98 protein-coding genes, 1 other RNA gene and 4 pseudogenes (2 of these 103 running past the window's edge) are annotated in these 115343 nt (G+C 44.2%); 66 read left to right on the forward strand and 37 right to left on the reverse strand.

The window, feature by feature from the left end; all coding sequences use genetic code 11:
* A protein-coding gene (locus tag DK423_RS01100; protein WP_005556778.1) for an NAD(P)H-dependent oxidoreductase crosses the window boundary here: on the reverse strand, nt 1-205 show its 5' end (the start). The gene continues 386 nt to the left of window position 1, outside the view; the window shows 205 of its 591 coding nt (coding positions 1-205); it begins with the start codon at nt 203-205; its stop codon lies off the left edge, out of view.
* A gap of 191 nt (nt 206-396) precedes the next feature.
* Here DK423_RS01100 and sohB point away from each other — a divergent pair, with 191 nt between their 5' ends.
* Nucleotides 397-1455, forward strand: a complete 1059-nt coding sequence (gene sohB, locus DK423_RS01105; protein WP_061886921.1) for a protease SohB — start codon at nt 397-399, stop codon at nt 1453-1455.
* A 190-nt stretch (nt 1456-1645) separates the two neighbouring features.
* A complete protein-coding gene (locus DK423_RS01110) occupies nt 1646-2470 on the forward strand; it encodes an OmpA family protein (RefSeq protein ID WP_005556782.1) in 825 nt (274 codons plus the stop codon).
* Between the two features lie 65 nt (nt 2471-2535).
* Here DK423_RS01110 and DK423_RS01115 read toward each other — a convergent pair whose 3' ends face one another.
* On the reverse strand, nt 2536-3411 hold the full coding sequence (locus tag DK423_RS01115) for a fructosamine kinase family protein (RefSeq protein WP_005556783.1): 876 nt from the start codon (nt 3409-3411) through the stop codon (nt 2536-2538).
* Nucleotides 3412-3650: 239 nt separating this feature from the next.
* Between DK423_RS01115 and thrS the strand changes: the two genes are divergently transcribed.
* The gene (gene thrS / locus DK423_RS01125; protein ID WP_005556785.1) at nt 3651-5582 is read left to right on the forward strand and encodes a threonine--tRNA ligase; all 1932 of its coding nucleotides are present in this window, start codon (nt 3651-3653) and stop codon (nt 5580-5582) included.
* 139 nt (nt 5583-5721) lie between these two features.
* Here the strand turns inward: thrS and DK423_RS01130 are convergent, their stop codons facing one another.
* Nucleotides 5722-6501: a ferredoxin--NADP reductase gene (locus tag DK423_RS01130; RefSeq protein WP_005556787.1), complete on the reverse strand. Its 780-nt coding sequence runs from the start codon at nt 6499-6501 to the stop codon at nt 5722-5724.
* A 357-nt stretch (nt 6502-6858) separates the two neighbouring features.
* On the opposite strand from DK423_RS01130, the gene infC reads away from it, so the two are divergent.
* The 11 genes from infC to DK423_RS01185 all read left to right on the forward strand — a co-directional run bounded on the left by infC (nt 6859) and on the right by DK423_RS01185 (nt 15389).
* On the forward strand, nt 6859-7356 hold the full coding sequence (gene infC / locus DK423_RS01135; RefSeq protein WP_455737469.1) for a translation initiation factor IF-3: 498 nt from the start codon (nt 6859-6861) through the stop codon (nt 7354-7356).
* A gap of 223 nt (nt 7357-7579) precedes the next feature.
* Complete coding sequence (gene rpmI, locus DK423_RS01140; protein WP_005542274.1) at nt 7580-7777, forward strand: 50S ribosomal protein L35; 198 nt, start codon at nt 7580-7582, stop codon at nt 7775-7777.
* 54 nt (nt 7778-7831) lie between these two features.
* Nucleotides 7832-8185 carry a 50S ribosomal protein L20 gene (gene rplT, locus DK423_RS01145; protein WP_032996594.1) on the forward strand — a complete coding sequence of 118 codons (354 nt, stop codon included), beginning with the start codon at nt 7832-7834 and terminating at the stop codon, nt 8183-8185.
* A gap of 972 nt (nt 8186-9157) precedes the next feature.
* The gene (locus DK423_RS01155; RefSeq protein ID WP_005556798.1) at nt 9158-10111 is read left to right on the forward strand and encodes a tagatose 1,6-diphosphate aldolase; all 954 of its coding nucleotides are present in this window, start codon (nt 9158-9160) and stop codon (nt 10109-10111) included.
* A gap of 13 nt (nt 10112-10124) precedes the next feature.
* Entirely contained in the window at nt 10125-11417 is a 1293-nt protein-coding gene (gatZ, locus tag DK423_RS01160; protein WP_005556800.1) for a tagatose-bisphosphate aldolase subunit GatZ, read from the forward strand.
* Nucleotides 11395-11844 carry a PTS galactitol transporter subunit IIA gene (gene gatA, locus DK423_RS01165; RefSeq protein WP_005556801.1) on the forward strand — a complete coding sequence of 150 codons (450 nt, stop codon included), beginning with the start codon at nt 11395-11397 and terminating at the stop codon, nt 11842-11844. The genes gatZ and gatA overlap by 23 nt, the downstream gene beginning before the upstream one ends.
* Before the next feature lie 18 nt (nt 11845-11862).
* The gene (gatB, locus tag DK423_RS01170; RefSeq protein ID WP_005556803.1) at nt 11863-12147 is read left to right on the forward strand and encodes a PTS galactitol transporter subunit IIB; all 285 of its coding nucleotides are present in this window, start codon (nt 11863-11865) and stop codon (nt 12145-12147) included.
* Between the two features lie 5 nt (nt 12148-12152).
* Nucleotides 12153-13172, forward strand: a complete 1020-nt coding sequence (locus DK423_RS01175; RefSeq protein ID WP_005556805.1) for a PTS galactitol transporter subunit IIC — start codon at nt 12153-12155, stop codon at nt 13170-13172.
* On the forward strand, nt 13163-13498 hold the full coding sequence (locus tag DK423_RS11225; RefSeq protein WP_231093223.1) for a PTS galactitol transporter subunit IIC: 336 nt from the start codon (nt 13163-13165) through the stop codon (nt 13496-13498). Before DK423_RS01175 ends, DK423_RS11225 begins: the two co-directional genes overlap by 10 nt.
* Before the next feature lie 22 nt (nt 13499-13520).
* A complete protein-coding gene (gene gatD / locus DK423_RS01180; RefSeq protein ID WP_005556810.1) occupies nt 13521-14564 on the forward strand; it encodes a galactitol-1-phosphate 5-dehydrogenase in 1044 nt (347 codons plus the stop codon).
* Between the two features lie 66 nt (nt 14565-14630).
* Nucleotides 14631-15389: a DeoR/GlpR family DNA-binding transcription regulator gene (locus tag DK423_RS01185; protein ID WP_005556812.1), complete on the forward strand. Its 759-nt coding sequence runs from the start codon at nt 14631-14633 to the stop codon at nt 15387-15389.
* Nucleotides 15390-15512: 123 nt separating this feature from the next.
* Here DK423_RS01185 and dxs read toward each other — a convergent pair whose 3' ends face one another.
* From dxs to xseB, 3 genes are all read right to left on the reverse strand, one after another.
* The gene (gene dxs, locus DK423_RS01190; RefSeq protein WP_005556815.1) at nt 15513-17366 is read right to left on the reverse strand and encodes a 1-deoxy-D-xylulose-5-phosphate synthase; all 1854 of its coding nucleotides are present in this window, start codon (nt 17364-17366) and stop codon (nt 15513-15515) included.
* 85 nt (nt 17367-17451) lie between these two features.
* Entirely contained in the window at nt 17452-18342 is an 891-nt protein-coding gene (gene ispA, locus DK423_RS01195) for a (2E,6E)-farnesyl diphosphate synthase (protein ID WP_109043845.1), read from the reverse strand.
* Between the two features lie 10 nt (nt 18343-18352).
* Entirely contained in the window at nt 18353-18598 is a 246-nt protein-coding gene (gene xseB, locus DK423_RS01200) for an exodeoxyribonuclease VII small subunit (protein WP_005546390.1), read from the reverse strand.
* 224 nt (nt 18599-18822) lie between these two features.
* On the opposite strand from xseB, the gene accD reads away from it, so the two are divergent.
* Nucleotides 18823-19719 carry an acetyl-CoA carboxylase, carboxyltransferase subunit beta gene (accD, locus tag DK423_RS01205; protein WP_005556819.1) on the forward strand — a complete coding sequence of 299 codons (897 nt, stop codon included), beginning with the start codon at nt 18823-18825 and terminating at the stop codon, nt 19717-19719.
* A gap of 22 nt (nt 19720-19741) precedes the next feature.
* On the forward strand, nt 19742-21088 hold the full coding sequence (folC, locus tag DK423_RS01210; RefSeq protein ID WP_005556822.1) for a bifunctional tetrahydrofolate synthase/dihydrofolate synthase: 1347 nt from the start codon (nt 19742-19744) through the stop codon (nt 21086-21088).
* Between the two features lie 63 nt (nt 21089-21151).
* Here folC and DK423_RS11470 read toward each other — a convergent pair whose 3' ends face one another.
* Genes DK423_RS11470 through DK423_RS01220 form a run of 3 tightly spaced genes read right to left on the reverse strand, consistent with a single transcriptional unit; the run spans nt 21152 to nt 22842 of the window.
* On the reverse strand, nt 21152-21751 hold the full coding sequence (locus DK423_RS11470; RefSeq protein WP_267895850.1) for a transposase domain-containing protein: 600 nt from the start codon (nt 21749-21751) through the stop codon (nt 21152-21154).
* Nucleotides 21694-22620, reverse strand: a complete 927-nt coding sequence (locus tag DK423_RS11475; protein ID WP_325048006.1) for a DNA-binding domain-containing protein — start codon at nt 22618-22620, stop codon at nt 21694-21696. The genes DK423_RS11470 and DK423_RS11475 overlap by 58 nt, the downstream gene beginning before the upstream one ends.
* A gap of 9 nt (nt 22621-22629) precedes the next feature.
* Nucleotides 22630-22842 (reverse strand): helix-turn-helix domain-containing protein, encoded by a 213-nt coding sequence (locus DK423_RS01220; protein ID WP_032996596.1) that lies wholly within the window; start codon nt 22840-22842, stop codon nt 22630-22632.
* Between the two features lie 188 nt (nt 22843-23030).
* On the opposite strand from DK423_RS01220, the gene DK423_RS01225 reads away from it, so the two are divergent.
* Nucleotides 23031-23474, forward strand: a complete 444-nt coding sequence (locus tag DK423_RS01225) for a DNA-binding protein (protein ID WP_050542433.1) — start codon at nt 23031-23033, stop codon at nt 23472-23474.
* Between the two features lie 266 nt (nt 23475-23740).
* Here the strand turns inward: DK423_RS01225 and DK423_RS01230 are convergent.
* The 3 genes and pseudogenes from DK423_RS01230 to DK423_RS01240 form a co-directional block, all read right to left on the reverse strand.
* Nucleotides 23741-23941 (reverse strand): annotated as a pseudogene (locus DK423_RS01230) (histidine phosphatase family protein); the annotation flags it as partial.
* Nucleotides 23942-24003: 62 nt separating this feature from the next.
* Nucleotides 24004-25461: a cardiolipin synthase gene (gene cls / locus DK423_RS01235; protein WP_061886527.1), complete on the reverse strand. Its 1458-nt coding sequence runs from the start codon at nt 25459-25461 to the stop codon at nt 24004-24006.
* Between the two features lie 13 nt (nt 25462-25474).
* On the reverse strand, nt 25475-26383 hold the full coding sequence (locus DK423_RS01240; protein ID WP_005556831.1) for a LysO family transporter: 909 nt from the start codon (nt 26381-26383) through the stop codon (nt 25475-25477).
* Between the two features lie 130 nt (nt 26384-26513).
* Here DK423_RS01240 and DK423_RS01245 point away from each other — a divergent pair, with 130 nt between their 5' ends.
* The 4 genes from DK423_RS01245 (at nt 26514) to DK423_RS01260 (ending at nt 30161) form a co-directional block, all read left to right on the forward strand.
* Nucleotides 26514-27191, forward strand: a complete 678-nt coding sequence (locus tag DK423_RS01245) for a TIGR01621 family pseudouridine synthase (RefSeq protein ID WP_005556833.1) — start codon at nt 26514-26516, stop codon at nt 27189-27191.
* Between the two features lie 44 nt (nt 27192-27235).
* Nucleotides 27236-28099, forward strand: coding sequence for a DMT family transporter (locus DK423_RS01250; protein ID WP_005576139.1), 864 nt, complete (start codon nt 27236-27238; stop codon nt 28097-28099).
* An 82-nt stretch (nt 28100-28181) separates the two neighbouring features.
* Nucleotides 28182-28505: a zinc ribbon domain-containing protein YjdM gene (locus tag DK423_RS01255; protein WP_005556837.1), complete on the forward strand. Its 324-nt coding sequence runs from the start codon at nt 28182-28184 to the stop codon at nt 28503-28505.
* Between the two features lie 288 nt (nt 28506-28793).
* Complete coding sequence (locus tag DK423_RS01260) at nt 28794-30161, forward strand: subtype B tannase (protein ID WP_411674862.1); 1368 nt, start codon at nt 28794-28796, stop codon at nt 30159-30161.
* Nucleotides 30162-30413: 252 nt separating this feature from the next.
* Here DK423_RS01260 and tdeA read toward each other — a convergent pair whose 3' ends face one another.
* The 3 genes from tdeA to DK423_RS01275 all read right to left on the reverse strand — a co-directional run bounded on the left by tdeA (nt 30414) and on the right by DK423_RS01275 (nt 34995).
* Nucleotides 30414-31787 carry a toxin/drug exporter TdeA gene (gene tdeA, locus DK423_RS01265; RefSeq protein WP_005556841.1) on the reverse strand — a complete coding sequence of 458 codons (1374 nt, stop codon included), beginning with the start codon at nt 31785-31787 and terminating at the stop codon, nt 30414-30416.
* 75 nt (nt 31788-31862) lie between these two features.
* Entirely contained in the window at nt 31863-33797 is a 1935-nt protein-coding gene (locus DK423_RS01270) for a MacB family efflux pump subunit (RefSeq protein ID WP_005556843.1), read from the reverse strand.
* A 19-nt stretch (nt 33798-33816) separates the two neighbouring features.
* A complete protein-coding gene (locus DK423_RS01275; protein WP_005556845.1) occupies nt 33817-34995 on the reverse strand; it encodes an efflux RND transporter periplasmic adaptor subunit in 1179 nt (392 codons plus the stop codon).
* 200 nt (nt 34996-35195) lie between these two features.
* On the opposite strand from DK423_RS01275, the gene glnS reads away from it, so the two are divergent.
* The 10 genes from glnS (at nt 35196) to DK423_RS01325 (ending at nt 48527) form a co-directional block, all read left to right on the forward strand.
* Nucleotides 35196-36887, forward strand: a complete 1692-nt coding sequence (glnS, locus tag DK423_RS01280; protein WP_005556847.1) for a glutamine--tRNA ligase — start codon at nt 35196-35198, stop codon at nt 36885-36887.
* A 119-nt stretch (nt 36888-37006) separates the two neighbouring features.
* The gene (locus tag DK423_RS01285) at nt 37007-37285 is read left to right on the forward strand and encodes a type II toxin-antitoxin system RelE/ParE family toxin (RefSeq protein WP_032996621.1); all 279 of its coding nucleotides are present in this window, start codon (nt 37007-37009) and stop codon (nt 37283-37285) included.
* Nucleotides 37286-37294: 9 nt separating this feature from the next.
* A complete protein-coding gene (locus DK423_RS01290) occupies nt 37295-37591 on the forward strand; it encodes a HigA family addiction module antitoxin (protein ID WP_005556850.1) in 297 nt (98 codons plus the stop codon).
* 67 nt (nt 37592-37658) lie between these two features.
* A complete protein-coding gene (locus DK423_RS01295) occupies nt 37659-38093 on the forward strand; it encodes a YcgN family cysteine cluster protein (protein WP_005556852.1) in 435 nt (144 codons plus the stop codon).
* Between the two features lie 99 nt (nt 38094-38192).
* Complete coding sequence (locus DK423_RS01300; protein WP_005556855.1) at nt 38193-38741, forward strand: hypothetical protein; 549 nt, start codon at nt 38193-38195, stop codon at nt 38739-38741.
* Nucleotides 38742-38753: 12 nt separating this feature from the next.
* A complete protein-coding gene (gene glgB / locus DK423_RS01305) occupies nt 38754-40949 on the forward strand; it encodes a 1,4-alpha-glucan branching protein GlgB (protein ID WP_061886869.1) in 2196 nt (731 codons plus the stop codon).
* A complete protein-coding gene (gene glgX, locus DK423_RS01310) occupies nt 40946-42955 on the forward strand; it encodes a glycogen debranching protein GlgX (protein WP_005556859.1) in 2010 nt (669 codons plus the stop codon). Before glgB ends, glgX begins: the two co-directional genes overlap by 4 nt.
* 26 nt (nt 42956-42981) lie before the next feature.
* Nucleotides 42982-44292 carry a glucose-1-phosphate adenylyltransferase gene (gene glgC, locus DK423_RS01315; RefSeq protein WP_061886870.1) on the forward strand — a complete coding sequence of 437 codons (1311 nt, stop codon included), beginning with the start codon at nt 42982-42984 and terminating at the stop codon, nt 44290-44292.
* A gap of 206 nt (nt 44293-44498) precedes the next feature.
* Complete coding sequence (gene glgA / locus DK423_RS01320) at nt 44499-45938, forward strand: glycogen synthase GlgA (RefSeq protein WP_109043846.1); 1440 nt, start codon at nt 44499-44501, stop codon at nt 45936-45938.
* 123 nt (nt 45939-46061) lie between these two features.
* Nucleotides 46062-48527 carry a glycogen/starch/alpha-glucan phosphorylase gene (locus DK423_RS01325; protein WP_032996602.1) on the forward strand — a complete coding sequence of 822 codons (2466 nt, stop codon included), beginning with the start codon at nt 46062-46064 and terminating at the stop codon, nt 48525-48527.
* A gap of 117 nt (nt 48528-48644) precedes the next feature.
* On the opposite strand, the gene DK423_RS01330 is transcribed toward DK423_RS01325, so the two are convergent.
* Nucleotides 48645-49250 carry a DedA family protein gene (locus tag DK423_RS01330; RefSeq protein ID WP_005556867.1) on the reverse strand — a complete coding sequence of 202 codons (606 nt, stop codon included), beginning with the start codon at nt 49248-49250 and terminating at the stop codon, nt 48645-48647.
* 213 nt (nt 49251-49463) lie between these two features.
* Between DK423_RS01330 and rplY the strand changes: the two genes are divergently transcribed.
* The 11 genes from rplY (at nt 49464) to ftnA (DK423_RS01385) (ending at nt 66221) form a co-directional block, all read left to right on the forward strand.
* Complete coding sequence (rplY, locus tag DK423_RS01335) at nt 49464-49751, forward strand: 50S ribosomal protein L25 (RefSeq protein WP_005556868.1); 288 nt, start codon at nt 49464-49466, stop codon at nt 49749-49751.
* A gap of 147 nt (nt 49752-49898) precedes the next feature.
* On the forward strand, nt 49899-50507 hold the full coding sequence (locus DK423_RS01340) for a hypothetical protein (protein WP_005556870.1): 609 nt from the start codon (nt 49899-49901) through the stop codon (nt 50505-50507).
* A gap of 146 nt (nt 50508-50653) precedes the next feature.
* A complete protein-coding gene (locus tag DK423_RS01345; RefSeq protein WP_061886873.1) occupies nt 50654-51535 on the forward strand; it encodes a D-alanyl-D-alanine carboxypeptidase family protein in 882 nt (293 codons plus the stop codon).
* A gap of 177 nt (nt 51536-51712) precedes the next feature.
* Nucleotides 51713-53041, forward strand: a complete 1329-nt coding sequence (gene mukF, locus DK423_RS01350) for a chromosome partition protein MukF (RefSeq protein WP_005556874.1) — start codon at nt 51713-51715, stop codon at nt 53039-53041.
* A gap of 103 nt (nt 53042-53144) precedes the next feature.
* On the forward strand, nt 53145-56606 hold the full coding sequence (locus tag DK423_RS01355; RefSeq protein ID WP_061886532.1) for an acyl-[ACP]--phospholipid O-acyltransferase: 3462 nt from the start codon (nt 53145-53147) through the stop codon (nt 56604-56606).
* A 20-nt stretch (nt 56607-56626) separates the two neighbouring features.
* The gene (gene mukE / locus DK423_RS01360; RefSeq protein ID WP_005556876.1) at nt 56627-57367 is read left to right on the forward strand and encodes a chromosome partition protein MukE; all 741 of its coding nucleotides are present in this window, start codon (nt 56627-56629) and stop codon (nt 57365-57367) included.
* Complete coding sequence (gene mukB, locus DK423_RS01365) at nt 57367-61857, forward strand: chromosome partition protein MukB (protein WP_005556877.1); 4491 nt, start codon at nt 57367-57369, stop codon at nt 61855-61857. The genes mukE and mukB overlap by 1 nt, the downstream gene beginning before the upstream one ends.
* A gap of 76 nt (nt 61858-61933) precedes the next feature.
* Nucleotides 61934-62887 (forward strand): hypothetical protein, encoded by a 954-nt coding sequence (locus DK423_RS01370; RefSeq protein ID WP_005556878.1) that lies wholly within the window; start codon nt 61934-61936, stop codon nt 62885-62887.
* A gap of 14 nt (nt 62888-62901) precedes the next feature.
* Nucleotides 62902-64326 (forward strand): exodeoxyribonuclease I, encoded by a 1425-nt coding sequence (gene sbcB, locus DK423_RS01375; RefSeq protein ID WP_176607397.1) that lies wholly within the window; start codon nt 62902-62904, stop codon nt 64324-64326.
* Between the two features lie 894 nt (nt 64327-65220).
* Nucleotides 65221-65706: a non-heme ferritin gene (gene ftnA / locus DK423_RS01380; protein WP_005556880.1), complete on the forward strand. Its 486-nt coding sequence runs from the start codon at nt 65221-65223 to the stop codon at nt 65704-65706.
* Between the two features lie 17 nt (nt 65707-65723).
* A complete protein-coding gene (gene ftnA, locus DK423_RS01385) occupies nt 65724-66221 on the forward strand; it encodes a non-heme ferritin (RefSeq protein ID WP_005556881.1) in 498 nt (165 codons plus the stop codon).
* Nucleotides 66222-66282: 61 nt separating this feature from the next.
* Here the strand turns inward: ftnA (DK423_RS01385) and DK423_RS11070 are convergent, their stop codons facing one another.
* Nucleotides 66283-66450 (reverse strand): hypothetical protein, encoded by a 168-nt coding sequence (locus DK423_RS11070; protein ID WP_005556882.1) that lies wholly within the window; start codon nt 66448-66450, stop codon nt 66283-66285.
* A 107-nt stretch (nt 66451-66557) separates the two neighbouring features.
* On the opposite strand from DK423_RS11070, the gene DK423_RS01390 reads away from it, so the two are divergent.
* The 3 genes from DK423_RS01390 to DK423_RS01400 all read left to right on the forward strand — a co-directional run bounded on the left by DK423_RS01390 (nt 66558) and on the right by DK423_RS01400 (nt 69346).
* Nucleotides 66558-67331, forward strand: coding sequence for an FNR family transcription factor (locus DK423_RS01390; protein ID WP_061886768.1), 774 nt, complete (start codon nt 66558-66560; stop codon nt 67329-67331).
* A gap of 118 nt (nt 67332-67449) precedes the next feature.
* Nucleotides 67450-68382 carry a universal stress protein UspE gene (uspE, locus tag DK423_RS01395; RefSeq protein ID WP_005556884.1) on the forward strand — a complete coding sequence of 311 codons (933 nt, stop codon included), beginning with the start codon at nt 67450-67452 and terminating at the stop codon, nt 68380-68382.
* 127 nt (nt 68383-68509) lie between these two features.
* On the forward strand, nt 68510-69346 hold the full coding sequence (locus DK423_RS01400; protein ID WP_109043847.1) for a DUF4198 domain-containing protein: 837 nt from the start codon (nt 68510-68512) through the stop codon (nt 69344-69346).
* 85 nt (nt 69347-69431) lie between these two features.
* On the opposite strand, the gene topA is transcribed toward DK423_RS01400, so the two are convergent.
* Nucleotides 69432-72038, reverse strand: a complete 2607-nt coding sequence (gene topA, locus DK423_RS01405; RefSeq protein ID WP_005556886.1) for a type I DNA topoisomerase — start codon at nt 72036-72038, stop codon at nt 69432-69434.
* Nucleotides 72039-72136: 98 nt separating this feature from the next.
* Between topA and DK423_RS01410 the strand changes: the two genes are divergently transcribed.
* Nucleotides 72137-73033, forward strand: coding sequence for a LysR family transcriptional regulator (locus tag DK423_RS01410; protein ID WP_005556887.1), 897 nt, complete (start codon nt 72137-72139; stop codon nt 73031-73033).
* Between the two features lie 43 nt (nt 73034-73076).
* On the opposite strand, the gene DK423_RS01415 is transcribed toward DK423_RS01410, so the two are convergent.
* The 3 genes from DK423_RS01415 to pepN all read right to left on the reverse strand — a co-directional run bounded on the left by DK423_RS01415 (nt 73077) and on the right by pepN (nt 77627).
* Nucleotides 73077-73913 carry a PHP domain-containing protein gene (locus DK423_RS01415; protein ID WP_061886579.1) on the reverse strand — a complete coding sequence of 279 codons (837 nt, stop codon included), beginning with the start codon at nt 73911-73913 and terminating at the stop codon, nt 73077-73079.
* Nucleotides 73914-73925: 12 nt separating this feature from the next.
* Entirely contained in the window at nt 73926-74945 is a 1020-nt protein-coding gene (gene pyrD, locus DK423_RS01420) for a quinone-dependent dihydroorotate dehydrogenase (protein WP_005556891.1), read from the reverse strand.
* A gap of 72 nt (nt 74946-75017) precedes the next feature.
* Nucleotides 75018-77627, reverse strand: a complete 2610-nt coding sequence (gene pepN, locus DK423_RS01425) for an aminopeptidase N (protein ID WP_005556893.1) — start codon at nt 77625-77627, stop codon at nt 75018-75020.
* A 422-nt stretch (nt 77628-78049) separates the two neighbouring features.
* On the opposite strand from pepN, the gene DK423_RS01430 reads away from it, so the two are divergent.
* Entirely contained in the window at nt 78050-79240 is a 1191-nt protein-coding gene (locus DK423_RS01430) for an amino acid aminotransferase (RefSeq protein ID WP_061886766.1), read from the forward strand.
* 184 nt (nt 79241-79424) lie between these two features.
* The gene (locus DK423_RS01435) at nt 79425-79685 is read left to right on the forward strand and encodes a SemiSWEET family transporter (RefSeq protein WP_005556899.1); all 261 of its coding nucleotides are present in this window, start codon (nt 79425-79427) and stop codon (nt 79683-79685) included.
* A gap of 145 nt (nt 79686-79830) precedes the next feature.
* On the opposite strand, the gene DK423_RS01440 is transcribed toward DK423_RS01435, so the two are convergent.
* The 5 genes from DK423_RS01440 to DK423_RS01450 all read right to left on the reverse strand — a co-directional run bounded on the left by DK423_RS01440 (nt 79831) and on the right by DK423_RS01450 (nt 84495).
* The gene (locus DK423_RS01440) at nt 79831-81984 is read right to left on the reverse strand and encodes an AAA family ATPase (protein ID WP_231102131.1); all 2154 of its coding nucleotides are present in this window, start codon (nt 81982-81984) and stop codon (nt 79831-79833) included.
* Nucleotides 81985-82023: 39 nt separating this feature from the next.
* Complete coding sequence (locus DK423_RS11230) at nt 82024-82401, reverse strand: hypothetical protein (RefSeq protein WP_005556902.1); 378 nt, start codon at nt 82399-82401, stop codon at nt 82024-82026.
* Between the two features lie 127 nt (nt 82402-82528).
* A complete protein-coding gene (locus DK423_RS11235; RefSeq protein WP_005556904.1) occupies nt 82529-82975 on the reverse strand; it encodes a hypothetical protein in 447 nt (148 codons plus the stop codon).
* Between the two features lie 5 nt (nt 82976-82980).
* The gene (locus tag DK423_RS11240) at nt 82981-83796 is read right to left on the reverse strand and encodes a hypothetical protein (RefSeq protein WP_005556906.1); all 816 of its coding nucleotides are present in this window, start codon (nt 83794-83796) and stop codon (nt 82981-82983) included.
* Nucleotides 83797-83934: 138 nt separating this feature from the next.
* The gene (locus DK423_RS01450; protein WP_005556907.1) at nt 83935-84495 is read right to left on the reverse strand and encodes a TetR/AcrR family transcriptional regulator; all 561 of its coding nucleotides are present in this window, start codon (nt 84493-84495) and stop codon (nt 83935-83937) included.
* A 147-nt stretch (nt 84496-84642) separates the two neighbouring features.
* On the opposite strand from DK423_RS01450, the pseudogene DK423_RS01455 reads away from it, so the two are divergent.
* From DK423_RS01455 to DK423_RS01490, 8 genes and pseudogenes are all read left to right on the forward strand, one after another.
* Nucleotides 84643-85613 (forward strand): annotated as a pseudogene (locus DK423_RS01455) (HlyD family secretion protein).
* 2 nt (nt 85614-85615) lie between these two features.
* Nucleotides 85616-88345, forward strand: coding sequence for a ribosome-associated ATPase/putative transporter RbbA (gene rbbA / locus DK423_RS01460; protein WP_005556913.1), 2730 nt, complete (start codon nt 85616-85618; stop codon nt 88343-88345).
* Between the two features lies 1 nt (nt 88346).
* On the forward strand, nt 88347-89474 hold the full coding sequence (locus DK423_RS01465; protein ID WP_005556915.1) for an ABC transporter permease: 1128 nt from the start codon (nt 88347-88349) through the stop codon (nt 89472-89474).
* 19 nt (nt 89475-89493) lie between these two features.
* Nucleotides 89494-90909: an efflux transporter outer membrane subunit gene (locus tag DK423_RS01470; protein WP_109043848.1), complete on the forward strand. Its 1416-nt coding sequence runs from the start codon at nt 89494-89496 to the stop codon at nt 90907-90909.
* A gap of 140 nt (nt 90910-91049) precedes the next feature.
* Entirely contained in the window at nt 91050-92069 is a 1020-nt protein-coding gene (locus tag DK423_RS01475; protein WP_061886765.1) for a FecCD family ABC transporter permease, read from the forward strand.
* A gap of 5 nt (nt 92070-92074) precedes the next feature.
* Nucleotides 92075-92869: an ABC transporter ATP-binding protein gene (locus DK423_RS01480; RefSeq protein WP_032996625.1), complete on the forward strand. Its 795-nt coding sequence runs from the start codon at nt 92075-92077 to the stop codon at nt 92867-92869.
* A gap of 12 nt (nt 92870-92881) precedes the next feature.
* The gene (locus DK423_RS01485; protein WP_061886764.1) at nt 92882-93916 is read left to right on the forward strand and encodes an ABC transporter substrate-binding protein; all 1035 of its coding nucleotides are present in this window, start codon (nt 92882-92884) and stop codon (nt 93914-93916) included.
* A gap of 82 nt (nt 93917-93998) precedes the next feature.
* Nucleotides 93999-94208: a TOBE domain-containing protein gene (locus DK423_RS01490; protein ID WP_005556926.1), complete on the forward strand. Its 210-nt coding sequence runs from the start codon at nt 93999-94001 to the stop codon at nt 94206-94208.
* Between the two features lie 131 nt (nt 94209-94339).
* On the opposite strand, the gene DK423_RS01495 is transcribed toward DK423_RS01490, so the two are convergent.
* From DK423_RS01495 to DK423_RS01515, 4 genes and pseudogenes are all read right to left on the reverse strand, one after another.
* Entirely contained in the window at nt 94340-96634 is a 2295-nt protein-coding gene (locus DK423_RS01495; RefSeq protein WP_233114967.1) for a FepA family TonB-dependent siderophore receptor, read from the reverse strand.
* A gap of 186 nt (nt 96635-96820) precedes the next feature.
* A complete protein-coding gene (locus DK423_RS01500; protein ID WP_005556930.1) occupies nt 96821-97570 on the reverse strand; it encodes an ABC transporter ATP-binding protein in 750 nt (249 codons plus the stop codon).
* A pseudogene (locus DK423_RS01505) lies at nt 97567-98579 on the reverse strand (FecCD family ABC transporter permease). The gene DK423_RS01500 and the pseudogene DK423_RS01505 overlap by 4 nt, the downstream one beginning before the upstream one ends.
* Nucleotides 98579-99583, reverse strand: a complete 1005-nt coding sequence (locus DK423_RS01515) for an iron ABC transporter substrate-binding protein (RefSeq protein ID WP_005556936.1) — start codon at nt 99581-99583, stop codon at nt 98579-98581. The pseudogene DK423_RS01505 and the gene DK423_RS01515 overlap by 1 nt, the downstream one beginning before the upstream one ends.
* Before the next feature lie 209 nt (nt 99584-99792).
* On the opposite strand from DK423_RS01515, the gene DK423_RS01520 reads away from it, so the two are divergent.
* Together DK423_RS01520 and DK423_RS01525 are read left to right on the forward strand one after the other, a co-directional pair.
* A complete protein-coding gene (locus DK423_RS01520) occupies nt 99793-100290 on the forward strand; it encodes a hypothetical protein (RefSeq protein WP_061886763.1) in 498 nt (165 codons plus the stop codon).
* 1 nt (nt 100291) lies between these two features.
* Nucleotides 100292-102304, forward strand: a pseudogene (locus tag DK423_RS01525) (TonB-dependent receptor plug domain-containing protein).
* Between the two features lie 88 nt (nt 102305-102392).
* On the opposite strand, the gene DK423_RS01530 reads toward DK423_RS01525, so the two are convergent.
* Nucleotides 102393-102809: a DoxX family protein gene (locus DK423_RS01530; protein ID WP_005556948.1), complete on the reverse strand. Its 417-nt coding sequence runs from the start codon at nt 102807-102809 to the stop codon at nt 102393-102395.
* Between the two features lie 140 nt (nt 102810-102949).
* On the opposite strand from DK423_RS01530, the gene ttcA reads away from it, so the two are divergent.
* A complete protein-coding gene (gene ttcA / locus DK423_RS01535) occupies nt 102950-103915 on the forward strand; it encodes a tRNA 2-thiocytidine(32) synthetase TtcA (RefSeq protein WP_005556950.1) in 966 nt (321 codons plus the stop codon).
* Nucleotides 103916-104009: 94 nt separating this feature from the next.
* Here ttcA and DK423_RS01540 read toward each other — a convergent pair whose 3' ends face one another.
* The 5 genes from DK423_RS01540 to htpX all read right to left on the reverse strand — a co-directional run bounded on the left by DK423_RS01540 (nt 104010) and on the right by htpX (nt 109386).
* Entirely contained in the window at nt 104010-104498 is a 489-nt protein-coding gene (locus tag DK423_RS01540) for an NlpC/P60 family protein (RefSeq protein ID WP_005544763.1), read from the reverse strand.
* 52 nt (nt 104499-104550) lie between these two features.
* Nucleotides 104551-104847: an integration host factor subunit alpha gene (locus tag DK423_RS01545; protein ID WP_005543400.1), complete on the reverse strand. Its 297-nt coding sequence runs from the start codon at nt 104845-104847 to the stop codon at nt 104551-104553.
* 3 nt (nt 104848-104850) lie between these two features.
* Nucleotides 104851-107241, reverse strand: coding sequence for a phenylalanine--tRNA ligase subunit beta (gene pheT, locus DK423_RS01550; RefSeq protein WP_061886383.1), 2391 nt, complete (start codon nt 107239-107241; stop codon nt 104851-104853).
* 19 nt (nt 107242-107260) lie between these two features.
* Nucleotides 107261-108250, reverse strand: coding sequence for a phenylalanine--tRNA ligase subunit alpha (gene pheS, locus DK423_RS01555; RefSeq protein ID WP_005556955.1), 990 nt, complete (start codon nt 108248-108250; stop codon nt 107261-107263).
* Between the two features lie 260 nt (nt 108251-108510).
* On the reverse strand, nt 108511-109386 hold the full coding sequence (gene htpX, locus DK423_RS01560; RefSeq protein ID WP_005556957.1) for a protease HtpX: 876 nt from the start codon (nt 109384-109386) through the stop codon (nt 108511-108513).
* Nucleotides 109387-109422: 36 nt separating this feature from the next.
* Between htpX and DK423_RS11000 the strand changes: the two genes are divergently transcribed.
* Nucleotides 109423-109575 (forward strand): hypothetical protein, encoded by a 153-nt coding sequence (locus DK423_RS11000; protein WP_005556958.1) that lies wholly within the window; start codon nt 109423-109425, stop codon nt 109573-109575.
* 59 nt (nt 109576-109634) lie between these two features.
* Here the strand turns inward: DK423_RS11000 and rnpB are convergent.
* Nucleotides 109635-110023, reverse strand: an RNA gene (gene rnpB / locus DK423_RS01565) — RNase P RNA component class A.
* Nucleotides 110024-110387: 364 nt separating this feature from the next.
* Here rnpB and DK423_RS01570 point away from each other — a divergent pair.
* The 6 genes from DK423_RS01570 to trpD all read left to right on the forward strand — a co-directional run.
* Entirely contained in the window at nt 110388-111323 is a 936-nt protein-coding gene (locus DK423_RS01570) for a KpsF/GutQ family sugar isomerase (RefSeq protein ID WP_005556960.1), read from the forward strand.
* Nucleotides 111323-111877 carry a KdsC family phosphatase gene (locus DK423_RS01575; RefSeq protein WP_005556961.1) on the forward strand — a complete coding sequence of 185 codons (555 nt, stop codon included), beginning with the start codon at nt 111323-111325 and terminating at the stop codon, nt 111875-111877. Before DK423_RS01570 ends, DK423_RS01575 begins: the two co-directional genes overlap by 1 nt.
* 246 nt (nt 111878-112123) lie before the next feature.
* The gene (locus DK423_RS01580) at nt 112124-113671 is read left to right on the forward strand and encodes an anthranilate synthase component I (RefSeq protein WP_061886382.1); all 1548 of its coding nucleotides are present in this window, start codon (nt 112124-112126) and stop codon (nt 113669-113671) included.
* Between the two features lie 10 nt (nt 113672-113681).
* On the forward strand, nt 113682-114269 hold the full coding sequence (locus tag DK423_RS01585) for an aminodeoxychorismate/anthranilate synthase component II (RefSeq protein WP_005556968.1): 588 nt from the start codon (nt 113682-113684) through the stop codon (nt 114267-114269).
* A 116-nt stretch (nt 114270-114385) separates the two neighbouring features.
* Nucleotides 114386-114778: a tautomerase family protein gene (locus DK423_RS01590; protein WP_005556970.1), complete on the forward strand. Its 393-nt coding sequence runs from the start codon at nt 114386-114388 to the stop codon at nt 114776-114778.
* Between the two features lie 11 nt (nt 114779-114789).
* On the forward strand, nt 114790-115343 hold the 5' portion of the coding sequence (trpD, locus tag DK423_RS01595; RefSeq protein WP_061886966.1) for an anthranilate phosphoribosyltransferase. 445 nt of this gene lie beyond the right edge of the window; only the first 554 of its 999 coding nucleotides appear in the window; its start codon is at nt 114790-114792; its stop codon lies beyond the right edge, outside the window.

The raw sequence follows: 115343 nt of genomic DNA on the forward strand, positions 1-115343 counted from the left end.
CCAATAGTGCATTTTCTTCCGCTGTCGTCGGTTGACCGCGTAGGGCGGTTGTAGCAGTGGCATCAAAGTGAGGAAGTTGATTTACCGCAAGATCGCGCACGACGATATTTTTGCCTGCAAGCTTGCTTTCCAAATAATCAGATAATTGATTGGTTTGTGAATTGCCTGCCAGAATACTGGATTTTAATATAAGAACGTTGTCCATTTTATTTCTTCCTAAATGAATGAGTGAAAAGTGCGGTCATTTTAACGAGTGTTTTTTAAAAATAAAGGTGGTCTTTTGAAAAGCACTGTTAACGATGGGTTAATAATCCGATTTATTTGAGAGATAAAGTAGCTTTAAGGAAAGGCTTCTCCTATAATCTGGTTTCTTATTAATAATATGAAGGAAAAATTATGTGGTCGGAAATTTTTATTGGTTATGGTGTATTTCTTTTGGAAGTTATCACGCTATTACTTGTGATCGCCGCCGTGGTCGCGATGATTATTGCGATCAAACAGAAAAAAGCGCATTTACACGGTGAATTGGTGATTACCGATTTATCCAAAGAATTTGAGGAAAATGGTAAAAAATTAAGCGATTTTCACCTCACCGAAGACGAATTAAAAGCGGCGGAAAAAGCTGAGAAAAAAGCGGAAAAAGCGAAAGCAAAAGCATTAAAAGCGCAACGTAAAAAAGGCGAAAATCCGGAAGAAGAACGTAAGCCAATTCTTTATGTTTTACATTTTAAGGGGGATATTTCTGCTTCGGAGACAGCAGCGCTAAGAGAGGAAATCAGCGCTATTATTCAAGTTGTCAAGCCTACTGATGAAGTTTTGCTATGCTTGGAAAGCCCGGGCGGTGTTGTACATGGCTATGGGCTCGCTGCTTCTCAATTAATGCGTTTGAAACAACGCAATATTAGATTAACCGTTGCCGTGGATAAAGTAGCAGCAAGCGGCGGTTATATGATGGCCTGTGTCGCCGATAAAATTGTATCCGCACCCTTTGCCATTATCGGTTCTATCGGTGTGGTAGCACAGATTCCAAATGTTCATCGCCTATTAAAAAAATATGATGTGGATGTAGACGTGATGACGGCAGGCGAATATAAACGCACTATGACGATTTTTGGTGAAAATACCGAAAAAGGAAAGCAAAAATTCCAACAGGAATTGGAAGAAACCCATCAATTATTCAAGCAATTTGTCGCACAGAATCGACCGCACTTGGATCTGGATAAAGTGGCAACAGGGGAACATTGGTTCGGTCAGCAGGCATTAAATTTAAATTTAGTGGATGACATTATGACCAGCGATGATTTGTTATTACAGGCGATGAAAGAGAAATCGGTTATTGGCGTAAAATATGCGGTGAAGAAATCGTTATTACAAAAAGTCGGTAAACAGGTGGAAGAAAGTGCCGATAATATTGCGTTACGTTGGCTTAAGAAAAATGAAAGAACATTGATATAACGTCCTATATTTTGTCGATTTTATTTACACAGATTGATTGAAAATAGAAAACTCGGATTTACTTTAATCCGTTTTGTAATTACCATACGGAGCTGAAATTGAAGTTGCGCTATTGCTTTTTGAGCCTTCTTTTTATTATATCTATGGTTCCTTTGGATCATTCTACTCACCTAAAAATAAGGTAAAACAGATGAAATTCTCACATTTCTTATTATCTGCAATCGCAGCGGCAACTCTTGCTGCTTGTGGTAACTTAAGTAAAGTATCTAAAGAAGGTACTCTTGCCGAAGGTTCTGAATTAGTATGGCCTCAAATTGAAAAATCTACATTTAATCATAACGGTAGCCAATTTGGTTCCTGGCCGAACTGGGACAATGTTCGTATGATTGAAAAAGGTATGAATAAAGATCAGCTTTATAACTTGATTGGTCGTCCGCACTTCGCTGAAGGTTTATTCAGTGTTCGCGAGTGGGATTATGTGTTTAACTACCGTGAAAACGGCGAGCACAAAGTATGTCAATACAAAATCTTATTCGATTCCGACATGAACGCACAAAACTTCTATTGGTATCCGAACGGTTGTAACGGTAATTCTTCTTACTCTTTAACCGCCGATTTCTTATTTGATTTCGACAAAGATACGTTAACGGCGAAAGGTCGAGAAGTGGTTGATAAAGTGGCGGCACAATTAAAAGAATCCAAAGCGCAGGAAGTAAAAGTTGCCGGTTATACCGATCGTTTAGGTTCCGAAGCGTATAACATGGATCTTTCCCAACGTCGTGCGGATCGTGTTAAAAACCGTTTAATTGAACAAGGTATTGATGTTCAAATTAATGCAGTTGGTTACGGTGAAGCTCACCAAGTTAAAGCCTGTAACAATGTTAAAGCCGGCCAATTAGTCAGCTGTTTACGTCCAAACCGTCGTGTTGAAATTTCATCTTCCGGTATCACACCAAAAGATGAAAGTAAACAAGTTGGCGGCGAAATAGGACCTACACCGTTATATCAAAAATAATGGTTAACTCATCGATATATTGATATAAAGAAAGGGCATTGTGCCCTTTCTTTTTTGTGTGGAGATTAAAGATTTTCATAGCGTTGCAATACATCGTGCACCCGTTTATTGGCAAGTGCCACATAATTGCTGTGGAAGCGGCTGCTGAAGTTGAGTAAATGATAAAGCTGATATACGATTTTTCGATCCTGATAGCCCTCTTCCAGCGGAAAAGTGCGGTCATAATTTTCATAGAATTCACGCGGGAATGGCTCAAATAATTCGGTAAACGCCAAATCGCATTCCCGATCCCCCCAATAACACGCCGGGTCATAGGTGACGGTATGTCCCTCAATATTGGCGCAATTTTCAATCCACAGATTGCCATGCAGCAAAGACGGTTGCGGCTGATGTTTTGCCAGTAGCGCCGCCACGGCTTTGATGATGGTTTCCGTATCACCGAAATGCAGTTGTTTTTCCGCACAAAGCTGTAATTGCCAGCCAATCCGCTGTTCACTGAAAAACTTCGCCCAGTGATTGCTCCATTCGTTCGGTTGGTATTGCGGACCAAGCCAAGTATCAAAAGACAAACCGTAGTTTTCCGAGCCTTGATATTGATGCAAACGGGCGAGCTGTTCACCGAATTCCGCCATATTTTGCAGCGTATTCGGTTGCATATTTAACCCTTCCAATAACAAAAAACTGTGATTTTGTGAACAACCCACACCATACACTTCGGGCACGCGTACGGTGTTGGTTTTGCCTAAAAGGATCAATTGATCCGCTTCGGCGCGGAACATGGAACGGTAGGACTTTTCATTCAATTTCACGAAGATGGGTTGAATGCCGTCATCAATGAGCCAAGATTCATGCATTTCGCCCGTATGAATTTTGGTTTTATTTTTGATGGAATAATACGCCCCGAATTGATCAGCTAAAACTTGAGAAATCGACTTCCACATACTATGTTCCTTCTTTTCGGTTAATCACGCTTGTAGTGTAAAAGATTGAGAAAAAATTACTGTGACTCAAGTCAAAATTTAGACATTTGGTTGCCATTGTAAAATATGTTAAAATTGCGCGCCGCATTTGATTTGTCCGCTTGTAAGGATGATAAAAGTGCGGTGGTTTTTTTAAGTGTTTTTAAATGAAATGAAACAAGTCACCTTGCGTATGGGTGACCACTGTATAAGGATTTATTATGCCGATTATTACTTTACCTGACGGCTCACAACGTCAATTTGATAAACCTGTTACCGTATTGGAAGTTGCTCAAGATATTGGCGCGGGACTTGCAAAAGCGACCATCGCCGGTCGCGTCAACGGCGAACGCAAAGATGCCTGCGACCTGATTACCGAAGACAGCCGTGTTGCAATTATTACCGCCAAAGATGAAGACGGTTTGGAAATTATCCGTCACTCCACCGCACACTTGCTCGGTCATGCCATTAAACAATTATTCCCAAACGTCAAAATGGCGATAGGACCGACCATTGACAACGGTTTCTATTATGACGTGGATTTAGACCGCTCTTTAACCCAAGAAGATTTGGATGCCCTTGAAAAACGGATGTTGGAATTGGCGAAAACCAATTATGACGTCATCAAAACGCCGGTGAGTTGGCAAGAAGCAAGAGATACCTTTGAGAAACGCGGTGAGCCTTACAAAATGGCGATCTTAGATGAAAACATTGAACGCACCGCAACGCCGGCACTTTATCATCACCAAGAATATATCGATATGTGTCGCGGCCCTCATGTGCCGAATATGCGTTTCTGTCATCATTTCAAATTACAGAAAATTGCCGGCGCGTACTGGCGCGGTGACAGCAAAAACAAAATGCTGCAACGGATTTACGGCACTGCATGGGCGGATAAAAAACAACTTGAAGCCTATTTGCAACGCTTAGAAGAAGCGGCAAAACGGGATCATCGTAAAATCGGTAAGGCATTAGATTTATATCACATGCAGGAAGAAGCGCCGGGCATGGTGTTCTGGCACAATGACGGCTGGACAATTTTCCGTGAACTGGAAACTTTCGTGCGCACCAAATTGAAACAATACGATTATCAGGAAGTGAAAGGTCCGTTCATGATGGATCGCGTATTGTGGGAGAAAACCGGTCACTGGCAAAACTACGGTGATTTGATGTTCACCACTTCCTCTGAAAACCGCGAATATGCCATCAAACCGATGAACTGCCCGGGACACGTTCAGATCTTCAATCAAGGTTTAAAATCTTATCGTGATTTACCGCTACGTATGGCGGAATTCGGTTCTTGCCACCGTAATGAACCGTCCGGTTCTTTGCACGGTTTAATGCGCGTACGTGGCTTTACCCAAGACGACGCACATATTTTCTGTATGCCGGATCAAGTGGAAAGCGAAGTAACTTCCTGCATCAAAATGGTGTACAACATTTACAACACTTTCGGCTTCGAAAATATCAAAGTGAAACTTTCCACCCGCCCGGAAAAACGCATCGGCTCCGATGAAATGTGGGATAAAGCGGAAGCGGACTTAGCGAAAGCGTTGGAACATAACGGCTTGTCTTATGAAATTCAGGAAGGCGAAGGCGCATTCTACGGTCCGAAACTGGAATTTGCCTTAACCGACAGCTTAGATCGCGAATGGCAGTGCGGCACGATTCAGTTAGACTTCTTCCTGCCGGAACGTTTAAATGCGTCCTATGTAGGTGAAGATAACGAACGTAAAATCCCGGTTATGATTCACCGCGCGATTTTGGGCTCTATTGAACGTTTCATCGGTATCATCACCGAAGAATACGCCGGTTTCTTCCCGGTATGGTTGGCACCGACCCAAGCCGTCGTGATGAACATTACCGACTCTCAATCGGAATATGTGCAACAAGTCGCGAAACAACTTTCCGATGCCGGTTTACGCGTAAAAACCGACTTGCGTAACGAAAAAGTCGGCTTCAAAATCCGCGAACACACCTTGCGTCGCGTACCTTATATGCTGGTTTGTGGCGACAAAGAAATTGAAGCCGGCAAAGTGGCAGTACGCACCCGTAAAGGTCAAGATCTCGGCACCTTCACCGTGGAAGAATTTTTAGACATTCTGAAAAAACAAGTGAGAAACCGCGAGTTGAAATTATTGGGTGAAGTGTAGTTCTAATTCACATATCAAATGCAAAAGTGCGGTCAATTTTGACCGCACTTTTTTTGTCTAATAGGGTTTAAATTGCTCTTCACCCAATGGGCGATGAGCATCATGTCGTTTTAAAAACACATCAAAAATCGACCGCACTTTAAAACGCGTTTTCCATCATAATCTCGCCATTTTTATGTACGCGATGAAGGGCGTATCCTTTGGCTTTTAAATGGTCGTAGCTTGCTTTTACCATATTCGGATTGCCGCAAATCAGAAAACGCGTATCGGCTTTGTTAAAACGGATATTTAAGGCGTGTTCCAATTCGCCGCTTTCCAGTAATTGGGGGATACGTTGATGTAATGTGCCGTTGACTTTTTCTCGGGTAATGACCAGTTGATAAATCAGTTTATCGGTATATTGACCGATAAGGGAATGATCTTTTAAATCAGCCAAATATTGCTCAAAAACTAAATCGTCGGCATAAGACACGGAATGCACCAGCACGATTTTGTCCGCTTTTTGCCAAAATTCTTCGCTTTGCAGCATGGATAAAAAAGGTGCAATGCCAGAACCGGTGGCAAGTAAAATTAATACTTTGCCCTGCGGAATTCGGTTAACGGTAAAAAAGCCGACGGGCTTTTTCTCAAGCAGTAACGTATCGCCCGCCTGCATTTGTTTAAAGTGAGCGGACATGATGCCATCTTCAATTAAAATGGCGTAAAAATCCAAATATTCCGCCGTTTCGGAGGAGATCATGGAATAGGCGCGGGAAACGTAATTGTCACCATTCATAAAACCTAATTTGGCAAATTGACCGGCAATAAAATCAAAATCGGCAGGTCGGGTGATGCTGAAAGAGAGGAGTTTCGGCGTATGTTTTTTTACCCAACGGACTTTTTGTTCGGTGAAAGCATATTCTTTTACGGATTTGTTCATAAATAGCTCCTGATTTTCCTAAAATAACAAAAATAAAAAGTAAAAAACGGGTTAAACCGCCAATCGTTAGCGTGGTGATATTTTATACTACTTAGCATTGGATTGCCGATTTTCTTTCTATAAATATTTTATTGCTATAAAAGGTTTTAAAATCAATTTTTATGCGCGGTTTCGCTATTGCTTAACGGTGCAAAATTCTGTAAAATGCACCCCGTTTTTTGCTCGTTATCGGAGCGTCAAAAATGAATCTAACTTCTGTTCTTAATAGATAAAACAGCAGTTTTGTGACTTAATTAATAGAGGAATGTCATTATTAAAACCGTAAAAAAAGCACCCGCAGTAAATCGCCCTAATCGTATTAACGACGAAATTAGAGTGAAAGAAGTCCGCTTGATTGACCAGGATGGCGAACAAGTTGGGATTGTTCCGATTCAACAGGCATTAGAGATGGCGGAAAATGTCGCTTTAGATCTTGTGGAAATCAGTCCGAATGCGGAACCTCCGGTATGTCGCATTATGAACTACGGTAAATTCCTTTACGAGAAAAGCAAAACTGCCAAAGAGCAGAAGAAAAAGCAGAAAGTTGTGCAGGTGAAGGAAATTAAATTCCGTCCCGGCACAGACGAAGGCGACTATCAGGTAAAACTACGCAGCCTGGTTCGCTTTTTGGAAGATGGGGATAAAGCCAAAGTCACCGTTCGTTTCCGCGGACGTGAAATGGCTCACCAAGATATCGGTTTGGACGTGTTAGAGCGTGTTAAAAATGACTTAGCCGAAATTGCCGTGGTGGAATCTGCACCGGGTAAATTGGAAGGTCGCCAAGCCATTATGGTGCTTGCCCCGAAAAAGAAATAATCAGTGCATTTCAAGTAACAAAAGTGCGGTGAAAATTCCAAGTGTTTTTTCCACCGCACTTTTATTCGCCTGATTATTTGTGATAGAGCCTTTTAGATTTAAAGTGAGTACAAGGCAAACCGCTGAAGACAGTGCAACTTGCACGGCGAAGCGGTTTAACGCAGTAATCGCTTTAAAGATAAAGGCGTGATTAGTGTTAAAAATAATGCGGAGTTATTAGACAATGCCTAAAATTAAAACAGTACGCGGTGCTGCTAAGCGTTTCAAAAAAACTGCTTCCGGTGGTTTCAAGCGTAAACAATCTCACTTACGTCATATTTTGACTAAGAAAACAACAAAACGTAAACGTCATCTACGCCATAAATCTATGGTTGCTAAGTCCGACTTAGTATTAGTAGTCGCGTGCTTGCCATACGCATAAGCATAACGTACGTCAGTTCATTTTAGTTAAAAATATTACATAGGAGATTAAATAATGGCTCGTGTAAAACGTGGTGTTATTGCAAGAGCACGCCATAAGAAAGTTCTTAAGGCTGCTAGAGGTTATTATGGTGCACGTTCACGCGTGTATCGCGTTGCTTTCCAAGCGGTGATCAAAGCCGGTCAATATGCATATCGTGACCGTCGTCAACGTAAACGTCAGTTCCGTCAATTATGGATTGCACGTATCAACGCGGCGGCTCGTCAAAGCGGCTTATCTTACAGCAAATTCATCAATGGCTTGAAAAAAGCCTCTGTTGAAATCGATCGTAAGATCCTTGCCGATATCGCCGTATTCGACAAAGTGGCTTTCGCTGCATTAGTTGAAAAAGCAAAATCTGCACTTTAATTTTAAAGTTTAGATAAAAAATAAGGACGCTCTTGAGCGTCCTTTTTTGTGTCAATAAAAACGTTTGTAAAAACCACCGCACTTTTATCACCTTATTTCTCGCTATTTTCGTTCTGATATACATAAGAATATACTGCTTTTTTTGCTGTTATGGCAGGTCCCGTTCTTTAACGAACATGGGTTATTTTCAGGCAGGAAATTGTTGATCTGGCGACTCGCACTCAATTTACGGTATATCAGCATTGTTTCAGATAAGAAAACCCAGATGGCCCACTTTGCTTATCTATAATATCGGTAAAAGTATGCAAAAAGAGGTTAAATATTATATTGTCAGGCATTATCGTTACTAGCTTCATAACGAGAAGTTATTAAGAATATGTTAGAAAATAAAGCGAGTTGTTAAAACAAAATCTTAAGAAAGAAAAAACCGCTACCCAATTCTGGATAGCGGGGAGGTCTTAAATATAAGAAAACTTTAAAGACAACTGCATTTGCAGTGCACTAGCAATTATTAAGACTAGAAACAGAAAAAATAGTTCGTAAAAATGAAAAAAAAACTTGTAATTTACAAAAACTTACATTCTATTTCTTCGAATATCTGTAACTCATTAATAAATAGTAAGAAAACTTTTTAAATAAGATTAAATAACTTGTTTTGTAAATTTTTGTATGAGGTTTTTGTTCTTAACCACCTCTCTTCAGCTATTGCCGGTTGTAACCGACAGATTTCTATGGTGCTTGTCCTAGCCTACCACTTCTACTTTAAAAAATACTGAAATTTTTGACCGCACTTTTTTCTGACCCGAATTCCGGCAAAGCATCGCCCATTAATTTTAGAAAATACGATTTGTAATGTTTTGTGATATTGATCACAACTTTCATAAGTTTTCATATTCAAAATAATTTTATTATGTATTATGAATTCAAAATACATCGAAAGCTTTAAGTAAATATCGAAAGCAGGAGAAAAAGATGGCAACGCTTAAACAAAAATGGTTGGAAAAATTGTACGGTAAAGAACGAATTTTTCGCGCTTTAGCAATTGATCAGCGTGGTGCGCTGAAGCGGATGCTGGGTGAAAAGGTAACGGATGAACAGCTTCAAATTTTTAAAGGGTTAGTGTCCGAGAATCTTACGGCACGGGCTTCTGCTATTTTATTGGATCCGGAATTCGGCTGGCAGGCAGCGGGATTAAAAGATCAGCATTGCGGTTTAATTATGGCTTACGAAAAAACCGGCTATGACAAAACCAAAATCGGACGTTTTCCCGATTTGATTGATGATGTATCGGTTAAGAGGTTGAAAGAGAAAGGGGCCGATGCGGTGAAATTGCTGTTGTACTTTGATGTGGATGAAGGTGAAGCGATTAATCAGGTGAAAGCCACTTTTGTAGAACGCGTCGGTTCAGAATGTATCGCAGAGGAAATGCCGTTCTTTTTGGAGATTTTGACGTATGATTCCAATATTTCGAATAAGAAAGAATTCGCAAAAATGAAACCTAGAAAAGTGATTGAAGCAATGAAAGTCTTTTCGGATAAACGTTTTGCGGTGGATGTCTTAAAAGTGGAAGTGCCGGTGGATATGAATTATGTGCAAGGATTTACAAATGGTGAGGACTATGTTTATACGCAAAAAAGCGCACAGGCATTTTTTAAAGAGCAAAGCGATTGCAGTGATATTCCGTTTATCTTCCTAAGCGCAGGCGTCTCGCCGAAATTGTTTCAAGACACGCTTGAATTTGCCAAATCGGCGGGTTCTACCTTTAATGGCGTATTGTGCGGGCGCGCCACTTGGGCGGGCAGCGCTGAAGTATTTAAAACCCAAGGTGCGGCACAGGCGGAACAATGGCTGCGCACGCAAGGTTTGCAAAATATCAATGAACTCAACGATGTGTTGATGAAATCCGCCACACCGGTCAACGTATAAAAGGAGGGAAATAATGAAAGAATTAGTGAAAAAACACAAAGCGGGACAACAGATCGGCATTTGTTCCGTCTGCTCGGCACATCCGCTGGTGCTTGAAGCAGCGTTGCGGTTTGATTTGGAGACGGATAAGGATGTATTAATTGAAGCGACCTCTAATCAAGTGAATCAATTCGGCGGTTATACCGGTATGAAACCGGCAGATTTTAAATCCTTTGTTTATCAGATTGCGGAAAAAGTAAATTTTCCGAAAGAGCGCATTATCTTAGGTGGCGATCATCTGGGACCGAATTGTTGGCAAAATGAATCGGCTGAAACGGCAATGGAAAAAGCCAAAGCGTTGGTGATGGATTATGCGAAAGCGGGTTTTACTAAAATTCATTTGGATGCCTCAATGTCTTGTGTTGACGATCCTGTACCCCTTCCGCCGACTGTAGTCGCCGAACGCGCGGCAGAGCTATGCGCCGCCATTGAAAGCGTGTTAAGCGAAGAGCAAAAAGCCAAAATCAGCTATATCATCGGTACCGAAGTGCCTGTGCCGGGTGGTGAGGTGCATGCTATTCAACGTGTTGACGTTACTACGGTGGCAAGCACCAATGAAACCATCGAGACCCATCGCAAGGCATTTGCAACACTCAATCTGGACGATGCCTTCCGACGTGTGGCAGGGTTGGTCGTGCAACCGGGTGTAGAATTTGATCATTCCAATGTCATTTTATACAAACCGGAATTGGCACAAGAACTGTCGAAATTCATTGAAACCACACCTTATGTTTTTGAAGCCCATTCTACCGATTATCAAACAAAATATGCTTATCGCAATTTAGTGAAAGATCACTTCGCCATTTTAAAAGTCGGACCGGCATTAATCTTTGCGTTACGGGAAGCATTATTCGCCTTGGCAAAAATTGAAGACGAATTGATCCCGCCGGAACGTAAAAGTTACTTATTAGACGTAATCGATCAGGTCATGCAGGATGAACCGAAATATTGGAGTAAATATTACTCGTCGCAACATTCCAAGGCCATGATTGATCTGCATTTCAGTCTGTCGGATCGTATTCGTTACTACTGGCCGAATGCGCGAATCAATGGTGCGGTGGAGAAATTAATTGAAAATCTGTCCGTAGAAAATATTCCGTTAGGCTTACTCAGCCAGTATTTGCCGGAGCAATATCGCAAAGTGTTATTGAAAGAAATACCGGCAAAACCGACCGCACTTATTCTGGATAAGATTCAGCAGGTGCTGAGCGATTATGCATTCGGTTGTAACGAGGAGAACGCTGATGAAAACCGACATTTTAATTAAAACCGATGTAGATTTTGCCGATTACGGGGCGGTTTTTCACCATTTGGCGGACAGATTTATCGCCGAAGGATTCGTCAAAGCATCGTACCGCGAGGCGATTTTTGCACGGGAAAAAGATTTTCCCACCGGCATTGCCTTGGAATATCAGGCCGTCGCCATTCCCCATAGCGACGCCGAACACGCGTTGAAACCGGCGATTTATTTTATTCGCCCGAACAAACCGGTGAAGTTTAACCGTCCTGATGAAGATGGTCAGGTGGATGCCGAATTGATCATCGCGCTAGTGGTAACCGATCCGCAGGATCAACTGGTGGTGTTGCGTAAATTATTCGGAAAATTGCAGGACAATGCCTTTGTGGAGCAGCTTCTTACGGCTGAGGAAAATGCGTTGCCCGACCTACTTGAACAACATTTAAGTTTTAACTGACAGCAAGGAGTAAAGCGTATGAAAAAGAAAGTAATTGTAGCCTGTGGCGGCGCGGTAGCCACTTCAACCTTAGCGGCGGAAGAAATCAAAGAATTATGTGGAGCAAACCATATTCCGCTGGAACTGGTGCAATGCCGAATCAATGAAATTGACAGTTATATTCAAGATGTGGATTTGATTTGCACCACCTCGAAAATCACTCAAACCTACGGCGATATTCCGATTGTACACGGCATGCCTTTTGTTTCCGGTGTCGGAATTGATCAGCTTAAAGAGAAAATCTTAACGATTTTAAGAGGATAATCATTATGTTTACGCAAATCATGCAGTACATTTTGGATCTCGGACCGTCGGTCATGCTGCCGATTGTGATTATTATTCTTTCGTTGTTAGTCGGCATGAAGGCCGGCGATTCCTTTAAAGCCGGATTACAAATCGGTATCGGCTTTGTGGGGATCGGGCTGGTTATCGGCTTAATGTTGGATTCTATCGGACCGGCGGCAAAAGCGATGGCACAGGCGTTTGATATTAATTTGAACGTAGTGGATATCGGCTGGCCGGGCGCCGCACCGATTACTTGGGCATCGCAAATCGCGTTAATCGCCATTCCTATCGCAATTGCGGTGAATATCGTTATGTTGCTGTTGAAACTGACCCGCGTGGTGAACGTGGATATTTGGAATATCTGGCATATGACTTTCACCGGCGCCATCGTGCATATCGCTACCGGTTATTATTGGCTGGGCATTCTCGGGGTTGTGATTCATGCTGCGTTTGTTTACAAACTGGGCGACTGGTTCAGCCGCGATACGAAGAATTTCTTTGAACTGGACGGCATCGCCATTCCGCACGGCACATCGGCATATTTGGGACCGATTGCAGTATTGACCGACATTATTATCGAAAAAATTCCGGGATTGAATAAAGTGCATTTTTCCGCCGACGATTTGCAAAAACGCTTCGGACCGTTCGGCGAGCCGGTCACCGTCGGTTTTGTAATGGGGATTATTATCGGTATTTTGGCGGGCTATCCGTTAAAAGACATTTTGCAGTTAGCGGTAAAAACGGCTGCTGTGATGTTATTAATGCCACGTGTGATCAAACCGATTATGGACGGTTTAACACCCATTGCCAAACAAGCGCGTAAAAAATTACAGGCGCGTTTCGGTGGTGAAGAATTTCTTATCGGCTTGGATCCGGCGCTCTTGCTTGGACATACCTCAGTGGTGTCCGCCAGTTTGATTTTTATTCCGCTGACTATTTTGATTGCCGTTATCTTACTGGGAAATCAGGTGCTGCCTTTCGGCGATTTAGCGCCATGGCGGTAGCGGTGCATCAGGGCAATTTATTCAGAACGCTGATTTCGGGTGTGATCATCATGTCCATCACTCTTTGGATTGCGACCCAAACCATTGCATTGAATACCCAATTAGCCGCTAATGCCGGCACATTGAAGGCGGGCGAACAGGTGGCGTCGATGGATCAGGGCGGTTCGCCGATCACCTATTTACTGGTACAACTCTGTACCGTTGAAAATCTTATCGGATTGCTGGTTATCGGCTGTATCTATGCGCTGGGTGTGTTTTTAACTTGGCGCCGCGCAAAAGGTTTTGAAAAGGCGGATCGGGTGGCTGAAAGTGCGGTCAAAAATTAAAGCGTTTTTGAGGAGTTAAAAAATGAAAGCGGTTGTTGTTGAAGAAAACAGGAAATTGGTGCTGGCGGAAATTGCGACGCCGAAAATCGAAGATGAGGAAGACGTGCTGGTAAAAGTGCTGTATTCGGGCGTATGTGGTTCCGATATTCCGCGCATATTTCATCATGGTACGCATTTTTACCCTATCGTATTAGGGCATGAGTTTTGTGGTACGGTAGAGGAAATAGGAAAAGGCGTGACTGAATTCCGCAAAGGGGATTTAGTGGTTTGTGCACCGTTGCAACCTTGTTTCGACTGCGAGGAATGTCGCAAAGGATATTATTCGTTATGTAAAAACTACAATTTCATCGGTTCCCGTCGTTTCGGCGCCAATGCAGAATATATTGGCGTCAACAAGAAAAATTTGGTGAAAGTATCACCGGATTCCAACCCCTTGCACGATGCTTTTATCGAACCGATTACGGTGGGTCTGCATGCCATTAATCTGGCGCAGGGCTGTGCAGATAAAAACGTAATTGTGATAGGGGCCGGCACCATCGGCTTACTCGCCGCCCAATGCGCCGCCGCATTGGACGCCAAAAGCGTGAAGGTGATTGACATTAACGACGAAAAGCTGGCGCTGGCGAAAGAACTGGGTGCGACGCAAACCTTCAATTCCCGTGAATTAGCCGCAGAAGAAATTGAAAAACAATTATTCGACAGTCGTTTTGACCAACTCGTTTTGGAAACTGCCGGTGTGCCGCAAACGGTTGAACTGGCAATAAAAATTGCAGGCCCACGTGCGCAAGTGGCATTGGTCGGCACCTTACATAATGATTTAACCTTGAATCAGAAAGTGTTCGGTTTGATTTTGCGTAAGGAGTTGAGTATTCTCGGTTCTTGGATGAATTATTCCGCGCCTTGGCCGGGGGATGAATGGACGAAGGCAATCGAATTGGTTAAACAAGGTAAAATTCAATTCGATAAACTGACTGCGTCGGTGAATTTCATTGAAGATTATATTACCGAAGTTGAAAAGCTTGACGGCAAGCCGATGAATGGAAAAATAGTCTTAAAATTTCAGTGAAACGTAATATAATAAAAGCGTATGAAACTTTCGTACGCTTTTATTTTTGCTATATAAGGAATATTTATGAATACTTTTGACCGCCGAAACCTGATTATCGAATTATTAAAAGAAAACGGTAGCGTATTAGTCAACGATCTCGCCAAACGATTTAATGTATCGGAAGTTTCCATTCGTACCGATTTGCGTTTGTTGGAAGAGCAAAATTTATTGACCCGTTTTCACGGTGGCGCGGGATTACTGCAATCACAGGATAATGAAACCTTTCTGGATGACCGCTATTTATTATCACCCGATCCAAAAATCCGTATTGCCAAAGCAGCGGCAGGGCTTATTAAAGAAGGGGATACGATTATTCTGGACAGTGGCAGCACGACGATGATGATTGCCAATGAGCTATTGAAAATCAAGAATATCACCATCATCACCAACAACCTTCCCGCCGCTTTTGTATTATCCGATTCCGTAGATATTACCTTGGTAATTTGCGGCGGTTATGTGCGTCACAAAACCCGCTCCATGCACGGCACCATTGCGGAACATGCACTTAACGGCATTCGTGCGGACATTATGTTCGTAGGTGCAGACGGCATTGATCCGATTAATGGGCTTACCACCTTTAACGAAGGCTATCACATCAGCTCCATCATGGCGAAAGCATCGTCAAAAGTGGTATGTGTTGCCGATTCGACGAAATTCAATCGTAACGGTTTTAATCAGGTGCTACCAATGAGTGCGGTAAATTTAATTATTACCGACAGCAATATTACGGAAAAAAATAAAGCGGAATTGGCGGGGGTAAATATGCCGTTGCAGGTGGTTTAGCCTGATTACAGGTGAAGGCGCATTAATAAGGATTTATAAAATAAAAATATCGTTTTTTGCGACCGCACTTTTGAGAACAAAAAACCGTTCCAACATCGGAACGGTTTTTTATGCGGCTAATTTTTACTTCTCACCTAAAAAATCCAAAATCTGCCATTCAATTCCTGCAGCATCCAGCTTAAGTCCTGTAAGCATTTCTGATTGAGTACCTTGCGGGATAAAGAAATCCGGTAAGCCTAATTGCAGTAATTTCACTTGATGTTGTTGATGATACAACACTTCGGCTACCGCGCTGCCTGCGCCGCCTTGGATGGCGTTTTCTTCCAAGGTGACGATAAGTTCATGAGTTTTGGCGATCTCATTAATGCGTGCGGTATCCAGCGGTTTAACGAAACGCATGTCGATAACTGTGGCGTTGAGTTTTTCCGCTACTTGTAGGGCGTTTGGTAATAGTGTGCCGAAATTTAAAATGGCGATTTTTTTGCCTTCGCGAATCAGTTTGGATTTACCTAATTCCAATAGTTGCAACGGTTCTAATTCAACGCCGACTGCATTGCCGCGAGGATAACGCACAGCGGCTGGTTTTCCGCAATGATAGCTGGTGTAAAGCATTTGGCGGCATTCATTTTCATTGCTTGGTGTCATGATCACGATATTCGGGATGCAGCGCATGAAACTGATATCGAAAGCGCCTTGGTGGGTTTGTCCGTCGGCACCGACAATGCCGGCACGGTCAATGGCAAATAAGACAGGTAGATTTTGAATCGCCACATCATGAATTAACTGGTCATAAGCCCGTTGCAGGAATGTGGAATAGATAGCGACCACCGGTTTATACCCGCCGATTGCCAAACCGGCGGCAAATGTCACAGCGTGTTGTTCGGCGATGGCAACATCAAAATATTGTTGCGGAAAGCGTTGAGAAAATTCCACCATGCCGGAACCTTCGCGCATTGCCGGGGTAATGCCGATGAGTTTCGGATCCTGTTCCGCCATTTCACATAGCCAGTCACCGAAAATTTTAGAATAGGTTGGAGTGGCGTTGAATTTCGGCAATTCGCCGCTTAAATGGTTAAATTTCGGTACGCCGTGGAAGCCGATAGGGTCTTTTTCCGCCGGTGTGTAGCCTTTGCCCTTTTTAGTGACGATATGTAAAAATTGCGGACCTTTGAGTGAACTCATATTTTGCAAGGTGCTAATCAATTCTTCCACGTTGTGTCCGTCAATCGGTCCGATATAGTTAAACCCGAGTTCTTCAAACATGGTGCTGCCCGGGGAGACAAAACCTTTGACGTGTTCTTCGGTTTTTTTCACAAATTCTTTAATGGGCGGCACACCGGAAAGAATTTTTTTGCCGCCTTCACGAATGCTGGAGTAGAAAGAACCGGACAACAAACGTGCCAAATGGTTATTTAATGCGCCCACATTTTCAGAAATGGACATTTCGTTGTCATTGAGAATCACCAGCATATCCGTGTGCAATGAACCGGCATGGTTCAGCGCTTCAAACGCCATGCCGGCGGTAATTGCACCGTCGCCGATGACACAAACGGTTTTGCGTCCTGCATTTTCACGTTCCGCTGCAATGGCAATGCCTAACCCGGCACTGATAGAGGTAGAGGAGTGTCCCACACTTAATACATCGAATTCACTTTCACCGCGCCAAGGGAAAGGATGTAGTCCGCCTTTTTGTCGAATAGTCGGCATTTGGTCGCGGCGACCGGTTAGGATTTTATGGGGATATGCTTGATGTCCTACATCCCAAATCAACTGATCGAAAGGGGTTTTGAATACATAATGCAAGGCGACGGTAAGTTCCACCGTGCCTAACCCCGAGGCTAAATGCCCGCTGCTTTGACTAACCGATTCCAGCAGATATTCGCGCAATTCCTGACACACTTGAGGAAGTTGCTCTTTGTTCAACAAACGCAAATCTTCAGGCGAATTAATTAATGATAAAAGGGGATAATTTTGCATAATGGTTAGTCAATTCCAACGTTAAAATTTATATATCGACACATTAAAAAAACACGATTAATTTTCACCGCACTTTTGGGGATAATTAGCTTTTTCGTTTCACGATAAATTCCGCCAACGCATAAAGTGCGGTGGTATTAAAGGGTAAATTTTTTAGCTCGGCTAGAGCCGTTTGGTAAAGTTCCTGCGCTTTTTGTTTGGCGCCTTCAAGCCCCAACAATTTCGGGTAAGTGCTTTTGTCCGCCGTTAAATCGGAGCCGGCGGTTTTGCCGAGGGTCGCACTGTCGCCCTCGATGTCTAAAATATCATCCTGCACTTGAAAGGCTAAACCGATTGCCGTGGCATAGCGTTCCAGTTGTTGCGCCAACGCTGTGTCGGCAAAGTGCGGTGAGCAAATAAAGCCCATTTTTAAGGCAGCGGCCAGTAATGCGCTGGTTTTGTTTAAATGAATCTGTTCCAGTTCTTGCAGACTGATGATTTTTTGTTCTGAAATTAAATCCAGACTTTGCCCCAAGCACATTCCTTTTACGCCCGCAGCCGCGCTTAATGTCTTAATTAACATCAGTTTTTGTTCTGCCGATAAATGGGGAATATCCGTTAAGATCTCAAAAGCCAATGTTTGTAGCGCATCGCCGGCTAAAATGGCGGTGGCTTCATCAAACGCAATATGGCAGGTTTGGTGCCCGCGACGCAATTCATCGTCGTCCATAGCGGGCAAATCATCGTGAATTAAAGAATAAGCATGAATGGCTTCAATGGCGGCGGCAGCGTAATCCAGCTGCGCCATGTCGGCGCCTAGCATTTTGCCGGTGGCATACACCAAAAAGGGACGAATGCGTTTGCCGCCCAATAACAAGCCGTATTTCATGGCTTCCGCCAGCGGCGCGGGGGCGCTGTCAATGTACGCAAATTGATCGGCTAAAAATTGATTAATCCGTTGCTGAACGTACTGTAAATCTTGCGAAAACTGATACATTGCCGACCCGTTATTCTTCCGGTTGATAATCGCTGAGTTTTGCGCTTTCGCTTTTTTGCAACAAAATTTGGATACGTTGTTCCGCTTGTTGTAAACGTTCCTGACCCAATTGCGCCAGCTTGATCCCTTGTTCAAAATCCTTCAAAGCATCTTCAAGAGAAAGCTCGTTATTTTCCAAACGGGAAACGATTTCTTCTAATTGTTTCAGCGTATTTTCAAAATCAGGTTCGTTTTTTTCAGCCGGCTTGCGTGCCATGATATTGTCCTTTTGCGCAAAATAGAATTGGCGTATTGTACTTGATTTTTAGTGATTTTGTTAGGGCGAATTTGAGGTATTTCCGCTGAAAAATGTCGCTAAAAACGCCGCAAAAAAGTACCGCACTTTATGGCTAATCAGAACTATATAAATTGCTATAAAAATTCTAAAAATTATGGTCTAATAGCCCACAATTTTTTGTTAATCAAGAGAAAAGGTTAAATATGAGCTGGATTGATAGAATTTTTAGTAAAAATACATCTTCTTCCTCACGCAAAGCCAATGTGCCGGAAGGCGTTTGGACAAAATGTACCTCATGCGAACAAGTATTATATCGCGAAGAATTAAAACGTCATTTGGAAGTGTGCCCAAAGTGCGGTCACCACATGCGTATTGATGCCCGTGTTCGTTTATTGTCCTTATTGGATCAAGACAGTGTGCAAGAATTAGCGGCAGATTTAGAGCCGAAAGACATTCTAAAATTCAAAGACTTAAAAAAATATAAAGATCGTATTACCGCCGCACAAAAAGACACCGGTGAAAAAGACGCGTTAATTGCCTTTTACGGCACGTTATATAATATGCCGGTTGTGGCTGCCGCGTCCAACTTCAGCTTTATGGGCGGTTCCATGGGTTCCGTGGTGGGCGCGAAATTCGTGAAAGCGGCGGAAAAAGCCATGGAAGAAAATTGCCCGTTCGTGTGTTTCTCCGCCAGTGGCGGCGCGCGTATGCAGGAAGCGTTATTCTCCTTAATGCAAATGGCTAAAACCAGTGCCGTATTGGCGAAAATGCGTGAAAAAGGCGTGCCGTTCATTTCCGTGTTGACCGATCCGACGTTGGGCGGTGTGTCCGCCAGTTTCGCTATGTTGGGCGACATCAATATTGCCGAACCGAAAGCCTTAATCGGTTTCGCCGGTCCGCGCGTCATTGAACAAACCGTGCGTGAAAAGCTGCCGGAAGGGTTCCAGCGCAGTGAATTTTTATTGGAAAAGGGCGCTATCGACATGATCGTAAAACGTGCCGATATGCGAAACACCTTGGCGGGTTTATTGAGCAAACTCATGAACAAGCCTTCACCTTTTGTGGAAAGTGAATTGGTTGTTGAAGAAACCGCCGCATAAAACCTTATTGAAGGCATTTATAATGCAAACAGAATTAAAAGCCACTTCGCCACTCAACGAGTGGCTTTCTTATTTGGAAAACAGCCATTTTAAAGCCATTGATTTGGGGCTGGAACGGGTTCAGTCCGTAGCACAGACGCTTGATTTATTAACGCCGGCACCTTTCGTGATTACCGTGGGCGGCACCAACGGCAAAGGTACCACCTGTCGTTTGCTGGAAACGATTTTACTGAACGCCGGTTATCGCGTGGGCGCGTATTCCTCTCCGCATTTGTTACGTTATAACGAACGCGTACGTATTCAAAACCAGGAATTGGAGGATGCGCAGCACACGGCTTCCTTTGCTTATATTGAGCAACACAAAACCCAATCCTTAACGTATTTTGAATTCAGCACCTTGTCGGCGTTGCATTTGTTTAAGCGGTCGAATTTGGATGTGGTGATTTTAGAAGTAGGGCTGGGCGGTCGTTTGGATGCGACCAATATTGTGGATAACCACATGGCGGTGATTACCAGCATTGATATTGATCACACGGATTTTCTCGGTTCCACCCGCGAACAAATCGGTTTTGAAAAAGCGGGGATTTTCCGCGCCCATAAACCGGTGATCATCGGCGAGCCGAACATTCCGCAAACCATGCTGGATCGTGCAAGTGAGCTCGGCAGCCAGTTATTCTGTCGCCATCTGGATTGGACTTTCAGCCAACAAGCGCAACATTGGACGTGGCAAACCGTACAACCGGAAGAAAAAGTGCGGTGGGATTTTTTAGCGGATTTACCGCTTTGCCAAATTCCGCTTGCCAACGCGGCAACGGCAATTGCTACGGTGCAAAAGCTGCCTTTTGACATCTCTCTTGAAACCGTTAAAAAATCCTTGGCTGAGGTAGAACTCACCGGGCGTTTTCAAACCATTAACCCCGCGCAATTAGCCCATCTGACACAAAAACTACAACGCGACGTTACGGCGCTACCACGCATCATTATTGACGTAGGCCATAACCCGCACGCGGCGCGTTATTTAGCGGAAAAACTGACCGCACTTAAAGCGCAATCGTGCGGCAAGCTCATTGCCGTTTGCGGTATTTTGAAGGATAAAGATGCGGTTGGCGTATTAACGCCGTTGCTTTCGCTGATTGATGAATGGCGTTGTGTCACTTTGGGCGGTTATCGCGGTCAACGTGGATCGGATTTATTTGTGACGTTGCAGCAGATTGCCGCGCAACATCACTTCAATGTGCAGGGCGGTTACGCCGATTCCGTTGCGGAAGGCGTAAAAAGTGCGGTGGAAATTGCCGATGAAAATGACACCGTACTGGTGTTCGGTTCATTTCATACGGTGGGGGAATTTCTGACTTTTAGCCAAGCCTAACATCCCGCAAATGTAGCGGAGTGAGCAAATTGCTCGATTCTCTTTCGCAAATTGCTCACTCCGCTACAGCAATTGTTCGGCGCTGGCTTTGCGCACTTTCGTGGCTAGCGCGTAATCACGCTCAAACACTTGGTCAAAACTGTAAACGCCTTGGCAAATCTCGGTTTTACGCCCCATTTGCGCGTTGTAGTGCTGTATGCCTTCTTCCAGGATCAATATAAAGGTGTCGTAATCCACACCGTCTTTACCCCCGTTGTAATTATCCGGCTGGTCATCCACACTACTTCCCGCGTAAAAGCCTGCAAAGTTCGGGTGTTTATCAATGATTTCGCCCAGTCCGCCGTTACCAAAGGCGCGTTCTATCGGCTTCGCCTGTCCGTGACCTTTGCCGAACTGTACACTTGTCCAGTGCAGCTCGATGCCAAGGGTCGGGATAATCCCTTTCACGTCATCCTCTTTAACTTTAAAGCGGTAACGGTTTTTAACTCCGCCCGTCATCCATTTGTTCGCTGCGGCGCGGGTGTTATCAATGGTCAGGTGTTTCGGTATGCCGTATTTCCAAACCACATCCATCAAACTCAAGCGGATGGTGTCGCTGTTTTCGCTCAAATCCGCGCGATAACCGAGGATTTTGCGGGTTCTGATGTCTTGCCAATACCACATGTCTTAGGTCTGACAATCTCACCGTTATGCCATCGCACAAACACGTTGTGCTGATAGCCGTCGCCGTTAATCCATTCCATCGCCTCAAGGTCTGCCACCGTGCGTTGTTGGCTTGGATAAAGCTGGCTTACTGCGTGTTCGCCTTTGCGCCAGTAAATTTGCTGGATTTTCGGCACTTCACGCTCTAACTTGCTTTTTACAGCGCTGATGCTTGGCACAGTCCAATTGTTTTCCCTTGCCGCATCTAATAAACGGCGGTAGCAGGCGTTAAATTGTGGTCTTTCCGGGCGCAAGTAATCGGCTTTAAAAAATGACCATGCCTCATCACTAAATTCGGCAAGCAGTTCCGGGTGTTTGCCGTCGTGCTTACTCACCAACACTGCCAACCAGTCGCTACGCTCAAACGGTTTTACGCGGTAATACCAACGTTTAATCGTCTTCCAGCTCTCGCCAAACCGTTCTCCTGCTTTTACCAGCGCCGTGATGGTGTCGGTACCATTGGCTACCAAGTCGGTCACTGCGCACACCGCTTTAAAACGGTGCTCTGCCTTTTCTTTTTTCTTTTGGGTCGCTTTGTCATAAGCAATCCAAAAGGCTTCCGGCAGATAGTTAAGTTGTTTTCTTTGCGGCGCCGGAATTTCGGATCTATCCAAATTTTCTACCGCACTTTTTTTGGAGCTCTTTAGGATTAGTTCGGCTTGGGTTTCTTGAGGGAGGGATTTGAATGAATATTCAAAACTAACTCCTTTTTTTCCCACTACTTTTCGCCGCTCCCAATTTTCAATTCTTGCCTTTTTATTAATGCCCTGTGGGGAGTTAGGCAAAGTTTCTAAAAAAGAGAGCACAGTAGCTGAAAACCACATTTCCATATACTTCTCCTACTCATAACGAGACGGCCATATATCCTGCGGGGTGACGCCAATAAAATCAGCGATAATTTTCTCTCCTTTAGGGTATTTGCGCTCAAGTGCATTTCCCAGTGTTCTAGGGTGTAAACCTGCTTCTACGGAAAGCTGATTTAATGTTTTCCCCTTTACTCTGATGCTCGCGATAATAAATGCGCGGTGCATATCTTTTTTACTCTTACTCATAATGTGATATCCTTAATACTTGTTTTAGTTCCTTGGTGTTACTCTTTAGAAACTATGGAAACTATGCACCTACCTTTTCAGAAACTCAACTAGTTTCTGAAAAAATTAACTTTTTTATTTTTTATATTTAAACTCAATAAGTTATGTTTGTTTTATTTTAGAAACTAAAGTTTCTTAAAGGTGATTTTATGAGAAACTCTGAAGAATGGTTTTCAGCAAACCAACTGGTTGGTATTAGAGGGCTACCTTCATCCCCACAGGGGATAAACAAAAAGGCAAGAACTCAAGGATGGATAAAAAGAGAAAGAAGCGGCGTACAAGGCGGGGCGATTGAATATCATTATTCATCACTTCCGCCTGATGTTCAAAGGCTCCTAGGATTTAGCACAAACACAATAAACGAACAAGCGGCGCCATATAACGCCGAGAAACAAACAAACAATAAAGACTTAACGGAAGTAAGCAAGGCGCGCTTTTTAACGGCGATCAGCACGCTGGAGGAAATCTTAGCAATGACACGCAAAACCATGGCGCCCGAAGCCAAGGCGCAAATGGTATGGATGATTTACGAATTACTAAGCGAAGAAAGCGCTAACGAGAAGATTATTAATTTGGTTAAATTGGTTGCATAGATAAGGGGTTATATGGACAAGCAGTCAATTCTTAAATTCTTTAATGATAATACTAAGGACGCGCCACAAGGCAGCATATACATTCAATATTTTTTTTTGCGATTTTTAAAATCTTTCGCATTTTTGGTTTTTATCTATTCTTCAATAAAAAAGGACGCCGTTTTTCTTGCGCCCTTGTTTTCATTGGTTTTGTTCCACTTATTCCCGCTTGATTCAACATTCTCCCTAGTTTATTCCTTTTTCTCATTTTGTTCGGTGTTTTACAGTTGCGCCGTGTCGATAGTACGTTGCAGGCAGCTGGTATAAGCCGCTACGAAAGGCGTGTCTTTTAATGCCATGCCGGTGAGTTGCGCGCCTTTAACGCCGCTTTCCGTTAATGCGGAATTGCCGAAGCCTTGCAATAAACCCTGTTCGTTCCAAAGGGTACGACCGTGGCGGATTAAATAAAACGTCAGATTTTTGTTCATTATTATCCTTGATTAAATGTTATCGAGAGAAAAAACACCGGGAAAATCAACCGCACTTTTTACTACAACAGCGGGCTGAAGAGGAAAAACAATTTTTCTATAATGCGCTGATAAACGGAACGATTTGCCCACTTAGCGTGATCCGGTAATTCTGAATTTTTGATGTAACCTTCGTGGAGCAAGGAAATTTCATTGGCGAACGCCAGATCTTCTACCACCATAGTGACTTCAAAATTCAATAAAAAGCTACGCATATCCATGTTAACGGTGCCGACCAAAGCGAGCTTGTTATCAATGAGCATACTCTTGGTGTGCAATAACCCTTTATTGAAATTATAAATTTTTACGCCGGCAGCAAGTAAATCATCGAAAAAGGTACGACTTGCCCAGCGCACCATCATGGAATCATTTTCTTTCGGCAGAATGATGGACACCTCCACGCCACGCAGTGCCGCAATGCGTAAGGCTTCGGCAATGTTGTGGCTCGGTACGAAATAAGGCGAGGTGATCACAATGCTTTTACGCGCGGAGAAAATCGCAATGGCAAGAGATTGCGCCATTAAATCATCGGGGAAACTCGGACCGGTAGCGAGAATCTGCACGGCGTGGGAGTTATTTTGTTCCAGCGGTAACAACGGGCTGTCGGAAATATGCAGCGGAACGGATTGTCCCGTTTCAATTTCCCAATCCCAGGCGTGCAAGCCGTTGAGCACCGCCGACACAGGCCCGTTAATACGCACCATGATGTCAATCCATTCGCCCACATTGCTGTCTTTTTTGAAGAATTTCGGATCTACCATGTTCATGCTTCCGGTGTAGGAAATTTGGTTATCGATGACGATAATTTTGCGGTGTTGGCGCAAGTCGATACGGCTGAAGAACATGCGGAATAAATTCACATGCAGGGTTTCGATGATTTCAATGCCTTGTTCCTGCATGACGAGACAATCCCGGCTTTTTAGAAACGGGCGACTTCCCACGGAATCCAGCAGAATACGAATTTCCACCCCGCGTTGACGGGCGGCGATAAGGGCTTCCGTCACTTCATCAACCAAGCCTTTCGCAGACCAAATATAAAACACCATATTGATGGATTTTTCGGCACGTTTGATGTCTTCAATAATGCTGCGCATGATATTTTCCGGCGTATCCAGAATATGCAGTTCATTGCCCAACACGCAAGGAATGCCGAGCCGCTGTTTGGCTAAATCGAAAATCGGACGATAGAGCAGATTGGTTTGCGTATTCACCAAATTATCGCATTGCGACAGCTTCTCAAACCACGCCATGAATTTCGGTTTCAATTGATTAAACAGTGCCGCACGACGTTTCCCGAGATTGATTTCGCCGAAAATCAAATACGCCACAATGCCCACGACGGGAAACACATAAATCACCATCAACCAGGACAGCATGGCAGGCACCGATTGCTTTTTAATCACCAAACGAATGGTGATGGCAATGGTGAGAATCCAGATAAACACCGGAATAATGTAGGCGGTAATTTGTTCAATATTCATAAAAAATGACTGTTTATAAAGGGGATGAGGTAAATAACATCAATAAAATCGGGGGCGTAATGTTGGTAATAAAGCCAAAACTAAACGCCAGCGGTAACACTTCCATGCCACCCGCTTTTTGGATAATCGGCAGGGTGACATCCAGTGCCGTGGCGCCGGCAAAGCCTACCGCCGTAGAGCGATAGTTTTGCATAAATAATGGGATAATAAACAAGCTAATAAGTTCACGGGATAAATCATTAAAAAAAGCAATGCTGCCCCAAATCGGTCCCCAGGCGTTGCTTAGGGTGACGCTGGATAACGAATACCAGCCGAATCCGGACGATACCGCCAAGCCTTGCACCACCGGCACGGACAATACCTGCGCGCCGACAATACCGCCCAACAACGAGGTCAGCATAAAAATCACGCCCATTGTCAAGCCCCGTTTGTTGAAAAACACTGCCCGCATGGAAATCCCATTGTTGCGCAGTTGTACGCCCACACAGAAAATCATTACGACCAGCACATAAGTGGTGGTGTTGTGGGAAAGGGCAAAATGCCCTTTCATCAACCAACCGACGAAAAAACCTATCGCCACAACGGTGCATAATTTCAATGAATCCGGCAAAATACGCCGGCGGGAAGGCATTTTTTCTGCGTGATGTTTTAACGGCTGCGGATGCAGTTTGTCGTAAACCAACAAGCCGATGAAGTTAAAACCTTGCGTAAATAAAATAAAGGTCAGGGCATAAACGCCGATTTGCGGTAGTTGTTGTGCTAAATCATTCAGTTGACCGAGGGAAAACCCCATGGAGAACAAAATCATGTAAAGCAGAACCATGGTCAATCGACCTAACGCGTGCAAAATCGCCTGATTTTGCGTTTTGACCGCGTAGCCGACAAACATCGGTACTAAAATAATGAGCAAACCTTCGTACACCGTGAACATACCTTAGAATTATAGTTAGACGCGAAGTATAGCACTTTTCTGCCACCCCGCCTAATTGCGCGCCGGTAACGCGGTTGTTGTATGCTACAATGTCGTCCATGATTTCCCATTGAATTTCCTCATGACATTTCAAATTGTATTTCAACATCCTGATTTTATTGTCATTAACAAACCGAACGGGATAAGCGTACACAAAGACGATGCCGACATCGGTTTAACCCGACTGGTGGCGCAACAGCTCGGCGTGCCGCAGGTTTGGCTGGTACACCGGTTGGATAAAGCCACCTCGGGGTTGTTAATGTTGGCACTAAATGAACCGACCGCCGTGACGTTGTCGCAAAAATTCGCTCATCACCAAATCCAAAAAACCTATATTGCACTGGCAACCCACAAGCCAAAGAAAAAGCAGGGGAGAATCAGCGGTGATATGCAGAAAGCCCGTCGGGGTGCCTGGAAGCTGAGCCAAAGCAAAGAAAACCCCGCCGTGACGGATTTCGTCTCGCATAGTCTCGCACCGAATTTGCGCTTATTTATTCTGCGACCGAAAACCGGCAAAACCCACCAACTGCGCGTCGCCATGAAAAGTTTAGGTAGCCCGATTTTAGGCGATGCCTTGTATGGCGGCGATAGCGCCGAACGCACCTATCTGCACGCCTATCAATTATCGTTTGACTATTTCGGACAGGCGGTTCAAATTAAAGGGGAACCGCTCAAAGACGAAAAGTGCGGTGATTTTTTTCAGCGCTTTTGGGCAGACATCGAAAAATACGTCAATGCCGACGCCGAAAAAACACCTTAAAATTTGACCGCACTTTTTGGCAATAAAACCCAGGGAATCCCGTTATGCAGACGAAAATCAAAACAACGTCATACCAAAAAGCAATTATTTGCATGATCTTTGCCTACATCAGCATTGCCTTGATGGGCGTGTTTGTTAAATACGCCTCCGACGAATTGCCTTCCAGTGAAATTTTGTTTTCCCGCTTTCTTATCGGCTTTATTTTTTTATTGCCTTTCATGATTCGCGACGGTGATTTCAAGGTGGAACTCAGCCAATGGCCGTTTCTCGTCATGCGCAATCTTGCCGGCATCGCCAGTATGTTGCTGACGTTTTACGCCATCAAATATTTGCCTATTTCCATCGCCGTGTTACTGATGAACACTTCGGCGCTATTCGTGCCTTTATTGCTGTTTGTGTTACGCACCCGAACCCCGTTGAAAGTGCTGGCGTGCAGTTTTCTCGGTTTTGCGGGCGTTTCCATTATCATGCTGACGGATTCCGCCAAGCATTTTGAACTTCTGCATATCGGTTATGCGCTAGGCGCGGCATTTTTAGCCGCCATGGCGTTCATCAGCTTGCAGGAATTGAACAAGCACAACTCCCCGAAAAACATCGTGTTCTATTTCCATTTACTCGGCTCCCTGTTGCTGCCGCTATTTTTCGCCGCACAATGGGAAGTTCCTACGGTGCACGGATTGCTTTTATTGCTCTTGGTGGGCGGTTTCGGGTTAATCTTCCAATTATTGCTCACCCGCGCCTTTAAATACGCCCCGGCGAACGTCATCACCCCGTTTGCTTTCACCGGCGTGATTTTTTCCAGCATTTGCGACTGGTTGTTCTGGTACAACGTACCGACCCTCAATTTTTGGATCGGCTCACTGGTCATCATCCTGTCCGTCAGCTTATTGGCGAAAATGCGCCGTTAAATGTATAAATTATTTCCCCGAAACCCACGGCTTTTCGTTACAATAGCGCATTTTTAACATTTTATTTCAAGGGAGAAAACACATGGAATACCCAATTTGCCCATCCTGCAAAGGCGAAAACACCTATCACGATTCCATCCAATTCGTCTGCCCCGATTGCGGACACGAATGGACCGGCAACGAAAGCGAAGAACACGACGATGATCAGCTCATCGTCAAAGACAGCAACGGCAATTTACTCGCTGACGGCGACGACGTGCTGCTCATCAAAGACTTAAAACTCAAAGGCTCTTCCGAGGTGTTAAAGAAAGGCACCAAATTCAAAAACATCCGCCTCACCCACGGCGACCACAACGTCGATTGCGGCAAAATTATGCTGAAATCGGAGTTTTTGAAGAAGGCGTAGGTAATAAGTAGAAAAAAGTGCGGTTGATTTTCACTGCACTTTTTTGTTATCCACACCTAATTCATCGCTGATACGCTCATCTAATCAACAGTATATCTTTTAAACAGGAGAATCTTATGTACATAAAAACATGGTTGGCTTTGTTGGTGGGGTTGGTGATTCCAGGGGCAGTGTGGGCGAATCCGCCGCAGGCATAGGATCCGTTGGCGGAGACGCCTTATTTTAATAAAACGGATAGCGGCTATGATTTAATTCTCGCCGAAAATCTACCGCACTTTGGAGGCGAAGGTGAACGGGGAAGCCGTGAAATTCTGTGCCTTTGAGAAAATCGTGTATGTGCAGCAGCCGCTTGAGCCGGATTACCAAACGCTGAATATTTATGTGCCGGAAGCGTATTTTAACGACGGCAGCATTAACGGTTTTACGGCGCAAACCGCACCGATTTTCCTGCCGAATGCAGTGGGCGGTTATATGCCGGCGAAGGCTGCGACCTATGATGCGAAAAGGGTTGGCGGCAGCGATAAACCGAATGCGATTTTGACCGCACTTTCCAAGGGTTATGTGGTGGCGAGTGTGGGTGCACGCGGGCGGACGCTGGAAAAAGACGGAAAATATACCGGCAAAGCACCGGCGGCGATTATCGATTTGAAATCGGCGGTGCGTTATTTGCATTTCAACGATGACGTGATGCCGGGCTATGCCAATAAAATTATTTCTAACGGTACCAGTACCGGCGGGGCGTTGTCCGCTTTGTTAGGCGCGAGCGGTGATAATCAGGACTATGCCTATTATTTAAAACAAGCGGGAGCGGCAGAGGCGAGCGATGCGATTTTTGCGGTTTCCGCTTATTGCACGATTACCAATCTGGAGCACGCCGACAGCGCTTATGAATGGGAGTTTAACGGCTTAAATGAGTATCGTCGTATGGATATGAGTCGTTTAAATGCAGACAGTTATAACGACCGTTCGCAAGCGGCGGCAAAAGCCACGATTGACGGCATATTAACGGCAGAGGAAATTACGCTGTCCGATCAGCTAAAAGCCGAATTCCCGTCTTATGTAAACCGTCTGAAATTGAAAGATGAAAAGGGCAATGCGCTGACATTAGACGCGCAAGGCAACGGTTCCTTTAAGGATTATGTGAAATCGGTGATTGTGCGGGCGGCGGATAGGGCGCGTAAAAGCGGCGTTTCTTTTGAAGATAAACCTTGGGTGCAACTGAGCAAAGAAGGTGTTAGCGATATTGATTGGGACGGTTATATTCACTCGGAAAAACGGATGAAATCGCCGCCGGCATTTGACGCACTGAACTTGAGCTCGGGCGAGAATAATTTATTCGGCACGGAAACCGTGAATAATCAGCATTTCACGACGTTTTCGTGGCAGCACAGTACGGAAAAAGGCAAAATGGCGGATAAAAATATCGTGCGCTTAATGAACGCCATGAATTATGTGGAGCAGAGCAAAACGCAATATTGGCGCATTCGCGTCGGCACCTCCGACCGCGATGCTTTTCACGCCATCGGTGCTATGTTAGCCATAAAATTGCATATGGCAGACAAACAGGTGGATTATGAAACCCCATGGGGCGTACCGCACTCGGGGGATTATGATTTGGATGCGTTGTTTCAGTGGGTGGATAGTATTAGCAAATAGTTTACGGGAATGGTAAAAGTGCGGTGGTATTTTTATATAAAATATCGGCACTACGCACTATTGTAGAGGACGATTGTTGAGCTTTTAGCTATTAAAACATTGGACTTATTCCGCTGAGGCGTGAAATAGCAATGTAATGCCTGGAAATGGTTAAAAAATAACCGCCTCTAATTTAGAGGAAATATAAAAGCAAAAACGGCACTTTTTATAAAGCACCGTTGTATGTAAGCACATAAGCGCAGTTGTTTCACATTATTTTTTTACGGAATAATAACCCGCCATGGAACTGTAAACCGCATTTTCGGCCTGAATTACGTTATATTTGGCTTGTAAAATAGAGAGTTGGGAATTTTTTTCGGTATTTGCAGCAGTTAACCATTCGCGTAATTCGGATACACCTGCATTATACCGGTTGCGGTAGTACTGCGTAATGCGCTGGTTGTAAATGTAGGTTTTTTGGGCATTAGTAAAGCGTTTTTTGGCTTGCGTAAATGAGAAATAATTAGTATCCACATCATTTAATGCGACAGTGATACTTTTTTCATAATTCAAACGCGCTGTTTCATAATCTGCTTCGGAAATTTTTACATTCCATTTAACAGTATTCCAGTTTAAGAACGGCAGACTAATACCTAATGCACCTCCACCGATAAGTGTATTTGTTGCACTATTCAATTTTTTACCGCTCGAATTTAAGCTACCGCCTAAGGTAATTTCCGGGAACCAACTTTTTTCAGTCGCTTTAACATTTTTAAATGCACTACTTAAGCGTGCTTGATAACCTTTTATATCAGGGCGATTGGCGATGACGGAAACCGGTACGTTCAAATTCACACCGATGGTTTTTACTTTCAAAATATGCGGGAAGGTAATTTTCAGTGTTTCGTCCGGCTTTAAGTTAAGTAAATTGCGGAGTGTTTGTTCTGCAGTTTTACGATTGAGTTGATAAGTGATTAGATTATTACGTGCTGTTAACACTGCCTGTTGCGCTTGATCCACACTGATACTATCTGCCACACCCTGTGCCAGGCGATCTCGCATAATTTTGCTGATGTCGGTGTAATATTTAATACTTTCCTTTGTTGTACTAATGGCATCGTTTAAATAGGCGATTTGGTAATAGGTGGTAATCACAGAATTAATTAAGGAAAGTTTAGTAGACTCCATATCCTGAACTGTGGCTTTATGTGCCCACTCCGCCGCGTCCGCAGTATCTGCTAAACGAAACCATAAATCTAAGGTATAGCTGACATTTAAAGAACCTGTGTGACTGATCGTTGAGTTACCGCCGGTTTTTATATTCTTCTGTGCTGTAGAACGGGTGGAACCGCTGAATGCAGGAACTAGGGCTGCACCGGCAAGATTCGCACTATAAAGGGAGCGATTAACGGAAATCGCGGCTTTGGCTAAATCTTTATTATTCAATAGGGCTTTTTCGACCACACGATTTAACTGAGCATCTTTATAAAGCCTCCACCAATCACTTTTAATATTGTATTGTTTGGTGATTTCTTCATATTGTTTGTAATTCTTAAGGCTCGCCCGATAAGAATCGCCAATATTGGCACAGCCCGTGAGGGTCGTTGCCACCACTACAGTTAAGGTTAATTTTTTTATTGTAAACATTGTTTTTCCCTTTTTTATAAAAGTGCGGTCAAAAATTGTAGAGAATTCTAACCCCTCTTTTGTATTTTACAAAATTTATTCTTGCGCCAACGCTGTAATCGGATTTAATTCTGCTGCTTTTTTTGCCGGCATATAGCCGAATAACACGCCGATTAGGGTGGAGAATACTACGGCGGTAACAATGGATGCGGTGGAAAAATCCATGCTGAAATCGGTTATAAAACTGTTGAACAACACGCCGATGAGGACAGATAACAAAATTCCGGCCACGCCACCGATTAAGCAAATTAACACCGCTTCAATTAAGAACTGCTGTAAAATATTAATCTGATGGGCGCCGATTGCCATGCGTACACCAATTTCTTTTGTACGTTCCGTCACTGACACTAACATAATGTTCATCACGCCGATACCGCCTACAATTAAGGAAATAAAAGCGATAGAAGAGATGAGTAATTTCATCGTGCCGGTAGTATTTTCGATAGTCTGCTTGATAGTATCGCTGTTCATGATAAAAAAGTCTTTTTTACCATGCAGAGATTTCAATAATTCCGTGAGGCTTTTTTCCGCCACGGTAGAATTTACATCATCACTAATTTTTACTGTAATGGAACTAATTCGACTGCCCCCGGTAATTTTATTTAATACGGTACTATAAGGAGAATATAGATTTAACGAATTACCGGGAAATCCGCCCAGCTGTTGATCTGATACCACGCCAATGACACGAAATGGTCGCTTATTAAAAATCACCGTTTTGCCAAGGGGATTTTCGTTGGCAAAAATGGCTTTTTTTGCACTTTCGTCCAGCACAACCACCTGGTTGCTTTGATCCACATCGTCCTCGGTTAATAGACGGCCCTGTTTTAACTTCAAGCCCTCCACATCAAAATATTGCTCACCGATACCATATAAATTGGCGGATGTGAAGGATTTGTTACCGACCACTAAAATGCCGCCGGAAGAGGTATTTGGGGTCACACTTTGAATATAACTTTGTTTTGATAATGTATTGGCATCGCTGATTTTTAGGTTTTGAATGTGCCGTGAACGGCGGTCACCGAAACCATTACCGTTAAAAATCGTCATGGTATTTGTGCCGATACCACGAATATTTTCCAAAATCTTTTGTTGTGAACCGTTTCCTAACGCCACCACGGAAACGACGGAAGTAATCCCGATGATAATTCCCAGCATGGTCAGCAATGAGCGCATTTTGTGCGCCACAATGGCACTGACGGACATACGGAAAGCTTCCATCAGTTGATCTTTGCTGAAACCGAAACGACCTTTAAAAACACTTGGATTTTTAACCGCACTTTTTACCTGATGCTTTTGCGTATCACTGATAATTTCACCGTCTTTGATTTCAATGATCCGATTGGCACTGGCAGCAATGTGCTTGTCGTGAGTCACCATAATAATGGTGTGGCCTTCCTCGTGCAGTTGACGGAGGATTTCCATGACATTTTCACCGCTGTGCGAATCTAGCGCACCTGTGGGTTCGTCGGCAAGGATAATTTCTCCGCCGTTCATCAATGCACGGGCAATACTGACTCTCTGTTGTTGACCGCCTGAAAGCTGGTTCGGCTTGTTTTGCCATTTATCGCCCAATCCCAGTTTTTCCAATAATTGTTTGGCACGTTCCAAGCGTTGGCTTTGTGGCATTCCCGCATAAATTGCAGGTAAGGCGACGTTTTCTGCGGCGTTTAAGCTGCTTAATAGGTTATAACGTTGGAAAATAAAACCGAATTTTTGGCTGCGTAAATCGGAAAGCTGATCGTTAGTTAATTCAATGGTTTCTTTCCCGTCAATTTTGTATGAACCGCCGGTTGTCGTGTCCAAACAACCAATGATATTCATCAGTGTGGATTTGCCTGAACCGGATTGTCCCATAATGGCGACAAAATCGCCTTTTTCGATGGAAAGGGAAATGTCTTTTAAAACATGAACGCGGTTTTCACCTTCGCCAAAATAACGGTTGAGCTGCTTGATTTCAATTATATTCATCGTCGAAACCCACCGCACTTTAGAAGATAATCGGGGCATCGGGATCACCGAAGGTTTCACCGGCAGCAACTTGTGAAATCACTACTTTTTCGCCTTCCGTTAAACCGGATTTTACTTCCGTTTGGAAATCATTTTGCACGCCGATTTCAATTTCCCGTTCCTGTGTTGTATTGCCGTTTAGTACATTGACTACATATTTGTCTTGCTGCTTTTGCACTGCCAAATTCGGAATAAACAACACATTTTGCACATCGGCAATTTTAATGTTATTTTCCGTGGTCATACCAATGCGCAAAACATGTTCGGGATTTTCAACGATAATGTTGGCGTAGTAATATACTGCATTGCTGCTTGAACCGGAGGAGGAACCGGAACTTGAACTGTTTGAGCTTGAATTGTCGCTGATGGTGGTTGTTGCCGGGTCTACGGAATCAATTTTGGCGTGATAAACGGTTTTGTTATCGGATAAAATAGTGAAGGTCACCTCTTGCCCCGCTTTGACTTTGGTAATATCGCCTTCGGAAATCTCCGGTTTAATCCGCATTTTGCTCAAATCCGCCACTTTAATGATGGTCGGCGTGGTTTGATTGGAGTTCACCGTTTGCCCTTCGGATACCGGTGTGGAAATCACCGTGCCGTCAATCGGGGAGGTGATTTTGGTGTAGCCCACGTTGGTTTCGGCGGTGTTCACTTCAATTTCCGCCTGTTTAATATTTTCCTGCACCACGTCCATTTCCGCTTTGGCATTATTCAAGGTGGCTTTAGCGGTATTTAATGTGTCCAATGAAGTGGCTTTTTGCCCGTATAATTTGGACAAGCGATTGTAATTGGAAAGCGCCACATCGTAAGCGGTTTTGCGTGCAATTAATTGGGCTTGATAACTCGCCAAGGCGGCTTTGCGGGTGTTTAACGTATTAATTTGGGTGGTGGAATCAATCTCAGCAATTAAATCGCCTTTTTTCACCTGTTGTCCCAGTTTGACATAAAGTTTGGTGACTTTCCCTGACACTTGCGCGCCCACATCAACGGTGTTGGTGCTTTCGATGGAACCGGTAGCAACCACGTTCTTTTCAATATTGCCGCGTTTGACTTCTTCCGTTAAGTAAGTGGTTTGTGCGCCGGAATCACGTACAAAAAAATAACCGCCGGTAATCACAGCGGCTGCAATAGCAGTAATAATAAGAGGTTTTTTCGTCATTTTTTTCTCTCATAAGTCCACAATGAATCGCCACAATATACAACAAAACTTAAGAAATTATTAAAATTTTTAGCGCGTTGTCACTATTCTCTCAATGATATTCAGTTAAAAATAAGGGTAGTTTGCAAATTTATTGCAACAATAAGCTGCATTCCTCGCTTTTTATGCTGAAGCGTGTAGAATAGTGCGGTTATTTTTTTATGCGTTTTAATGAGAAAACTATGAGCACAGAAACTGTATCAGAAACGACGGAAAATAGCCGTCCGCACAATTTTATTACTCAAATTATTGATGAAGATTTAGAAAGCGGTAAACACAATAACGTTTACACGCGTTTCCCGCCTGAGCCAAACGGCTATTTGCACATCGGTCATGCCAAATCTATTTGCTTGAATTTTGGTATTGCGAAAGATTATCAAGGGTTATGTAACTTACGTTTTGACGATACCAATCCGGTGAAAGAAGATGTGGAATATGTGGATTCCATCAAAGCCGACGTGGAATGGCTGGGTTTCCATTGGGCGGGCGAAGTGCATTATGCCTCCGATTATTTTGATGCACTTTATGGTTACGCCATTGAACTTATCAAAAAAGGGTTGGCATATGTGGATGAACTTTCGCCGGAAGAAATGCGTGAATATCGCGGCACCTTAACCGAACCGGGCAAAAACAGCCCGTATCGTGATCGTAGCGTGGAAGAAAACCTTGCCTTATTTGAAAAAATGAAAAACGGCGAATTTGCCGAGGGTAAAGCCAGCCTACGTGCAAAAATTGACATGGCGTCACCGTTTATGGTGATGCGCGATCCGGTACTTTATCGCATTAAATTTGCCAGCCATCACCAAACGGGCGACAAATGGTGCATTTATCCGATGTATGATTTCACCCATTGTATTTCTGATGCCCTTGAGCGTATTACGCACTCCTTATGTACCCTTGAGTTCCAAGATAACCGTCGTTTATATGATTGGGTGTTGGAAAATATCAGCATTGAACGTCCACTACCGCATCAATACGAGTTCTCCCGTTTAAATTTAGAAGGCACGTTAACCTCTAAACGTAAATTATTAAAACTGGTAAACGATGAAATTGTGGATGGCTGGAACGACCCGCGTATGCCGACGATTTCAGGCTTGCGCCGTCGCGGTTATACACCTGCCTCAATTCGTGAATTCTGCCGCCGTATCGGTGTCACCAAACAAGATAACGTGGTGGAATACAGCGCATTAGAAGCCTGCATTCGTGATGACTTGAACCAAAATGCACCGCGCGCCATGGCGGTGATTGATCCGGTGAAAGTGGTGATTGAAAACTTTGAAGGCAAAGAAATTTTGACCGCACCAAATCACCCGAATCGTCCGGAATTAGGTGAGCGCCAATTACCATTCACGAAAGAGATCTACATTGATCGCGCAGATTTCCGCGAAGAAGCGAATAAACAATATAAACGCTTAGTGCTGGGCAAAGAAGTGCGTTTGCGCAATGCTTATGTGATTAAAGCGGAACGCGTAGAAAAAGATGCCAACGGTGAAATCACCACGATTTTCTGTACTTACGATCCGGAAACTTTGGGTAAAAATCCGGCAGACGGTCGCAAAGTAAAAGGCGTGATTCACTGGGTGTCTGCGGCGCATAATCATCCGGCAGAATTTCGTTTATACGATCGTTTATTCACCGTGCCAAATCCGGGCGCAGAAGAAGATATCGAAAGCGTATTAAACCCAACTTCTTTAGTGGTGAAACAGGGTTTCGTGGAGCAAAGCCTTGGTAACGCAGAAGCTGAAAAAGGCTATCAATTTGAACGTGAAGGTTATTTCTGTGCCGACAGCAAAGACAGTCGTCCGGAACATTTGGTGTTTAACTTAACAGTAAGCCTTAAAGAAGGTTTCTAAATTCAATCACATAAAGTGCGGTCGTTTTTCACAATGAATTTCGACCGCACTTTTTTTGTATTGCGTTATCTTGTTGTAGTGTTATGTGCTACAATTTAGCGCAAATTAGGATGTATATTGTGATATTATCTTTTAAACATAAAGGTCTTGAACGCTTTTACCAAACAGGATCCACTTCGGGAGTTCAGGTTGCTCACGCAGCGAAACTGGCTCGCTTATTAGCTAGGTTAGACTGTGCAAAAACGCCTAATGATATGAACTTGCCCGGCTGGCATTTACATCCGTTAACCGGGAAGTTAGCCGGACATTGGAGTGTTAAGGTTAATGGAAATTGGCGTTTGACGTTTAAATTGGAAAATAATCACGCGGAAATTGTTGATTATCAGGATTATCACTAGGAGTACAAAATGAATATGTTTAATCCGCCACATCCGGCAGAAGTGATTCGTGAGGACATTTTGCCGGAACTTGGTTTAACCGTGACTGAAGCCGCCAAGCAACTTGGCGTGAATCGCGTGACATTGTCTCGTTTATTAAATGGTAAATCGGCAATTAGTGCGGAAATGGCGCTACGTTTACATTTATGGTTGGGGAAGAATAGCCCAAGTCCTGAAAGTTGGTTACATCAACAAGCAAACTATGATTTGTGGTTAGCTAATCAAAAAGCTGATTTTCATATTACTCCTGTCACCGTCAATGTTTAATTATCAATAAAGTGCGGTCGTTTTTCGCGATGAATTTCGACCGCACTTTTCTTTATCATTTTTCACTATGCAATTAGACCCCGATTTTGGGCTACACAAAACCTTACTTGACATGAACGACGCCGAGTGGGAGGCGTTATATGACGGGTGCGGGAAGTGTTGTTACCGTAAATATATTGACGGCGATGGCAAATATGAGCGTTTGTATTACACGCGCATTGCCTGCAATCTGCTGGATTTGGAAACGGGAAAGTGCGGTCAATATGCGCGGCGTTTTGAATTGGAAGAAGATTGCACCAAGCTCACCAAAGAAAACTTGTCGGATTTCGACTGGCTGCCCGTCACCTGTGCTTATCGTTTATTACATGAAGGAAAACCATTGCCTGCATGGCACCCGCTTATCAGCGGCGATCCCAATAGCGTAAAAAAAGCCGATATTTTAATTAAATACGGCATTCATGAACGGGATGTTATTGATTGGTTCGATTTTATTCTTGATTGAGATCACTAATTTGCACTAAAAGCGTTGTTTTTGTGTTAACCTCTACTACAATACTTAACAATCGTTATTTTTCTTGTCATATGTTGTAGTAGGTTTTATATGCAAATTCCAGACTCCATCAAGCAATCCACAGAAAAATTAGAACTTGCTTTAGCTCATTATGATAGTGGCAGGCATTTAATTTATGCCGGTACGCAAACGTTATCGTATTTTATCAAATTACTACAGCCGCCTAATAAATCAGAATGTTCTAAAGGGGAATTTGATGATGTGATTACGATGTTTGAGAATGACATTATCTATTATGATTTAACCCGTTTATCTCTTCCTTCTTGTTCATTGCATTATCAACTTTTCGATGAACAGGGCAATAAATGTGCCGAACAATCCCTTTCCGATTCTCAATCTATTCAACTTTCTCAGCAGCCTTTCAGATATTGCCAATTAAGGCATTTGATGCATTTAAAAAAGCACAGGGCGGGGCGTTGTTGTATTAATGTATTGGACATCTTCGAATACCAAGAGCAGCAGGTGGAAGAAAATACCATCGGCTGGCGTAAGAAATTAAGCAAATTATTAGATCTTATTTTCAATGATGAACACATTGCTTCGTTTTTCTCTTTAATTAATCAAGCACGCAACGCTTAGCGAGGATTCATTATGGCTCAATTAGTAGCGCAATCAGTTATCAATCAGTTTTTTAACGGCACACATGGTGATCCGTTTTCCGTATTAGGTATGCACGAAACCGAAAACGGTATTGAAATTCGTGTCTTATTGCCCGATGCAAGCCGTGTTTTGGTCATTGAAAAAGAAAATCAGGAAACCCTGTGCGAATTAACGCGTTTAGATGACAGAGGCTTTTTTGCCGGTGTTGTACCGAACACACGGAATTTCTTTGCGTATCAATTACAGGTGTATTGGGGCAAAGAGTCACAAATAATTGAAGACCCGTATCGTTACCACCTGATGATTAATGATTTGGATCAGTGGTTGTTGTCGGAAGGTTCGTTTTTACGCCCGTATGAAGTATTAGGTGCGCATTTTATTGAATGTGACGGCGTCTCAGGTGTGAATTTCCGTTTGTGGGCGCCGAATGCCAAACGGGTTTCCGTGGTAGGCGATTTTAACTATTGGGACGGTCGCCGCCATCCGATGCGATTACATCCGGCAAGCGGCGTGTGGGAATTGTTCCTGCCGAAAGTCTCCCTAGGGCAACTGTATAAATTCGAATTAATCGATTGCCACGGCAATCTCCGCTTAAAAGCCGACCCTTATGCCTTTAGTTCTCAGTTACGTCCCGATACCGCGTCACAAATCAGCCCGTTGCCGAGTGTCGTGCCAATGACGGAAGCCCGTGGCAAAGCCAATCAATGGGATCAGCCGATTTCCATCTATGAGGTGCATTTAGGTTCCTGGCGACGTAACCTGGAAAACAATTTCTGGTTGGATTACGACCAAATCGCCGACGAATTGATTCCTTACGTGCAGGAAATGGGGTTCACCCATATTGAATTTTTACCGTTGTCCGAGTTCCCGTTTGACGGTTCTTGGGGTTATCAACCGTTAGGACTGTATTCTCCAACTAGCCGTTTCGGCACACCGGAAGGCTTTAAACGTTTGGTAGAGCGGGCGCACGATGCCGGCATTAACGTGATTCTCGACTGGGTGCCGGGGCATTTCCCGAGCGATACCCACGGTTTGGTGGCATTTGACGGTACGGCATTGTATGAACACGCCAATCCGCGCGAAGGGTATCACCAAGATTGGAATACGCTGATTTATAACTACGGACGCAACGAAGTTAAGAATTTCTTATCCAGTAATGCCCTGTACTGGCTTGAGCGTTTTGGTGTCGATGGTATTCGGGTCGATGCGGTCGCTTCCATGATTTATCGTGATTACAGCCGCGCCGAAGGGCAGTGGATTCCGAATCAATACGGCGGATGGGAAAACCTGGAAGCCATTGAATTTTTGAAACATACCAACTGGAAAATCCATACCGAAGTACCGGGTTCCATCGCCATTGCGGAAGAATCCACCGCCTTCACCGGCGTGACCCATCCGAGCGAGCAGGGCGGTTTAGGGTTTAATTTCAAATGGAATATGGGCTGGATGAACGACACCCTATCTTATATGGAAAAAGACCTGGTTTATCGCCAGTATCACCACAACCAAATGACTTTCGGCATGATGTATCAATACAGCGAAAACTTTGTATTGCCGCTTTCTCATGATGAAGTGGTGCATGGCAAATGTTCCCTTATCGGTAAAATGCCGGGCGATGCGTGGCAAAAATTCGCTAACTTGCGCGCCTATTACGGTTATATGTGGGGCCATCCGGGCAAAAAATTGCTATTTATGGGTAATGAATTCGCCCAAGGTCGCGAATGGAATTACCGTGAAAGTCTGGATTGGTTCCTGTTGGATGAAGGCATTGGCGGTCAATGGCATATCGGCGTACAACAGCTGGTGAAAGATCTCAATAAAATTTACCGCGAAAACGCACCGCTCTTTGAGCTGGATTCCGATCCGCAGGGCTTTGATTGGCTGGTCGCAGATGACGCGCAAAATTCCGTCTTTGCCTTTGAACGTCGCAGCCGTGACGGTGAACGCATTATCGTGATCAGTAACTTCACGCCGGTGCCACGTCATGATTATCGTCTCGGTGTGAATGTCGCCGGCGAATATCACGAAATTTTAAATACCGACTCCGGTTATTACGCCGGTTCAAATGTTGGCAACCTGGGTGCCGTACACAGCGAGGATATTGCAAGTCACAATCGGGCGAATTCCATTTCCGTGTCGATTCCGCCGCTGGCAACTATCTATTTGAAATATCAGGGTAAAGCATGATTGCAGTAAAAAATAACGGTAAACCTTATCCTTTTGGTTATAGCCAATATGAAGAAAACGGCGAACAGATAACTAACTTCGCCCTGTATTCGTCGGCAGCGCAACAGGTGGAACTTTGCCTGTTTGAAGGGGAGTGGGAATCCCGTTTTAACATGGTTAATTCCGACAACGTATGGCATTTGGCGCTAAGCGGTGTGGCTGACGGAACCCAATACGGTTTCAGAATCACCGCAAAAAATGACCGCACTTTTAAGGCGAATCCGCAAAAATTGATGCTGGACCCTTATGCCAAAGCCGTGATGGGCAAACCGGATTTAAGCTCGCCGGAAGCGCAGGCGTGGTTTTTGCTGAACGATGAGCGGGATAACGCTCGTTATGCACCGAAAGCGGTGGTGATTGATCGTGCATTTGACTGGCAGGATGATAAAGCGCCGAATACGCCCTGGACCGAAACCATCGTGTATGAATTGAGTGTGAAGGGCTTTACCAAGTTACAAGCGGAATTACCGGAGGCAATACGCGGCACCTATGCTGGTTTGTCGCATGCGCAAACGATTGCGTATTTGCAGAAATTAGGCATCACCGCCGTGGAATTGTTGCCGGTAAATTACGCGGTAAGCGAACCGCACTTACAGCAAAAAGGGTTAGCAAATTATTGGGGTTACAACCCGTTAGCCATGTTTGCCGTGGAGCCGAAATATTGCTCGCAAGCCAATATGGCGAATCCGTTAAATGAATTTAAAGGCATGGTTAAAGCGTTGCATGAGGCGGGTATTGAAGTGATTTTAGACGTGGTGTTCAATCACACCGCGGAATCGGAAAAACACTTCCCGACCTTCAGTCAACGCGGAATCGATGATGAAACCTATTATTGGCAAACCCCGCAAGGTGAATACCTCAACTGGACCGGTTGCGGCAATATGCTGAATTTGTCCAATGACATTACCCGTCGCTGGGTAGTGGATTGCCTGCGTTATTGGGTGGAAGAATGCCATGTGGACGGTTTCCGTTTCGATTTGGCGACCGCGTTAGGGCGCGAAACGCCGGATTTCAATCACCACGCGGCGTTGTTTAATGACATTGCGCAAACACTGAGTTTGCAGCGGGTTAAATTGATCAGCGAGCCTTGGGACATCGGGCATTATGGCTATCAATTAGGCAATTTCCCGCATTATTTCGCCGAATGGAATGACCGTTTCCGTGATGATATGTGTCGTTTCTGGTTATGGAAAAGCGGGGAAGTGGGCGAATTTGCCGAACGTCTGGCGGGCTCCGGCGATATTTTCAAACGGGAACAGCGTCAGCCCCATACGTCGCTGAATTTCATTACGGCCCATGACGGCTTCACATTGCGCGATTTAACCAGTTATAACCAAAAACACAATGAAGCCAACGGCGAAGAAAACCGAGACGGGCGCAATGAAAATTACAGTTATAACCACGGCATTGAAGACAGCGAATTAGATTTAACCGATCCGCACCAAAGTGCGGTGGAAAATCAGCGCGTTTTAACGGCGGGCAGTTTGCTCATGAGTTTATTGCTTTCCAACGGCACGCCGATGTTATTGGCGGGCGACGAATTCGGCAACAGTCAATTCGGCAATAACAACGCCTATTGTCAGGATAATGAAATTACCTGGTTAAAATGGCAGTCATTTAATCAGGAACTGTTTAACCTCACCGGCCAAACGATTGCGTTACGAAAACAAATTGCAAGTTTGCTGAGTGACCGTTGGTGGTCACAAGAAAACGTGTCTTGGCTTAATGCTCATGGGGCGCCGATGAGCATTGATGATTGGCACAATCGAGAAAATAAAACGCTACAAGTGGTATTAGATGAGCAATGGATTTTCTTAATCAATGCCAAAGCGGAAAAACAACATTTTACATTGCCTATGCAAGCGGTAAGTCAATGGAAACATGTATGCGGGACAACACACTTCACGTTGCACGAAAATCAGGTGGAAGTCGATGGATTGGCATTTTGTGTGTTGCGGAAATATTAATCATATAACAAAGAATGGAGTTCGCTATGAAAAGTAGTCTTTCCCAATTACCCAACAAATACGATCTTGTTAAAGATACGCTTGTTCTTATTTTAGCCGGCGGGCGCGGTTCACGTCTTCATGAGCTGACGGATAAACGTGCGAAACCGGCACTTTATTTCGGGGGGAATCGTCGTATCATTGACTTCGCGCTTTCCAACTGTATTAACTCCAGCTTAAACCGTATCGGTGTGGTTACGCAATATGCCGCCCATTCTTTGTTGCGCCATTTGCAAAAAGGTTGGTCGTTCTTACCGCAGGAACGCGGCGAATTTATCGATATGTTGCCGGCGCGTCAACAAATTGACGATTCCACCTGGTATCGCGGCACGGCGGACGCGGTGTATCAAAATATGGCGATTATTCGCAATCACTATAAACCGAAATACATTCTGATCTTAGCCGGCGACCACATTTACAAACAGGATTACAGTCAAATGCTGTTGGATCATGTGACCAGCGGGGCAAAATGTACCGTCGGCTGTATTGAAGTGCCGCGTTGCGAAGCCAGTGAATTCGGCGTTATGGCGGTAAATGAAAATTTGAAAGTCAAAGCCTTCGTGGAAAAACCGAAAGATCCGCCGGCAATGGCAGGCAGACCGGATACTTCATTGGCATCCATGGGGATCTATGTGTTTAACGCCGATTACCTCTATGAAATGCTGAATCGGGAAGTCAACACGCCTTGCACGTCTCATGACTTCGGTAAAGACGTATTGCCGAAATGCCTGGAAGAAGGCACGTTATACGCCCATCCGTTCAGCCGTTCCTGCATGGGACGTAATACCGAAGGTGATATTTACTGGCGCGACGTAGGGACATTAGACAGCTTCTGGCAATCCAATATTGATTTAGTTTCCGAAAGTCCGCAATTGGATATTTATGACCAAACCTGGCCGATTCGTGGTAATCCGGTGCAAGCCTATCCATCTAAATTCTTTTATAAAAACACCAATATCAAACCGGTGGATAACTCGCTTATCGGTGGTGGCTGCGTGATTACCGATGCGTCAATCAGTTATTCCGTGCTGTTTGACCGCATTAAAATTAACGAAGGTTCGCAAATCGACCATTCCGTGGTGTTGCCGGAAGTGGAAATCGGGAAAAACTGCGTGTTAACACACTGTATTATCGATCGCCACTGTATTATCCCGGACGGTATGCATATCGGCGTGGATAAAGAATTGGATCGCCAACGTTTCCGCGTCAGTTCCAGCGGTAAAGTGGTGTTGGTTACCCCTTCTATGTTGAAAAAATTAGAAGGGCGTGAAGTTGTCGATGAAGAGCACCTGGATTAAAGTGCGGTCGTTTTTCACGGTGCTTTTTATTATGATGGTGTATGTTTTATCGTATGTGCCTAAGATAAAACTATTTATTATAGGTACACGTCGGAAGACATGTGTCATTTGTCATTATTAAGGTTAAAAAACACTTGAATTTTTAACCGCACTTTTAGAGTAGGGCGTATAAATGCGCCATTAATCAAGGGTCATTAGGAAATTAAATGAAAGTATTACACGTTTGCTCGGAGTTATATCCTTTACTGAAAACCGGCGGGTTAGCCGATGTCATGGGCGCCTTGCCTTTTGCACAAAAAGACATCGGCATTGATACGCGAATCGTACTACCGGCATATCCTGCCATTGCAGTCGGTATTCCGCATACTTCCGTCGTGGCGGAATTTGATAATTTCGCCAGACACATTATTTTACGTTACGGTGAATACAACGGCATCGGCGTTTATTTGATTGACGCGCCGCATTTGTACACACGCGAGGGTAATCCTTATCACGATGCCAATTACAACGATTACGCCGATAACTATAAACGCTTTGCCCTGTTGGGTTGGGTTGGTGCGGAACTGGCGACCGGTTTGGACAGCTGGTGGCGTGCAGAAGTGGTGCATGCCCATGACTGGCACGCCGGACTGGCAGCCGCGTATTTATACCATAAAGGGCGTCCTGCCAAATCGGTATTCACTATCCATAATCTGGCGTATCAAGGTCCGTTTGATTATCGCCATTTATTTGAAATTGGTTTGCCGGCAGAAATGTTCCATGTGAACGGTTTGGAACTCTTCGGGCAAATTTCTTATTTGAAAGCAGGTTTGTATTATTCCGATGTGGTTACGGCGGTGAGCCCGACCTATGCGAGAGAAATTACCACGCCGGAATTTGCGTATGGTTTACAAGGTTTATTGTCCAGCCTCGATCAAGAAGGTCGTTTGGTGGGCATTTTAAACGGGGTCGATGAAAAAATCTGGCACCCGAATTGCGATCAATACATTCAGCACGCGTATAAATTGAAATACATGGGCGGAAAAGGGAAAAATAAAGCGGATTTACAGGCTTATTTCAACCTACCGCAGCGATCCGATGCGCTATTGTTTGTGATGGTCACCCGCTTAACGGAACAAAAAGGCGTGGATTTACTGTTAGAAAGCGCCGATGAAATCGTTAAACAAGGCGGGCAACTTGTGATTCTCGGCTCCGGCGCACCGCACTTGGAAGCGGGAATTCGCAAATTAGCGGAAGATTATCCGCAAAATGTTGCCGTGAAAATCGGTTACGATGAAGCGTTATCCCATTTAATGCTTGCCGGCGGGGATGTGATTTTAGTCCCAAGTCGTTTTGAGCCTTGCGGTTTAACCCAATTATACGGCTTGAAATACGGCACATTGCCATTAGTCCGCGCAACCGGCGGCTTGGCGGATACGGTGGTTAACGCTTCCGTCGAAAATATTCAAACGCGAACAGCAACAGGTTTTGTCTTTACACACGCAACAGCTGATGACTTACGTCATGCGTTGCAAGCGGCATTTGCTTTATGGAAAAAACAACGCTTATGGGCAAGTGTTCGAGTTATTGCAATGGAACAAGATTTCAGTTGGCAAATCTCTGCAACCCACTACCAACATTTATATCAACGAATTTTATCTAAGTAATGAAATAGTTAATCTTTCGTTCAAGTAAAAATGCGGCTTGAACGGAATATTATTGTTGTTTTTTTATCTCGAATGATTAAAATTTCACCCGTTTTTTTGATTGTTAACTGAGGACTATTTTATATGATAATGGATAACTTCGATTCTCCATTCTTGTACGATCATCCCGAAATCGATGTGGCATCATTGAAGAAGGCGATCGTCTATAAACTGATTTTTCTTATCGGGCGCTCGCCTAAAGAGGCAAGTCAACGCGACTGGTTAAACGCGACCTTATATGCAGTGCGTGATTTTGTTACGGAAGGTTGGATCACCACCGCCCGCCGAGCCAGAGTAGAAGGCTCACGTCGCGTTTATTATTTATCCATGGAGTTTTTGATCGGTCGCACTTTGTCTAACGCTATGATTGCCGAAGGGCTTTATGAAATCACCCGTGATGCGCTTTCCGAGCTTAATGTTGATTTGGAAGAAATTATTCAAAAGGAAGTGGACCCGGGCTTGGGGAATGGCGGTTTAGGTCGTTTGGCGGCTTGTTTTATGGATTCTATTGCAACGTTGGGTTTACCGGGCATGGGGTATGGTATTCGTTACGAATATGGAATGTTCCGGCAAAAAATTGAAGACGGTCAACAGGTAGAACGCCCGGATGCGTGGTTGGAAAAAGGTGCACCGTGGGAGTTTATTCGCCCGTCTAAACGCTTCACCGTGCCTTTCGGCGGCAACATTCATTTTGAAGATAAAAAATGTATTTGGGACATCGGTGAGCGCGTCGTAGCATTGGCCTATGACCAAGTTATCCCGGGCTATCAAAATGATTCTGCGGCAACTTTACGTTTATGGGCCGCACACGCCGGTGAAATGTTCAATTTAGACGATTTCAATCGCGGTCAACACATTGCCGCGATGGAAAGCCGTGCGTCAATTAAAAACCTTTCCCGCGTGTTATATCCGGACGATTCCACTTGGAACGGTCGTGAATTGCGTTTACGTCAGGAATATTTCCTGGTTTCCGCCTCATTACAGGATATTATTCGTCGTCATAAACGTACCCATAACACCATTGAGAATCTTGCGGAAAAAGTGGCGGTTCACTTAAATGACACCCACCCGGCATTGGCAATTCCCGAATTAATGCGCATATTAATTGATGAAGAATGTTTCGCATGGCAAAAAGCCTGGGATATGACCCGTCGTATTTTCTCTTATACCTGCCACACCTTAATGTCCGAAGCATTGGAAACCTGGCCGGTAGAAATGATGGCGAAAATCCTACCGCGTCATTTACAAATGATTTTTGAAATTAACGATCATTTCCTCGAATATGTAAAAACCTACATCACCACCGACATGGATTTCATCCGTCGCGTATCTTTGGTAGAAGAGGGTGATCAACGTAAAGTGCGCATGGGCTGGTTGTCCGTAGTAGGTTCTCACAAAGTCAACGGCGTGGCGGCAATTCACTCCGATTTGATGGTAACCTCAACCTTTGCCGACTTCGCCCGTATTTATCCGGAACGCTTCACCAATGTTACCAACGGTATTACACCGCGTCGTTGGTTAGCCGTAGCGAACCCGAAATTGGCGGCACTTTTCGATCAATATATCGGTAGCGACTGGCGTTGTGATTTAAGCCAAATTGCATTGTTGAAAGAACACGCCAATGAATCTGAATTTAAATGCGCTACTGCCGACATTAAATTCGATAACAAAGTACGTCTTGCCAATTATGTGAAGAAAGAATTGGGCATTGAGCTTGACCCGCACGCTTTGTTTGATGTGCAGGTGAAGCGTATTCATGAATATAAACGCCAAATTCTCAACGTGTTGCACATTATCGCACGTTACAATGAAATGCTGGCTCACCTGGAAAAAGACTGGCAACCGCGTGTCTTTATCTTAGCCGGTAAAGCCGCTTCCGCTTACTACGCGGCAAAACAAACCATTCATTTGATTAATGACGTTGCCAACGTGATTAATAACGATGTCCGTTTGCGCGGTCGTTTAAAAGTAGTATTCATCCCGAACTACAGCGTCAGTCTGGCGCAGTTAATCATTCCGGCGGCGGATACTTCCGAGCAAATCTCCCTGGCGGGTACGGAAGCCTCCGGTACCGGTAACATGAAGTTCGCCCTTAACGGCGCCTTAATATTAGGTACGTTGGACGGTGCGAACGTGGAAATTCTCGAAAATGTCGGTAAAGACAACATCTTCATTTTCGGTAACACCGTTGAGCAAGTAGAGCAGTTACGCCGTGACGGTTACCGTCCGTTTGATTATTATCAAAATGACGCGGAATTAAGAACGGTGGTTGATCAAATCATCAACGGCGCGTTCTCACCGAATGACCCGAATCGCTATCTGCAATTGTTACAGGGTCTCCAATATCACGACTATTATCAGGTGTTTGCCGATTTCCGCAGTTATGTTGATATGCAAAAAGTGGTGGACGAGAAATATAAAAACCGTGATGCGTGGATTAAAAGCACTATTCAAAACATCGTCAACATGGGCTATTTCTCCTCCGACCGGACGATTAAGGAATACGCGGAAAATATCTGGAATATTGAACCGCTAAAACTGGCAAAATAACCGACCATTAAAAATTAACCCCGCTCATCTTGAGCGGGGTTTTGTTTATTTATGAAAAGTGCGGTTGAAATTTTCAGTGTTTTTGAAGTGAAAAGTGCATCAAAGATGACCGCACTTTTAGTTGGCGGGTTTTGTTTTGCGTGCTTTATACCATTTCCAGGCAACGAATATGACTAAAACGGCAACCAGAACATAAATTACCGACTGTCCTTTTTTAATTTGTTCGTGCAACCAATCCAGATTACTGGCGCCGAAATCGCCTAAATATACCCAAATCGGAACGGAAATAATGGAAGCGACTAAATCCAATAAAAGAAAGCGGATGAAACTGACACGACGGGTAATGCCTGCAACCATGTAAATCGGTGCGCGTAGTCCCGGCAGAAAGCGGGCGATAAATAAGACACGGTTGCCGTACTGATCAAATTTATTGCGAACCAAACGTAAGCGTTCTACCGTTAGGAAACGGCGAATCGGGCGAAAGCGTAAGATTTTTACGCCATAAATACGTCCTAACCAATACATGGTACTGTCGCCCGACAATACGCCGAAGAAGCTGACCAGCAACATAACGTGTACATTGGCGTAGCCTAAACCTGAAATGACGCCGCCGGAAACTAAAGTAATATCTTCCGGAATCGGCACGCCAAAGCCACAAATAATCAACACGAATAAAACGGCGAAATAACCGTAATCGGTAAAAAAACTAATTAAAAATTCCATTATATACTCTTAAAATCGATAAAAAAGAACGCGTTATTTTAGCCTGTTTTTAGTTGTAATATCTAGGGAAATTATGGGATTTTAATTTGCTTTACATTTGTGAATTCATTATAATGCACCACCTCAAAGTTCAGGCTTTGAGCAAATTTTGTGAACTCGCTGGGTCGCCTGCGATTTTTTATTTAAATCTTTTTACATTAAGAGAATATTAAAATGGCATTTAAATTTAACGCTGAAGTTCGTACGGCGCAAGGTAAGGGTGCGAGCCGCCGCCTGCGTCACAACGGTCAAATTCCTGCTATCGTTTACGGTGGTAGCGAAGCGCCGGTTTCCATCATTTTAAATCATGATGATGTAAACAATGCACAAGTGCACGATACTTTCTATTCTGACGTGATTACGCTAGTGATTGATGGAAAAGAAGTGGCTGTGAAAGTGCAAGCAATGCAACGTCACCCGTTCAAACCAAAATTGGTTCACGTTGACTTCAAACGTGTTTAATGATTGATAAAACTCCGGTTATTGCCGGAGTTTTTTCTTTAGGCGGAAATAAAGTTCGGAACAAATAATTTAATTTTCTGTCTAAGCCCCGTATTTTGTCCGTTTATCGGACCAATACTTATCCATAAACCCATAAAGGATTTTAATATGAACAAATTTACTAAAATCAGTGCAACTGCTTTATTTGCCCTTTTCTTAACTGCTTGTGATAAATCGGCAGACAAAGCGCCGGATGCCAAACCGGAAGCGGCAGCACAAACACAATCAGCACCGGCGACTGCCGAAGAGCTAAAAACCGATGAGACGGCTGATTACAAAAAATTAGTAGATTGGAACAAATCTCAAGAACAAACCCAGCTTCAGGCACAACAAAAATTCCAACAGGATTTAGTTGCTGCGGTGCAAGAGAAAAATGATAAGAAAGTTCAGGAAGCTATTGATGTTTTCAATAAATCCGTACAAGACACCATCGCCAGCTTAGATGCGTTGAATATCAGCGCCGATTCTGTAAAAGCGGTGAAAGAACAAACCAAAAACGTACTTGGTTTAGCCAGCAACCTATTGGTTGAACAAGCGAATGTAAGTTTAGCTGGCCCGACACCAGAACAACAAAAAGCTTACATGGAAAAAGCAGAAAAATTAAGAGATGCGATGTTAGAGCTACAAAAACAAAGCGTCGCTTTAGAACAAAAATTTAATCCTGCTCCGGCTGCACCTGCAACAGAACCTGCAGCGCCGGCTCAAGAATCTAAATAATTCCGACCACAAGAAAATCGCCTTATTGTTGACCGATAAGGCGATTTTTTATTCCTCCACAGTGCGGTGACAAAAAACAATGTTTTTTAACCCAGTTGAAAGAAACCTGCTAAAATAGCAGCGGTTTTGATTTCTCCGAATGTCCTATGTTAAAAAAAGTTTTTCCTTTGTTGTTTCTGTTGCCTACCGTTGCCATGGCGCAATCTTATGTGGTGTATGATTTTGCCCACAATAAAGTGCTGGAAAGCGGTGCGCCGAATACCGTGCGTCCGATAGCTTCCGTCACCAAACTGATGACGGCAAACGTATTTCTGGAACACAACAAAAATCCCCGCTGTACCGCTTCCATTACCGACGACGATTTTGACTACATTAAAGGCACGCACACCAAGTTACCTAAATATACGCCGATTTCCTGCCGTGAATTGCTGAAAATGATGTTGGTGCATTCCGACAATTATGCCGCTCACGCCTTGTCCCGCTCCGCCGGCATGACACGCTTACAATTTATCGGCAAAATGAACGAAAAAGCCAGACAATTGGGTATGACATCCACCCGTTTCAGTGACAGTTCAGGTTTGTCTAATCATAACGTATCCAGCGTGATGGACTTGGTGAAACTCACCAAATACTCCATGAAAAAACCGGAAATCAAAGCATTTTCCAATATTTCCTCTACGTATGTGAAAGCAGGGAAGCGCAACGTGTTTGTGAAAAACACCAACAAATTGGTGCGTGATGAAATGTTCAGCGCGGCAATTAATAAAACCGGCTACATTCGTGAATCGGGCTACAATCTGGTGTTCGTCAATAACGTGCCTTGCAATAATCGTGCCACCATCGGCGTAATTAGCCTGAATAACAGTTCTTCGGCATACCGCTCCAGTTTCACCAAAAATAAACTGGAAAAATACGGTTGTACCGCATTAAACAGCAAGGTACTGCGAGACTTTGTGGATGATATGCAGTATGAAGAGGGCTATGACGAAGCCGGAATGGACGAATTAATCCGAAAAGTGGCGGGCTAGAAAGGGATCTTCCGCCTCTTTTTTAGCGATTTTTATAAAATCGTTATCTTAAAAAGAAAACCGTTATAAATTCTTCAAATTTTCACCGCACTTGCTATTTTCAAGCTGTTAGAACAATCAAAATCCTGTATAATCTCAGCAATTTTTTGTTTAAATAATGCATTGTGAGATCCCTTAATGCTTGAAACATCACAAACAATTCCAGAACTGGTTTCATGGGCGAAAGAACGCGAGTTTTCGTTGAATTTACCCACCGATCGTCTGGCGTTTTTATTGGCGATTGCCATTTATAATAACGAACGTTTTGACGGTGAAATGATCGAATCGGATCTGGTGGACATTTTTCGCCACGTTTCCGGCGCCTTTAAGCAATCTCAGGAAACCATTGCCACCCGCGCTAATAACGCCATTAACGAATTGGTAAAACAGCGCTTTCTTAACCGCTTCAGCAGTGAATTTACCGAAGGTTTGGCAATTTACCGCTTAACCCCGCTGGGTGTCGGCGTGTCCGATTATTACATTCGTCAACGCGAATTTTCCGCTTTACGCCTTTCCGTTCAGCTTTCCATTGTCGCCGATGAAATTCAACGCGCCTCCGACGCTGCCGAAGAAGACGGCGACGAACATTATTGGCGTCGTAACGTGTTTGCGCCGTTGAAATATTCTGTGGCGGAAATTTTCGACAGCATCGATTTATCGCAACGCATTATGGACGAAAATCAGCAGAGCATTAAGGACGAAATTGCCGGTTTGTTAAGCAAAGATTGGCAGGCGGCGATTTCCAGTTGCGAACAATTATTAGACGAAACCTCGGGCAATTTACGCGAATTGCAAGACACCCTCAATGCCGCCGGCGACAAATTGCAGGCGCAGTTACTGCGCATTCAGGATTGCGTTATCGGGCGCGGTGAACTGTATTTTATTGATGAACTGATCACCAATTTACAAGCGAAACTAGACCGCATTATCAGCTGGGGACAACAAGCCATTGATTTGTGGATCGGCTACGACCGCCATGTACACAAATTTATCCGTACCGCTATCGACATGGATAAAAATCGGGTCTTCTCACAGCGTTTACGCAATTCCATTCATAATTATTTCGAGCATCCGTGGTTTTTATGGACGGCACAGGCGGAGCGTTTGGTGGATTTGCGCGACGAAGAACTGGCGTTGCGCGAAGAAGATGCGCTGGGCGAATTACCGGAGGAGTTGCAATACGAATCCCTGGCGGATATTCGCGAGCAGATTGTGGAGCATATGCAAACCTTACTTATTGATTACCGCGAACATCAACGTCCGATTAATTTGAGCATGGTATTAAAACAACAACTGGAAAGTTATCCGTTGTCGCAACATTTCGATGTGGCGCGGATTATCGTGGATCAAGCGGTGCGTCTGGGCATGGCAAGCGCCGATTTAAGCGGTATTTATCCGATTTGGGAAAGCATTAACGAGCGCTGCGCGGAAGTGCAGGCGAATGTTATTGATGAATATAAAAGCTAAAAAAAGTGCGGTTGTTTTTAAAAAAGTTTTTAAGGGAGAACAAAAAAACGCGTAAAATTCCGACCGCACTTTTTGATAAAAACGAATCAATATAAAGGAAAACATGAAAGAATTACTCAAAATCCGCGGCTTTTTACCTTATCTCGCCATTGCATTTTTAAATGCGGGCGTGGATTTGGCGCATAAAATTACTATTCAAAACGTGCTGTTAAAAAGTTTTGACGGCGATACGTTAGTGGTGCTGACAGCGTTAGTCAATGCCATGATTCTGTTACCTTTCGTGTTTCTGTTTTCACCTTCTGGTTTTATTAATGACAAATATTCCCAAACGAAAGTCATTCGTTATGCTGCCGTTGCCGGCGTGTTGATTTCCTTTGCGATTTTCCTCAGCTACTTTTTTGGCGCATTTGAGCTTGCTTTCCTGCTGACCTTGATTCTGGCAGTGCAAAGTGCGGTTTATTCTCCCGCCAAATACGGGATTATCAAATCCATTGTGGGCACGGAAAATCTGGGCGCCGCCAACGGTATCATTCAAGCCTTAACCATCGTGGCGATTTTATTCAGTTCCTTTGCCTTCTCTTATCTTTTTGAAGCCATTTATGTGGCGGGCGACAACCCGGCAGATATTCTTTCCAGCATTTATGTGATCGGTTTCTTAATGGTGATTTTCAGTGCATTTGAAGCGGTTTTCGCCTTTAGATTGCCATATTTCCCACCGGTAGAAAGTGAACAACAAACGCAATTCAGCGGCAAAAAATATTTCTCTTTAAGCTACCTAAGAGAAAACATGAAATTAGTTCGCGCCGATAAGAATATTTGGCTCAGCATTATCGGATTAAGTATTTTCTGGGGTGTTTCACAGGTGATTGTGGCGGCATTTCCGGCGCATTACAAAATGCTGTTTAACGATGATAACGCGTTAATTATCCAAATGATTTTAGCCATCAGCGGCATCGGTTCAATTGTCGGTTCCTACATTGCGGGCGCCATGTCCAAACATCATATTGAATTAGGCATTGTCCCCCTCGGTGCGCTAGGGTTATTTGTTTCCTTATTTTTCCTGGCGTCTTCCGGCAATGCGCTGTTGATTAGTTTCTGTTCCTTCTGTTTCGGTTTATTCGGCGGGCTATTTATCGTGCCGCTCAATGCCACTATTCAATTCTTCGCACCGGAAGCCAAAATGGGGAAAATTATTGCCGGCAATAACTTCATACAAAACATCGCGATGATTGGCTTTTTGCTGTTAAGCATCGCGTTTGTTTATGCGGATATTTCCACCACCGGCTTGTTTATTTTCGTTTCCGTAGTCTGTTTTGTCGGTTCCTTGTATGCCATTTTGCAATTGCCGCATTTATTCACCCGTTTATTTTTATTGTTGTTCCTGAAAACCGGCTATCGTTTCCATGTGGAAGGTTTGAAGAATTTACCGCAAAGCGGCGGTGTATTGTTATTGGGTAACCATATCAGCTGGATCGACTGGTTAGTGCTGCAAGCCGCCAGCCCGCGCGCCATTAAATTCGTGATGTATCGCGGCATTTACAACAAATGGTATCTCACCTGGATTTTCAAATTCTTCAAAGTGATTCCTATCGGCGCGGGTTCCAGCAAGGAAAGCATCGAAACCATTCGTCAGTATTTGGAAAACGGCGAAGTGGTGGCGTTGTTCCCGGAAGGGCATATCAGCTATAACGGACAGATTAACGAATTCCAATGCGGCTACGAATTAAGCATTAAAGAATGGCAAGATGTATGCGTCGTGCCGTTTTATTTGCGTGGTTTGTGGGGTTCCAGCTTCTCCCGTGGGGACGAACATTATAAAGAACTGACCAAACAACGCGGTAAACGCGACATTATCGTGGCGTTCGGCAAGCCGATTCGAGAGTTTATCGATCATGTTGCCATGAAACAAAAAGTGGTCGAGTTATCGTTTTCTTCTTGGGAAAGTTTTATTTCCCGTCAACAACCGTTGACCCATTATTGGCTGGAAATGGCTAAAAGCAATTTATTCCGCGAATGCGTTGCCGATAGCATGGGCACGGAACTGACCAATGGGAAATTTCTCAGTGCAGTATTGTTATTCAGTAAGCTGTTTAAACAAACGCTGAATAACGAGAAAAATATCGGTGTATTATTGCCAAGCTCCGCCATGGGCGCCATCGTGAATATAGCGTTATTTGTGAACGGTAAAGTGCCGGTGAATCTGAATTACACCTTAAGCGAACAAAGTATGGCGTTGGCACTGAAAAAAGCCAACATTCAACAGGTGATTACTTCCGAAAAATTCCTCGCAAAATTAACCGGCAAAGGATTTGATTATCAGGTGCTGCTCTCCGACAAAGCGGTGATGATGGAAACATTAGGCAAGTCTATCGGCAAAACACAAAAAACGCTGGCATTTTTGACCGCACTTTTTGTCCCGGCGGGCTGGATTAAATTATTGAATTTTGCCGATGTAAGCCTGGACGACACCGCAACTATCTTATTCAGTAGTGGCAGTGAAGGGGAGCCGAAGGGCGTTGAATTAACCCATAAAAATCTATTAACCAACATTCGTCAAATCAGTGACTTATTGAATTTCAGAAAAAACGATGTAATTTTAAATTCCTTGCCGATTTTCCATTCTTTCGGGTTAACCGTGACAACGTTACTTCCGTTATGTGAAGGGGTGAAAATGGTGAGCGTGCCTGATCCGACGGACGGCGCCGCCGTGGGCAAAATGGCGGCGCGCCATAATGTCAGCATTTTATTCGGCACTTCAACGTTTTTCCGTCTGTACAATCGAAATAAAAAATTGCACCCGCTAATGTTCCAGAATATCCGCATGGTGGTTGCAGGCGCGGAAAAACTGAAAGCAGACGTGAAAGAAGCGTTCCGTTTGAAATTCGGCTTAGACATTTATGAAGGCTACGGCACCACCGAAACCGCACCGGTTGCAGCGGTGAATATGCCGAATATTCTGGAAAAAGAAACCTTAAAAGAACTGACCTTTAACAAGCAGGGCTCCGTCGGCTTACCGTTGCCGGGCACCATTATTAAAATTGTGGATCCGGAAAGCCTGCGGGAACTTGCTACCGGTGAAGACGGTTTAATTTTAATCGGTGGCGGACAGGTAATGAAAGGCTACTTGAACGATGCCGAGAAAACCGCCGAAGTGATTGCCGAAATCGACGGTGTGCGTTATTACAAGGCGGGTGACAAAGGGCATATTGATGAAAACGGTTTTATTACCATCGTTGACCGTTATTCCCGCTTTGCTAAAGTCGGCGGCGAAATGATTAGTTTAGGCAGTGTTGAAGAACAAATTGCGCAGGTTTTAAATGATGAGGTGCAATTTACCGCCGCCAACGTGCCGGATGAGAAAAAAGGCGAAGCCGTGGTGCTTTTAGTGAAAACTGAATTGGATATTAATGCGGTCGTGGATACCTTAAAAAATTCAGCTATACCGCCGTTAATGCAACCGTCTTTTGTCTTTAAAGTGGATGAAATCCCAACCTTGGCAAGCGGTAAGGTGAATTTCAAAGGGGCGAAAAAACTCGCCGCCGCATTGGTGCAACATAACGAATAAACACAAAACAGAGAAACAACATGACAGAAAATAACCTAGATGTAATTTCCCCGAAATTGGCAGCCGCCATTGCCAATCCGTTATTTCCGGCTGTGGATAGCCAATTGCGTTCCGGTAAACATATCGGCACGGAACATTTGGATAACCACGCCTTTTTATTAGATTTTCAATCGGAGCTGGATTTGTTTTATCGTCGTTATAACGTGGAACTTATCCGTGCGCCGGAAGGTTTTTTCTATTTACGCCCGAAAGCGACGACGTTAATCGCCCGTTCCGTGTTAACGGAATTGGAAATGTTGGTGGGTAAGGTGTTGTGTTATTTGTATTTAAGCCCGGAACGCTTGGCGCAACAGGGGATTTTCAGCACGCAGGAAGTGTATGACGAGCTGCTGAATTTAGCCGATGAAGGCAAGTTGCTGAAGGCGGTGAATCAACGTTCCAGCGGTTCCGATTTGGATAAACAAAAATTGGCGGAAAAAGTGCGGGCGGCAATCGGTCGTTTGCGCCGTTTGGGTATGATTTACACCGTAGGCGAGCCGAATAGCGGTAAATTTACTATTTCCGAATCCGTATTCCGCTTTGGCGCGGAAGTGCGTGCCGGCGATGATCCGATTGAAGCGCAATTACGCTTAATCCGCGATGGTGAAGCGGCAACCCCGCAATCCTTACAGGCAGAAAAGCAGGCGTTACAAAATGATGCCGAAAACAGCGAAAATGATGCGGAAGTTGAAGAAGAATTCGTAGAAGAGGAACAAGAATAATGACTGAAGAATTATCCCTGGAAAATGACGTAATGGATACGGCGGCTGAAACCACGCCTGTTATCTTTAGCCAAAAAAGTGGGGTAGAACGCGGTAAATTCCGTTCTCTAACGCTCATCAACTGGAACGGTTTTTTTGCCCGTACCTTTGATTTAGACGAATTGGTTACCACTTTATCGGGCGGTAACGGTGCCGGTAAATCCACCACCATGGCGGGATTTGTGACGGCGTTAATTCCCGATTTAACTTTATTGCATTTCCGTAATACCACGGAAGCCGGGGCGACTAGCGGTTCACGCGATAAAGGCTTGCACGGAAAATTGCGTCCGGGCGTTTGTTATGCCGCGCTGGATACCATTAACTCCCGTCATCAACGTGTGATTGTCGGCGTGCGTTTGCAACAGGTGGCGGGACGCGACAAGAAAGTGGATTTAAAAACCTTTTCCATTCAAGGCGTAGAATTATCGGTAAATCCGACCGCACTTTTCACCGAAACCATCAATGAACGTCAAGCCCGCGTGCTGACTTTAAATGAATTAAAAGACAAAGTAGAACCGGGTGGTGCGCAATTTAAGCAATACCATTCCATCACCGATTACCACGGCATGATGTTCGACTTGGGAATTATTCCGAAACGCTTACGTTCCTCTTCCGATCGCAGCAAATTCTACAAACTCATCGAAGCCTCTTTATACGGCGGTATTTCCAGCGCCATTACCCGTTCTTTGCGTGATTATTTATTGCCGGAAAATCTTGGGGTGAAAAAAGCGTTCCAAGACATGGAAAGCGCTTTACGTGAAAACCGCATGACGTTGGAAGCCATTAAAGTGACCCAAGCGGATCGCGATTTATTCAAGCATTTAATCACCGAATCCACTAATTATGTGGCGGCGGATTACATGCGCAACGCCAACGAGCGCCGTGGCAACATCGAAAACGCGTTAAATTTCCGTCAGGAGTGGTATAAAGCCAAATCCGAACAGGATTTATCGCAGCATCGCTTAGTGGATTTAAGCCGTGAAGCCGCCGAGTTGGCGGAAAATGAAAAAACCTTGGAAGTGGATCACCAAAGCGCGCTAGATCATTTGAATTTAGTGCTGAATGCCTTACGCCATCAGGAAAAAATTTCCCGCTATCAGGAAGATGTCAGTGAACTGACCGAGCGTTTGGAAGAGCAAAAAATGGTGGTGGAAACTGCCAACGAGCAGTTAGAAGAAAGCCAGGCGCAATTTGAACAAACGGAACAAGAAGTGGATAATCTGCGTTCGCAATTGGCGGATTATCAACAGGCATTGGATGCGCAACAAACCCGTGCATTGCAATATCAACAAGCCATTCAAGCCTTAGAAAAAGCCAAAACGTTGTGCGGTTTGGCGGATTTAGCCGTGAAAAATGTGGATGCTTATCACGAAGAATTTGAAGCGCAAGCAGACGTACTGACGGATAAAGTGCTTGAACTTGAACAAAAAATGTCTATTTCCGAGGCGGCGAAAACACAATTCGACAAAGCCTACCAATTGGTTTGCAAAATCGCCGGCGATGTGCCACGTTCCGCCGCTTGGGAGAGTGCGAAAGAATTGTTGCGCGAATATCCGACCCAGAAACTGCAAGCACAACAAACACCACAATTACGCGCTAAATTACATGAGTTGGAACAGCGTCTGAATCAACAACAAAGTGCGGTCAGATTATTAAAAGATTTTAATCAACGTGCGAACCAGAACTTAGAAACGGCGGACGAGTTAGAAGCATTTTACGGCGAACAAGACGCCTTAATTGAGGATTTGTCGGCTGAACTTTCGGACTTAGTGGAGCAGCGTTCAACCCTTCGCCAAAAACGTGAAAATTTGACCGCACTTTATGAAGAAAATGCCCGTAAAGCGCCGGCATGGCTCACAGCACAAGCTGCCTTGGAACGATTGCAGGATCAAAGCGGTGAACAATTTACCGACAGCCGGGACGTGATGAATTTCATGCAGGCGCAGTTGGTTAAAGAGCGTGAATTCACGATGGAGCGCGATCAGCTTGAGTTACAGCGTCAGCAATTAGACGAACAAATCAGTCGATTAAGCCAACTGGACGGTTCCGAAGATGCCCGTTTGAATGTGCTGGCGGAGCGTTTCGGCGGCGTGTTGCTTTCCGAATTATATGATGATGTACCGATTGAAGATGCGCCTTATTTCTCCGCCTTATATGGCCCGGCGCGTCATGCCATTGTGGTGCGCGATTTAGCGGCGGTAAAAGAACAACTTGCCAATCTGGAAGATTGCCCGGAAGATTTATATCTCATCGAAGGTGATCCGGCGGCATTTGACGACAGCGTACTTTCCGCGCAGGAACTGGAACTGGGCGTTGTGGTACAGGTGTCCGATCGTGAATTACGTTATTCCAAATTCCCGGAAATTCCGTTATTCGGCCGCGCCGCCCGTGAAAAACATTTGGAAGAATTACAGGCAAAACGTGAGGATGTCGCAGAACAGTATGCGCAACGCGCGTTTGACGTACAAAAATGCCAACGTTTACACGAACATTTCAGCCAATTCGTCGGTTTACATTTGGCTTTGGCGTTCCAGGATAATCCGGAACAGGTCATGGCACAGACCAATCAGCAACGCAATGAAATTGAACGTGAATTAAATCAATTATTGACCGGCGAACAGCAAATTCGCATTCGTTTGGATGATGCGAAGGAACGTATACAGTTGTTAAATAAATTGATTCCGCAATTACCATTACTGGCGGATGATAGTTTAACCGATCGTATTGAAGAGTGTCGTGAACAGCTGGATTTAGCCGAACAGGATGAGTTATTTATCCGTCAACATGGTGTCACGTTGTCACAATTAGAACCCATTGCGAATACCTTGCAAAGCGATCCGGAAAATTACGAGCACTTTAAAGCCGATTATGAGCAAGCCATTCAACTGCAAAAACGGGTGCAACAAAAAGTGTTTGCTTTGGCGGATGTGGTGCAACGTAAAGCCCATTTCAACTATGCGGAAAGCGTACAAACGGAAACGTCCGAATTAAATGAACAATTACGTGCCCGTTTGGAGCAAATGCAACAACAGCGGGAAACTCAGCGTGAGCAATTACGCCAGGTTCAGGCGCAATACGCGCAATACAATCAAGTGTTGATTCAGCTGCAAAGTTCTTTCAACAGCAAGAATCAAATGTTGCAGGAATTAATGCAGGAAATCGGCGAATTGGGTGTGCGTGCCGACGAAGGTGCGGAAGATAGGGCGAAAATCCGTCGAGACGAGTTGTATCAACAGCTTTCCACTAATCGCCAGCGCCGTTCATACATTGAAAAACAACTCACCCTTATTGAAAGCGAAGCGGAAAATCTTACCCGTCGCATTCGTAAAGCGGAACGCGATTACAAAACCCAGCGGGAACTGGTGACGGCAGCCAAAATGAGCTGGTGCGTGGTGCTTCGTTTATCCCGTAACTCTGACGTGGAAAAACGCCTTAATCGCCGCGAATTAGCGTATTTATCCGCCGATGAGTTACGTTCCATGTCGGATAAAGCCCTTGGTGCGTTGCGTACGGCGGTTGCCGATAACGAATACCTGCGCGATGCCTTACGTTTATCGGAAGATAGCCGCAAACCGGAAAATAAAGTGCGGTTCTTTATTGCGGTATATCAGCACCTGCGCGAACGTATCCGTCAGGATATTCTGAAAACCGATGACCCGATTGATGCCATCGAGCAAATGGAAATCGAGCTTTCCCGATTAACGGAAGAGTTAACCGGTCGTGAACAAAAACTGGCGATCAGCTCCGAAAGTGTGGCGAACATTATGCGTAAAACCATTCAACGTGAACAAAACCGCATTCGTATGCTGAACCAAGGGTTACAAAATATCGCTTTTGGTCAGGTAAAATCGGTGCGTCTGGTGGTAAACATTCGCGATACGCACGCTATGTTGTTGGATGCGCTTTCCGGTAATCAATCGGATTATCAGGATTTGTTCACCGATAATCGCATGACCTTCTCCGAAGCCATTGCGAAATTGTATCAACGCCTGAATCCGCACATTGATGTGGGGCAACGCACGGCACAAACCATCGGCGAAGAATTACTGGATTACCGTAATTACCTCGATTTGGAAGTAGAGGTATACCGCGGCGCAGACGGTTGGTTACGTGCGGAAAGCGGCGCATTATCTACCGGTGAAGCCATCGGTACCGGGATGTCCATCCTCTTAATGGTGGTGCAAAGCTGGGAAGAAGAAAGCCGCCGTATTCGCGGCAAAGATATTGTGCCGTGCCGCTTATTGTTCTTGGACGAAGCGGCGCGTTTGGATGCCAAATCCATTTCTACCTTGTTCGAGCTTTGCGAACGGCTGGATATGCAATTACTCATCGCCGCCCCGGAAAATATCAGCCCGGAAAAAGGCACTACCTATAAACTGGTGCGGAAAATTTCCGGCAATCACGAACACGTTCACGTGGTCGGCCTACGCGGATTTGGCGCAGCAGAGTAGTTTGATAAAAGAAAAAGTGCGGTTAAAAAATAAAGTGTTTTTTGACCGCACTTTGTTTCATTAAAAGGAATAAAAAATGCACAATCTCATTATCGCCGTCCTCTGTAGCGTAGCGGTTTCCGTACTGTTGAAAGTCGCCCGCAAGCGTAATATCGTTATTCAACAAGCTATTGCATTTAACTATATTGTTGCGTTGTCACTTTCTTGGTTTTTGTTAAAACCGGATTTCAAAGGTCTTGAGTTTACGGATTTCATCGCACAAAGTGAAAATACGCCGATTTTCTTGGCATTAGGTATTTTGTTACCAAGTGTATTTATTATTATGTCCAAAGCGGTGGAATTCGCAGGCATTGTACGTTCCGATGCGGCACAACGTTTATCTTTGTTCTTACCGATTCTCGCTGCATTTTTAATCTTCCATGAAACCTTAAGCCAACCAAAACTTGTTGGAATTGTGTTGGCGTTTATCGGGTTATTTTGCCTATTAAGCAAACCGAACCAACAAAGTGCGGTTGACAAAAAACAACGTTTTTTGAACGTTGGCTGTGCCAACGGCCCCGAAGGGGTGAGTAAGCGAACGAGTGAGCTTACGAATAATTTTAAAGGTGTTTTAGGATTAGTCGGCGTATGGTTCGGCTACGGTATTATTGATATTTTATTCAAACAAGTGGCAAAAAGCGGCGGCGCATTCCCTACAACCTTGTTTATTGCGTTCTCGTTGGCAGCCTGCATTATGTTCATTTATTTGCTATTTAAACAAACCAAATGGAATGTAGCGAGTTTTGTAGGCGGCATTATTTTAGGTGTACTGAATTTCTTTAATATTTTGTTTTACATTAAAGCGCATCAAAGTTTTGGCTCCAATCCAACGTTGGTTTTTGCCGGTATGAATATCGGCGTAATTTGTTTAGGTACCCTCACCGGTGCATTAATTTTTAAAGAAAAAATAAGTAAAATTAACCGGTTAGGTATTGTATTTAGCTTAACGGCAATCTTTTGTTTGTATTATTTAGATAAAATTTTGGCTTAGATTTGAGAAAAATGATGGCAAAAAACGACTTTAGTTTTTTTATTTATGATTACGAAAGCTTTGGGGTCAATCCCGCAACGGATCGCCCGGCACAATTCGGTGGCATTCGCACTGACGCGGATTTTAATATTATCGGTGAGCCGATTGTTCTTTATTGTAAGCAAACCAACGATTATTTGCCAGCACCGGAAGCGGTTTTAGTCACCGGAATTACGCCACAGGAATGCAACGAAAAAGGGCTGCCGGAGCCGGAGTTTGCCGCCCGTATTTTACAAGAGTTTAGCCAACCGAATACTTGCGTGATGGGCTTCAATAACATTCGTTATGACGATGAAATGACCCGTTATACGTTTTACCGTAATTTTATCGATCCTTATGAATACAGCTGGAAAAACGGCAATTCCCGTTGGGATTTGCTGGATTTGGTACGTGCTTGTTATGCCTTACGCCCGGACGGTATTGAATGGCCTTTAGATGATGAAGGTATGCCGAGTTTCCGCCTGGAAAAACTGACGGAAGCCAATGGAATAGTGCACGATAATGCGCATGATGCCATGTCAGATGTGTATGCCACCATTGAAATGGCGAAGCTCATCAAGCAGAAACAGCCTAAATTATTCCAATATTTCTTTGAAAATCGGGGTAAAAAGGAGGTTGAAAAGCTCATTGATACTGCAGAAATGACGCCATTGGTACATGTGTCGGGAATGTTGGGGAATTATCGCGGAAATACCACGTTAATTGCACCTTTAGCCTGGCATCCGACGAATAAAAATGCTGTTATTGTCTGTGATTTAACTGCCAATATTGATGATTTATTAACAAAATCGGCAGAGGAGTTGCGTGAAAATCTTTACACCAAAAAAGAAACCTTATTGGCTGCCGGTACATTGCCTGTGCCATTGAAGCTTATTCATATCAACAAATGTCCGATTGTTGCGCCGGCTAAAACCTTACTGCCGCAAAACGCCGAATGTTTAGGTATTGATCAGGAATTATGTGCAAGAAATCGACAGCGTTTGCAGGAAGCAAGAGATATTCGTCAAAAAGTAATGAATATTTTTCATCAGGAACGTGAATTTGACGTTTCCGATAATGTTGAAACCGAACTGTATAACGGCTTTTTTAGTGACGCCGATAAAAACAATATGGCGATTTTACGGATCTTAGAACCCGAAAAATTGGCTGAACATAATCTTAGTTTTCAAGATCCACGAATTCCTGAATTACTGTTCCATTATCGTGCCAGACATTTCTATCATACACTGAACCGTGCGGAACAAATTAAATGGCAAAAATACTGCCGTAAAAAATTAGATGCAGAGGCTTTACAATTTGAACAACGCCTTCAAGAATTGGCCGAACAATATTCTAATAATGAAGAGAATCTTATGTTATTGCAAAAGGTCTATGAATATGGAGCCAAAATAATCGGTTAAAAGTGCGGTCAAAATTTTTAGTATTTTACATTACGAGACACTGTCACGAATATAGCTTAAAACACGCTGAAGAAATTTAGCGTGTTTTTTATGATTGTGAATTTTAAAAATTCAGCATAACGAGACTGATAGTTACCTCAGAATTCACGTAGCGCAATTTATTCTAAAGATAAGGAAAATTTTATAGTAAAAATATAGCGTTAAAATAGGCTTATAACTTCCTTATAAGTCTTATTTCTATTGCCTTAGTATTGCTGAATAAATATTTACATTTAAAACTTAAAGTCTATAACTTCATATCCAAGCTTGTTACATACCTTTATAACCCCGGTTTTCATCACGTTTAACTAGTAAGAGTGACTTGTGAATAAGTCTGTGTTTTTGTTAATTCGTAGCGTTCATTTACTTTGTCACTAACTTCGCATAATCTATATTATGTTAAATAAAATAAATAGAAAGTCACTTCTGGGATTTGAGGTTTACTCTCTTTAAAAATAACTGGGTAACAAACTTCATTTCTTGAAGATTTTATTTTTAGAGCGCTTATGGTGATGTGATATTCATGAGTTTTTATAGGTAGATGAAAATACTTCTATAGCTGAATCTAGGTTTATAAAAATCGGTTGATATTCATAGAAGGTTTTTATCGTTATGTACGACCTTCTGTTTCTATTAAATAATTTCTTAACAATTTAGTTATAACTGAGGATTTATTTCAATAACACTACTTAAATGAGAATTATTTTTATTACAAAATTCATTCTAAATTAAATACTTACGAGAATATTTTGTGAGAATTTGATTGACTATTCTCAATAAGGTGAATAAAATGTGCACAACAAATTAAGTTGTATTGCGGTCTATCTATTAACAAATTAAGGAAAGGAGTTGGTTATGCTTAGTAAAGTGATTACAGCAAAATTAAATGAGCAAATTAATCTGGAGTTTTACTCGTCAAATGTTTATTTGCAAATGAGTGCATGGTGTTATAAGCAAGGTTATGAAGGTGCTGCGGCATTTTTAATTCGCCATGCAGATGAAGAGTTAGAACATATGCAAAAGTTATTCACTTATGTGAGTGAAACCAGTGGTATGCCGTTATTAGGTAAAATTGAAGCTCCTAAACATGACTATGCGTCATTAAAAGAAGTTTTTGAAATTACCCTTGAGCATGAAAAGTTAGTTACATCTAAAATCAATGAATTAGTAGAATGTACCTTTGCCGAAAAAGACTACTCTAGTTTTAACTTTTTACAATGGTATGTTGCGGAACAACATGAAGAAGAAAAATTGTTCAATAGTATCGTGGACAAATTTAAACTTCTTGGCGAAAGCGGCATTGCCCTTTACTACATTGATCGCGATTTAAAAACGTTGTAAGGAATAGGAGAAATAAAATGTTATCAAATGATGTGGTTAAACTATTAAACGACCAAATGAATTTAGAATTTTATTCTTCTAATTTATACTTACAAATGAGCGCATGGTGCGACCAACAAGGTTTTGAAGGCGCGGCAAAATTCTTATCTGCACACGCGGCTGAAGAAATGCAGCATATGCGTAAATTGTTCACTTACTTGAATGAAACCGGTGCATTGGCCGTAATTACCACAATTGATGAACCACCACACCAATTCGCTTCGTTAAAACAAATACTTGAATTAACGTATGAACATGAAAAATTGATTACTGCAAAAATCAATGAATTGGTTGGTAGAACATTTGAAGAGAAGGACTACTCTGCTTTTAACTTCTTACAATGGTATATTGAAGAACAGCACGAAGAAGAAAAACTATTCAGCGGAATTTTGGATAAATTGAATCTTCTTGGCGAAGATGGAAAAGGTTTGTTCCTTGTTGATAAAGATTTAGGTGCTTTGGCAACAAGCAACTAATCCTATTTTAATGAAAGGCTAAGTCAGTGACTTAGCCTTTCTTTTTTCTCTTTAAAATTTACTAGTTGTGTTCGGAAAGTGCGGTGTTTTTTTCAAGTGTTTTTAGCGAAGATTGCGGTGTTTCATTTGCTTCATAATAAAACATGCGATGAAAAAATGCGGAAAGCAGGATTATCAGCATAATGACAATTTGAATTAAGCGTTTTTTAGTCAGTTTTTCAACAGCCATATATCCTCACTTATGTTTATACTTCTTAAATTAATGGATTAGTGGTATTATTGAGCTAGATCAATTTTACACGATTTTTTTCAATTTTTCTGTAATTTGGGGCATAAATGAAAATTTTAGCGACAGAAACAAAATTAGGACGTCGAGTTCAATCCGGGGGATGTGCCATTCATTGCCAAAATTGTAGCATTAGCCAGCTATGTATTCCTTTTACCTTGAATGAACACGAATTAGATCAATTAGATAATATTATTGAACGTAAAAAACCCATTCAGAAATCCCAAGTGCTTTTCAAAGCCGGTGATGAATTGACCTCACTCTATGCTATCCGCTCCGGCACAATCAAATCTTACACCATCAGTGAAACCGGCGAAGAACAAATTACTTCTTTTCATTTGCCGGGTGATTTAGTTGGTTTTGATGCCATCATGAATATGCAACATCCGAGTTTTGCTCAAGCGTTAGAAACGGCAATGGTATGTGAAATTCCGTTCGATATTCTGGATGATTTATCCGGGAAAATGCCTAAATTGCGTCAACAAATTATGCGTTTAATGAGTAATGAGATTAAAAGCGATCAAGAAATGATTTTATTACTCTCTAAAATGAATGCAGAAGAACGCCTTGCTGCATTTATTTATAACTTATCCCAACGTTATTCTGCCCGGGGATTTTCCGCCAGGGAATTCCGCTTAACCATGACTCGCGGCGATATCGGCAATTATCTTGGTTTAACCGTCGAAACCATCAGCCGTTTGCTGGGACGTTTCCAAAAACTCGGTGTCTTATTGGTTCAAGGAAAATACATTACGATTAATAATATGGCGGAATTAATCGAGCTATCCGGTACCAACAAAAACAAAATTCAACTGATTATTTAATCCGTTTATTCTTCTGGTGTAATATAAAATATTGCATCGGATCACCTTTTTAAACTGCCTGCCTTGTCATTTATTCAATAATGTTCTACCCTATTATACCAATAAATGGAGGTTGTATATGAAATTCAATAAGATACTAGTGGTTTTAAACCCCGAAAATGACAAACAATATGCCCTTGCCAGAGCAGTTCGTCTGGCGCAAGAACAAAAAAGTCCGTCTCCTGTCAAAATTACCCTTTTCCTCGCAATTTACGATTTATCTTATGAAATGTCTGCGTTACTTTCTTCGGAAGAACGCTCCGAAATGCATAACAACGTTATTGAACAGCGTAAATTAGCTATCCGGCCTTATATTGAAAAATATGCTTCTGATGGCATTGAATTTACTGCTACCGTTGTTTGGAACAGCAATGAAGCGGAAGCCATCACAACGGAAGTTGAAACGCAAGGCTATGATTTGGTCGTGAAATATACGAAAGCCGAAGAAAGCTTGAAATCGCTTATTGTTACACCTGTAGATTGGCAATTATTACGCAAATGCCCGGTACCGATTTTAGTAGTAAAAGACGGTGACTGGAAACATCAGCGTCGGATTTTAGTTGCCGTGAACGTATCTGATGATGAAAATGAAGCCCATAGTTCTTTTAATGATGAACTGGTTTCATTAAGTATGGATTTAGCTGATTCTTTAGATCGTGGCAATATTCATCTTGTCACAGCCTATCCACCGACACCGATTAATATGGTAATTGATTTGCCGGAATTCAGTTCAGGTGAATATAGCAGCGGTCTGCGTGGACAATATTTAATCAATATGAAAGCGCTGCGTCAGAAATATGGCATCAGTGAGGATCACACCCATGTACTTGAAGGTTTTCCGGAAGATGTCATCCCTCAGGTCGCAGAGAAAATTGAAGCCGAATTAGTAATTCTGGGTACTATTGGTAGAACCGGGCTTTCAGCTGCCTTTTTAGGCAATACGGCAGAACATGTAATTAGTAAACTTAACTCCAATTTGCTGGCGATTAAGCCGTCAAAAGATAATGATTAATTTAAAAATTTCAGTGTGGCGGGCATTTTTGTATTGACTATGCCCTCTTTTTGCTTTACTTTTTTTCCTTCGAAAAATTACTTTCTATCAACTCAACATAACTTATTTCAACTCAGAAGGAAAAACAATGAAAAAATCATTACTAATTACACTATTAGGATTAAGTAGTTTAACACAAGCGCATGATCTGTGGGTGACCGCACCGTCCCATATTAGCGCGGAAGATATATTAAAAGCAGATTTAGGATACGGACACCATTTCCCATATGCAGAAAAAATTGCTGATGATCGACTGCATTTTTTTGCACCACTTGAATTAACCGATAAAAACGGAAATACCACCGAATTAAAGCAACAAGGCGAAAATTATCAATACACCGCTGAAAAACCGCTGGCAGAGGGTTCTTATTGGGTCTCAGCTACCTATAAACCGATTTTCTGGTCACAAAATGCTAAAGGCTGGCGACAAGAAAATATGCAACAAATGAAAGATGCTACCTACTGTGAGCAAACTCAAATGTTTGGTAAAAGTCTGGTCACTGTCGATGGCAAAATAGATTCGACAATTTATAAAGAAAAATTAGGGCAAGAGTTAGAAATTGTACCACTAAAAAGTCCCGCAGAACTCAAAGCCGGTGAAGTTTTCCCATTACAAATTTTTTATAAAGGTAAGCCATTAGCTGGCGAGGCTGTTATCGCAACAGCTGACACTGTGCTGGTTAAAGATATTGAATCAGCGGAAGACCACCGTGAAGTACAAGGTTTTTCGAGTAAAACGGACAAAGATGGAAAAGTTAATTTCTTACCGTTAGTTGAAGGTTTATGGAAAGTAAAAGTTATACACAAGATCCCGTTTAGTGACCCTAAAGTGTGTCAACATTCAGCAAACTATGCGACGCTGGTATTGCTGGTAGGTGAAAAACGCGCGGAATATAAACCTCACGAACATCACCATCACCACTAATTTCCTTTATCAATAAAAAAGTGCGGTCAAAAATTTAATTGTTTTTTTAAACGCACTTTTTAAGAAGCATGAGTGAAGATTTTGTTTATTTCTTTCGCTCTACCCACTTCCCGTCAACAAAATCCACAATCCATTTTGTCGCTTTGCCATTTTTTTCGGAGGTGACATATTGGCGTTTTTCTTTACGGCTAAAGCGAATGATAGCTTCATTGCCTTCCGGATCCCTTTGTGGTGCGTCAGCCAGATAACTTAATTTTTCCGGCAATCGATCACGATATAACGCTAATTCCGCCACTTTAGGCGCTCGGGTTTCACGGGATTTCGGGAAATTATGCGCAGACATGAATACCCCGCCTGCGCCGTCGCGCAAGACGAAATAAGCGTCGGATTTTTCGCATTTCAATTCAGGGAAATGAATCGGTTCTTCTTTCGGTGGCGCCACTTCGCCGTTTTTCAGAATTTTGCGCGTATTATCGCATTGCGTACACGCCATATACTTACCGAAGCGTCCCAGTTTAAGGTGCATATCACCGCCGCATTTATCGCATTCAACGATTGGGCCGTCATAACCTTTAATCTTAAACCTGCCTTCTTCGACTAAATAGCCGTCACAATTCGGGTTATTGCCGCAAATATGCAATTTACGATGCGGATCGATAATATAACTGTCCATCGCCGTACCGCATTTCGGGCAGCGCTTACGTTCCATTAGCGCTTTAGTTTCCGACGCGTCGTCTAGCACATTTAATAGTTCCGCTTCAGGAATCAGGTTAATGGTGGTTTTACAACGTTCTTTTGGTGGTAAGGCATAGCCGGTACAACCTAAAAATACACCTGTGCTGGCGGTTCTGATCGCCATATTGCGACCGCAAGTCGGGCAACGAATATCCGTTTCAACCAAATTATTCGGGCGCATACCGCCTTCCAATTCATCTAATTCCGCTTTGGTCAATTGAGTCGAGAAATCTTTGAAGAATTGGTTTAATTCGGTTTTCCATTTTTTCTCGCCGGAAGCGATTTGATCCAGCACGTCTTCCATGTTGGCAGTGAAATCGTAGTTCATTAAATCGGCGAAAGACTGATTCAACCGATCCGTTACGATTTCGCCCATTTTTTCCGCATAGAAACGACGATTTTCGGTTCGCACATAACCGCGTTCCTGAATCGTAGAGATAATCGCCGCATAAGTGGAAGGACGGCCGATACCGCGTTTTTCCAATTCTTTTACCAACGCTGCTTCAGAGAAACGTGCCGGTGGTTTGGTGAAATATTGCTGCGGTTGCACTTCCGACAAGTTAAGTTTATCGTTAACGGAAACCGCCGGCAACGCCTGATCTTCTGCGGATTTACTTTGTTGCGGTAACACTTTGGTCCAACCGTCAAAACGTAAAATACGCCCTTTCGCAGTTAAACTGTAATCCCCCGCCGTTACGGTTAAGGTTGTGCTGTCATATTGCGTCGCAGGCATTTGGCACGCCACAAATTGACGCCAAATTAAATCATATAAACGCACCGCGTCTTTTTCCATGCCCGCCAAATTATCCAAGCCCACGTTAATATCGGACGGGCGAATCGCTTCATGGGCTTCTTGTGCATTTTCTTTGCTGGAATAAAAATTCGGTTTTGCCGGCAAATAGGCTTGACCGTACTGTTTTTCAATGTAGCCGCGTACCATATTCAGCGCATCCTGGCTTAAATTGGTGGAGTCGGTACGCATATAAGTGATGTAACCGGCTTCATACAAACGTTGCGCCAAGATCATGGTTTTCTTCACACCGAAGCCTAAACGGGTACTGGCGGTTTGTTGTAAGGTTGACGTAATAAACGGCGCTCTTGGGCGGGAACTGGTCGGCTTGGTTTCTAAATCGGAAATCACATAGTCGGATTTACTTAAAAAATCCACCGCACTTTGCGCTTGCTCGGCATTTTTCGGCTCGAATTTCTTACCTTTAAATTGAGCCACATCCAAGCGAATTTCATCGCCTTTCGGTGTATTGGTAAGCACGGAAACTTCCCAATACTCTTGTGGCACGAAAGCCTTAATTTCACGTTCACGCTCAACGATTAACTTCACCGCCACCGATTGCACACGACCGGCAGACAAACCGCGCGCCACTTTTTTCCAAAGTAACGGCGAGACCATAAAGCCTACCACACGATCTAAAAAGCGACGGGTTTGCTGTGCGTTGACGCGATCCATATTCAAATGTTCGGGGTGTTCAAAGGCTTGTTTAATGGCGTTTTTGGTAATTTCATTAAACACCACGCGGCTATAACGCTCATCATCGCCGCCGATGACTTCACGCAAATGCCAGGCAATCGCCTCCCCTTCTCTATCCAAATCGGTGGCGAGGTAAATATGGTCAGCTTTTTTTGCGAGAGACTTCAGTTCGGCAACCACTTTTTCTTTGCCGGGGAGAATCTGATAGTTGGCTTTCCAGCTGTGATAAGGGTCAATGCCCATGCGTTTGACTAAGGCTTCCTGCTCTTTTTTGTGTTTTATCGCCTGTTTTTCTTCCGCACTGAGCCCTTTGGTGGAAATGGCTTTGGCTTTTTCTCCGGTGGAGGAACCCACGGTCGGCAAATCGCGAATATGCCCCACGCTGGATTTCACTACATAATTGTTTCCTAAATATTTATTAATGGTTTTCGCCTTTGCCGGCGACTCCACAATAACCAAGGATTTACTCATTATTATTACCTAATTGCAATTAATTTGTGTAAAATTGCCCGCTATATTGCTAACTATCTTTAAGCAGGTCAACTACTTTTTTCCAAAAGGCGCAATAAATGGACAAACTCAACGCAATTTCGATATTTTGCAAAGTCGTTGAAACACAAAGTTTTACCCAGGCGGCGGCGTTACAAAATATTTCCGTCGCCATGGCGAGTAAGCTGGTTTCTCAACTGGAAGAGCAATTGAAAACCCGACTATTACAACGCACCACCCGTAAAATCGTACCCACGGAAGCCGGCAGCATTTATTATCAGCGTTGCCAGCCGATTCTGTTGGAACTGGAAGATGCGGAATCCAGTATCAGCAACCTTTCCACTTCATTACAAGGCAATCTGACGGTTTCCGTACCGCGTGATTTCGGCTTGCGTTTTATTACGCCCAACCTTGCCCAATTTATTAAAGCGCACCCGAACTTACACATGGAAATTGAATTTAATGATCGGGTGATTGATTTAGTCAGCGAAGGATTCGATCTAGCCCTACGCATCGGTTATTTGCAGGACAGTTCCTTGGTTGCAAAGAAAATTGCCACCTCCTCCATGCATTTTGTCGCCTCGCCGGAATATTTGGCAACCCACGGCATTCCGCAAACGCCGGAAGAATTGGAGCATCATGACTGCCTTTTATATAAAGCCACCGGCAATCAAATTTACTGGGAATTCAACAAACACAACAAAATCCAACGCATTAAAATGCGTTCCAAACTGGTGTGTAATAACGGTTTAACGCTAACATCTTTATGTGTGGCGGGGCTTGGCATTATTAATTCGCCACGCTTCTTTATTGAGGAAGAATTGGCTTCCGGCAAACTGGTCGAAATTCTGAGTGATTATCGCCAGCAGGATTTGGATTTACATATTGTCTATCCGCACCGTCGTCATTTGGCGGCGAAGGTCAAAGCCTTCATTGACTTCATCAGCCAACTGGATTTGTGCAGGGTAAAACCTTAAAAGTGCGGTCGTTTTGTGACGTGTTTTTTGATGACCTTGCTGTTCAGGCAAGGTCATTTTTTATATCTAAAACAAAAGGAAGATGTTCCGGCAGCGGTTTTAGTTTTCCTAACTCCACCCAAGCGCAAGGAAAGTGAAAATCTGACCCCATCGATCCCGCCAATTGATGTTCCTCAGCCAGTTTCACCAGCAATTGAAATTGATCAGGACGTTGCCCGCAACCGGAAATTTCCATGGCATCACCTCCCCAACTCTTAAAATTCTCCGCCAGTTTTCGCACCCATTTCATGGTCATGGTGTAACGTAACGGATGCGCCAGCACCGCCACCCCACCCGCTTGATGAATAATCTCAATGGTTGACGGAATGTCCGCCCATTGCGGCTTCACATAAGCGGATTTGCCTTGTCCCAAATAACGTTTAAAGGCTTGTCCGTCGTTAGACACTTTACCGATTTGCACCAAATGACGTGCATAATGCGCGCGGGTAACTTCGCCGTCACCGGCTAATTTTCTGGCTTCTGCATAAGCGTTCGCTATACCGATTTTTTCCAGTTTTTCCCCGATTTCCTGCGCCCGAATATCACGCAAACGTGCCTGCTCCGCCAAAAGTGCGGTCATTTTTTCGTGCGAAATATCAAATCCTAAGCCCACAATATGAATGGAGCGATTTTCCCATAAAGTGGAAATCTCCACGCCGTTAATGAGCCGAATTCCCAATGCTTCCGCTTGTTGACGCGCTTCCGATACGCCTGCAATGGTGTCATGATCGGTCAACGCCAACACATTCACGCCCTTTTCATACGCCCTCAACACCACCTCCGTCGGTGATAATACGCCGTCAGACGCTGTGCTGTGGCAGTGTAAATCGTATTTTATCATGTTGATATTCATCTATTTAATCGCCTCAACCAATGCTTTCACCAATTTCGGTCCGTGGTAAATCAAGCCTGAATACACCTGCAAAAGCTCGGCGCCTGCCCGGATTTTTTCCTGTGCGTTTTGTACGCCGTCAATGCCACCGCTGCCGATAATCGGAATTTGTCCTTTTAGTTCCCGGTGCAAGCGGGCAATAATCGCCGTGCTTTTATGTTGTAGCGGTTTTCCGCTTAATCCGCCCTGCTGTTCGGCATTTTTTAAATTTGTGACGTTGTCTCGGGAAATTGTCGTATTGGTGGCAATTACACCGTCCATTTTATGACGCAATAACGTATCGGCGATTTGAACCAGCTCCGCTTCCGTTAAATCCGGTGCGATTTTCACCGCAATAGGTACATATTTTTGATATTGCGCAGCCAGCGCTTGTTGGCGGCTTTTAATGCTTTGCAGCAAATCATCAAAATAATCGCCGTATTGTAATTGACGTAAATCCGGCGTATTCGGTGAGGAAATATTGACGGTAATATAACCGGCGTAATTGTAGGCTCTATTGAGACAAATGAGGTAATCATCCTTGCCTTGTTCTAATGGTGTTAGCTTATTTTTACCGATATTAATGCCAAGCACGCCGTCATATTTGGCTTTTTTCACGTTTTCAATGAGGTGATCGATACCATAATTATTGAAACCGTTACGATTAATAATACCTTCTGCTTCAATTAAACGGAATTGGCGCGGCTTTGCATTGCCTTCTTGCGCCAAGGGCGTGACGGTGCCCACTTCAATAAACCCGAATCCCATGGCGCCGAAACCATCAATGGCTTCACCGTTTTTATCCGCACCTGCTGCCAACCCGATAGGATTTTTAAACTCAATGCCCATAATGGTTTTCGGCGTGCCCGGCGGACAAGCCAGGAGTTGTTTTAGCAGAAAATGAAACGGCGGATAGGCTGCCAACCCCAGGGATTTTATGGCTAGGTCATGGGCGTTTTCGGCATCAAGCGCGAAAATCCCTTTACGAATCAAAGAATACATACTCGTTTATCTCTCCGGATAGTTAACTGTGGAATGAAAAAGTGCGGTCAAAATTAACCGCACTTTTTCATGTTACTGTAATGCTTTTTCGATTTTTTCGTATAAATCGCGGGATAAATCTTCCGTTTCGCTGATACGCTCTAAAGCGCGTTTCATCAAGGTTTGACGCTGTGCGTCGTAACGGGCAAAACGAATCAACGGTTCAATTAAACGGGAAGCCACCTGCGGGTTGCTTTTATTCAGTTTAATCAAAATATCCGTTAAAAAACGGTAGCCGGAACCGTCAATGGCGTGGAAGGCTTTTAAGTTTTGCCCCGCGAACGTGCCGATTAACGAACGTACACGATTCGGATTGTTGAAATTAAAGCTTGGGTGATCCATTAACTGCGTGACATTGTGCAATACATTTTCTTCCGGACGGGTGGCTTGCAAGGCAAACCATTTATCCATCACCAAGCCGTCATGCTGCCATTTTTGTTCAAAATCCGCCAACAGATTATCGCGACAAGGCAATTTGGCTTGCGTTGCGGCAGTTAATGCGGCGAGCGTGTCGGTCATATTATTGGAATAGGAATAATGTTTATTCACCAGGTTATTGCCCATATTGGTGTAAGCCAGATAGCTCAAACAAACATTGCGCAGTTTGCGTAAAGCGATGTCCTGACGCTCAATTCTGTACTCGTCCAGGCGAATTTGATTGTAGGTTTTAAATACCAATTCCTGCAGATTTTCGGCAATGGCACGTGCCATAAATTCACGCACGGCGCTGATGGCGTCCGGGTCAATGGTTTTGAATAATTCGGCAAATTCTGTCGCTTTCGGCAAGGTTAAAATTAAACTGGTTAATTCAATATCTTTTTGATGATTCGATAAAATTTGATGAAGTACCGCAATTGCTTCAGCAGACAAATCCAATTCGATGCCCTGCTGATAGTTACTTACGTTACGTCGTAACTCGGCGTTGAGTAACATTTGCACCGCATCCCAGCGAATAAACCCGTTTTCGGCAAATTTGATTAAGGTAATTAGCTGACCGATTTTGTAGTCATAATCCAATTTCACCGGCGCGGAGAAATCACATAACAAGGCAGGAACCGGTTTGGTGTAAATATTGTGGAACTCAAATGTTTGATCTTTTTGGGTAATGTTCAACACATTATCCACTACGCCTTCGGAATCATATAAGGTTTGCGCGACGCCGTTTTCGTCATACAACGCGATTTTCAATGGAATATGTAAATTCACTTTTTCCATTTGATCGGCGGTCGGTGGGGTTAATTGAGAGACCTGTAGTTGATACACATGATTTTTTTCGTCGTAACGGTCGCTGATGGTCAATTCAGGTGTACCGGATTGGCTGTACCAGCGGCGGAATTGTGCTAAATCCAAGTCATTGGCACGTTCCATGGCGGAGACAAAATCTTCACAGGTCGCTGCTTTGCCGTCGTTTTCCGCAATGTATAACTTCATGCCCTTTTGAAAGCCTTTTTCACCCAATAAGGTGTGTAGCATACGAATGACTTCCGCGCCTTTTTCATACACGGTAACCGTATAGAAATTATTCATTTCGATGACTTTTTCAGGGCGAATCGGATGCGCCATCGGGCCCGCATCTTCGGCGAATTGCACGGTGCGCAGGAATTTCACATTATTAATGCGATTCACCGGACGCGAGCCGGTGTCGGAGGAAAATTCCTGATCACGGAAAACCGTCAAGCCTTCTTTCAAACTTAACTGGAACCAGTCGCGACAGGTTACGCGGTTGCCCGTCCAGTTGTGGAAATATTCGTGCGCAATCACGCTTTCAATGGCTAAATAATCGTCGTCTGTTGCGGTTTGCGGATTGGCAAGCACGTATTTATCGTTAAAGATATTTAACCCTTTATTTTCCATTGCGCCCATGTTGAAGAAATCCACGGCGACAATCATGTAAATATCCAGGTCGTATTCCAAATCAAAACGCGCTTCATCCCATTTCATGGCGTGTTTCAGACTTTGCATCGCCCAATCGGCACGGTCTAAATTGCCACGATTAACATACAATTCCAACGCCACTTCACGTCCGCTTTTGGTCACGAACTTATCTTGCAGAACGTCAAAATCCCCTGCCACTAAAGCAAACAAATAACTTGGTTTCGGAAAGGGATCACTCCACTTCACCCAATGACGTCCGTCATCCAACTCGCCACCCCCAATGCGGTTACCGTTGGAAAGTAAGAACGGATATTGGGCTTTGTCCGCCGTAATTTTGGTGGTATAGCGCGCCAGCACATCGGGACGATCTAACATATAGGTAATTTGGCGAAACCCTTCCGCTTCACATTGAGTACAAAATGCCTCGCCGGATTGATATAAACCTTGCAATGACGTATTGGCGGCAGGATTTAAAACGGTGGTGATTTCCAGTTCAAACTGGTTCGCATCCACTTGTGCTAAATCCAAGGTTAAACTTTCGTGATCCTGCTGATATTGTGAGAACGGTTTGCCGTTTAATTTGATGGAGGAAAATTGAAAATCATGTCCGTCTAAACGTAATGTGGTGCTTTTTTCGTTAAGACGTCGATATTTACTTGCGGCAACAACGATGGTTTTTTCCGGTTCTAATTGAAAATCAAGATAAATATCGGTGACGGTGAAATCGGGGGTTTGATAATCTTTTCTGTATTTGGCTTTAGCGTACATAAAACGACCTAATTCTAAGGGCTAAAAATTGGTGTTAAGGATATGATTTTTAGCCGTAAGTTGCAAATAGATTTTCTTCCGCAAACTTATTCAAACGTTTGCGTAAATATTATTTTCTAAAACCGGCAAACCCTCTGAAATCCCTGTGTTTAAATAATCTAAATACGCCGCGTAAAACACCGGAAAGACTGACCGCACTTTAGCTGATGTGATCAAAGTGCGGTTTATTTCTAAGGTATTTTATAACCTCGCTCCCTTCTTCAACTATCAGATAAATTATTCCTTGAATTGCCCAAAATTATCAATCCGGTTTGCAATGGGCGAAAAATAAATTGCGTTAAATGGCTGACGACGGCTTGTCAAAACCTTGCCGTGGCAGTATAAATAAACAGATTTTTACACAACATCTCGAGGATTATTCTATGTTTGAAAATATTGTTGCCGCTCCGGCAGATCCGATTTTAGGTTTAGGCGAAGCATTCAAAGCGGAGACCCGCGCTAACAAAATCAATTTAGGCATTGGCGTATATAAAGACGCAAAAGGCAATACGCCTATCGTAAAAGCGGTAAAAGAAGCGGAAAAACGCTTATTAGAACAAGAAAATACCAAAAACTACCTGCCGATTGACGGCGTTGCGGATTTCAACGCACGCACCAAAGAACTCTTATTCGGCGCCAATTCCGACATCGTGAAAAATAACCGTGCCAGAACCGTACAAAGTTTAGGCGGAACCGGTGCATTACGCATTGCGGCGGAATTTATTAAACGTCAAATCAAAGCCCAAAATGTTTGGATCAGCACGCCGACCTGGCCGAATCACAATGCTATTTTTAACGCCGTGGGCATGACCATTCGCGAATACCGTTATTACAACCCACAAACCAAAGCCTTGGATTGGGATAATTTAATCGCCGATTTAAACCGGGCCGGTGAAGGCGATGTGGTGTTATTACACGGTTGCTGCCACAACCCGACTGGTATTGACCCAACCCCCGAACAATGGGATAGACTGGCGGAAATGTCGGCGAAAAACGGTTGGCTACCTTTATTCGATTTCGCTTATCAAGGTTTCGCCAACGGCTTGCAGGAAGATGCTTACGGCTTACGCGCCTTTGCGAAAAATCACAAAGAACTCTTGGTGGCAAGCTCTTTCTCGAAAAATTTCGGCTTATATAATGAGCGTGTAGGTGCTTTCACCGTCGTAGCGGAAAACGCCGACATCGCCGCAACAGCATTGACCCAAGTGAAAATCATCGTCCGCACCCTCTACTCCAACCCGTCGGCACACGGTGCCACCGCCGTCGCCTTGGTGTTAAACGACGCGCAATTACGCTGCGATTGGGAAAATGAATTAACCGAAATGCGCGATCGCATTAAACAAATGCGTCACCTTTTCGTGCAGTTACTAAAAGAATACGGCGCGCAACAAGATTTAGGTTTTATTATCAACCAAAACGGTATGTTCTCTTTTAGCGGCTTAACCGCCGAACAGGTTGACCGCCTGAAAAACGAATTCGCCATTTACGCCGTGCGTTCCGGACGCATCAACGTTGCCGGCATTACCGAAGACAATATTCGTTACCTCTGCGAAAGCATTGTAAAAGTGTTGTGATTTTTAACCGCACTTTAAAAACGGCATCAAGTGAAAATTTAATGCCGTTTTTTCTTGCCGAATTCCCTTCAAAAATCAGCATAATTCATCAGTCAAAATTCTCATTTTTTACTTTTAGTTAAAAATAGTATATAATAACCGTCATTATTTACTTATTTTTAATGATTTACAGGAGAATGAATTAATGACGAACCAACGTTTTATTACGATTTTAAGCTGGGTTGCCACTTTTACCGCCGTGTGTATGTACGTGTCTTATCTTGAACAAATCGGCATGAATCTCGACGGTGTAAAAGGCGGAACATTACAACCGCTGGCAACGGCGATAAATTGTAGTTTGTGGGTGGCTTACGGGTTATTAAAAAAAGAACGGGATTATCCTGTAGCACTTGCCAATTCACCGGGCGTAATTTTAGGATTAATTAGCTTTGCCACGGCGCTATAAAATACAACAGATAAAACGCCTAAAAAGATGACCGCACTTTGAACTGCCCCCTTAAGGGGCATCACAATCAACTAATTAATACACAGATATATTATTCAATTTTAATCAAATATCAAAAATGCTAATCTCTATTAAATTAGAAATTTTATAATGTCTTATCAGAAGTATTTATGTAACTATCATCTTTAAAATAAGGATCTAATTTAGAAAGTTCAACCTTATCAAAAATACTAAAAGTAACTTTGGTGTTTTCTTTAAGTATATTTTTAGATTCAACACATAAGTTATTGTGTTTCCCTATAATTAAACTTGCTATTTGAGGAGTAATTCTTTGATATTCAAAAATATATCTCATTAATATTTCATTATAGTCACTAGAAATAATATATGCTGCCAATATTAAGGTTGTGTAGTTAGTAATGATTTTATTTCTTATATATCCGTCTAATGGGGTATAAAAATTTATAATTTTTTTATATCTATCAGGCTCTATAAATTTTAGAATTTGCAAATCACCTATTGAATTAGGATAAGTACTTTCTGTGGACTCTATAAATTTATCAATATAACTATCAAATAACTCTTTGTAGAGTTTTTCTTTATTACTTTCAAAAAGGATTAATAGCGCTGTAGATAGTATATTCTTTTCAAAAAAAACCAACTCTTTCGATTTATAACCTTCAGATAAACTTGAAATGTTAGGCTCACTATCAAGAAGTATTCTCAAGCAGTCCAGACTTTCCTTAAAGATTTTTTTCAACTCTAAAAATGAATCGCACAATAGGCATTTTTCTAAAGAAAAATATCTACTTGAAAGAACTATATAATGCATAACTTCATTCCTAGAATTCATTAATAATATTTGTTCTCTCTTAATTTTTTTATTTTCTCTTAATATTTCAATAGTGCGATTAATGTTATAATCATATTTATTTATAATAATGTCCAATACTAAATCAAATGAAACATTAGGATTATCTAATAAAATTAATAGAATATCATCATAGTCTTTATCTTTTATATCTAATTGTAATTTCCAGTTTATTAAACTTGAAGGACAATTAGGGTTTGAGAATACAGCTTTTCTAACCTCTAAATTTTCATCTTTTGCTAGTTTCTCTAATATTTCTTCAGTTGCATCCTCATTCTTAGCAACCCTTAAGCGTTCTAAATAACTAGTATTTTCTGCCATCTTAATCAGTTGTGTAATACTTAAATCATCATTCTCCGATGCTGATGATAAATATAACTCATCAAATTTTTTCTCATATTCACCCACTTTATCTTTTAAGGTTTTACGCAATGGCGTGGTTTTTCGAATAGCTTCTAATAATAAATCTTGCGTGAGGATTTTATCATTGCTAATAAAGGCGTTTTTCACCGCGTCAAAAATGGCATTTTCAATATCGGCACCGGCATAGTCGCGACATTCATTAGCAAGAGCATCAATATCAAATTCGCTCGCCTTTTGTTTCGCTTTGGCAAGATGAATTTCAATGATTTTTTTACGCTCTTTTTTGGTTGGGAATCCCACGTAGAAAATCTCATCAAAACGTCCTTTTCGTAATAATTCCGGTGGCAATGCGGTGATGTCGTTGGCGGTAGCAATAATAAACACCGGGGCGATTTTCTCTTGCAACCACGTTAAGAAGTAACCGAGCAAACGGGAGCTGACCTCAGAGGCGTTATTGCCCGACATTCCCACAAAGGCTTTTTCCAATTCATCCACCCACAACACGCAAGGGCTAATGATTTCCGCCATTGCCAACGCTTTACGCATATTGGTTTCACTTTCACCCACATATTTGCCAAGCAACGAACCAATATCCAACCGCAACAAGGGCTGTTGGAACAATGCCGCAGCCGCTTTTGCCGTAAGCGATTTACCACACCCCGGCATCCCTGCAATCAACGTGCCTTTCGGGGCTTTTACGCCAAATTCTTTCGCTGCTTGTAAGTTTTTCACAATATAACTTTGATCTTGCAACCACGCTTTCAGTTTTTCCAAACCACCAATATCGTCAATGGCTTCATTCACTTTCACCATTTCCAACACGCCGCTTTTCGCGATAATTTGCTCTTTTTGTTGCTGAATTTCGGCGAGAATGGCTTTTTCATTTTCGGCTTTTAATTCGCCATATTTATTTTTAAGCAGGCGTAATAATTGCTGAATATCTAATTCATTTAAGCCTGAAAGTGCGGTAGATAATCGATCCGTTAATTCATTTGCAATATTTTCTGTGTTTAACACCACCTGAATTTGGCTTTGATCAGGTAATGGCAATTCAATTAATGTCACAAGCGGTTCAATTTCATTCGGTAAATACACATCGGCAGACTATAAAATTACCGCACTTTCGCCTTGATATTGATTGAGCGTATCTAATAAATATTTTAACCGAGCCAATGCTACAGAGTTATTTTCCAACCCAAGTTTGGCGTCTTTAATAAGAATAAGGGTATTTTCTAAATCTTCGTGGCGGAGGTGGTTTAATATTTTTTCAAAACTATTTAGGTTTTCATCAAATACTTCTTTATTTTTAAAGTTTACTCTACCGTAAGCAAGGTTATATTCGATCACGTTAAAATTAAGTGATGTTGCCACTTCTTGCACCAAATAATCGGCACGAGATAATTCCGTTGTTTTTAAATAAAAGGCAGTATAACCAGCCTGAATATATTCAACCAGTTGTTGTGTTAGATGTTGTTTTTCCATGTTGTTCTCTATGAAGATTTTTATTTCATACGATGCGATATTTTGTAGGGTGCAACTTGTTGCACCGTTGGGTTATATTTTGGTGCATCAAGATGCACCCTACGACTGTTTTTCTACCAAATGGCAATTAAAGTCTAAAGAAACTCGCAACAGCTCTTACACCACTTTTAAGACCTCTTGATACAACAGAAACCACCGCTTTCGCCGTATCTTTCACAGTATCAATCGCTTTATCTGCCACTTTTTTGGCTATTTTTGCTACCGGTTTTACCACTTTATCACTTACCCAAGCCCCTGCTTTTTCACCGATAATGCCACCAATCGCACCGCCAATGACAGTTCCTGCAGGACCAAGAATTGAACCTGCAAATGCACCCACTTTAGCACCGAACTTCGCCCCATATTTGCGTAAAAATAAATCAGCTTTTCGTTCTACATTCGTGATCGCTTGGGCGACAACAAATTTTGCTTTTTCTGCGGCAACATCGGCTGCAGTTAAAATGCCACGTTCTACTTTATCGAGTATGCGAATATCGTTCCAACCGTCAGCTACACTAAGAGCAAAATCCTGCACTCGGCTTACATTGCTCCTGCTTTGCCGACTGCTTTTTCAAGCACTTCTAAGCCACTAAAGGCATTTTTGATCCAGCCTTTTTTAGCTGACACCACTACGCCGCCGGAAATGGCAACTTGTATGCCTTTGTTTTCTGCAGTATCCACCGCACTACGAATAATTTTTTGCAATTCTTCTGCGTGAGAAAGATTTTCTTTGCCTAAAAACGCATTAGCAAGGCGTGAACCGGCACTTTTTATTCCCCAAAATGCAAGATTTAAATTTGCATTGAGCTTGGCGCATTGAATGGTTTTCTCATTAAGTGGTTTTTCTTCAAAAGAGACATCAATCACTTCACCCGTTAAAAAGCCAAATTGCTTGCGATTTGCTTCTGCTAAAGAAGCATCCACTTCTTGCGATAACTCATTGACATCAATTTGATAAGTTTCTGCCACTTGGTTGAGTTTCTTTTGGTAGAAACTTTCGAGGGTTTTGCGCTTATCTAAATATTTTTGCAGTTCGACTTGATTAGCTACAAGGTTTTCAATCGTGCTGATAATAGTGTTGACTGTGTCAATTTTTTCTTGTTCGCTTTCCCAAATCTCAGGATATTGATCAAAACGGGATTTTAGCCATTGATTTATAGGTTGCTGACGACCATTATTTAAATAATCATCCACAAATGTATTGATCATTTGTGCGGTATTTTTCTTTGCATTCTCATCGGTAAACAGGGCTTCTTCGGCTTGCTTTGCCAAAGTGAGTTGAGTTTCATCTTGTTTTAGTGAATCAAAAAGTTGATCGATGTTTTTTTCTTGAAGTGAAGGTTGAAGGTTTTGCATAAAATATCCTTAGGTATTATAAAAATTGGGCTATTCTAGCAAATATTTCATCTTATTTTATTGGGAAATATAAAAAATATCGGTGAAGATTTTACTAAGTAAAATAGATTAAAAGTGCGGTCATTTTTCTTGGTGTTTTTACACCTCTTGAACCATAAACATATCAAACACCGAATTCACATTTTGTATCAGCGTTTCCACCTGCGGCATTTCGCCTTTTTCAATAATGTATTTCATGATACCCAGCGTCATGGTGGCGAACAGGTGAGCTTGAAAATCCAAATCCGTTTCTGCTATTTGTGCGGCTTCAGCCTGCAAATGTTCAACGTATTTTTCTTTCACTATTTTATGAATATCGTTATATAAATGAATTTTCGGCGTTTCGATTTGACCGATCAGATAAATCAGCTGGTGATGTTGTTCAAAAAGCGGTTGAACGCTATGAACAAATTCCTTCGTCGGCACGGAGAAACGCTGTTTTAATCGCTCCGTCACCAAGGCTTTAAGCTCTTCCACCAGGACTTTCGCCACGGCGTTTTTGTTGGCAAAATGTTTATAAAAGGTAGAGCGGTTAATTTGCGTCAGATCTAAAATGTCCTGCACCGTCATGGCGTCAAAGCCTTTTTCCGTCAACAATGTCAGAAACGCGTCACGAATAAGTTTATCGGTTCTTAATACCCGAACATCCTGATTATTCATCATTTCTCCTTAAATTCACCGAATTAAGCAACAAATTACGCCTTTTTGTAGGGTTAAGCAACAAAACGTTGCTTCTTGGTGGTTGAGCGGATTTTGCCCGCTCTCTATAATCATTCGCATAAACCGCGTAAAAGTAAGGATACAGAGATGAAAGCAAAATATTTCGTGTTCGGTTTAATTGTCATCGGTGCCGCCGGTTTTGCCATTTGGAAGAACGGGCAACTACAAGCCAATGAACTGAGCGGCATTGCGGCTGTTAACGGACGTTTGGAATTAAAACGGCTCGACATTGCCACCCTTTATCCCGGCCGCGTAGAAGAAATTTTGGTGCAGGAAGGCGACGAGGTGCAACGTGATCAACCGCTGGCACGGCTTTCTTCCGGCATTTCGCAAGCGCAGGTTTCCGCCGCTCAGGCGCAAAAGAAACGGTAGCCCGCGCCCTTGCGGAAATTGATGCGCGCCAACAACAAGCCAAGGTGGCAAAGTTGGAATTGTATAATGCACAAAAATTGCGTCGTGATAATCTCATTTCAAGCAGCGAATTGGAACGTCGCCAATCCGCTTATAAGGCAGCGCTTCTTGCTACCGTGAACACCACGCAGGCGGCAAAAGCCGAAGCGGAAGCCGCCGTTGCACAGGCGCAGGCACAATTGGAACAAGCGCAATCGCAAAATACCGATATGCTGATTAAAGCGCCGAAAGACGGACGGGTGGAATATCAAATTGCGGAAACAGGCAATGTTCTCGGTGCGGGCGGCAAAGTGGTCAGTCTGCTGGATCCGACGGACACTTACATCAATGTCTTCCTTACTGCACCGCAAATGAACCAAGTCAAATTGGGGGATGAAGCCCGCATCGTGATTGACGGCATGAACGCCGTTTTTCCCGCCAACATTACGTTCGTTGCCAATAATGCGCAATTTACCCCGAAATCCGTGGAAACCACGGAAGAACGCGCCAAATTGATGTTCAAGGTGAAATTGCAGCTTCCTGTAGATATTGCGTTGAAATATAAATCTTTATTAAAAGGCGGCATGACGGGGCTGGGCTATGTGAAATACGATCAGCAGACGCAATGGCCGGCACAGTTAAACGTGAGACTTCCGCAAGGTGAATAACCATGACAGCCATTCGACCTGCCGTTACGCTGGAACATCTCTCACATTCATACGGAAAAACTACCGCACTTTATGATGTCAGCCTGCACATTCCCCGTGGTGCAACCGTCGGCTTAATCGGACCGGACGGTGTGGGTAAATCCACGCTGCTCTCCCTCATTGCCGGGGTAAAAATCATTCAGACCGGCACGGTGCAGGTGTTTGATTTGAACGTTGCGGAGAAAAAAGCGCGGGATGTGCTTTCCCGCCAAATCGCGTTTATGCCGCAAGGACTGGGCAAAAATCTGTATCTCACCCTGTCCATCTATGAAAATATCGATTTTCATGCCCGCCTGTTCGGTTTGAATAAACCACAACGGGAAGCCCGTATTCAGCGCTTATTAAACGCCACCGGGTTAGCCCCTTTTGCCGATCGTGCCGCCGGTAAATTATCGGGCGGGATGAAGCAAAAGCTGAGTCTCTGCTGCGCCTTGGTGCATAGCCCCGATTTGCTGATTTTAGATGAACCCACCACCGGCGTGGATCCACTCTCCCGCCGTCAATTCTGGCAATTGGTGGATGATTTACGCCGTGAAGAAGACGGCATGACGGTGATTGTGGCAACGGCATACATTGACGAAGCGGAACGTTTTGAACATATTCTTGCCATGGACGACGGCAAGCTCATCGCCAACGCGCCCACCAAGCAGGTGATTGCCGACACCCAAAGTCATAATCTGGAAGAAGCCTATGTCAAATTGCTGTCGGCGGAAAACGGCTTGCATATTCCGCCCTTTAAACCCAATGCCGACGAACCGCCGGTTATCGTCGCCAAAGGGTTAACCAAAAAATTCGGCGATTTCGTTTCGGTGGATAACGTCAGCTTTACCATTCCGAAAGGTGAAATTTTCGGTTTTTTAGGTTCCAACGGCTGCGGCAAATCCACCACCATGAAAATGCTCACCGGCTTACTGGATCCAACAGAAGGCTCCGCCACATTGCTCGGGCAACCTATTGATGCGGGCAATATCGACACGCGCAAACGGGTGGGCTATATGTCCCAGGCGTTTTCCTTATATGAAGAACTCACCGTTTATCAAAATCTAGAATTGCACGCCAAACTCTATCAAATTCCCCGCGCGCAATGGACGCACTATGTGCAATCGGTCATGGGGCAATTCGATTTGGTTCAGCTTGCCGATGAATACCCTTCCGCGCTGCCCCTTGGCATTCGTCAACGTTTACAGCTTGCCGCCGCCTGTTTGCATAAACCCGAAGTGCTGATTCTTGATGAACCTACTTCGGGGGTCGATCCCGCCGCGCGGGATATGTTTTGGGAATACCTGATTAAATTGTCGCGCGAAGACAAAATCACCATTTTCGTCACTACCCATTTTATGAACGAGGCGGCGCGTTGTGATCGCATTTCCTTTATGCACCGAGGGCGCGTGTTGGCGGTAGGCACACCGGAAACGTTACGTCTTGAAAAGAAAGCCCCGACACTGGAAGAAGCCTTTATCATCTATCTGGAAGAACAGGCGGACGACATTACCGCGCCTAAAATGGAGAAAAGCGAAAAAAGTGCGGTGAAAATTTCAGGTGTTTCTACAGATTCGCCGGAAAAAGGCATGCTGGCGTGGTGGTCGTTGGTGTGGACGTTTGCCGTACGGGAAGGGAAAGAATTATTACGGGATCGCATTCGTTTATTTTTCGCCTTGCTCGGCCCGGTGATTATGTTGTTTGCCATGGCGTCCAGTATTTCTTTTGACGTACACCCGTCGAATTTTACCGTGTTGGATTATGACAACAGTTCGGAAAGCCGCCGTTTTATCGAATATTTTGACGGCTCCCGCTATTTTGTACGCCAACCGGATATTCATTCTCCGCAGGAAATTCATCGGGTGTTGCAATCCTCGAAAGTGAAACTGGTGATTGAAATCCCCCCGGATTTCGGCAAAAAAGTGCTGCAACGACAAATGCCGGAAGTGGGCTTTTTTATCGACGGTGCTTTTCCTTCTACCGCAGAAAACCTGCGCGGTTCCGTGGTCGGTGCGATAACTCAATATGTACAGGAAACCTTAACGCAACAAGGCATAAACGTGCCGAACAATACCGTGCTGGAACCCCGCTTTGTGTATAACCAGGATTTCAAAAGTATTTTCGCCATGACACCGGGCGTGATCATGCTTGCCATGATGTTGATTCCGTCCATGATGACGGCATTGGGCGTAGTACGCGAAAAAGAAATCGGCTCCATTATGAATCTATACGGCTCCCCTGCCGGCGCGATGCAATTTTTACTCGGCAAACAACTGCCTTATATCCTGTTGGCGTTTATCAGCTATCTGATTATGGTGTGGATTTCGGTGATGGTGTTTAACGTGCCGGTTAAAGGTTCCATGTGGGCAATGACGTTAGGCGCGCTTTTTATCATTACCGCCTCAACGGCGTTCGGGCTGTTCGTTTCCAGTTTTGTGAAATCGCAAATTGCGGCGATTTTCGCCACGGCGATTATCGTGATTATTCCGACCATGAACTTCTCCGGCATGCTCTACCCGACGTCCACCTTGCCGTCCCATGTTTATATGATGGCGCAATTGTTCCCCGGCTATTGGTTTTTGCTTATCTGTTTAGGCGGTTTCACGAAAGGATTGGGCTTTATGGATTTTCTCAGCAGCTACGGCGCATTGTTGGTAATTTATACCGTGTATTTCTGCGGTGCGGTCGCCCTGCTCAAAAAACAGGAGAAATAACATGTTCAGATGGATAAAAAACGTGTTTTATTTATCGGGCAAAGAACTGCGCAGTTTATTTTCCGATCCAGTTCTGGTGGTGTTAATTATTTATATGTTCACCGTTGCCATTTACACCGTTGCCAATGCAATTACGTTGGAAGTGAAAAATGCGTCCGTTGCTATTGTGGATAACGATCACTCGGCGCTGTCCTACCGCCTGCAACAAAGCCTGATTCCGCCGAATTTCCGTAAAGTGCACAGCATTCACGCGCAACAGGCGGATCGTTTGATGGACACGGGAGAATATACGTTCATTCTGGATATTCCGCCGAATTATGAACGTGACGTACTCGCGGGGCGTAACCTGCCGATTCAGTTATTATCCGACGCTACGGCAATGACGCAAGCCGCCATCGGTTCCTCTTATATTTCACAAATTTTCCGTGGCGAAATTAACGATTTTCTCCACCTTCAAAGCAATAACGGCATACTTATTCAACCGGCTATTAATGTGCTTTATAACCCGAACTTTTCCGGTAATTGGTTTATGGGCGGCATGAACATTGTGGGCTATTTGAATTTATTAACCATGTTGCTGGTGGGCGCCGCCGTCATTCGGGAACGGGAGCGCGGCACGCTGGAACACATTTTGGTGATGCCCGTGCGATCCAGTGAAATTGCTATGGCGAAGATTGTGGCGAACGAACTGGTGTTGCTCACCGTCGTGATGTTTTCACTCTATTTTGTGGTGCATAAAATCATCGGAACGCCCCTGCCACAAGGTGCGTTTTCGCTCTATATTTTAGGCGCAGCGGTATTTATTTTTTCTATCGCCTCCCTTGGCATTATGCTGGCGATTTTCGCACCGACCATGCCCCAGTTCGGCTTATTGGTGTTGCCGGTGTATATCGTGATGTACCTGCTTTCCGGCACCATGTCGCCGTTGGAAAATATGCCGGAATTCGTGCAAAAACTCATTCAGTTTTCCCCCACCGCTATTTTCGGGGCTTATGCGCAGGATGTGCTGTTCCGAGGTGCAGGGCTTGATGTGGTGTGGGATAAACTGCTCCAAATCACGGCGTTGGGCGCATTGTTTTTAAGCGTGGCATTAGTGCAGTTTAAATCCATGTTATCGCGCCAAAGCTAAGGTTAAGAAGGAAAAGATTATGACAAATAAACGCTATGCTAAATTAACATTCATCGCCGCATTGATTGCCCTTACCGCTTGCACGACCAACGTCGATTTGTCTTCTAAAGTGGAAATGCCCGCACAATTTGAGCAAACCTCCAACCAAGCGACCGCTAAAAATGCCATGGAAATCGCCCGTTGGTGGCAAAACTGGCGGGATCCGCAATTGGCCCGTTTAATCGAACAGGGGCTACAAAATAACCTTGATATTGAAATCGCCAAAGCCCGTTTATTGGAAGCGCAGGCAAACAGCCAATATACGCAGGCGGAACTGGGGCCGAAAGTCGGCGCGCAAGGTTCGACAGGCATGATTCATTCTCATGTGGAAAATCCGCTGACGCAGCGTACTTATGATCGGTCAGGGAATGTGCAATATGCAGGAATCACGGCAAGCTGGGAATTGGATTTCTTCAGCAAAAAACGCAGTGATCGCGATGCGGCACAAGCCGCTGCCCTTGCCGCGCAACAACAGGTCTATGCCGCTCAAATGCTGGTTGCCGGGCAAATCGCCGAAAGTTATGCCAACATTGCCGCCTTACGTCAGCAAAATGTGCTGTTGCAACAAAACGAAAAACACTTACGCCAATTAAAAGGTTATGCGCAAGGTCGCTTCCACGCCGGACAAGCGAACGCCAATGACGTGTTACAGGTAGAAAGCCGAATCAGCGCCGTGCAGGCGCAACAAGCCACCGTGAATGCACAAATCGCCGGCAACGAACGCGCCATTGCCATTCTCATCGGCAAACCGCCGCAAGGGTTTCATCTTACGAAAAGTGCGGTGGATTTTCTCGGCGTTTTACCGCCCGCACCGAATGACGTGATGCCCGGCGGCGTATTGGAACGCCGCCCCGATTTACGCGCTTATCGCGCTCAAGTACAGGCGTTGGCGGCAAAACTGGCTTCCGCCAAAGCGGATTTATACCCGCGCTTTGAGATTCAATTTTTAGGACAAACGGGGCGCATCGACATCAACACGGACATTCCCGATTTAAAAGGTTGGGGCAATTTGCTAAGCCTTGACATTAGCCTGCCGATTTTCACCAACGGACGCATTCAGGCGAATATTGATGCCGCCGACGCCCGCTTAAAAGCCGCCTTGCTGCAATACGATAAAGGCTTACTGCAAGCCCTTGCCGATGTAGATAACAGCTATCAGGCACAAGCCGCATTAAATCGCCAAAGCCAATTATTACAAACCGCCTACCAACAGGCTCAAAAACAGGCAGGTAACGCGGAGAAATTATTTAACTACGGCGAAAAAACCTTAGACAACGCTCTCACCGCCCGATTGACCGCATTGGATTACCAAAACCAACTCATCCAAAGCCGATTGGCTGGCGCGAAGAATTTGATTAACTTGTATAAAGCACTGGGCGGCGGTTGGTCCGAGTGATGAAAAAAACGTTTGTGAAATCGACCGCACTTTTGTGCCGGCGTGTGTAAAAGTGCGGTGGTTTTTCCCGATGTTTTTCAACTCTCCCCACCACCTTACCCAAAACTCGCTATATAAAATAAAGTATAAAGATGTGTATAATGGGTACTTTTAAAACTCACTGCACTTTTCTAATGAATAAAAACAGATTTATTTTTGTATTACTTGCCTTATTGCTTGTCGGGCTGGCGTTGTTTTCGTTGTCTTGGGGGCGGTTTGCCATTCCTGTTGAGAATGTGGTGCAAACGCTGACGGGGAATAACCCAAACGACGTACAGAACAACATTATTTTCAACCTGCGTTTACCGCGCATTCTTGCGGCGAGCTTGGTCGGGACGGCGTTGGCGGTTGCCGGGGCGACCTTTCAGGGGATTTTCCGTAATCCGTTAGTCTCGCCCGATTTGCTCGGTGTGTCCGGCGGCGCCTGTATCGGCGCGGCGATGGCGATTTTGCTGGGGCTTGGCTTGTTTGCCATTCAGGGTTTTGCGTTCGTGGGCGGCTTGCTGGCGGTGCTGATGACTATGAGCCTGCCGAAACTGGTGCGACGGGATTCGACGATTATTTTGGTGCTGTCGGGCATTATCATTTCCGGTTTTATGATGGCGTGTTTGGGGTTGGTGAAATACCTTGCGGATCCGGAAACCCAGCTTGCGGACATCGTGTATTGGCAAATGGGCAGCCTGACCAAAGCGGATTATCAAAATTTGCGTCTGCTTGCGCCGATGATTCTGTTCACCACCGCCGCTTTATTGATGATGCGTTGGCGCATTAATGTGCTGTCATTGGGTGATCGGGAGGCAAAACTCATCGGCGCCAATATTCGTTTTGAACGCAATCTGATGGTGATGTTCGCCACGTTGCTCACCGCCTCCTCCGTGTGCTTAAGCGGCACTATCGGTTGGATCGGATTAATTATTCCGCATTTGGCGCGTATGTTTATCGGCGACAACAATTTACGCACCCTCCCTCTTTCCGCCCTTATCGGCGCGATTTTCCTGTTGATTATCGACACCTTGGCACGCAATTTATACACGCAGGAAATTCCTCTCGGTATTCTTACGGGCTTTATCGGCGCGCCATTCTTTGCTTGGGTGTTAGTGAAACAAAAGGTGGCGGACTGATGATGATGTTAAAAATTAATCAACTTTATTTTCAGCACCAACGCCATATTCCCTTGCTTAACGGCATTGATTTGGAACTGAAAGCGGGCGAGCTGATCACCATTCTCGGCGCCAACGGCACGGGAAAATCCACCTTGTTAAACTGCATTGCGGGCTTGCTGAAACCAAAGTGCGGTGAAATTTTTCTGCAAAATAAGGAAATCAAACAACTTTCCGCCAAACAAATTGCCCGCCAAGTGGCTTACGTTTCGCAACATTCGCCGCAGACGTATCAATACAAGGTGTTGGATTACGTGGTGCTGGGGCGCGCTGCCCATTTAGGCTTATTCGGCAAACCGCGCGAGCGCGAAGAAGATTATCATTTGGCGGAACGGGCGCTGGCACAACTGGGCATTCCCCATTTTGCGGACAAAATCTATATGCAAATGAGCGGCGGCGAAAAGCAACTGGTGAATTTAGCCAAAATTTTGGTGCAGCAACCGCAACTGATTCTGTTTGATGAGCCCACCTCCGCGCTGGATTACGGCAATGTATTTAAGACATTAAGCCTGATTAAAGGATTATCCCATCAGCAATTTTCTATTATTATGACAACCCATAATCCCGATCACCCGATGCTGCTTAATGAAGTGATTCCGAACAGCAAAGTGGCGATTTTAACCAAATCGGGAAAATTGCATTGCGGTTTCACTGAAGACATTCTCACGGAAGATAATCTGCGGGAACTTTACCAAACGGATTTACGTTTAATTGACGTGCCTGAATTACAACGCAAAATCTGTGCCATTACGCATATTTAAGAGGACGTAATTATGACCATGAAAAAAACATTGTTAAAACACACCGCACTTTTTGCGGCTACCCTGCTGGCATTTTCCGTGCAGGCGAAAATCATCACCGATGCGGATGGCAATCAAGTGGATATTCCCGAGCGCGTAGAACGTGTGGCAGATTTGTGGCATGCCAATAATCAAATCGTGTTGTTATTGGGCGGCGCAGACAAACTGGTGGTAACCACGACTTCGATCAGCGCGAATCCTTGGTATAAGGAAGTGTATCCGAAAATTAAAGAAGTACCGGTCTTGACCAACGGCGAAACCATTCAAATTGAAGAATTATTGGCGCAAAAAACCGATGCCGTGCTGCTTTCCAAAAAATCCATGCTGAAAGAAGTCAATCAAACGGGCTTAAAAGGCGTACATGTGAGTTTTCAGGATTTTGACGGATTAAAGAAAACCGTGCGTATTACCGCAGACGTATTGGGCGGTGACGCGCCGCAAGTGGCGAAAAAATACATTAAAGAATTGAACGACAACATTAATTTTGTCCATTCACGCGTTAAAGATGTAAAAGACAGACAAAAACCACGGGTGTTACACATCACCAGCGGATCGGATTTGCTCAAAATTGACGGTGGAAAATCCATGATCGGGGATTGGATTCGTATGGCGGGCGGCAGAAATGTGCTACCGGATGAAGCCAATATGGTGAATGTCACCATGGAAACTATCGTGCAAGCCAATCCTGACGTGATTATCATCGGCAGCAGCGGCAATAAAGCCCAAGGTGCAATTGAGAAAATCAAAGCGGATCCGACCTGGCAATCTATCAGTGCGGTCAAAAATAATCGTATTTATGCCAACCCGACAGGCACCTTCCCATGGGATCGTTACAGCGCGGAAGAAGCGCTACAAATCCTGTGGGCGGCGCAACTGTTCCACCCGGAACGTTTCGGCGATTTGGATATGGTGCTGAAAACGCAGGATTTTTATCAAAGATACTACAATTACAGTTTAAGTAGAGAAAATGCACAACAAATCTTAAAAGGGCTACCTCCGCTTAAGTAGTATTGGCATTCGATGGAATTTCTTGTAGAATGCGCGCTGCTTTTTAACCCGCCTATTTAGGCTTTATCATAAGGAAACGTCCATGAAAATCAGTGCAAGAAACCAATTAAAAGGCAAAGTCGTTTCAATCGAAACCGGTTCCGTAAATGCTATCGTTCAAATTGACATCGGCGGCGGAAACGTGATTTCTTCCACCATCTCCATTGAAGCGGTAAAAGAGTTAGGCTTAGCTGTCGGCAAAGAGGCTTACGCCATCATTAAAGCCACTTCCGTGATGGTTGGTGTAGAATAATTTCTACCGATTTTTAGACGCTAAAACAACCGTACTTGAAAAAGTGCGGTTGTTTTTTTATGTGTTTTTGAAAGGCATAAAAATGCGGTGAAAATCCACCGCACTTTTAACGCGTTATTAAACCGACATTATTAGAAACTGTATTTCAGATTCGCAAAGTAAGAACGACCGCGTTCGTTATAAATACGGGCGGTTGTAGCATTACGATAAATACGTTTATCCAAAATATTATTCACACCTACGCGCAGGCTGAAATTGTCGTTAAATTTATAACCGACATTGGCGCCCCAAATTCCATAACTCCCCATTTGATACTGTTTCACAATGCTTTCGCCAGTGTTGTAAATCACCTGCATAAAGTTTTCCGGGTTCACTACGGTTTTTTGTTTGCCGTATCGGGTGTAAGTAGTATTCAGATCCCATTGTTCATTAATACGCCAATTCAATGTGGTATTAATGGTGTATTTCGGCACAAGGGAAATGGCGTTACCGGTTTTCTTGTTCTCGTTTTTGATCATGTAAGTGAAATTCGTTCCCAATGTCAAATTGTCATCGAAAAACGGTAAAGTAATGTTCCCTTCAATTCCTTCAATAATCGCACGAGGCGTATTGCCCCAACGATACACATTGGTGGCGGTGTAATTACGCCAAATCGGCACGCCGCCCGGAACGTTTTCCCGACGAATTTCTCGATTATAGCCGCCGTTCGGCGCGTCAATAGTCGTTAAAAATTCACCGTTCGACACGATTTTGTTGCGGTAATCATTATGGAAATAAGCGAGGGAGAATAATTTGCCTTCATTTTCATATTCAAAGCCGATTTCTTTGTTCCAGCTGGTTTCCGGTTTGATATTTTCATTGCCTAAGAAATAGCAGGCACGCCCCCAGTCAAAACCTTTGGCATTGCTGTTTGTGTAAGGATTATTTCGGGTGCCGTCACCGCTGGTCGGATTTAACGCATTCGGATTATTCCAGTTGTTGGCGCTATCAATCGGGCAACCGTTACTGGCGTTAATCAGCAAATAATTTGGCGAAGATTGGTAAAGATTCGGTGCTTTATAGGCTCTTGCCACGCCACCTTTAATTTTCCAGTTTTCGCTGGCTTGGTGGGAGAAGTTGAATGACGGGCTCCAATTGGCTTCCGAATTCGTGCTGTAATCAAAACGAACACCCGGCGTTAAAATCGTCTTATTATTCGGCAACATGATGTTATCTTCTAAAAAGACCGCATATTCGTTTTGTGCTACTTTGCCGCTACGACCTTTATCCGCCAGCCAAGGAACGATGGCATAAACCTGCATCGTTTGTGTCATCGAAGCAGCATCGTTTAATTCGGAACGGGAAGCTTCCGCACCAACGGTAACCATATGGCTGGTACTACCCAAAGTAAGCGGAATATAAAGTTCGTTACTGAAACGGTAATTTCTGAGAAAGCCAACGGATTTATTTAAACCGTTGTAGGCCCCTTCCGTACTGCCCAACAAACCTTCCGGATAGTGATAATTACGGGTTTGATCGAAAGTGAAGTAAGTGCGGTTATCAAACGCGCCCCATTTGCCTTCGTGCGTTAAGCTATAACTTTGGCGATAAAGGGTGGACGTTTCGGCTTTTTGATAGGCTAAATCATTGCTGATGGTTTGCGGGCCGGAAACCAACACGGAACTGTTTTGCGTATCGCCGTTATAAATATTGCCTTGGCGGCTGTAAGCGGCGTCAAAGGTCAGTTTTTGCGTCGGCATGATCTTCCATACCAACTGACCGGCGATGTCACGATTACGAACCCCTTCACGCCCCGCATAAATTGTGTTGGAGGTTCTAGCGGCACTGTTGCTTTGCGGCACTTCTCTGGCATTAATATCGATGGCGTCTTCTTTAGTTTTGGCAATGTTGCCGTATAAACGGAAACCTAAAATGTCTTTAATCAACGGGCCGCTGAAATTAAAACCAAGACGGTTGGTATAGCCTTCTTTGCGGTCTTCCGGTTGCTCGGTGAATAAATTTAAACTGCCGTGATATTCGGTGGTCGGCGCTTTGGTTTTGATATTTACCACGCCACCCATGGCGCCCGAGCCATAACGCGCCGCAGCAGGCCCGCGCAACACTTCAATGGACTCAATGGCATCCGCCGGCACCCAGTTGGTATCGCCGCGCGTGTTACGCGTACCGTTTCTGCCGTAACGTTCCGAATTACGGGATTTCACCGGTTTGCCGTCCACCAGAATTAGCGTATTTTCCGGCCCCATGGCACGAATATCCACTTGGCGTTTGTTGCCGCGTGCACCGCCCGGTGCATTGGTACTTAAAGTCACACCCGGTTGTTTGGCGATGATTTCAGAGGCATCATTTTCAATGGGATTTCGTTCAAGTTCTTTTTCCGTCACGACGGACACGCCCAGCGATTGTTTCACTTGCTGTTCGGCGGTCACTTGAATTTCATCTAAATTTTGCGTTTCTTCGGCGTAAGTAAAGGTTGAAATGACAAGCCAAACTAATCAGGCTGAGCGGCGGGAGTTTTTTCATGGTACATCCTTGGTTGAGTAAAAACCGCGCAATAATACGATCGCTATATAAAATAATAAATAACTATAAATAGGTAGATAAAAATAAAATTTCTAAAAACGCAAATGTTGCCGTAATTGCTGTTCTGAAGTGCGGTAGATTTTTGCCAAGTTTTCCAAGGTCAGCAGCGCTTCTCTTGAGCCTTGCTGAAAGCCGTATTCCTGATCGAGTAACAGAATATTTTCCGCCAAATACATCGCCTGTTGCGGGTTGTGGGTGGTAATGAGTAACGCCATATTTTGCGTTTGTAATTGCTTAATTTTTTCCAACACACGAATTTGATTGCCGAAATCCAGGCTGGCGGTGGGTTCGTCCATGACCAGTAATGTTGCCTGTTGCGCAATGGCGCGGGCAATCAGCACCAACTGCTTCTCTCCCCCACTGAGCTGATGATAATAACGCTTGGCGAGATGTTCGATTTGTAAACCGGCAAGGGCGGAAAGCGCCAAGTCACGATCTGCCGCTTTCGGTGTCTGATACCATTTGAGATACGCCGAACGCCCCATCAGCACCATATCCTGCACCAAAAACGGGAACAAATGCTGATGGGCTTGCGGCACATACGCGATGTTGCGCGCCAATTCTCCCGGGGGGTAATCCGATAAAGGGCGTTGCTGCCAATACACTTCGCCCTGCAACGGGGCTTGTAAGCCCAACAGGGTTTTCAGAAAGGTGCTTTTGCCCGCGCCGTTTGCGCCCAATAAACAACAAATTTGCTTTTCCTGTAAACGGAAATTGATGTTGTTCACCAGTATCTTATTGCCGTAACCAATGGCTAAATCACGGGTTTCCACTAAATTCATCGTCTGCCCCGCAATAATAAATAAAGGAAAAACGGCGCGCCGCAAGCGGATGTCAGAATGCCGAGGGGCAATTCAATGTCGGCAACGGTGCGTGCTAAGGTGTCCGTTAATAACAAAAAAGTAGCACCGAGAAGCAACGATGTCGGAAGCAACAGGATAAAATTGGCGCCTACCAGTAAACGGGCAATATGCGGCACCAATAAGCCGACCCAACCGATAATGCCCGTAATAGATACCGCACTTGCCGTACAGACGGTGGTGAAAATAATCAGAATGTAACGGGTCATTTTAATCGGCACGCCCAGACTGCGGGCTTCTTCTTCCTCTAAAGAAAGCAAATTTAAACGCCAACGGAGCAAAAACAACGGCACCATGCCGAGGATTAAAATGGGCGCCAGTTGCAGTACATCCTGCGGGCTAATGGCGGTTAAACTGCCCAACAGCCAAAAAGTGATGGAAGGCAGTTGGGTGAAAGGATCGGCGAGAATTTTTAATAACGAAATCCCCGCGCCGAGCAACGAACCGATGGCAATGCCCGATAAGACCAGAACGAGAATCGGGTCTTGGTCTTTGCTGCGGGTGGCGATAAGAGAAACGCAAAATACCGTGGCGATGCCACCAAGAAAGGCGAAAAGCTGAATATAAAACATCGGCAAATTGTAGAAAATTGCCAGTGACGCCCCGAACCCGGCGCCGGCGGACACGCCTAAAATATCCGGTGACACCAATGGGTTTTTGAACATGCCCTGATAAGTTGCCCCCGCACAGGCTAAAGCCGCACCGACCAAACAAGCTACCACATACGTGGCGAGCGGATTTGCCATAACACGGTGTGAATCGGTGAGCTTATGTCACATTGTGAATTCACGGAACAAACGAGCGTTTGCCATAATTGGCTTGGCGAAATAGGAAATTTCCCCACGTTCAGAGCAAGTAAAATGCTACCGAGTAACAAGCCAATCAGCAACAAAAAGAAAAGGCGTGGCGCGCGTTGAATCAGGTTTTGCATTATTGTCCTTGGTGCAGTAACTGCACTGCCTGTTCTTTTGACAAATCAATATGATAGAACAGCTGATAAAACCGTTGCACTTCGGGCGCAAAATCGTCCATCGGTTTATTGCTTAATAAATGTTGCAACCACCGCACGCCGAGCAAACGATTCAATCCCGGCGGAGAATCCAACCAACCGAAAGGCACATTGGGAATGAAAAAAACGCGCTGATTTTTGACCGCACTTAATTGCTGCCATTGAGGATTGTCTTTGATGGTTTGAAAGAATTCGGCGTATTGGGTCAAAATAACGTCGGGATTCCAAAGCAGAAGCTGTTCCATAGAAACCTGCGTTAACCCTTTATGTTCGCCCTCCACTACATTGCGCAAACCGACCAACTCCATGGCTTCCGTATGAATAGACCCTTTTTGCCCGGTTTGCAAACCGTCGGCACTGCGCGCCAAATAGGTGGTTTGCTGTAAAACACCGGCAAAATCCACCGCACTTTTAAGGGTTTCCTCTGCATATTGCGCCTGTGGTTCCGTGAAGGTTTCCGCACCAAGTAATGTTCCCAGCTCACGCAAAGTTTTCGGCGTTTCGGCGAGTCTGCCGTCCAACAGTAAATAAGGCACGCCGGTTTGCGCAAAGGTGCGTTTCGCCTGATCGATATAATTCGGCGCCACATTGCCCACATCAATAATCAAATTCGGTTGCAACGCCACAATTTTTTCGGCGGAAAGCGTACTGCCTTTCCCGGCAATTTTGCCGATGGTGGGCAACGCCTGCTGTTGCGCCGGAAATAATTTGCCACCTTTGGATGCCATATTAAAACCCGCCAGCCCGACCATTTTTTGCGGCGCGGTCGCCAGCAATAGCACATCGCTCGGATTGCCGGCGCTTAAGACTTTTTCGATTTTTGACGCTGCCGGCAACTCCCCAGGAATAAAGACGGAAGGCACTTCCTGCGCCCAGAGGCTGCCGATAAATGTCAGCGGAAGCAGCAACCTAACCCATTTTTTCATCATCATTTCCTTAAAGTGCGGTCATAAAATCCGATGGATTTTAAATCCGCTTTGCCATGTTCAACCTGTGTAAACGGCATGAATTTTACTAAAACGCTATATATTTTCAAATATACTGGCGAACTTTTCGTGATTTTTATTTATAATGGCAACGCTATATTTTTAAATATACACTGTTATATTTTTCTCGCATTCTGTTGGGGGACATCATGAAATTTGAGGTAATTTACAAATTCGTGCTGTTGTGTGTGCTGATTATCAGTTTGTTGTGCGTTGTGATAAGCGGTATCGGGCTTTTTTACGGTTGGCAGTTCGGCATGTTATTCCATGTTTATGTCAGCTTTGCCGCATTACTGGTCGCCGCGTTGTTACTGCATATTCTGAATCGTAAAAACAAACTGGCGAAGATCAATACCCAATTTGCCGATTTGGTCTTGCACAATAAATACCCGAGTTATTGCAATTTAGATCGCTTGATCATGACATTCGAGCACTTTTCCATTGTGCAAATTGCCGAACAGTTAAACCTGGATTTAGATGTTCTACTAAAAGAACTCGCCGAAGGAAAAATAAACGTCAAAAATTCCCACCGCACTTTACGGGAGAATTTTCCCCATAATGATGAAAAGATTTTTGCCGCCGTGACCATCGCGCTGCAACTTCGTTTCATTTCCCCGCGCTCTGCTTTTAACTTAAAAGGACATTAAAATGAAAAAGACACTGCTTTATACCGCTATCGCTATGGCTTGCTTACCGGTGTATGCCGAAGAGGTTTTTACCCTTGGGCAAATTGAAGTGATTGCCGGTAAATCAACGGATTTAAGCACCACCTGCATTGAACAGGCTGATTTACAGAAAAACAATCAAACCAATGTCGCCGATGTGGCGAAAACCACACCAGGCGTATTTTTAGATCGTAGCGGCGCACGCAACGAACATAATTTGTTGGTACGCGGATTTAAAGCCAACCGCGTGCCGGTGTTTATTGACAGCATTCCGGTGTATGTGCCCTATGACGGCAATATGGACATCGGCCGTTTCACTACTTTCGACTTATCCCGCATTGATATTTCCAAAGGCGCAAGTTCCGTACTTTATGGCGCCAACACACTGGGCGGTGCGGTAAATCTCATTACGCAAAAACCGACCAAAGCCTTTGAAGGCACACTCGGTTATGGTTTTGCTCACGGCAGAAGCGGCAGCACCGGTACAAACCAAACCTACTTTAATTTAGGCACGAAACAGGACTATTTTTACGCGCAGTTAAGCGGTTCATTTTTAGAAAAACAAGGGCTTCAACTTTCGCGTCATTATCATCAAATTTTACCCGGCGGTGATGACGGCGGGCGGGCGGAAAATTCCGTGCAACGGGATAAAAAACTCAGTTTGAAAGTGGCATTCACCCCAAACACAACGGATGAATATGCCTTAGTGCTTTCCACCCAGAAAGGCACGAAACAACAGCCGTTATATTCCGGCGAAACCGCCCGTGCCGAACGCTATTGGCGCTGGCCGCAATGGGATAAAGACAGCATTTATTTCTTATCTCACACAGAATTTGATTCACATAATATTTATTTGAATACCAAAGCGTTCTTTGACACCTTTAAAAATGAACCGGACAGCTTTGATAACGCCGGCTTCAGCCGACAAACCGGTAGCAACCGCAACAGTTATTACCGCGATTATAGTTACGGCGCAGGCTTTGAATTAGGCGGCGATTTAACATTGAATGACACCTTGAAATTTTCCGCCGTATTAAAACAAGACGTTCATCGTGAGCATAATAGCAATGAACCAACCGCCGTGGATAAAGACCGCACTTATAGCTTCGGGTTGGAAAATACCTACCGTTTCAGCGAACGAACCAAATTGATTACCGGCATGAGTTTTGATCGCCGAGAAGCCAAACGGGCGGAAAATTATCAGGCGCGCTGCCCGACCACAAACGTGCGTTCGCAAAGTATTTGCCCGTTTAATGTCGCCGACAAAAATGTCTTTAATTATCAAATTAAATTGGTTCACAGTTTCGACGAGCAGGATGAATTCAGCCTGGGTTTTGCGAAGAAAACCCGCTTCCCGACCATGAAAGATCGCTATTCTTATCGGTTAAATCGGGCGGAACCTAATCCGTTCTTAGATCCTGAAATTGCTTACCACTAAGAAGCCGGCTATATGCGCACTTTCGGCGATTGGTTAAGACTGGACGGCGCGTTGTTCTATTCCGAAGTGCGTGATACCATTGAACTTGTGGCGCATCCGACGATTTCCAATAAAGAACAAAATCAAAACTACGGCAAAGAAGTGTTTAAAGGCGTGGAACTTGCCGCCGCGATTTTTGCGACGGATAACCTGACATTGGGTGCCAACTACACCTATACCCGCGCGAAAAATAAAACCTACGCGAACTTTATTGTGCGCGACATTCCGCGGCATAAATTCTTCGCTTATGTGGATTGGAAAATTGTGCCGAATCTTTCTCTTTACGTCAGCCAAGAGGCGGAACACGGTCGTTATAGCAGAGACGGTTTCGGCAGTCGGGCGCCGACGGTTAAACTTTCCGGCTTCGGCAACACCAATGCCAAACTCACTTACAACGTTACCGAACAATTCACCGTGGAAGCCGGCGTATCCAACCTGTTTGATAAAAACTACTATTATGAAGCGGGTTATCCGGAAGCGGGACGGGTGTATTTTTCTAACTTGAAATACCGTTTTTAACGTTCTGTTTAGCGATAAAAATTGAGCCTTGCAATGACAAGGCTCATTTATTTTTAGGGATAAAGTGCGGTTGTTTTTCGCCGCATTTTTAATCCGCCTTTAACGCATATTTGCCGGAGCCTAAAAGCATAACGGCAATAAACGTAAACAAGAAAGTCGCAATGCCTTCTGCAGTCCATGAACCGACTTTAGTTAACGTGAAGAGCTCGGCGGAATACATTAAAATCATGATGACCACCGAACCGCTCGCAGCAATAAACGCGGCGATACGGGTATAAACCCCTAAAATCATTAGAACCGGTGCAACAACTTCTGCCAAATAAGCAAGGTATGCAAATGATGCCGGTAAACCGAATTCCATAAACTTCATAGCGACAAAATCTACACCGGTTTTTAATTTATGCACGCCGTGTAGTAAAAATAACACTGAAAAACCGACACGTAAAATAAGTTTAGCCAGTTCAGGTAAATCAACAAGTTGATTAAATTTTTTCACAATAGACATTTAAATCTCCTCAAAAATATAAAAAATGCTATTTTATTGTAACAAAATTGCTACATATTTATCAATATAGCTTATAGAAAAGCTGTTTTTCCCAATCTTCAATAATTGGATTACACAAACCCCGTCGGCTCATATATAATATGCCGCTTTTTACGCAATCCGATACAGACAATCCTATGACAGTAACGCAAACCGAAAAGAAACAAAGCTATAATTTAAATAAATTGCAAAAACGCTTACGCCGAAATGTGGGAAATGCCATTGCCGACTTTAATATGATCGAAGAAGACGACAAGGTGATGGTGTGTTTATCCGGCGGGAAAGACAGCTATACACTGTTGGATATTTTACTCAATTTACAACAAAATGCGCCGATAAACTTCAAGATTGTAGCGGTTAATTTAGACCAAAAACAACCGGGCTTTCCGAAACATATTTTGCCTGAATATCTGCAACGTATCGGGGTGGATTACAAAATCGTGGAAGAAAACACTTACGGCGTCGTGAAAGAAAAAATTCCGGAAGGCAAAACCACTTGCTCCCTCTGCTCCCGTTTACGCCGCGGGATTTTATATCGTACAGCAACGGAACTCGGCGCCACCAAAATTGCCTTAGGACACCACCGAGACGATATGTTGGCGACCCTCTTTTTAAATATGTTTTACGGCGGAAAATTAAAATCTATGCCGCCAAAATTGATTTCCGACGACGGTAAACAAATCGTCATTCGTCCGTTGGCTTACTGCAAAGAAAAAGACATTGAAAAATACGCTGTCGCAAAAGCCTTTCCGATTATTCCTTGTAATCTGTGCGGTTCGCAACCGAATCTGCAACGCCAAGTGGTAAAAGAAATGCTGAATGGCTGGGATCGCCAATATCCGGGACGCCTGGAAACCATGTTCAGCGCCATGCAAAATATCACGCTGTCCCATTTATGCGATCCAAAACTTTTTGATTTTAAAGGCATTAAACACGGTCAATTGATTGAAGGTGTGGAAGGTGATACGGCATTTGATGAAGAAAACATCACACCGATGCAATTTGGTGATGAAGATCAGGCGGATTTCAGCGAGCAGGAAATGATTGCCTTTAAGGAAGTGCGGTAGAAAAACGTTGGAAAAAATGACCGCACTTGTACGGCGATACGCAAACAAAAAATCGCGGTTTTTACGCCGCGATTTTTATAGAAATTTGATGTGATTAAATTCGTCTTGCCTGCCAATATGCCTTACGCCAATAATCGCTGTTCAACGAGGAATAAATCACGCCGCCTTTGGTGGACGCGTGCAGGAATTTGTCTTCCTTCACATAAATGCCCACATGATAGCCATGGGGACCGCGACCGGTTTTAAAGAACACCAAATCACCGGTTTGAATATCGCCTTTTTCGATATATTGACCGTAATTTGCCTGATCTTTGGTTTGCCGTGGCAATTTTATGCCGAAACGATCAAAAAAGGTGGTTTGCACGAAACCGGAGCAATCCACGCCACTCCGGCTTTGCCCGCCGATACGATACGGCGTTCCCGCCCATTCGTATTGCTGTTCGCTTAAAAGCGCAATAGCCATAATGGGATCGTTTATCTGCCCTTTGTAATTAATCCGTGAGGATTTCGACGGTCCGCCGGAACAGGCGGCTAACGCCAAGACAGAACAGCAAATAAGTAGAGATTTAAAAGAAATACGCATAAATCATCCATAACAAAAAGCTACCGACAATGACTTGCGGTAGCTCGTTTATTTAAGCTTTTGGTTTGACCTTTTCAACCCGGTTACGCAATTTTTGTCCCGGTTTGAACACCACCACACGGCGGGCGGAAACTGGCACGCTTTCACCGGTTTTCGGATTTCTGCCCGGACGGGAGGCTTTATCGCGTAATTCAAAATTACCAAAACCGGATAATTTCACGTCATTTCCTGTTTCCAAAGCCACACGGATTTCTTCAAAAAAGCTTTCGACCAAATCCTTTGCTTCACGTTTACTGAGATGGAATTTCTCAATAAGATTTTCGGCGAGTTCTACTTTAGTTAATGTCATAGTTTAATCTCTCAAATAAGCATTAAAACGTTGTTTTAACTCAGATAATACCGTTGAAATTACCGCGTTAATTTCATCTTCTTCAAGGGTTTTTTCATTATCTTGAATTACTAAGCTGATAGCTAAGCTCTTATGCCCTGCAGCAACACCAGTTCCGTGGTAAACATCAAATAAATTGATTTGGGTTAATTTATCTCCGCCTGCTGTGCGACACGCTTCCAGCACGTCATTTGCAGGGATGTTATCCGCAACCACAATCGCCAAATCACGACGGTTAGCCGGGAAACGGGAAATTTCTTTGGCGCGGGCGACTTCTCGTCGAGAAATGTGTGCGACCGAAATTTCACAAACAAATGCTTTTCCGGTAAGCCCAATTTTTTGCGCAATAGTTGGGTGAAGTTGACCGATAAATCCGATTTCTTCACCATCCAGCATAATGGCCGCAGATTGACCTGGATGTAATGCTGTGTATGATTTTGCTACAAATTTTGCCCGATTTCCAGCAGAACTTAACGAAAGTAGGTTTTCAATGTAACCTTTTAAGTCGTAGAAATCTGCCGGAACGGCTTTTTCGCTCCATTGTTCGTTGGTTTTCGAACCTGTCATTACCGCCGCAAAAACCGGTTCTTGACGCACGCCGAATTCGGCTTTCTCATCCGGGATAAAACGTAAACCGTGCTCAAACAAACGCACGCGGGTTTGTTGGCGGTTTTGATTATAAATCACCGCCCCCAATAAACCGGTCAATAATGAAACGCGCATGGCGGACATTTCAACGGAAATCGGGTTCGGTAAAACCATCGGTTTAACATCAGGATGCAGCAAACTTTGGATTTTCGGATCAACGAAGCTATAAGTAATGGCTTCATAAAAATCACAACTGGTTAGAGCAGCTTTAATGCGAGATAGTTCAATATCCGCTTCTTTATGTTCACGCATACGTAAATGCGCCAGCGGTGCATTATTCGGAATGCTGTTATAGCCGTAAATTCGTGCAATTTCTTCAATTAAATCTTCGGCAATTTCAATATCAAAACGCCAAGAAGGCGCAACTGCCGTCCAAGTATCATTGGCGTAAGACACCTGTAAACCAAGGCGTTGCAGAATCTCCGTAACGGTTTCGGTAGCAATATGATGACCAAGTAACGCATCTAATTTGTGACGTTGTAATGTAACTTGTTGACGTGTCGGCAAATATTGTTCATTTACCGCTTCGCAAATTTCACCGGCTTCACCACCGCAGATGTCAAGTAAAAGTGCGGTCGCTCTTTCCATCGCTTTGCGCGGCAATTCAAAATCCACACCGCGTTCAAAACGGTGGGAAGAATCGGTGTGTAAACCATATTGACGGGCGCGACCGGTAATCGCCAACGGTGCGAAGAATGCCGCTTCTAAAATCACATCTTTTGTGGTTTCCGCATTCACGCCGCTGGCTTCGCCGCCGAAAATCCCCGCCATTGCCAATGCGCCTTTTTGATCGGCGATAACCAGCGTATTCGGCTGTAATTTCGCCGTAGTGCCATCCAGTAACACCAATTCTTCGTTCTCTTTCGCCATGCGAACCTGAACCGGTTGCGCCACTTTCGCCATATCAAAAGCGTGCATCGGTTGACCTAATTCCAGCAAAACATAGTTGGTGACGTCCACAATCGGATCAATAGAACGAATGCCGCAGCGACGTAATTTTTCCTGCATCCACATCGGCGATTGGGCTTTTACGTTGACATTTCGCACCACACGCAATAAATAACGCGGGCAGGCTTCCAGCGCCAATACATCAATTTGTACTTTATCGCTAATGGTAGGTTGAACCGCCTCAAAGTGCGGTGAATTTTCGTGGAGTTTATTAACTACCGCCAATTCACGCGCGACACCGGCAATGCTTAAGCAGTCGGCACGGTTTGGCGTTAAACTGATTTCAATAGCATTGTCGTCTAATTTCAAATAATCACGTAAATTTGTCCCAATCGGTGCATCTTGCGGCAATTCGATAATGCCGTTAGCGTCGGATTCAATGCCTAATTCGCTGAATGAGCAAAGCATACCTTCGGAAGGTTGACCGCGTAATTTGGTTTTCTTGATTTTGAAATCGCCCGGTAATTCTGCGCCTTCTACCGCACAAGCCACTTTCAACCCTTGGCGGCAATTCGATGCGCCGCACACAATATCCAATAAACGCTCGCCGCCTACATTTACTTTGGTGACGCGTAATTTATCCGCATCGGGGTGTTGCGCGCATTCCACCACCTCACCCACGACAACACCGGTGAAATCGCCGGCAACCTTTTCCACGCCGTCAACTTCCAAACCCAACATGGTAATTTGGTCGCAAAGTTGCTCCGTGGAAATTGCCGGATTAACCCATTCGCGTACCCATTGTTCACTAAATTTCATACTTATCTCTCACTCAAAACTATTTAAACTGTTTCAAAAAGCGTAAATCATTCTCGAAGAATGAACGTAAATCCGTGACGTTGTAGCGTAACATCGTTAAACGCTCTACGCCCATGCCCACCGCGAAACCGGAGTATTCGTTCGGGTCAATACCGACATTGCGCAATACGTTCGGATGCACCATGCCGCAACCCAACACTTCCAGCCATTTACCGTTTTTCCCCATCACATCCACTTCAGCGGAAGGTTCGGTAAACGGGAAATAAGACGGACGGAAACGCACCTGCAAATCTTCCTCGAAAAAGGCGCGTAAGAAATCGTGCAACAAACCTTTTAATTCGGTGAAATTGGCGTGTTTGTCCACATACAATAATTCGATTTGGTGGAACATCGGGGTGTGGGTTTGGTCGTAATCGTTACGATACACACGGCCGGGCGCCATAATGCGAATCGGCGGCTGTTGTTTTTGCATGGTACGAATTTGCACGCCGGAAGTTTGGGTTCTTAACAATAATTCAGGATTAAACCAAAAGGTATCGTGATCGGCACGTGCCGGGTGGTGTTTCGGGATATTTAAAGCATCAAAATTGTAATAATCGCTTTCGATTTCAGGACCGGATTCTACGGAGAAACCCAGCTCGGAGAAAAATTTGGTGACGCGTTCAATGGTGATGGAAACCAGATGCAAACCACCCATTTCCACTTTACGCCCCGGCAGGCTCACATCAATACGCTCATTTTCCAGTTTGGCATCTAATAAAGCTTGTTCCCACTCCGCTTTTTTCGCATTTAAGAAATCCAATGCCGCTTGTTTGGCTTCGTTAATTTTTGCGCCCACCGCCGGACGCTCTTCCGCCGCTACATTGCGCAGTTCTTGCATTAATTGGGTAAAATGCCCTTTTTTACCAAAATATTCCACCCGAATTTCATCAAGCGCCGCCAGGCTTTTATCTTCAATACTGCCTATGGCATTTCTTGCTTTATCCACAAGATCTTTAAGATGCTGCATACATATCCTCTGTCATGTTCGATTTATCTGAAAAAATGCCTGCAATGATAATATTAACTGCTTAGAAAATCACGCAATTTATCACGTTTTGCGTAAATTATTCGTGAGTGGGAAAGGGTACCGATGAAAAAACACATAAAAAAACAACCGCACTTTAAAAAGTGAGAAAAACTTTAATGCTGAATCTATTAAGCCGATTTCTTATAGACAAAAAAATAGAGGCTTCAAAAACCTCTATTTCGTATCGGTAAAATGACATTTTATAACTGACGTAACTGTTGCAACGCTTCAATACGTTTTTCCAACGGCGGGTGGCTCAGGAATAATTCTTTCAAACCGCCGCCACGTTTACCGTTAATAGCAAATGCCGCTAAGGCGGAACCTTCTAATTCTTGCGGTTCATGCAAACTTTGCAGGCGTTTTAACGCATCAATCATTTTTTGTTTGCCCACCAAATTTGCCGAACCGGCATCCGCTCTGAATTCGCGCTGACGGGAGAACCACATGGCGATCATACTCGCCAAGAAACCGAATACCACTTCCAATAGCATGGACACCAAGAAATAACCGCCGGAATTGCTTGAACTTTCGCTGCCTTGGTTACGGGAATTGGCGATTACATTCGCGATTATGCGTGACAGGAAAATGACGAAGGTATTCAACACGCCTTGCAACAATGCCATTGTGACCATGTCACCGTTTTTAATGTGGCTCACTTCATGCGCCAATACCGCTTCCGCTTCACCGCGCGTCATTTTATTTAGAAGACCGCTACTGACGGCGACCAGCGAATTATTTTTGCTCGCACCGGTGGCAAACGCGTTGACATCGGCGGAATGATAAATAGCCACTTCAGGACGTGGTAAGCCGGCACGTTCTGCCTGTGAATATACGGTATCCACCAACCAACGTTCGGTTTCATTACGCGGTTGTTGAATCACTTCCGCACCGACGGCACGAATCGCCATGGTTTTAGACATAAATAAGGAAATGATGGAACCGGCAAAACCGAATAGTGCCGCGAAAATCATTAAACCCGATGCATCACGGGCTTGAATGCCGGTTAAAGATAAAATGATGTTGAAAACCAGTAAAACCGCCATGTTTGTGGCTAAGAAAAGTAAAATGCGCATCATAGATAAAAACTCCCTAAATAAAATAATAATGAAAATATGCTTGGCTATAATGGCGATAAAAACAGGAAAATCAAGTATCCTGATGAATTTTCTACGGAAGAATGGCAATTTAATGGGAAAACAGGCGAAAAAGTGCGGTCACAAAAAACAACGTTTTTTGAACGTTGGCTTTGCCAACGGCCCCGTTAGGGGTGAACAAACGAGAGATCGAGTTTGTGAATAATTTTAACGATGTTTTTTAAAAAGAAAAATAGAGTTGGTCGATAAGCCGGGTTCTGTCGTGGACAATCATTCATCTAGGCGCACATTTACACATACGCTCAAGCAACCTACCCGAATCCTGAACGGGCCATTCATTGGATTCCTATTTGGTCTTGCTACGAGTGGAGTTTACCCTGCGGCCAACCGTTACCGGCGGCACGGTGCGCTCTTACCGCACCCTTTCACCCTTACCTGATCTCTTGCGAGCCATCGGCGGTTTGCTCTCTGCTGCACTTGTCGTAGGCTCTCGCCCCCCGGACGTTATCCGGCACTCTGCCCTGTGTAGCCCGGACTTTCCTCCCGCCTACTTGTCCCCCAGTTTACGCTTGCGCGACGTTAGGGGCTTCAATAGACCGGCGATTGCCTGACCAACTCAGGCGCACAGTATAGCTTAAATTCTCGGTGAAATATAGGGTTAAAATTTTTCATTATGCGCCGATAAAAGTGCGGTCAGCTCTCAGGATGTTTTTCCGCATTTAAAAAATTTCGTAAAAAACAACCGCACTTTTTACCTTAATTTAGTCCTCGGGTTATCCGCCAGCGCTATAATTCGTATGATAAAGATATGAGAAACATCGCCTATAAGAAATATAGTGTTAAGTAGAAAGTTAGGCTAGAATGGCGGGCATTTAATAGTTTATAAATATGTCTTCTTTCCCTCCGTTTACGGGGGGAGCCAAGATCTGTTCATCAAACTATTCCGACATTCTACTTTCCCCGCGCCAAACAAGGAAACCGCAATGGATTATTTACACATCGCTCAAGAAACCCTGAGTGTAGAAGAAAATGCCCTCGGGCAACTCAAACAAAGATTAGACGGCACTTTTGCCGATGTCGTAGATTTAATTCTGAACTGCAAAGGGCGCTTAGTCATCGGCGGTATCGGCAAATCAGGTTTAGTAGGCAAAAAAATGGTTGCCACCTTCGCCTCCACCGGCACGCCAAGTTTCTTCTTACACCCGACGGAAGCCTTTCATGGCGACTTGGGCATGCTCAAACCCATTGATGTGGTCATGCTCATTTCTTACAGCGGCGAAACCGACGACGTAAACAAACTCATTCCAAGCCTGAAAAACTTCGGCAATAAAATAATTGCGTTAACTTCGAATAAAAATTCTACGCTGGCGCGCCATGCGGATTATGTGTTGGATATTACCGTGCAGCGCGAGGTCTGCCCGAACAATCTGGCGCCGACCACTTCCGTTATCGTCACCATGGCGTTAGGCGATGCATTAGCTGTCTGTTTAATGCGCGCCCGCGATTTCCAACCGGAAGATTTCGCCAAATTCCATCCCGGCGGCAGCTTGGGACGCCGTTTGTTATGTCGTGTGAAAGATCAAATGCAAACCCGCCTGCCGATCGCCGCATTAACCACCACCTTCACCGATTGTTTGACTATCATGAACGAAGGCAGAATGGGCGTGGCGCTGGTGATGGAACAACAGCAACTGCGCGGCATTATCACCGACGGCGATATTCGACGCGCGCTCACCGCAAACGGTGCGGAAACCTTAAATAAAACCGCGCAGGACTTAATGACCTCTCATCCGAAAACCATTCATCAGGACACCTATATTTCGGAAGCGGAAAATTACATGAAAGCCCACAAAATCCATTCATTGGTTGTGGTGGACAATGCGCAAAATGTGGTCGGTTTAGTGGAGTTTTCAAGTTAATGACAGCAGAATTACAGGAAAAATTGAAACAGGTGAAATTCGTCATCACTGATGTGGACGGCGTATTAACGGACGGTTTATTGCACTACGATGCCAACGGCGAAGCCATCAAAAGTTTTCATGTACGCGACGGTTTAGGCATCCGAATGCTGATGGAAGCCGGCGTGCAGGTCGCCGTATTATCCGGGCGTGATTCGGCGATTTTACGCAAACGCATTGCCGATTTAGGCATTAAACGCTTCTTTTTAGGCAAATTGGAAAAAGAAAGCGCCTGTTTGGAATTATGCCGCCAAGCCGGCGTTGCGCCCGAACAAACCGCCTACATCGGCGACGACAGCGTTGACCTCCCCGCTTTCGCCGTTTGCGGCATATCTTTCGCCGTTGCCGACGCCCCCGAATATGTCAAAGATTGCGCCGATTACGTCTTAGGCTTAGGCGGCGGCAAAGGCGCGTTCCGTGAAATGTCCGACATGATCTTAAACGCCCAAGGCAAAGGTGAAATTTACAGTTCCGTACAGGGATTTTTAAAGACGGCGAAGAAGATGGCGCAATAAAAAAACGTTTGGAAAAATTATTCACAAACTCGATTCTCGTTTGTTCACCCCTAACGGGGCCGTTGGCAAAGCCAACGTTCAAAAAACGTTGTTTTTTGTCACCGCACTTTTGGGCGCCGGTAATGCGCCCGCATTTCCTTTCAACCATTTCCACAAACCTTAAACAAAAATGTTATTTCCCTTGACTTTTATCTCTTGTACTAGTTTAATAGTGCAAAATTTATTTCATGATTTAAGGAAATGAGAATGTCCTCCGCTTTTATTCAAATGTTTACGCAAAATGTCCCATATCACAGCGATCCGACCGCGATTTTCGCCACATTATGTGAAAACAAACCGAACACCCTGCTTTTAGAATCCGCCGAAATTTCCAGCAAAAACAGCTTAAAAAGTTTATTACTCGTCAACGCCGCCATTAAAATTTCCTGCTTGGGGCAACGGGTGACGTTTCACGCATTAACCTATAACGGTGAGGCGGTATTGCCGTTAATTGAACAAAAATTGTCGGTGCACGTCAGTGTAAAATCTCGCACAAATCAACAATTGGACATGGAATTTTCCCCCGCCGACAACAATGCCGACGAAGACAGCAAACTACTGGCAGCAGGCATTTTCGACGGCTTACGCTGCTTTACCGAACTTTATAAAGCAAGCCCGTTACCGGTATTTTTAGGCGGTTTGTTCGCTTACGATTTAGTGGCGAATTTCATCCCGATGGGAAACATTCAATTACAAGACGACGGCATTACCTGCCCGGATTATTGCTTTTATTTAGCCGAACAACTACTGGTGATCGACCATCAATTACAACAGGCGGAATTACAAACGTTCTGCTTTGCGCAACATCAAGAAAATGCGTTGCAACAGGAAGCGCTGGATATTGCCAGAAAACTCTTGGAAATTCGACCGCACCTACCGCTCAAACCCGCTTCAACGGAGGTGGCTGTTAATCTGAATGATGATAAATTCAAGAAAATTATCGAACGCCTGAAACAGCATATTTATTGCGGTGATGTATTCCAAATCGTGCCTTCCCGCCGTTTTTCCCTGGAATGCCCGAACACGCTGGCGACGTATCATCAACTTAAACAAAATAACCCAAGTCCTTATATGTTCTTCATTCAAGACGAGGATTTCACCTTGTTTGGTGCGTCGCTGGAAAGTGCCTTGAAATATTCGCAAGCCACCCGCCAACTGGAAATCTACCCGATTGCCGGCTCCCGTCTGCGCGGTTTTGACGTCGATGGCAATATCGATCCGGAATTGGATTCCCGCCTCGAATTGGAATTACGTTTAGATCGTAAGGAACAGGCGGAACATTTGATGTTGGTGGATTTGGCGCGCAACGACATCGCCCGCGTCTGTGAAAGCAAAACCCGCCACGTGAAGGATTTAATGCAGGTGGATCGCTATTCCCACATTATGCACTTGGTTTCCCGCGTGGGGGGCAAACTCCGCCCCGAACTGGACGCATTGCACGCCTATCAAGCCTGTATGAACATGGGCACGTTAACCGGCGCACCGAAGATTAAAGCCATGCAGCTGATTTATCAATTTGAGCAGGAAAAACGCCACAGTTATGGCGGTGCGGTGAGTTACCTGCAATCCGACGGCAATTTTGACACCTGTATCGTGATTCGTTCCGCCTTCGTGCAAAACGACACCGCCTATGTACAAGCCGGCTGCGGTACCGTGTTGGATTCCGATTTGCAAATGGAAGCCGACGAAACCCGCCACAAAGCCCGTGCGGTAATTAACGCCATCGTACAAACCAACAACAAAGCGAATCAATAGGAGTTAATTCATGGCAACCATTTTATTTTTAGATAACTTTGATTCCTTTACTTACAATTTAGTGGATCAATTTCGCGGTTTAGGACATCAGGTGCACATTTACCGCAACGATTGCGACTTAGCGATTCTGGAAAAAACCGCATTGGCGCACCCCGACACCATTCTCGCCCTCTCTCCCGGACCGGGCACGCCCGACGCCGGCAACATGATTCCGTTGATTAAACGCTTAATCGGCAAAGTTCCGATGTTGGGCATTTGCTTGGGACATCAGGCTTTAATTGAGGCTTTCGGCGGCAAAGTGGTTCACGCAGGTGAAATTCTGCACGGCAAAGTGTCCAAAATCGAACACGACAATAAAGCCATGTTCAAAGGCTTAAGCAACCCTATGCTGGTGGCGCGCTATCATTCGTTAATGGGCATCAATCTCCCCGACGAACTCATTCCGAACGCCGCCTACAACGGCATAAACATGGCTATCCGCCACCGCACTTTGCCGATTTGCAGCTTCCAGTTTCACCCCGAATCCATTTTAACGGTGCAAGGGGCGCAATTATTGGCGCAATCGGTAGAATGGTTGCTGGCGCAAAAAACGCCGTAAATTCTGACCGCACTTTAAAGGTTGATAGCGCGCGTCTCCCGACGCGTGCTTTCGGTTAAAAATGTAGGACACGCGTCAGGAGACGCGCGCCATCAATAAAGCACAAAGGAAATACAATGATCACAATATATGGCTTAAAACGCACTCTTTCCCCGCGCAAATCCGCCGTGGCGGAGGTGATTTATAACTGTCTTGAACTCGGCTTGGACGTGGCAAAAGGCAAACACGCACTGCGTTTTATTTGTTTGGAAGATGACGATTTCTACTATCCGCACACGGCAAACCGCAGCGATAATTACATGGTGATTGAAATTAATTTAATGCAAGGACGTATGGAGCAAACCAAAAAACGTCTGATTAAAATGCTGTTCAGCGAATTTGAATATAAATTAGGTATCAGCCCGTTTGACGTGGAAATCACCATCAAAGAACAACCGGCGCATTGTTGGGGCTTCCGTGGCATGACCGGCGATGAAGCGCGCGATTTGGATTACGATATTAATAAATAAGGATAACGACGATGGAAAACCAAGCCCTGTTAGAAAAACTGTATGGCGGACACGCCTTAACCGCTGTAGAAAGCGAATTCCTGTTTAACGCCATTATGTCGGGCGAATTAAGTAACGAACAAATCGCCGCCATATTAATTGCGTTAAAAGTGCGCGGTGAAACCATTGATGAAGTGAACGGCGCCGTGTTAGCCGCGGTGAAAAATTCCAAACCGTTCCCAACGCCCGACTACCCTTTTGCCGACATCGTAGGCACGGGGGGCGACGGCGCCAACACTATCAATATTTCCACCGCGTCCGCCATTGTAGCGGCAAGTTGCGGCGCGAAAGTAGCAAAACACGGCAATCGTAGCGTTTCCGGCAAAACCGGTTCGAGCAATTTATTAACCGCACTTGGCGTCAACATCGCCATGTCACCGGAACAAGCCCGCAAAGCATTGGACGACATCGGCATTTGCTTCTTGTTCGCCCAACAATATCACCCTGGCTTCAAATATGTGGTTCCCGTACGCCAAGCCTTAAAAACCCGTACGCTGTTTAATATCCTCGGTCCGTTGATTAATCC

The organism is Aggregatibacter actinomycetemcomitans (genome assembly GCF_003130205.1).
GTDB classification, from domain to species: domain Bacteria; phylum Pseudomonadota; class Gammaproteobacteria; order Enterobacterales; family Pasteurellaceae; genus Aggregatibacter; species Aggregatibacter actinomycetemcomitans_A.

Coding starts and splice junctions, on each gene's coding strand:
- DK423_RS01110 (WP_005556782.1), top strand. CDS start 1,646: ATGAAATTCTCACATTTCTTATTATCTGCAATCGCAGCGGCAACTCTT.
- glgX (WP_005556859.1), top strand. CDS start 40,946: ATGATTGCAGTAAAAAATAACGGTAAACCTTATCCTTTTGGTTATAGC.
- DK423_RS01220 (WP_032996596.1), bottom strand. CDS start 22,842: ATGAGTAAGAGTAAAAAAGATATGCACCGCGCATTTATTATCGCGAGC.
- uspE (WP_005556884.1), top strand. CDS start 67,450: ATGAAATTCAATAAGATACTAGTGGTTTTAAACCCCGAAAATGACAAA.
- DK423_RS01520 (WP_061886763.1), top strand. CDS start 99,793: ATGAAATTTGAGGTAATTTACAAATTCGTGCTGTTGTGTGTGCTGATT.
- DK423_RS01255 (WP_005556837.1), top strand. CDS start 28,182: ATGGAATACCCAATTTGCCCATCCTGCAAAGGCGAAAACACCTATCAC.
- DK423_RS01270 (WP_005556843.1), bottom strand. CDS start 33,797: ATGAATATAATTGAAATCAAGCAGCTCAACCGTTATTTTGGCGAAGGT.
- folC (WP_005556822.1), top strand. CDS start 19,742: ATGCAAACAGAATTAAAAGCCACTTCGCCACTCAACGAGTGGCTTTCT.
- pepN (WP_005556893.1), bottom strand. CDS start 77,627: ATGTACGCTAAAGCCAAATACAGAAAAGATTATCAAACCCCCGATTTC.
- gatB (WP_005556803.1), top strand. CDS start 11,863: ATGAAAAAGAAAGTAATTGTAGCCTGTGGCGGCGCGGTAGCCACTTCA.
- DK423_RS01570 (WP_005556960.1), top strand. CDS start 110,388: ATGGATTATTTACACATCGCTCAAGAAACCCTGAGTGTAGAAGAAAAT.
- DK423_RS01545 (WP_005543400.1), bottom strand. CDS start 104,847: ATGACATTAACTAAAGTAGAACTCGCCGAAAATCTTATTGAGAAATTC.
- DK423_RS01415 (WP_061886579.1), bottom strand. CDS start 73,913: ATGATAAAATACGATTTACACTGCCACAGCACAGCGTCTGACGGCGTA.
- ispA (WP_109043845.1), bottom strand. CDS start 18,342: ATGTATCAGTTTTCGCAAGATTTACAGTACGTTCAGCAACGGATTAAT.
- cls (WP_061886527.1), bottom strand. CDS start 25,461: ATGAATATTGAACAAATTACCGCCTACATTATTCCGGTGTTTATCTGG.
- DK423_RS01540 (WP_005544763.1), bottom strand. CDS start 104,498: ATGCGTATTTCTTTTAAATCTCTACTTATTTGCTGTTCTGTCTTGGCG.
- DK423_RS01575 (WP_005556961.1), top strand. CDS start 111,323: ATGACAGCAGAATTACAGGAAAAATTGAAACAGGTGAAATTCGTCATC.
- ftnA (WP_005556881.1), top strand. CDS start 65,724: ATGTTATCAAATGATGTGGTTAAACTATTAAACGACCAAATGAATTTA.
- pyrD (WP_005556891.1), bottom strand. CDS start 74,945: ATGTATTCTTTGATTCGTAAAGGGATTTTCGCGCTTGATGCCGAAAAC.
- ftnA (WP_005556880.1), top strand. CDS start 65,221: ATGCTTAGTAAAGTGATTACAGCAAAATTAAATGAGCAAATTAATCTG.
- DK423_RS01295 (WP_005556852.1), top strand. CDS start 37,659: ATGCAATTAGACCCCGATTTTGGGCTACACAAAACCTTACTTGACATG.
- DK423_RS01485 (WP_061886764.1), top strand. CDS start 92,882: ATGACCATGAAAAAAACATTGTTAAAACACACCGCACTTTTTGCGGCT.
- DK423_RS01175 (WP_005556805.1), top strand. CDS start 12,153: ATGTTTACGCAAATCATGCAGTACATTTTGGATCTCGGACCGTCGGTC.
- glgA (WP_109043846.1), top strand. CDS start 44,499: ATGAAAGTATTACACGTTTGCTCGGAGTTATATCCTTTACTGAAAACC.
- DK423_RS01300 (WP_005556855.1), top strand. CDS start 38,193: ATGCAAATTCCAGACTCCATCAAGCAATCCACAGAAAAATTAGAACTT.
- DK423_RS11225 (WP_231093223.1), top strand. CDS start 13,163: ATGGCGGTAGCGGTGCATCAGGGCAATTTATTCAGAACGCTGATTTCG.
- glgC (WP_061886870.1), top strand. CDS start 42,982: ATGAAAAGTAGTCTTTCCCAATTACCCAACAAATACGATCTTGTTAAA.
- DK423_RS01465 (WP_005556915.1), top strand. CDS start 88,347: ATGTTCAGATGGATAAAAAACGTGTTTTATTTATCGGGCAAAGAACTG.
- DK423_RS01490 (WP_005556926.1), top strand. CDS start 93,999: ATGAAAATCAGTGCAAGAAACCAATTAAAAGGCAAAGTCGTTTCAATC.
- gatZ (WP_005556800.1), top strand. CDS start 10,125: ATGAAAGAATTAGTGAAAAAACACAAAGCGGGACAACAGATCGGCATT.
- topA (WP_005556886.1), bottom strand. CDS start 72,038: ATGAGTAAATCCTTGGTTATTGTGGAGTCGCCGGCAAAGGCGAAAACC.
- DK423_RS01430 (WP_061886766.1), top strand. CDS start 78,050: ATGTTTGAAAATATTGTTGCCGCTCCGGCAGATCCGATTTTAGGTTTA.
- DK423_RS01290 (WP_005556850.1), top strand. CDS start 37,295: ATGAATATGTTTAATCCGCCACATCCGGCAGAAGTGATTCGTGAGGAC.
- rpmI (WP_005542274.1), top strand. CDS start 7,580: ATGCCTAAAATTAAAACAGTACGCGGTGCTGCTAAGCGTTTCAAAAAA.
- thrS (WP_005556785.1), top strand. CDS start 3,651: ATGCCGATTATTACTTTACCTGACGGCTCACAACGTCAATTTGATAAA.
- DK423_RS01515 (WP_005556936.1), bottom strand. CDS start 99,583: ATGAAAAAATGGGTTAGGTTGCTGCTTCCGCTGACATTTATCGGCAGC.
- DK423_RS01345 (WP_061886873.1), top strand. CDS start 50,654: ATGTTAAAAAAAGTTTTTCCTTTGTTGTTTCTGTTGCCTACCGTTGCC.
- glnS (WP_005556847.1), top strand. CDS start 35,196: ATGCGTTTTAATGAGAAAACTATGAGCACAGAAACTGTATCAGAAACG.
- DK423_RS11070 (WP_005556882.1), bottom strand. CDS start 66,450: ATGGCTGTTGAAAAACTGACTAAAAAACGCTTAATTCAAATTGTCATT.
- DK423_RS01435 (WP_005556899.1), top strand. CDS start 79,425: ATGACGAACCAACGTTTTATTACGATTTTAAGCTGGGTTGCCACTTTT.
- DK423_RS01410 (WP_005556887.1), top strand. CDS start 72,137: ATGGACAAACTCAACGCAATTTCGATATTTTGCAAAGTCGTTGAAACA.
- tdeA (WP_005556841.1), bottom strand. CDS start 31,787: ATGTTTACAATAAAAAAATTAACCTTAACTGTAGTGGTGGCAACGACC.
- pheT (WP_061886383.1), bottom strand. CDS start 107,241: ATGAAATTTAGTGAACAATGGGTACGCGAATGGGTTAATCCGGCAATT.
- DK423_RS01275 (WP_005556845.1), bottom strand. CDS start 34,995: ATGACGAAAAAACCTCTTATTATTACTGCTATTGCAGCCGCTGTGATT.
- DK423_RS11475 (WP_325048006.1), bottom strand. CDS start 22,620: ATGGAAATGTGGTTTTCAGCTACTGTGCTCTCTTTTTTAGAAACTTTG.
- DK423_RS11230 (WP_005556902.1), bottom strand. CDS start 82,401: ATGGAAAAACAACATCTAACACAACAACTGGTTGAATATATTCAGGCT.
- DK423_RS01475 (WP_061886765.1), top strand. CDS start 91,050: ATGGGTACTTTTAAAACTCACTGCACTTTTCTAATGAATAAAAACAGA.
- gatA (WP_005556801.1), top strand. CDS start 11,395: ATGAAAACCGACATTTTAATTAAAACCGATGTAGATTTTGCCGATTAC.
- rplY (WP_005556868.1), top strand. CDS start 49,464: ATGGCATTTAAATTTAACGCTGAAGTTCGTACGGCGCAAGGTAAGGGT.
- DK423_RS01585 (WP_005556968.1), top strand. CDS start 113,682: ATGGCAACCATTTTATTTTTAGATAACTTTGATTCCTTTACTTACAAT.
- DK423_RS01370 (WP_005556878.1), top strand. CDS start 61,934: ATGCACAATCTCATTATCGCCGTCCTCTGTAGCGTAGCGGTTTCCGTA.
- DK423_RS01245 (WP_005556833.1), top strand. CDS start 26,514: ATGACATTTCAAATTGTATTTCAACATCCTGATTTTATTGTCATTAAC.
- DK423_RS01450 (WP_005556907.1), bottom strand. CDS start 84,495: ATGAATAATCAGGATGTTCGGGTATTAAGAACCGATAAACTTATTCGT.
- DK423_RS01330 (WP_005556867.1), bottom strand. CDS start 49,250: ATGGAATTTTTAATTAGTTTTTTTACCGATTACGGTTATTTCGCCGTT.
- DK423_RS01250 (WP_005576139.1), top strand. CDS start 27,236: ATGCAGACGAAAATCAAAACAACGTCATACCAAAAAGCAATTATTTGC.
- glgB (WP_061886869.1), top strand. CDS start 38,754: ATGGCTCAATTAGTAGCGCAATCAGTTATCAATCAGTTTTTTAACGGC.
- htpX (WP_005556957.1), bottom strand. CDS start 109,386: ATGATGCGCATTTTACTTTTCTTAGCCACAAACATGGCGGTTTTACTG.
- DK423_RS01470 (WP_109043848.1), top strand. CDS start 89,494: ATGACAAATAAACGCTATGCTAAATTAACATTCATCGCCGCATTGATT.
- DK423_RS01480 (WP_032996625.1), top strand. CDS start 92,075: ATGTTAAAAATTAATCAACTTTATTTTCAGCACCAACGCCATATTCCC.
- DK423_RS11000 (WP_005556958.1), top strand. CDS start 109,423: ATGCTTGGCTATAATGGCGATAAAAACAGGAAAATCAAGTATCCTGAT.
- DK423_RS01530 (WP_005556948.1), bottom strand. CDS start 102,809: ATGTCTATTGTGAAAAAATTTAATCAACTTGTTGATTTACCTGAACTG.
- rbbA (WP_005556913.1), top strand. CDS start 85,616: ATGACAGCCATTCGACCTGCCGTTACGCTGGAACATCTCTCACATTCA.
- sohB (WP_061886921.1), top strand. CDS start 397: ATGTGGTCGGAAATTTTTATTGGTTATGGTGTATTTCTTTTGGAAGTT.
- DK423_RS01115 (WP_005556783.1), bottom strand. CDS start 3,411: ATGTGGAAGTCGATTTCTCAAGTTTTAGCTGATCAATTCGGGGCGTAT.
- xseB (WP_005546390.1), bottom strand. CDS start 18,598: ATGGCACGCAAGCCGGCTGAAAAAAACGAACCTGATTTTGAAAATACG.
- DK423_RS01580 (WP_061886382.1), top strand. CDS start 112,124: ATGTCCTCCGCTTTTATTCAAATGTTTACGCAAAATGTCCCATATCAC.
- DK423_RS01590 (WP_005556970.1), top strand. CDS start 114,386: ATGATCACAATATATGGCTTAAAACGCACTCTTTCCCCGCGCAAATCC.
- mukE (WP_005556876.1), top strand. CDS start 56,627: ATGACAGAAAATAACCTAGATGTAATTTCCCCGAAATTGGCAGCCGCC.
- mukF (WP_005556874.1), top strand. CDS start 51,713: ATGCTTGAAACATCACAAACAATTCCAGAACTGGTTTCATGGGCGAAA.
- pheS (WP_005556955.1), bottom strand. CDS start 108,250: ATGCAGCATCTTAAAGATCTTGTGGATAAAGCAAGAAATGCCATAGGC.
- rplT (WP_032996594.1), top strand. CDS start 7,832: ATGGCTCGTGTAAAACGTGGTGTTATTGCAAGAGCACGCCATAAGAAA.
- DK423_RS01340 (WP_005556870.1), top strand. CDS start 49,899: ATGAACAAATTTACTAAAATCAGTGCAACTGCTTTATTTGCCCTTTTC.
- mukB (WP_005556877.1), top strand. CDS start 57,367: ATGACTGAAGAATTATCCCTGGAAAATGACGTAATGGATACGGCGGCT.
- DK423_RS01355 (WP_061886532.1), top strand. CDS start 53,145: ATGAAAGAATTACTCAAAATCCGCGGCTTTTTACCTTATCTCGCCATT.
- dxs (WP_005556815.1), bottom strand. CDS start 17,366: ATGCAAAATTATCCCCTTTTATCATTAATTAATTCGCCTGAAGATTTG.
- sbcB (WP_176607397.1), top strand. CDS start 62,902: ATGGCAAAAAACGACTTTAGTTTTTTTATTTATGATTACGAAAGCTTT.
- DK423_RS11240 (WP_005556906.1), bottom strand. CDS start 83,796: ATGCAAAACCTTCAACCTTCACTTCAAGAAAAAAACATCGATCAACTT.
- DK423_RS01400 (WP_109043847.1), top strand. CDS start 68,510: ATGAAAAAATCATTACTAATTACACTATTAGGATTAAGTAGTTTAACA.
- ttcA (WP_005556950.1), top strand. CDS start 102,950: ATGCCGCTTTTTACGCAATCCGATACAGACAATCCTATGACAGTAACG.
- DK423_RS01225 (WP_050542433.1), top strand. CDS start 23,031: ATGAGAAACTCTGAAGAATGGTTTTCAGCAAACCAACTGGTTGGTATT.
- DK423_RS11470 (WP_267895850.1), bottom strand. CDS start 21,751: ATGTGGTATTGGCAAGACATCAGAACCCGCAAAATCCTCGGTTATCGC.
- DK423_RS01500 (WP_005556930.1), bottom strand. CDS start 97,570: ATGAATTTAGTGGAAACCCGTGATTTAGCCATTGGTTACGGCAATAAG.
- DK423_RS01325 (WP_032996602.1), top strand. CDS start 46,062: ATGATAATGGATAACTTCGATTCTCCATTCTTGTACGATCATCCCGAA.
- DK423_RS01155 (WP_005556798.1), top strand. CDS start 9,158: ATGGCAACGCTTAAACAAAAATGGTTGGAAAAATTGTACGGTAAAGAA.
- DK423_RS01130 (WP_005556787.1), bottom strand. CDS start 6,501: ATGAACAAATCCGTAAAAGAATATGCTTTCACCGAACAAAAAGTCCGT.
- DK423_RS01390 (WP_061886768.1), top strand. CDS start 66,558: ATGAAAATTTTAGCGACAGAAACAAAATTAGGACGTCGAGTTCAATCC.
- gatD (WP_005556810.1), top strand. CDS start 13,521: ATGAAAGCGGTTGTTGTTGAAGAAAACAGGAAATTGGTGCTGGCGGAA.
- DK423_RS01185 (WP_005556812.1), top strand. CDS start 14,631: ATGAATACTTTTGACCGCCGAAACCTGATTATCGAATTATTAAAAGAA.
- accD (WP_005556819.1), top strand. CDS start 18,823: ATGAGCTGGATTGATAGAATTTTTAGTAAAAATACATCTTCTTCCTCA.